Consider the following 113,618-nt stretch of genomic DNA (forward strand, 5'->3'; position numbering starts at 1 on the left):
GGGTGGCCGACGGTACCGCCGCCGGCCACCCACCCGGCCCGCACCGCACCGCACCCACACATCGCGCTGCACCGCACCGCTCGAAGGACCCCCATGCGCCGCCTGCCCCTGCTGCTCACCACCATCGCGCTGTGCGGCGGCCTGGCCGCGATCGGGGCACTCGACCGCACCGGACCCGGCGTCCACCGCCCCTCGGCGGACACCGCCCGGCCCCCGGGCAGCCGGTCCGGCCCCGACGGCTCGCTGACGCGCACGATCACCGCCGACCAGGAGCGGCTGCGGCAGGTGCCCGAGGACGCGGCGCTGTGGGCACGCCTGGGCGCCGAGTACGTCGAACAGGCCCGTCTCACCGCCGACCCGTCGTACTACCCCAAGGCCGACGAGGCCCTGCACCGCTCCCTCGCCCTGGCACCGCGGGCGAACGCCGACGCCCTCACCGGCCTCGGCGCCCTCGCCAACGCCCGCCACCTCTTCGACCAGGCCCGCGACTTCGCCGAACAGGCCGTCGCCGCCTCGCCGGCCCACTGGCCCGCCTACGCCGTGCTCACCGACGCCCGCACCCAGCTCGGCGACGACGCGGGCGCCACCGCGGCCGCCCAGCAACTCCTGGACCGCCGCCCCGGCACCGCCTCCTTCACCCGTGCCGCCTACGACCTCGAACAGCACGGCCGCACCGACGACGCCCGCGCCGCGCTCCGGCAAGCCCTCGACGGCGCCTACGACCCCGCCGACAAGGCCTTCTGCCAGTACCAGATCGCCGAACTCGACCGGAACTCCGGCCGCACCCAGGACGCCCTCACCGGCTACCAGCAGGCCCTGCGCACCGACCCCGACTACACCCCCGCCCTCGCCGGCCGGGCCCGCGCCGAAGCCGCCCTCGGCCGGAACGACGACGCCGTGCGCGACTACACCGCCGCCATCGCCCGCGTCCCGCTCCCCCAGTACCTGCTCGAACTCGGCGAGTTCCACGAATCCCTCGGCCACCCCGACCAGGCCCGCGACCAGTACCGGCTGCTGACCGCCGAACAGCGGCTCGCGGCCGCCAACGGCGTCGTCGACGACCTCACCCTCGGCCAGTACCAGGCCGACCACGGCGACCCGGCCGAAGCCGTCCGCCTGCTGCGCTCCGAGTGGGCCCGCCGACAGAACGTCCTCGTCGCCGACGCCCTCTCCTGGGCCCTGCACCGGACCGGCGCGGACACCGAAGCCCTCACCCTCGCCCGGCAGGCCCAGGCCCACGGCTGGCACAACGCCCTCTTCGGCTACCACCTCGGCGAGATCGAACACGCCCTCGGCCACACCGACGACGCCCGCACCCACCTCACCGAAGCCCTCACCACCGACCCCGCCTTCAACCCGCTCCAGGCCCCGCTCGCCCGCGCCACACTCGACACCCTCGGTTGAGGACAGCCGGGGAATTCGCCCCGTGCGGACGGCACGGTCACGACCCCCGGCGGCGCTCGCGTCTTACCGATCCGTGACACCGCCCGGTGTCGAGGGCCCGCGGCTCCGATCGGCCGCTAGCGTCGGCGGCATGAGAATCCTGGTCACCGGCGGTGCCGGTTTCATCGGCGTGTCCGTGGTCCGTGCCCTGGTCGCGGCCGGGCACGAGGTGCGGGTCCTGGACGCCCTGCTGCCCGCGGTCCATCCGACCGGGAAGGCACCCGCGCTGCCCCCGGGCGTCGACTTCCTCCACGGGGACGTCCGGGACGCGGCGGCCGTCGAGGAGGCGCTCGCCGGGGTGGACGCGGTCTGCCACCAGGCGGCGATGGTCGGCCTGGGACTGGACCTGGACGACGCGCCGCAGTACGTCGGCTGCAACGACCTCGGCACCGCGGTACTGCTGGCCGCGATGGCGCGGACCGGCGTCAGACGGCTGGTCCTGGCCGGGTCCATGGTGGTCTACGGGGAAGGGCGCTACCGCTGCGCGCAGCACGGCGAGGTGGCACCGGGCCCGAGGCGGCCCGCCGATCTCGACGCCGGACGGTTCGAGCCGCCCTGCCCGGTCTGCCGTGCTCCCCTGCATCCGGGCCTGGTCGCCGAGAGCGCACCCGTCGACCCGCGCAACGTCTACGCGGTGACCAAGCTCGCCCAGGAACACCTGGCCGCGGCCTGGGCACGGGCCTGCGGCGGAACCGTACTGACGCTGCGCTACCACAACGTGTACGGCCCCGGCATGCCGCGCGACACCCCGTACGCGGGGGTGGCGTCGCTGTTCCGGTCGGCCCTCGCCCGGGGCGAGGCGCCCCGGGTCTTCGAGGACGGCGGCCAGCGCAGGGACTTCGTCCACGTCGAGGACGTCGCCGCCGCCAACCTCGCGGCCCTGGCGGCCGTGGGCGACCGGCCGCCGGGCAGCGCCCGGGCGTACAACGTGGGCAGCGGCGAGGTACGCACCGTCGGCGGGATGGCGGCCGCGCTGGCCGCGGCGTACGGCGGCCCGGCGCCCGTGGTGACGGGCGAGTACCGGCTCGGCGACGTGCGGCACGTCACCGCCGACTCGACCCGGCTGCGCGCCGAGCTGGGCTGGCTGCCCTGCGTGCCGTTCGACCGCGGCATGGCGGAGTTCGCCGCCGCACCGCTGCGGGTCTGAGCTCAGCTCCGGGCGGACGGCAGGGCGATCTCGAAGCAGCAGCCGCCGGCGACGTTGTGGACGCGGGCGCGCCCGGCGTGGGCCTCGACGATGCCGCGGACGATGGCCAGGCCCAGGCCGGCACCGCTGCCGCCGGCTTCGGGCCGGCCGGCCGGCTCGCCCGGGTCGGCCGGCCTGGGCGTGCGGGCCGCGGTTCCGCGCCAGCCGGTCTCGAAGACCCGGGGCAGGTCCTGGGCGGAGATGCCGCCGCAGCCGTCGGTGACCGAGAGCACCACTTCGTCCGCCTCCCGCCGCGCGGACACGGCGACCACGCCGTCCTGGGGGGTCGAGCGGATCGCGTTGACCAGGAGGTTGCCCAGCACCCGGGTGATCTCGCGGCTGTCGACCTCGACCGGTTCCGGCTCCACCTGTCGGCCTTCGAGCCGGACGCCGCGCTGCCGGGCCAGCGCGTGGGCGCCGGCCAGGGCGTCGTCGACCAGGTCGTAGGCGGAGACCCGGGTGAGCGAGAGGGAGAGCGTGCCGGCCTGGATGCGGGAGAGTTCGAACAGGTCGTCCACCATGCCGGTGAGCCGCTCGACCTCGGTGCGGATCCGCTGGAGGTAGCGCTCGGGCTCCTCGGCGACACCGTCCTCCAGCGCCTCGGCCATGGCCCGCAGCCCGGCCAGCGGGGTGCGCAGGTCGTGGGAGATCCAGGCGACCAGCTCCCGCCGGGACTGTTCGAGGGCCTGTTCGCGGGCCCGGGACTCGGCGAGCCGGGCGCTGGTGGCCGCGAGTTCCTCGCTGAGCTGGGCCAGTTCGCGGCCCAGCGGGTGGGCGGGCGCGGTGAAGCCGGTGTCACTGCCGACGGTCCGGGCGGCCACGGTCAGCGCCCGGCTGCCGGCGACCACCTGCCGCCCCAGCAGCGCGGCGGTGCACAGCGACACGACCGCGGCCATGACGAGCACCGTGATGACGACGCCGAGGTCGTGGTCGGAGAGGAACATGGCCTGCGCGACGGCGAACGTCCCGGAGGTGACCGCGAGCACGGTGACGACGGCGACGCAGAACAGCGAGAGCGCCATCGAGCGTCGACGCAGGAGCCGGACGGCGGGCCAGCCGAGCAGGCCCGCGCCGCCGGCGCCGAGGGCGGCGAACAGCGCGATCAGCAGCAGGTCCTTCACGAGCGGTCCTCCTCGACGCCCTGCGCCGGGTCGTAGCGGTAGCCGACGCCCCACACCGTGCAGATCATCCGGGGAGCGGCGGGGTCGTCCTCGATCTTCTCGCGCAGGCGCCGGACGTGGACGGTGACGGTGGAGAGGTCGCCGAAGTCCCAGCCCCAGACGCGGGCCATCAGCTCCTGCCGGGAGAACACCGTCCCCGGATGCCGCAGCAGGAAGGCCAGCAGATCGAACTCCCTTGCCGTCAGCGAGAGTTCCTTCCCGGCTCGGTGGGCGCGGCGGGCCGGACCGTGGAGGGTGATGTCCCCGGAGCGGACGGGCTCGGCCGAGGTGCCGGGCGCCGGTGCCGCCGCGCGCGAGCGCCGCAGCACCGACTGGACCCGCAGGACGAGTTCGCGCGGGCTGAACGGCTTGGTGACGTAGTCGTCGGCGCCCAGCTCCAGACCGAGGATGCGGTCGGCCTCGTCGCCCCTGGCGGTGAGCATCACGACGGGCAGCTCCGCACCGGTGTCCCGGTCGCGCAGCCGCCGCAGCACCTCCAGGCCGTCGATGCCCGGGAGCATCAGGTCCAGGACCACGAGGTCGGGGCGGTGGGCGCGGGCGAGGGCGAGCCCCTGCGGGCCGTCCGCGGCACGGTCGACGTGGTGGCCGGCGCGGGCGAGGTAGCCGGCGACGACCTCGGCCACGGTCGGGTCGTCGTCGATCACCAGGATGCGGGCGCCGGCCGGCGGGCCGGTGGTGGCGGAGGGCTCGTTCACCCCGCCGAGGATAGGGGCCCCCGCACCGGTGCGGACGCCGTCGCGGCTCCCCGTTCGACCTCCGTAAGATTCGACCTCCGTAAGATCCGGGGGCCGGTGCGCGCTCCGGCGCGGGCCCCCGCCGGTCCCCGGTGGGCCGTCGGCGCGACGTTCGACTTCCGTAAGGCTGCGGCACCCCCGCGCGGGGCGGGCCCGCCCTTAGCGTGACCGGCGTGACCTCCACTCCCCCTCGACCGTCCGGTGTCGACGTCGTCCTGCCCTGCCTCGACGAGGCCGCGGCCCTGCCCTGGGTGCTCGGACGGATCCCGCCGGGCTGGCGGGCGATCGTCGTCGACAACGGCTCCCGGGACGGCTCGGCCGAACTCGCCCGAAGGCTCGGGGCGACCGTGGTCGAGGAGTCCCGGCGCGGATTCGGCGCCGCCTGCCACGCCGGGCTCCTCGCCGCCACCGCCGAGCTGGTCTGCTTCCTGGACTGCGACGGCTCCCTCGATCCCGCCCAACTGCCCCGGGTCACCGCTCCGGTGGCCGACGACACGGCGGACCTGGTCCTCGGCCGCCGCCGGCCGGCGACCCTGAGCGCCTGGCCCGTCCACGCCCGACTCGCCAACACCGTGCTGGCCGGCCGCCTGCGGGCCCGCACCGGCGCCCCCCTGCACGACCTGGGACCGATGCGGGCCGCCCGACGGGAACGCCTGCTCGCACTGGGGCTGGGCGACCGCCGCTCCGGGTACCCGCTGGAGATGGTGCTCGCCGCCTCGGCTGCCGGGATGCGGATCACCGAGACGTCCGTCGACTACCTGCCGCGCGCCGGCCGGTCGAAGGTCACCGGCACGCTGCGCGGCACCCGGCAGGCGATCCGGGACATGCGGGCCGTCCTCGCCGCCCCGCCGCCCACCCTGCTGGTCATCGCCAAGTCCCCCGTGCCGGGCCGGGTGAAGACCCGGCTCACCCCGGCGTGCACGCCCGAGCAGGCGGCCGCGCTGGCCGAGGCCGCGCTCTCCGACACGCTGCACACACTGGCCACCGTCCCCGCCGGGCGGCGCCTGCTCGTCCTGGACGGCGAACCGGGCCGCTGGCTGCCGCCGGGGTGGCAGGTCCTCCCGCAGAGCGGCGGCGGGCTGGACGCACGGCTGGCGGCGGCCTTCGGCCACGCTGCCCGGCTGGCCCCGAACGCGCCCGCGCTGCTCGTCGGCATGGACACCCCGCAGCTGAGCGCGGCCACCCTGGCCGAGCCGCTCTCGCCGACGGGCCGGGCGGGCACGGACGCCTGGTACGGGCCCGCGTCCGACGGCGGCTTCTGGGCCCTCGGTCTGGCCCGGCCGACCGAGGACCTCGCCCGCCGGCTCCTCCTGGGGGTGCCGATGTCGACCCCGGACACCGGGTCGGCGCTCCTCGACCGGCTCGGGACGGCCGGCCTCACGGTGCACCGGCTGCCCGAAGCCACCGACGTGGACACCGTCGAGGACGCCCTGCTGGTCGCCTCCCAGGCGCCGCGGAGCCGCTTCGCCGCCCGCCTGCGCTCGTTCCGGGCGGCCCCCGAGGTGGCAGGTTGAGCGGCACCGCGACGGCGTGGATCGACGACCCGTTCACCGAAGCCGTCCGCACCGGACGCGGTCCGCTGTGGCTGCGAGGCGACGACGGCCGCCGGATCCCGCTCGACATCGAGCGCTGGTGCGCGCCCGCCACCGGCGGCGACCACAGCCTGCTGCTGCGCTGCTTCCAGCTGTCCGCACCGGTCGTCGACCTCGGCTGCGGGCCGGGCCGGCTGGTCGCCGCGCTCCTCGCCCTGGGTGTCCCGGCACTCGGTGTCGACGTCACACCGGCGGCCGTCGCCCGCACCCTGGGCCTCGGCGGCGCAGCGCTGTGCCGGTCGGTGTTCGACCGGCTTCCGGCCGAGGGCCGCTGGGGTGCGGCCCTGCTGGCCGACGGCAATCTCGGCATCGGCGGGAACCCCGAGGCCCTGCTGCGGCGGGCCGCCGAACTGATCGCGCCGGACGGGCTGCTGCTGGTGGAGGTCGAGCCGCGGGAGGTCGACGAGCGGGTCACCGTCCGGGTCGAGGGCCCGGACGGGCGGCTCGGGCCGCCCTTCGCCTGGGCGCGCCTCGGTGCCGAGGCCGCCGTGGAGCGCGCCCGCGGCGCCGGACTCGTCGAGTCGGAACGCTGGACCTCCCACGGCCGGCGCTTCCTCGCCCTGCGCAGGTGCGCCGCGCCGGCCCGCTGAGGCTGTCGGCCGTACCGGGCGCGGTACGGCCGACAGCACGTCCTCAGCGGCTCACGGGCGGGGCGCGGGACCGCCGCGGGCCGGGTGCCCCCGGTCCGCGGCCGGTTCCGGGTCCGTGGCCGGTGCGGGGTCCGCGGCCGGTGCGGGCGCCCAGTGCGGGTGCTCGCGCTCGGCCCAGCGCCGGTCGACCCACCCGGTCCGCATCCCGCGCCTGGCCTCGGGATCCCGGAGCGCCATCCGGATGTGCCCGGCGGACACCACGGCGACGGCCGCGGCCAGCCAGTCGTGGACGAAGGTCGCACCGGTCCGCCAGGACGGCGGCGCCAGGTGGGTGAGCCACATCAGCAGACCCGTACCGAGCAGCACCAGCATCGTGCCGAGCGTCCACTGGGCGTACAGCTTCTGCCCGGCGTTGAACTTCCCCGCCGGGCGGCGGAACGCGCGCGCCCGTACCGCCCGCAGCCACGCCCGGTCCGCGGGGCCGAAACGGCTCAGCCTCGACACGTCCGCGCGTACCGCCCGGAAGCCCAGTCCGAGCAGCAGCGGTACCGGCAGCGCCAGTCCGCACCACACGTGCGCGGTGACGACGAGCCTTCGCCGCCCGACCAGTTCGGCCAGCGGCGCCAGGTAGAGGCAGGCGGCGGTGGCCAGGCACGCCAGCGCCAGCACGGCGGTCGCGCGGTGCACCCAGCGCTCGGCGCGGGTGAAGCGGAGCAGGAGGTCAGGCGGTCGGTGCATCGTCACGTCCGTTCGACCGGCCGACCCAGGCGTCGACGTCGTAGCCGTTCCGCTCCCAGTAGCCCGGCTCCACCGTGTCGGTGACGGTGATCCCGGACAGCCACTTGGCCGACTTGTAGAAGTACATCGGCGCGACGTACAGGCGGACCGGACCGCCGTGGGCGTGGGAGATCGGCGCGTCCTGAAGCTTGAGCGCGACCACCACGTCGTCCCGCCGGGCCTGCTCCAGGGTGAGGCTCTCGGTGTACTCGCCGTCGAAGCAGCTGAACCGCAGCGCCCGGGCGCCCGCGGTGACGCCGGCGGCATCGAGCAGGTGGGCCAGCGGCACGCCCTCGAACGGGGTGGACGGCACCCGCCAGCCCGTCACGCACTGCACGTCCCGCACGATCCGGCGCTGCGGCATCGCCTGCAGGTCCGCCAGGCGGTAGCGGCCGGGACGCTCCACCAGCCCGTCCACCGTCAGGGTGTAGGTGTCGGGGCCCCGGGCCGGCACCGAGGACGCCACCGAGTAGTACCGGAAGCCGCCTCCTCCCGGCAGCAGGCCGGTGAGACCCGTCGGGTCCTTGCCCGCCACGGTGTCCTGGGCGCGCTGGAGGTACGGGCCGGCCACGACTCCCGCCGCACCGAGCCCGAGCAGGCCCAGCACCACCCGACGGCCGACCGGTGTCCCCCGGCTCTCCTCGATCTGTTCACTCACGCCGATCTGTTCGCTCACGCCGCCGATTCGACCAGCCGGGGGCCGGCGCGACCAGGGCCGGCACCGGGACGTCAGACTTCCGTCACTTCTCGCCGAACGCCACCACGGCCACCCGCCCCGCACGACGCTGCCGCAGCAGCGGGACCAGGAGGACGACGCACAGCGCCGTGCCGTAGGCCAGCTGCTGCGCCACCTGACCTCCCGTCAGGTAGAGCGCCTGCCCGGCGGCCGGGACGGCCAGCCACTCCCAGCGACCGTCGAGGGCGACCAGCGCGACCAGCAGCAGCCCGTACCACGGGTAGGCGGGCGCGACCAGCAGCAGTGCCGTGCCCGTCACCAGGAGCGCGCCGGCCCACGGCCGGTCCCGGTCGCCCCGGCGGAGCACCCGGACCACCACCACCGCGAGCACCAGCGCCGCCGCCCACGGCAGGAGGCGGTCGGGCAGCACCAGCCGCAGCAGTCCGAACCGGTCGATGTGCCCCTGCTCGTAGCCCTCCTCCCGCAGGTAGCCCGGCAGGTAGCCCAGCACCGAGGTGCCCGAGGCCACGACGTACGGGAGGTAGGAGAGGGCGAAGGCGCCGAGGGTGGAGCCGAGCAGCAGCACGTCGGCGCGGGTCGGGCGCCGGGACAGCAGGCCCGACAGGGCGCCGGGCAGGGCCAGGGCCGGCAGCAGTTTGGCCGCGACCGCGCCGCCCAGCAGGACGCCCGCGCGGACCGCCCGCCCCGACTCGGACCACCCCCGTACCGCCCGCCCCCGCGTCTCCCGCGCCCGTACCGCCCGCGCCCGCCGGGACCGTCCCCGTACCGCGCAGCCCAGCGCGGCGACCGTCAGCAGTGCGCCGAGCGTGTCGACGTGCGCGTCGTTGACGGCCCACACCGTCACGCCGGGGAACCACCCCCACAGCGCGGCGCGCCACGCCTCCCGCCCCGTCACCAGCAGGAGTCCGGTGACCGCCACCGCCAGCACCGCACCGCCGGCCTGCACCGCGCGGACCCCGCCGCCGAACGGGTGCACGGCGAGGAACCAGGCCTGCGCGACCGGCGGGTAGATGGTGTGCACGGCCGGCCGGTTGATGCGGGTGCAGTCCCCGGCCCCGGTGCGCCGCTCGTCCCAGCCGGCGCACCCGTCCCCCACCGGGAAGAGCCCGGGATCGCGCAGCCCCGCCAGCGCCGGATCGTCCGGGGTCCGGGCGTAGGGCGAGATCCCGGCCGCCTGGACCCGGCCGTCCCAGACGTAGCGGTAGGCGTCGTCGCTGGTCCGCGGCGGCGCCAGCAGACCGACGGCGGCCACGGCGACGCCACCGGCCAGGACCAGCGGCACGACCTGCTCCCGGGGCACCCCGCGCAGCAACAGCACCGCGACGGCGAAGAGGGCGGTGTCGAGGAGGTACCAGCAGGCGAGCGGGAGGACGCCGCCGTGGGCGACGGTCAGCGCCAGGGCGGTGACCAGGGCGGCGAGGGCGAGGAGACAGCGCAGGACGGTCCGGGAGATCACGTCGCCCACCCTCCCACCGGCCGGCCCCCGCACCCGGGGCGGCGAGGCCGCCGTTCGAAATCGGTAAGCACGTCGGAGCACCGCAGGAACGCGCCAGGGCGCTTCGATGGAGAGGTGGAAACCGATCCCGCCGACTCCGGCGCCCCCGTCCGTCGCCGCCGCCGCTATGACCCGTCGCTGCCCGCTCCCCCGGCGTTCCTGCGGCGCGGGCCGTTGCGCGAGGGCGCGTTCACCTCACCGCTGCACGAGCCGCGGACCGTGGTCGTCGTCGGCCGCTGGCTGGGCCTGGCCGTCCTGCTCTGCTTCCTGACCGGCCTCACCAGCCACCTGCTCCAGGACCCGCCCGGCTGGCTCGCCCCGCACCTGCCCGCACGGCCGGTGAACGGCTACCGGGTCACCCAGGGCCTGCACGTGATCAGCGGTCTGGCCGCGATCCCCCTGGTCGGCGCGAAACTCTGGGCGGTCTATCCGCGGCTCTTCGAGTGGCCGCCGGCGCGCAGCGTGCTGCACGCCCTGGAGCGGATCGGCATCGCCGTCCTCGTCGCGGCCGTCCTGATGGAGCTGTTCACCGGTCTGCTGAACACCCTGCAGTGGTACCCGTGGCCGTTCCCGTTCCGGCAGACCCACTTCTGGCTCGGCTGGCTGGCGACCGGCGGACTGCTGGTCCACCTGTCCGTCAAGGCGCCGCTCATCGCCGCGCACTGGTGGCGCCGGGCCGCTCCGGCCCTGGCGCAGCGCCGCGCGTTCCTCGCGGCGACCACCGCCGCCGTCGGCACCGTCACCCTCGTCACGGCCGGACAGAGCGTGCCCTGGCTGCGGGCCCTGGACCTGCTGGCCCCGCGCCGCCCCGACATCGGCCCGCAGGGCCTTCCGGTGAACCGCACCGCCGCCCAGGCCGGCACGATCACGGTGCCCGCCGGCTGGCGGCTGCGGGTGGACGGGCCTCGGCCGTACGAGCTCACCCTCACCGAGCTCGGTGAACTCCCCCAGTACGAGGTGGAGTTGCCCATCGCCTGCGTGGAGGGCTGGAGCGCCACCGCCCGGTGGGGCGGGGTCCGGGTCTCCGACCTGCTGCTGCGCGCCGGAGCCCCGGCCGGCTCCTCCGCCCGGATCACCTCGTTGGAGGCCGAAGGCCCCTACCGGGTGATGGAGATGCCCGCGCAGTACGTCGACGATCCGCTCAGTCTGCTCGCCCTGCGCGTCAACGGTGAGGTGCTGACGGCGGATCACGGGTTCCCGGCGCGGATCATCGCGCCGAACCGGCCCGGTGTCCTGCAGACCAAGTGGGTCACCCGGATCGAGGTGACGGCATGACCGTCGTGATCCGTGGTCTGCTGCTGGCGGCCGGCGCGGCCCTGATCGGCTACGGCCTGTCCGGGCTGCTCGGCGACCCGTACATCACCGACCCGCTGGACGTCCTGGTCTGGGCGGTCGGAGGGCTCGTGATCCACGACGGAGTGTGGGCGCCGCTGCTGTGCCTGCTGGGCGCGTTCCTGGTGCGCGGGCCGGTGCTGCGCGGCTGGCTGGTCGTCGCGGCGGCCGTGACCGCCGTCGGCCTGCCGGCCGTCCTGCGCGCGGGCGACGACAACGGCAACCCGACCGTCCTGCCGCTTCCCTACCTCCGCAACTGGCTGCTGGTGCTGGCCGCCACCGCCGTCCTCGCGCTGCTGGTCGCGCTCGTCGGGCGGTGGCGGCGCCGGGATCGATCCGTCAGGCACCGGGGTGGTGCCCTCGGGCGCCGGGGTCGTGCCGTCAGGCGCCGGGCACCCCGGGAAGACCGGTCGTGAGGCCGTCCAGGGCGTGCGGGCAGGCGCACCCGCGCACGAGGGGCAGCCGCTCCAGCGCCTTGAACAGCACGGTGCGCAGCCGGTCGACGTTGCGGGCGAACTCCTTCAGCACCTCGCCGTGGGTGACGCCCTCACCGCTCTCGACGCCCGCGTCGAGGTCGGTGACCAGGGCCATCGAGGTGTAGCAGAGCCCGAGTTCACGGGCCAGGACGGCCTCCGGGTGCCCGGTCATGCCGACCACCGACCAGCCGTTGGCGGTGAACCAGCGGGACTCGGCGCGGGTGGAGAAGCGCGGGCCCTCGATCACCACCAGCGTGCCGCCGTCGACCGGCTCCCAGGCCGCCTCCCGGGCGGCCTCCATCGCCACGCGCCGCCCCTGCGGGCAGTACGGGTCGGCCATCGACACGTGCACCACCTCCGGCACCGTGCCGTCCGGCAGCGGCAGGCCGTCGTAGAAGGTCTGCGGGCGTCCGGAGGTCCGGTCGACGAACTGGTCGGGCACCAGCAGGGTGCCCGGCCCGTACTCCGGGCGCAGCCCGCCGACCGCGCAGGGTGCCAGCACCTGCCGCACGCCCAGGGAGTGCAACGCCCACAGGTTCGCGCGGTAGTTGATCCGGTGCGGCGGGAGCCGGTGGCCACGCCCGTGCCGCGGCACGAAGGCGACCCGGCGGCCGACCACCTCACCCACGAACAGCGCGTCGCTCGGCTCGCCGTACGGGGTGTCCACCCGCACCTCGGTCACGTCGTCCAGCAGCTCGTAGAGGCCGGAGCCGCCGATCACGCCCACCTCGGCGCTCGGCAGGACGTTCTGGTCGGCCGTCATCGCGGTCCACCTCTCTTCTCGGGAACAACCTTCCGGCCACTGTAGGAACGGACCGCGCCGGAACCAGGACACCGGGCCTTACGAATCGCGAACGTCACGTCACGCTGCGAACGCGGCACCCGGGCCGGCGGACCCGCCCGCCGGCACGAACGCCTGCCTCTGGGAATCGCCACCGTCAGCACGGCCGGTCGAAACGCGTCCCCGGGCCGGCGGTCAGGCTGTGTTCAGGTCCCGCACGTCAGCCTCGGTCGCATGACGACCGCCGCTGAACGGCACACGGCGACGCCCGACGCCGGCCCCTCGGTGTCGGTCTGATCAACACTTCATTGATCTTCACCGCCGTGCCGGCCGTCGTCCTGGGCCGGCAGCTCAGGACCAGGCCTGCACACCGTTCGCGTACTGGCTCACGGTCGTGGTGCCGAGCGTCACCGGCACTCTGTACACGGACATCCTCACCGACAGCCGGGGGCCCGGCTCAGGACCCGGTCCGGGACCGGAGCCGGCCCAGGACCGGGCGGAGCCGGGTCAGGTCGTCCGGCGTCGGATCCGGAAGAAGCAGAAGCCCGAGAGCGCCGCGGTCATGGCGGTGTAGAGCGCTGCCTCGATGAGCTGGAAGGGCCAGTAGCGGGTGTTCGGCTGGTAGGTGGCGGTCACGTGGAGGTCCTGTCCGGCCAGGCAGGCGATCGTCCCGTCGAACCGGCCCGGCATCAGGCAGGTGTCGATCTTCTCCGCGCCGGGTGGCTGTCCGGCCGAGTCGAGCGCGTGGCCCGAGGAGAGAACCCAGGCGTCCGGGAGGGAGATGCCGCCGATCGCGAGCGACGAGCCGTTCCGGACGATGCCGTCGGCGTGGCTCAGCGTCGCCGTGTCGAGCCGGATGTCCGCGGTGCGCGGTGGGAGGTAGTTCGGCCGGAGGGCGGTCGGGACGGCGAACTGCACGGCCGCGAACAAAGCCAGGGTCAGGCCCATGGCGGCGACCGGTCGTCGCAGCAGCAGGCCGGCGGCGGCTCCCAGGGCGAAGGCGAAGGCCGCGTAGGACAGCGGGACGATGCCGCGTGCGCCGAAGACCGGCGCGGAGAACCGGGCGGCCTCGACCGTGTCGTACCGGCTCGCGCTCCAGGACATCAGCAGGTCGAGCAGTCCCGTCAGGGCGACCGCACCGAGGCCGACGACCAGCAGCTTCACCGTCAGCCAGCGGGTCCGGGTGACGCTCTGGTGCCAGGCCAGCCGATGCGTTCCGGCTGCCAGCTCCCCGCTGATCAACGGCGCTCCCCAGAAGACGCCGAGCAGGCCGGGGACGGTCATCAGGGCGACGTCCGTGAGCGTGACGACGGTGGAGTACGTGTCCTCGAAGCCGGAGACGAGGCCGGGCGCACAGCCCGTGGCGATGCATCCCGCCAGGCTGCGGTCGTAGTCACCGCGGATGTTCAGTCCGAGCAGCAGGAGGTAGACGGCGGCTGCGCCGAGAGCGATCGCGCCGGCGATCGCCTGGGTGCGGAACTGGCGCCAGGTCACCCAGATCATCGGAGGCCCTCCAGGTCATGCGGGTTGTGCGCCTGCCGGTCCCGGGCCAGGTACGCGAGGACGAGGTCTTCGAGGTCGAGGCGCTCGGCTGCCCAGTGCCCCTCGGGGAGCGGTGCGGTGGTCCTGACGACGAACGAGCTCCGGTCGTCGGCGTGGTGCTCCTGCACGACCGACAGGGACGCGGGAAGTGCGGAGGCCGGACGGCGCGGGCCGACGATCCGGTAGTGCTCGGCGATCAGTTCCTCGCACGGTCCGGCCAGTTGGACCCGGCCTCCGGAGATCAGGAGCAGGTGGTCGCAGACCCGTTCGAGGTCGGTGATCACGTGGGAGGACAGGACGACGGTCCGGTCTTCCCGTTCCCCGGCGAACTCCGTCAGGCCGTGCAGGAAGGAGCGCCGGGCCAGCGGGTCGAGGGCGGCCACCGGCTCGTCCAGCAGCAGCAGTTCGGGCTGCTTCGCGGTGGCGAGAGTCAGCGCCAGTTGGGCGCGTTGGCCGCCGGACAGCCTGCCGGCCTTCTGCTGCGGATCGAGGCCGAGCTGCGCGATCCGGCGGTGCGCGGCGTCCTGGTCCCAGCCGGGGTTCATGCGGGCGCCGAAGCGCAGGTGGTCGGCGATCGACAATCCGGCGTAGACCGGGGTGTCCTGGGCGACGAAGCCGACCCTGGCCAGCTGTCCGGGGCCGTCCCCGGGCCGGCTACCGAGGACGCGAATGGTTCCGGTGGTGGGGCGCAGTTGGCCGCAGGCCAGGTTCAGCAGGGTGGACTTGCCGGCGCCGTTGGGGCCGACCAGTCCCACCACCCGTCCCGGCGGGATCGACAGGGTGCATTCCGTCAGGGCCCACCGGCCCCGGTACCGCTTGCCCAGCCCGTGGGCCTCGATGACGGCGGTCATGGTCCTCCTCCGATCACGGGTAGCCCGTGAGTGATCCGCCGCGGTGTGCCGCGGCGACGGCTCCCACCGTGCCGTCGGAGGGACGACGACGGCGTCGGGCCCGAGGACAGACCTCGACGCGCCCGACTGGCCTCAGGTACACCTCTCCACGTCAGTCCCCAGACCGACGCGGGGCCTCGGCCCCGGTGGCTACATTGCGATCATGGAGTCTCTTCGACCGCCCCTGCTCAAGCGGCTGAGCACGCGGCACCGGGTCGTGATCGACTGCGCCGCCGCCGTACTGGCGATGGCCGGTTCCACCTTGCTCTGGCAGGGCTCGGCCGACCTGGGCGGGCTGAACCCGGTGGACGTCCTGGTCGCCGTGCTCGCCCTGCTGGCGGTGGCGTTCCGCCGACGCTGGCCGCGTGCCGTGCTCGCGGCGGTCGTGACCGCCGGAGCCGTTGCCACCTTCGCGCGCGGGGGGCCGGTGCCGCTGGTGGCGGTCGCCTTCGTGATGTACGTGGTCCCCCAGCGGTCCCCGCGTCGCCAGGCGCTCCGGGTGCTCGCCGCGACCTTGCTGGTGATGGTGCCGGCCGCCGGGCTCACCGGATTCCTCGACCTGCCGTACGGTCCGCCCACCCGGCACAGCCCCGCGCTGGTCGTCGAGAGCGCGCTGCTCGTCACGGTGGCGTGGACCATCGGCTACGCGGTGCAGCAGCAGAGACTCTACGCCGACAGCCTGCGCACCCGGGCGGAGCAGCGCGTACAGGAGCAGCTGGCCGGGGCCCGTCGCGCCGCCGGTGAGGAACGCCTGCGGATAGCCAGGGAGTTGCACGACGTGGTGGCCCACACGATGAGCGTGATCGCGGTGCAGGCAGGGGTCGCGAACCACGTCGCCGCCGAGCGTCCGGAGGAGGCGCGGCGCGCGCTGTCGTCCATCGAGGAGACCAGCCGCGGGGCGCTGCGCGAGATGCGGGCGATGCTCGGGATCCTCAGGGGCGAGGAGGGCAGCGGGCATCCGGGCCGAGGTGGTGCCGGGACGGCCCCCGCACCGGGGCTGGCGGATCTCGCTGCGCTGGTGGGGCGGGCCGCCGAGGCGGGCGTCCAGGTGGCTCTGGAGGTTCGCGGTGAGCGGCCGGAGCTGTCTCCCGGCCTGGACCTGGCCGCCTTCAGGGTCGTCCAGGAGGCGGTCACCAATGTGATCAAGCACGCGGCGGTGGAGCGGTGCCGGGTGGCCGTCACGTACCGCCCTGATGCGGTGATGCTGGAGGTGACGGACGACGGCGCCGGTACTGACGAAGGATCCGGGCAAGGCGCCTCCCGGCCGGTGGCCGCCCACGGAATCGTCGGCATGCGTGAGCGGGTCGGCATGTACGGCGGGGAGTTCCGCGCCGGGCCGAGGCCGGGACGCGGCTTCCAGGTCTCTGCCCGGTTCCCGTTCCCCACGACCGGGGGCTCGCTGTGATCCGCGTGCTGGTCGCCGACGACCAGGCGCTGGTCCGTGGCAGCTTCCGCGTCCTCGTGGACACCGCACCCGATCTGACCGCCGTCGGCGAGGCCGAGTCGGGTGAGGAGGCCGTCGAACTCGCCCGGCGCGAGAAGCCCGACGTCGTCCTGATGGACATCAGGATGCCGGGCCTGGACGGCATCGAGGCGACCCGGCGGATCACCGCCGACCCGACGCTCTCCGGTGTCAGGGTGCTGATCCTGACCACCTTCGACATCGACGAGTACGTCTTCGCCGCCCTCCACGCGGGCGCGAGCGGCTTCCTGCTCAAGGACACCCGGCCGGCCGACCTGCTGGCGGCGATCCGCGTCATCGCGGCGGGTGACGCCCTCCTCGCCCCGGGCGTCACCCGCCGCCTCGTCGAGGAGTTCACCCGTCGCCCCGAGGCGCCCGGCCGACCCTCCGCCGCGCTGGCCGGGACGACCGAACGGGAGCGGGAAGTCCTCACGCTGGTCGGCCTCGGCCTGTCGAACGCCGAGATCGCCGCCCACCTGCACGTCAGCCTGTCCACCGCCAAGACCCACGTCGGGCGGCTGCTCATGAAACTCGGCGCCCGCGACCGGGCCCAACTCGTCATCGCCGCCTACGACGCCCGCCTGGTCCACCCGGCACCGGCAGCCGAGACACCTCGCACCGGCGCCGACTGACGATGTACGGACCCGGCCGGCTCGGCGGCGGACTCGGCACCGGTGCGGGCCGTGCCGCAGCCGGCCGTCGGCGATCGGGGACCGGGTCCGCCCCGGCCCGGGGCGCCGGAGGTGGGTCGTCGCGGTGGGCGCAGCGGCCGACGACGGCGGGTGGCCGCCGCGCCCCGTCGCGGTCGGCGTCCGGCCCGGTCGGCGTCCGGCCCGGTCGGCGTCCGGCCCGGTCGGCGTCCGGCCCGGTCGGCGTCGGGTCCGGTCGGCGTCGGGTCAACGGATGCTGTCCGCGGGGTGCCGGGCCGTGAGCGGGGCGGGCCGGGGGCCCGCGAGGGGCAGGACGCGGTCGGCGTGTGCGCCGACGAGCGGAAGGTCGTGGCTGACGAGGACGACCGCCAGGCTGCGGCTGGTGCGCAGGCCTTCGAGGAGGCGCATGAGTGCGGCGGCGGTGTCGGTGTCGAGGGCGGAGGTGACCTCGTCGCAGAGCAGGACGTCGGGTTCGGCGGCGAGGGCGCGGGCCAGGGAGACGCGCTGGCGCTGACCGCCGGAGAGTTCGTGGGGCCGGCGGGTCGCGTAGTGCGGGGGCAGGCCGACAGCGGTGAGCAGCTCGGCGACCCGCTCCTCGCACCGGGCTGTCGGGAGGGCGAAGTGCACCTTCAGCGGCCGGATGAGGGTGGCGGCGACGTTGTGGGCGGGGTTGAGGGCGCCGAGCGGGTTCTGGGGGACGAGCTGGATGCGGCGGCGCTGGTCGCGGGTACGGCGCCGGAAGGACGGGGCGAGGGGTTCGCCGTGGAGGGTGATGCTTCCGGACTCCGGCCGGTGGAGGCCGGCCAGGGTCCGCAGGAGGGTGGTCTTGCCGCATCCGGACGGGCCGGTGATCCCGGTCAGCGTGCCGGGCGTCAGGTCGAGGTCGACGGCGGTGAGGACGCGGTGGCGGGTGCGGCCCGTGCCGATGCCGGCGTTGAGCGCCCTCACCTCGACGACGGGCGACGCCGTGGAAACGCGGGTGCGGACGCGCGCGGTCGGCACCGGCGGCCCGGGAGCGGCCGGGGACGCATCCGTGGCCGGGTCCGGGTCCGTGGCCGGGTGGTCGGGCCACAGGGCGACGGCGTCGTCGGCGCAGCGGGCGACGAAGTCGGGGTCGTGGCTGGTGAGGGCGATGGCGAGGTCCTCGCAGTCGGCGAGGTCGCGCAGGAGCTCGGCGATGTCGTCGCGCAGGGCGGCGTCGAGGCCGGCGGTGGGTTCGTCGAGGAGGAGGATCTCCGGGCGGCGGGCGAGGGCCCGGGCGAGGGCGACGCGCCGCTGCTGGCCGCCGGACAGACCTGCGGGGCGGCGGCGTTCGAGGTCTTCGCCGACGGGGAGGCGGACCGCGCGCAGGAGCTCCGCGACGGGGGTCCTGCGGCGGTCGGGGGCGGTCTCGGTGATGAGCCGTTCGACGCGCATCCGGGGGTTCAGGCCGGAGCCGGGGTCCTGGCCGACGAAGGCGAGCCGGTGACGGCGGAGGCGGCGGAGGTCCTCGGGCGGGAGGGCCAGGATGTCGTGGCCGAGGACCTCGATGCTCCCGGCGGAGACGCGGGCGCCCGGGGGCAGGGCGCCGGCGAGGGCGCGCAGCAGGGTGGTCTTGCCGGCGCCGGACGGTCCGGTGATGGCGGTGATCCGACCCGGAGTGAGGGTGAGGCTCGCGTCCGTGAGCAGCGGGGCGTCCCGGAGGGTGACGGACAGTGCGGTGGCGCGGGCGGCGGGGACGGTGGTGCTCACAGCGGGGTCTCCGGGGTGGGCCGGGCGGGGGCGAGGGCTTCGGCGGCGAGGTTCACGCTGATGGCGAGCAGGCCGACGGCCAGGCACGGCGCGCCGACGGCCCAGGGGTTGAGGGTGATGCCGGCGGCGTTCTCCCGGATCATCAACGCCCAGTCGGCTTCGGGTGGTTGGGGGCCGAGCTGGAGGAAGGCGGCGACCGAGACGATGTAGACGCCTTCGACGAAGCGCAGGCCGAACAGGGCGAGGATCGTGGAGCGCAGGTTGGGCAGCACCTCATGGACCATCAGGTGCCACAGCCGTTCGCCGCCCGCGGCCGCGGCTTCGAGGTAGCCGGTGGCGGCGACGGGGGCGGCTGCCGCGGCGACGATCCGTACGGCGTAGGGGATGCCGAGGAGGGTGGCCGCGGCTGCGACGGCGAGGCGTCCGCCGGCGGGCCAGGCCAGGGCGATGAGCATGATGGCGAGGACCGAGGGCAGGAGGATCGTCAGGTCGGCGGCTCGTTCGATCCACCGCCCGATTGCGGGGCGCAGGGCGGCGAGGATGCCGATGGCGGTGGCGGCCGCGGTGACGACGACGGCGATGGCCAGGGCCGTGGCGAGCAGGGGTGCGCCGCCGGTCAGCAGGCGGCTGAGGACGTCGCGGCCGAGCTGGTCGCCGCCGAGTGCGGCGCCGTTGCCGGGTTCGGCGTAGGGGAAGGTGACGGGCGTGTCGATGGGGTGGGGGGCGAGGAGGGGGCCGGCCAGGGCGAGGACGACGAGCGCGAGTGCGGGAGCGGCGCGGAGGAGTACGCGTCCCGTGCGGCGGGTGGCGGGTGCGGGGGCCGCTGCGGTCGGGGCGTCGGCGGTCATCGGCGCTCTTCTCCGAGGGTGGTGGTGCGGACGAGGTCGGCGATCAGCAGGAGCAGGCTGATGGCGGCGCCGGCCGCGGCGACGACTCCGGCGACGAGCGGGGTGTCGCGGTCGGTGATGGCACCGGCCAGGATGGCGCCGATACCGGGGTAGTTGAAGAGGGTCTCGACGACGACGGTGCCGCCCAGGAGCATGCCCGCGGAGGTGGCGATGCCGACGGCGATGGCGGGCAGGGCGCCGGGGAGCATGTGGTGGCCGAGGATGCGTCGGCGCGGCAGGCCGTCGAGGATCGCGGCCTGGACGTGCGGCAGGGCGGACTGGTCGGCGAGTGCGCCGCGCACGATGCGGGTGTTCCAGCCGATCTGGGGGATCGCCAGGGAGAGCAGCGGCAGGACGGTCATCGTCCACGATTCGGGTCTGCCGTCGGGGCCGGTGAGGGTGACGGCGGGCAGCCAGCCGGTCCACTGGGACAGCAGCAGGAGGAGGGCGACGGAGACGACGAACTCCGGCAGGGCGAACGCTGCGGTGGACAGGGCGTCGATGGCGCGGTCGGTGCGCCCGCCCGGGCGCAGGGTGGCCCAGCTCCCGAGGGCGAGCGCGCCGACGGTGCTGAGGGCGAGTGCGAGGGTGCCGAGCAGGAGGGTGTTGGGGAAGGGGCCGGCCAGGACGTCGGTGACGTGCCGGCCGCGTGCGGTGGTGCCGAGGTCGCCGGTGGGCAGGCCGGTCATCCAGTCCAGGAACCGCTCGGCGACCGGGCGGTCGAGTCCGAGGGCGGTGCGGCGGGCGGCGAGGTCGGCGGCGGTGACGCCCCGGTCCGAGGTGGCGCCGGCGACGTCGCCCGGCAGGAGCTCGATGGCGGCGAAGACGCCGGCGAGCAGGACGACGAGCATCACCAGGCGCCGGGCCGCCTGCCGGGCGACCCGGCCCGCACCGGGGAGGATGCGGGCCGGGAGGCCGTGCGGCGCGCGGGCGCCGGCCGGTTGGAGCGTGGTCAACGCGCCAGCCAGGTCTTGTCGAGCTGGACGCGGCCGTAGCCGGGGAGCTTGGGCAGGTCGCGCACGGCGGCCCCGGCGAGGTCGATGCCGTCGGCCATGCCCCACAGCAGGTAGCCGGACGTGGCGAACTCGATCTCCTGGAGCCGGTGCAGCAGCTTGCCGCGCTCGGCGGCGTCCGCCGTACCCATGGCCGTGCGGTAGGCCTCGTCGAAGGCGGGGTCCTTGAAGGCGGACTCGTTCTGGCCGGCGTCCGAGAGCATCGTCTTGGAGGCGAAGAAGACCACGGAGTCGTTGGTGCCCCAATACGTCGTGTAGAGCGGGGCCTTGAGCCAGGTGGCGTCCCAGAAGACCTTGGAGTCCTGCTTCACGACGTTGATCTTCACGCCGGCCTCGCGGACCTGGGTGGCGAACAGGGTCGCCGACTCGGCCAGACCGGAGATGTCCTCGGTGGTGATCAGGTCGTAGGTCCGGGAGGTGTCGAATCCGGCGTCCGCGAGGAGTTGCTTGGCCCTGGCGAGGTCGCGCTTGCGCTGGGGGATGTCCTTGGCGAAGGCGGGGTCGCCGGTGCCGAGGATGTCGTTGGCGACGCTGCCGTAGCCGGAGAGGACCTGCTTGACCATGGCGTCGCGGTCGACCGCGAGCTTGAGGGCCTCGCGGACGCGAGGGTCGGCGAACGGGCCGTCGGCGGTGCGCATGACGATGGGCATCGCCATGTCGTTGGGGCGGCGCAGGATCCGGACGTCCTTGCGGGCCTCGGCGGTGCGGGCGGCGACGGCGCCGACGTTGGAGGCGAGGTCGATCTGCCCGGCCAGCAGGGCGTTGGCCATGGCCTGGGGGCTCTCGAACAGGCGCACCTCGACGGCGTCGAGGAGGACCTTGCCGCCGTACCAGGTGTCGTTGCGGACCAGGCGGGCGTTGCCGTCGCGGTACCAGTCGAGCTTGAACGGGCCGGTGCCGGGGGCGCCGGCGATCGCGTCGTCCTTGGTGTCCTTCTTGAGGACGAAGGTGGTCAGGCGGGTCAGCAGCGGCAGCTCGGCGTTGGGGTAGTCGGAGACCAGGACGACGGTCTTCGCGTCCTCGGCCCTGATGCCCTCGGGCTGGATGCCGGGCAGGCGGCTCTTGCCGGACGGGGTGTTGCGCAGGCGCTGCAGCGACCAGACGACGTCGTCGGCGGTGACGGGGGTGCCGTCGTGGAAGGCGGCGCCGTCGGCGATGGTGAAGCGCCAGGTCTTCAGGTCCTCCGAGGGCTTCCAGGAGGCGGCCAGGCGCGGGGCGGTGTTGGTCGTGTCGCCGGGTATCGCGAGCGTGTCGTAGATCAGGCTGATGATCAGGTAGTCGCTCTCGTTGGCCTGCGTGCCGTGCGGGTCGCGGGTGATCGCGGAGGCCTTGCCGAGGGCGCCGACCTTCAGCGTCCCTCCGGCACGGGGCTGCGAGGGCGCCGCACCCGAGGGTGCCGCGTCCTTGGATCCGCCCGTACCGCTGCTGCAGGCGGCGAGCGCGCCGGCCGCCCCGATACCGGCACCGGCCCACAGCAGCTGTCGTCTGGTGACGCCCACGTTCGTTCCTCGATTCGGGTTGAGCTCGATTTACTTAGGTTTACCTATCCTAATTTCGAGACCGGACGCAAGCCGCCCCGCGGAGCGCGCCCGCCATCCAGCCGTGCGCCCCCGAGCCTCAAATCAGCTTCCGAGCAGGGAAATTGACCCTGCGCCTCGCGTGCGCCGCCTCACGGAACCGAGACTACGTACATGTAGACACATGGCTTGGTAAGGCTTGCCTTACCTCGAAGTCGTTGTTACGTTTCCTGTCGTCCGGCCGTTCGAGCCGCCCCGGACCCCACCTCGTCACGCGCTGCTCCCGTCCGCCGTCCGCACCGGCGCGGTGATGCCGCGTGTCCGCACGCCTCTCCCCGTCCCTGTCCCCGGAAGGCCCCGCCGTGCCCACCTGCCCTGCCCCGGTACGCCGTCTCGACACTGCCGCCGCCGCGGAACTGACCACCACCGCCGCCCGGCTGCTGAAATTCCACGGTTCGGCGACCAGCCCCGGCCTGCCGGCCGACCTGCCCGTCATGTGCGCCCAGCTCAGCAGCGAACTCCGTGACGCGCTGCGCCCGGTGGACACCGCCGACGGCCTGTTCGTGCTGCGCGGCCTGCGCCCGGACGACACCGAACTCGGCCCGACGCCCGGCCACTGGTCGACCGTCGGCGACGCCGGCGCGCTGTGGGACGTGGTCCTGCTGCTGGTCTCCACGCTGATGGGCACCCCGATCGCCTGGGACGGCCAGCAGGACGGCCGGTTCGTCCACAACATCGTTCCCTCCCCCGGCCACGAGAGCGAACAGACCGGCGCCTCCAGCTCCGTACTGCTCACCCCGCACACCGAGGACGCCTTCCACCCCGGCCGCGCCCACCTGCTGCTGCTGTGCTGCATGCGCAACCACGACGACATCGCCACCACCGCGGCCAGCGTGCGCCTGACCGAACTCGCGCAGGACGACCTGGAGCAGCTGAAGCGGCCCGTCGCGCCGATCCTGCCCGACGACGCCTACGAGCAGGCCCGGAAGTTCGCCGGCCGCCCCGCGCCGGTGCCCACCCTCTTCGACTCGCCCGAGGGCCTGACCATGCGCTACGACCCCGCCTACACCCCGCTGGAGGAGACGGACGAGCAGTGGCGGGAGGCGTACGGCCGCCTCGGGCAGGAGCTCGCCCGGGTGTCGGTCGCAGTGAGCCTGGAGCCCGGCGACGTCCTGGTCGTCGACAACGACCTCGTCGTCCACGGCCGCGTCCCGTTCCGGGCCCGCTACGACGGCACCGACCGCTGGCTCAAGCGCGCCTCCGTCCGGGTGGAGGACCGCCCCACCCGCCCGGTCGCCGAGCACGACGAGCACGGCTACGGCCAGGCCGCCCTCACCGCCTGGGCCGCCTGACCCTCCGCCCGCCCCGCCCCCGCCTTCCAGACACCGCCTCGACCATCCGAAAGGGCACCCCACGTGGACCGGGACGACACCACCCTGCGCGTACTCTCCACCAGCGACCTCGCCGGCCTGGACATCACCCTGACCGACGTCGTCGACACCGTCGAACAGGCCTACCGCACCCTGGCCGCGGGCCGGTCCGACAACCCGCGCAAACTCACCGTCAAGCCCGCCGACGGGCACTCCGTCTCCTACGCCATGCTCGCCCGCGACGGAGCCCGGAACGTCGTCGCCATCAAGACCTCGTACAAGCACGGCCTCGACAAGGGCCGCGACGAGCAGCACTACTACACGACGCTGACCGTCTACGACGACGTCACCGGCCTGCCCGTCGCCATGATGGACTGCTCCCGCATCGGCTCCCTGCGCACCCCGGCCGTCTCCGCCCTGCTGGCCCGCGAGTGCGCCACCCCCGACGCGTCCACCGCGCTGGTGATCGGCACCGGCACCCAGGGCCGCCTCGCCCTGCCGTTCCTGCTCACCACCCTGCCCGGGCTGGAGCGCCTGCTGCTGTCCGGCACCCACCCCGACGGCATCGCCGCCGTCCGGCAACAACTGGAGCGCCACTTCCCCGGCCGTGAGCTGGAGTTGGTCACTGACCTCAAGGCGGCCGCACGCGACGCCGACGTCATCGTCGCCACCGCCGGAGGCCACACCCCCGCCGCCGTCGAGGCCGACTGGCTCAAGCCCGGCGCGACCGCGATCCTCGTCGGCCACGGCCTCGCCCCCTCCACGCTGCACCGCGCCGACCGGGTCATCGCCACCAGCGAGGCCCAGATGCGCGTCACCGGCACCGACATGGCCGACGCCGACGGCAACCTGCCCGCCGTCGACCTGGAACTACCCGTCGTCATCTCCGGCGTCTTCAAAGCCCGTACCGCACCCGACCAGCGGATCTTCGCCTACAACAGCGGACTGGTCGTCACCGACACAGCCCTCGGCCACCGCTTCGCCCAGCTCGCCGCCGAACAGGGCCTGGGCACCGAGGTCGCACTGTGGCGCTGACCCTGCCCGCCCACCCCGACCCCCTCGCCGAGCGCATCCACGCCAGCGGACTGCTCCGGGAACTCGTCCACGGCCTCGGCGGAGGGTTCCACTACCTGCTGCCCGAACGCTTCGACACCAACCTCGCCGCGTTCCGCACCGCACTCGCCGACGCCGGAGTGGACGGCGCGGTGTACTTCGCGAAGAAGGCCAACAAGGCCGCCGCGTTCGTCGAACGCTGCGCCCACACGGGCGCCGGCGTGGACGTGGCCAGCCCGGGCGAGCTGCGCGAAGCACTCGGCCACGGCGTGCGCGGCGAGGACCTCGTCGTCACCGGGCCCGCCAAGGCCGACGCCCTGCTGCGCGTCGCAGCCCTCCAGGGCGCGCTGATCGCCGTCGACTCCCTCGACGAACTGGAGCGCGTCCTGCACCTGGACACCCGCGGACCGGTCCGCGTCCTGCTGCGCCGCCTCCCGCCCGCCCAGCCCAAGAGCCGCTTCGGCCTCGACGACGACCAGCTCGACGCCGCGCTGCTGCGCTGCGCCTCGGCGGGTGAGCGGGTCCGGATGGAGGGCTTCAGCTTCCACCTGTCCGGCTACGAGGTGCAGCCCCGCGCCGACCTCGCCGGCGAGCTCGTCGAACTGTGCCTCAAGGCACGGGTCCTGGGCCTGCGGGCCGACCGGATCAGCATCGGCGGCGGCTTCGCCGTCGACTACGTGCCCGCCGGCGCCTGGGAGACGTTCCTCGCCGAACAGGGCCCCGACGACTACCACGCCCGCAAGGTCTTCACCGCGGACGACTTCTACCCCTACCACTCACCCGTCGCGGGCGCCGACGCCCTGCGCGCGATCCTCGCCGCCCGACCGGGCGGAACCGGCGACCCGCTGGCCCAACGGCTGCGGGAGGCAGGCGTGATGCTGCTGCTGGAGCCCGGCCGGGCCCTGCTGGCCGGCGCCGGGTCCACGGTGTTCACCGTCCAGGGCGTCAAGGACCGTGCCGGCTACGGGATCCTCACCGTCGACGGCACCAGCCTGAGCCTGTCCGAACAGTGGTTCAACAGCGAGTACCTGCCCGAGCCGCTCCTCCTCCCACACTCCCCCGGCCGCGACGCCGAGGAGTTCCGGGCGTGCGTGGGCGGCGCCAGCTGCCTCGACTCCGACCTGCTCACCTGGCGCAAGATCTCCTTCCCCACCCGGCCCCGCCCCGGCGACCTCCTCGTCTACCCCAACACCGCCGGCTACCAGATGGACTCCAACGAGTCCCCCTTCCACGAACTCCCGCTGCCGCCGAAGGTCGTCATCGACCACCCGGCCGGCAGCCCCCGCCCGCGCTGGCACCTCGACCGCTGACCCCGTTTCGCCGTCACCGCCCCGCCGTCACCGCCCCGCCGTCACCGCCCCGCCGTCCCCGCCCCGCCGTCCCCACGGAGCCCCCTCATGACCGACGCCCTGACCCGCCCCCCGGTGGTCAGCCGGATATCCGACCTCATCGGCTACACCCCGCTGTTCGAACTCGCCCGCGCCGACAACGGCGCCCGCCTCCTGCTGAAGCTGGAGATGTTCAACCCCACCGGCAGCGCCAAGATCCGCATGGCCCGCCAGATGGTCCTCGACGCCGAACAGCGCGGGCAGCTGCGTGAAGGCGGCCACATCATCGAGTCCACCTCCGGCAACACCGGCCTCGGACTCGCCGTCGTCGCCGCCGAACGCGGCTACCGCTTCACCGCCGTCGTCGACAACCACGCCGCCGCCGACAAGCTGCGCAGCATGAAGGCGATGGGCACCGAACTCGTCCACGTCGATGCCGACACCGACGGCGAGGAGCTCCACACCGCCGCCCGCGAGGAACTCGCCGAGAAGATGGCCCGCGGCAAGGACAACACCTTCTTCACCGAGCAGCACAACAACCCCGGCAACGCCGTCGGCTACCACGCCGTCGGCCGGGAGATCGCCCAAGCCCTCGACAACCGCGTCGACGTGCTGATCGGCGCCGTCGGCACCGGCGGCGGCCTGTGCGGCACCGCCCGCGAGCTCAAGAAGTACGTGCCCGGAGTCGCGGTCGTCGGCGTCGAACCGAAGGGCTCCATCGCCTTCGGGCCGCCCGCCCACGACTACTACCAGTCCGGCACCGGCACCCCCGAGGGCGCCACCATCGGCCTGCTCGTCGACTACGACCTCATCGACGAGGGCGTCAAGGTCGGCGACGTCGAGGCCTTCGCCACCGCCCGCGTCGTCGCCCGCCGCACCGGCCTGCTCATCGGCGGCTCCGCCGGCGGCGTGGTCCACGAGGCCCTGGCCCGCCTGACGACCCTGCCGCCGGACGCCGTTATGGTCGCGTTCGTCAACGACGGCGGCGAGAAGTACCTGGACACCGTCTTCGACGACGACTGGATGACCACCCGCGACCTCCTCGACGAGACCGTCGAGGACGCCGTCGACGAGGCCCTCTCCAAGCTCCGCAGGCCCTGAACCCAAGAGACGTGACAACCGAGACGTGACAACCGCCATGCAGCAGCTGACCACCCTGGCGCGCGACAGCCGCGCCCTCGCCGCCCTCGCCGTCCCGCTCGCCCTCACCCAGCTCGCCCAGGTCGCCCTCACCACCACCGACACCGTCATGATGGGCGTCCTGGGCACCGAGGCACTGGCCGCCGGCGGCCTCGCCCTGGTCATCTTCAACCAGCTCCGCACCATGGGCGTCGGGCTGGTCACCTCCGTCGGCAACCAGGTGGCGGCCGCGGCGGCCCGCGCCGAACGGACCGCCGACGAGGCGCCCGAGGAGGCGTCCGACACTGCTCCGGCCGTTGCTGCCGTCCCAGCCGTCGCCGTCCCGGCCGTCGCGGAGGACGGCGACGAGGTGCGCGGCCTGGTCCGCGCCGCGATGGCGGTCGCCACCCTCGCCGGCCTGGCCGGCGCCGTCCTGATGGTCCTCATCGGCCAGGCCGCCACCTGGCTCGGACAGGACGCCGCCGTCGCCCACCGCGCCCAGGGCATGCTCTCCGCCCTCGCCCCCGGCCTGCTGCCCTGCCTCTGGTTCCAGGCCGTCCGCCAGTTCACCGTCGGCATGCGCCGCCCCCAGGCCCTCCTGCGGATCACCCTCGCCTCCGTCGCCGTCAACGCCGCCCTCAACTGGGTGTTCATCCACGGCACCTGGGGCCTGCCGAAGCTCGGCCTCACCGGCATCGGCGTCGCCACCAGCAGCGTCCACCTGCTCTCCTTCCTCGCCCTCTACGCCTCCGCCCGCCGCGACCACCAGCTCGCACCGCTGCTGGCCCTGGACCTCTGGCGCACCGACGCCGCGACCGTCCGCCGCCTGCTCGGCCTCGGCACCCCCATCGCCGCCACCTACGGCTCCGAAGCCGGGTTCTTCTCCGTCACCGCCCTGCTCGCCGGCAGCTTCGGCCCGGCCGCGCTCGCCGCCCACACCGCCGTCAACCAGCTCGTCTACATCGTCTTCCAGGTCGCCGTCGGCCTCTCCCACGCCGCCTCCATCAACGTCAGCCGCGAACTCGCCCTCGGCGAGTACGCGGCCGCACGCCGCATCAGGAACACCGCGCTCGCCTGCGGCGCCGTCGTCACCACGCTGGTCGGCACCGTCTACCTCACCGTCCCCGACCTCGTCCTGCGCCCCTACTTCGACCCGGACTCGCTCGCCGACCGGCAGGGCCTGCACATCGCCACCGGCCTGCTCGTCGTCGTCGCCGTCCTCCAGCTCTTCGACTGCGCACAGAACATCGGCGTCGGCCTGCTGCGCGGCCTCGACGACACCGGGAGCGGCTTCCGCATCACCCTCGTCGGCTACTGGGCCGTCGGCCTGCCCGCCGCCTGGCTCCTCGCCTACCCCCTCGGCGGCGACACCCGCGGACTCTGGCTCGGCCTCCTCCTCGGCCTCGCCACCACCGCGGTCCTCCTGCTGCGCCGCTACGACCTCGCCCTCACCGCCAAGGCCGCCACGGCCGCCACGGCGCCCCGGACGGTGGCCGCCGGCGCCTGACAGCCCGCCGGCGGTGGCGGAGCGGCGGCTGCGCCGGAGCGGCGGCGGGCGGCCGGGCTCCGGGCCCCACCACCCGAGGCCGACCGGCCCGCGCCCCTGACGTCGGCCGGGCCCCTGAACCGGCAGGGGCCCCGCCGCTCCGCACGACCTGCGGCCCGGATGATCGATTCCAAGGGGTGGCGGTGCGGATCGAGCAGAGCGGCGAGTGTCACCGCTCTGCTGGGGGAAGGACGGGTAGGCAGGATCGGCCTGCGTCCAGGCCCCGGCCGCACAGTGAGCACCAGTCGAAGAGGGCGGCGGTGAGTTCGGGGACTGCGGCCCGCAGGGCGGAGGCGGCTCGGTCAAGAGCGTCGCCGTCCAGGGCGAAGCAACGCACGATCCAGGTGTCACGGTCCGTCCGCGGTGTCCACCAGCTGTAGAGCTCCAGGTTGAAGGCCGACCTGCCGTCGAACCACCACTTGTCGGCGGGGCCGGTTGCCTCGTGTACGCGGGGTGGCAGATGTTCCTCGGCGACGGAAGGGTCCACTCCGAGGCCAGTGGTGGTCCGCAGGGCGAGGTGCGGCCACCGGTACACGCTCGCCGACAGCGCGTCGGCCTCCAGACGCTGATCGACGCTGCTGTTGATCACCCTGTGCGGCAACCCCGGTACCGGTATCGCGGTGCGGCCGTCCGCGAGTACGTCCACCCGGCAGGTCCCGGGGCCGTCAAGAATTCCGGGAAACGCCCAGCCATGAGACGTCCAGTGGGCAGACGGAACCCCATCCAGACCGTACTCGTTGGCGTTGCCGCCTCGCGGCGAGTAGAACAGGCCGCCGTATCGCTCCTCGAACCGGATCATCGCGTCCACGATCTCGGGTTCCGCGTCGACCGTTGTCGCGTACTGCCTGATCCGATCGGCAGATGTCGGTGCATGTCGCCGCGCACGCGGCTCAAGGAAGCTGCGGAGCCGGGGCGACACGGTGGGGTCATCAAGAATGTGTATGCCGTACAGGGTACTCATGACCGAAACGGTCGGCCAGGCCACAACTGATTCGCCCTGCACCCCGACATGGCTGCAGGACTCGTTGCGCGCATGAGGCGATGAAGTCCGACGTCGGTGTGTGAAACGGGAGTTGGACTCCTTCGCGACCGCACTCTACGTCAAGGCCGACGACCTCTGAAGGGATCGCCGAGGCCGCCACGGCCGCCACGGCGCCCCGGACGGTGGCCGCCGGCGCCTGACAGCCCGCCGGCGGTGGCGGAGCGGCGGCGGGCGGCCGGGCTCCGGGCCCCACCACCCGAGGCCGACCGGCCCGCGCCCCTGACGTCGGCCGGGCCCCTGAACCGGCAGGGGCCCCGCCGCTCCGCACGACCTGCGGCCTAGGCGGGGGGTGGTGGGGGTTCGGGGGTGTCGAGGGGCCAGGTGGTGCGGTCCTCGCGGTGGTCGTAGGTGGGGAGTTCGGCGGCCAGGACGTCGAAGTGGGGCAGCGGGGCCCACAGGGCGCGGTCGCCGACGACGTAGAGCCGGCGTTTGGCGCGGCTGGCGGCGACGTTGAGGAGGTGGGGGGTGCCGGCGGCCCAGGTGCGGGCGCCGGGGCGGCCGGCGCCGAGGAGGAGGATGACGACGTCGGCTTCCTTGCCCTGCGCCTTGTGGACGGTGGCGCAGCGTTCCTCCAGGAGTTCGGCGGTCCAGCCGGGAAGGGTGCGGCAGGTGTCGCGGGCCTCCCGGACGAGGGCGCGGAAGGGGGCGATGATGCGCAGGCGTTCGACGTCGACGTCGTGGTGGTCGAGCCGGCGCAGGAGGAAGGTGAGGGCGCGGCGGTCGCGTTCGCCCCAGGGGGCGTCGGCGGGGCGGTCGGGGTCGGGGGTGTCGAGCCAGCGGCTGGGGAGCAGGCCGTCGTGCTCGGGGTCGGGGAAGGGCTGCGGGTGGGTGCCGTGGACCATGAGGCCGCCGTACGCGACGTCGTTGCTGACGGTGAACATGGGGTCCTCGCAGCGGCGGTGGACGCGCAGCGGTGAGCCGACCCAGACGGTGTCCTCCTCGGCGCCGGTGGGGGCGGGCAGGTAGGTGCCGTAGCGGTTGACCCGGTCGGCGACGGCCTGGGCGGAGGTGGCGGAGGGGAGCCACTCCTCGTCGACGCCGTGGGCGAGCAGGAGCCGGCGCTGCAGGGCGCTCGGCATGGTGACGACGGGTTCGAGCTGGAGGGGGTCGCCGACGAGGACGGCGCGGCGGGCCCGCCACAGGGCGCCGACGGCGGCCTGCGGGGTGGCCTGTCCGGCTTCGTCGACGAGGACCCAGCCGAGGGAGCCGCGGCCGAGCCGGGCGAACATGCTGCCGATGGAGGAGAAGGTGGTCGAGACGACGGGGACGAGGAGGAAGAGGGTCTGCCAGGCGTGCAGGACCTGCTCGTCGGGGACGGGGCCGCTGTTCCCGGCCATGAGTTCCACGAGCACCTGGAGGTTGCTGCGGATCCGCTTGGCCGTGTTGGCGACGAAGGCGCGGTGCAGGTCGAGGGCGCGCAGGAACAGGTCGCTGCGGGCGGTGCTCCAGGCTTCGTCGGCCCAGGGGGCGCCGAGTTCCTGTTCGTGGTCGTCGAGGTGGAGCCAGTCGAGGGGCAGGGAGGGGAGGGTGGCGGCGGCGGTGCGCAGGGTGCGGTGGGCGGCGTCGAGTCCGGCGGTGGCGCCCTCCAGTTCCTGGCGCGCGGCACGGGCGTCCTGCCGGGCCCGTTGAAGGGCTTCGTGGGCGGCGGACTCCTCGGTGAGCGCGGCCCGTTCGTGGGTGCGGGCGCGGGCCGCGGCCTCGGCGGCCTCGGTGACGGCCCCGGTGGCGCGGGTGTGCAGGTCGGCGGAGGCGAGGTCCTCGGCGCGCGAGCAGCGGGCGATGTGGTCGTAGGCGTCCTCCAGGGCGGTGCGCTCCTGAACGAGCAGGGCGAGGAGTTCGGCCTGGCTGCGGTCGCGGTGCTGCTCGGCGGCCTGGCGTTCGGCGCCGCTCCGGAGCATGCGGCGCAGCCCCGCGCGCAGACCCGGCTGGCCGGCGGGCGGCTCGTCGTGGAGGGCGGTGAGGGCGTCGACCTGCCTGCGGTGCCGGTCGGCGCGCTCGCGGGCGGCGGCCAGCTCCGCCCTGGCGTCGGCGAGGGCTTCGCGGGCCTGTGGGACCCGCCGGTTCGCCGTCTCGTGGGCGGCTTCGGCGGTGCGGGTGACGCTCGCGGCGGCGTCGAAGGCCCTGGTGGCGGTGTCGGCGCGGGCTTCGGCGGCGGCCGTGCGGCTGTCGGCCCGGGTGACGGCGGCGCGCAGGGCGTCGAGGCGGGGACGGGCCCGGTCCGCCCGGGTGTCGGCGAGGGCGGCGGCGAGGCGGGCGCGTTCGGTGCGCAGGCGTTCGACCTCGGCCTGGGCGGACGTGAAGGCGGCGACGGCCTCGGTCCAGGAGGGGACGGGCCGGGCGGGGCCGACGGGGGCGGGGGCGGCGGACGTGGCGGGGGCGGCGGACGTGGCCGCGGCGGACGTGGCTGCGGTGCTCGGGACGGAGGAGGCAACTGCCCTGCCCGCGGGGGTGGTTGTGCGACGGTCGCGCGGGCTGCGGGTGGGCCTGGGCGTGCTCGGGGGGACCCAGTCGCCGAGGACGGCGTTCATGCCGCGCAGCGGCGGGAGCCCGTCGGCGGTGCGGGCCGCGGTCTCGTCCTCGGGCAGGCGGCCCCACCAGAAGCGCTCGGTGAACCGCGTGCGGTTGGTCTTGTTGCCGAGGACGGCGGCCACCAGGCCCCAGGCGGGCGCGCCGCCGAGCAGGGCGGAGGCGAGGTCGGAGAAGTGGTCGGGGCCGTCGTGCCAGTGCTCGTCGAGGGCGGCCGCGGCGGGCAGTTCGGCGGTGACGTTCTCCACGGCGCCGTTGTTGGAGGAGGTCACCACGATCTCGCGGCCGGTGAGCCTCGGGTCGAGGGTGGAGACGAAGCGGGCGTGGACACCCTGGCGGTCCTTGCCGCGCCAGGCGCGACCGACGAACGCCTCCTCGGGCCGCCGGTAGCCGGCCAGCACGGCGGCGCGTTCGACGACGAGGGCGGCGACCAGGTCGCGCAGCATGGTCGTCTTGCCGGTGCCGGGCGGGCCGTTGACGGAGAAGAGGCCTCCGGCGTCGGCGGTGGCGGCCGTGGCGGCGGCAGCGGTGGCGGTGGCGCTGGTCGAGACGGTCCCGGTGCGGTCGGCGAGCATCCGGTTGACCGCGAACTGCTGGCTGAGCGCGAGCGGGTAGCGCGCCTTGGCGGGCCAGCGCCCGGCGGGCACGAGCGCCGGGTCGACGCCTTCGAGGACGGCGAGGCGGTCCTCGCGCAGGTCGGTGCGGGCGGTCACCGGGATGTCCCGGCGAGCGGTCAGGTACGCCTCCAGGGCCGGGCCGAGGCCCGCTCCCCCGCCGACCTGGCCGACCTGGCCGCCCTGGCCGCCCGGCCCGCCCTGGCCGCCCTGGCCGCCCGCCGTGAGGGAGGCGCGGACCCGGGCGAGGTCGGGCGGGAGGAAACTGTTCAGGAACGGCTGCGGGGCGGCGGGCTTGGCCTTCGGGTCGCGCGGGAGGCGGACCAGTCGGCTCCGGACCCGGATCACCCGCGGGTCCAGGTGCTCCTCGACGCCGCAGAGGTGGGCGATCTGGGCGGTCAGGGCGACGAGGTCGGCGAGTGCGACCGGACGCGGGCCGGTGTCGTCCGTGCCGTCGTCCACGGTCCCGTCGACGGCGTCGGCAGCAGGCTCGACGGGTGACGGCAGGTGGGCGGGTGACGGCACCTCGACGGCCGGCCCCGGCACCGCGACCCCGTCCGTCTCCGCCCGCTGCGGACGACGGGCCGCCGACCACTCCGCAACCCGCCGCACCAGGGGCTCCGTCGCCCCCTGCACGGCAGCCCCGGCGACCTCGCCGAACAGCGCCCCGACCGCCGCCACCGCAGCCCCGCCCAGGACCTCCGCCAGCAGCTGCTGCCAGCCGGTTGCCGCATCCGACGCCTCCCGCACGAGCGGCGCGCCGCCCACCGGGCGGGACAGCACCGGGTTCGGCAGGAGGCGGGGGCCCGGCCCGTACGGGATCGGCGTGGCGGCCAGCCGCCCCACCGCCACCTCGAACGCCTCGCCCAACTCCTCGAAGCCGTCCAGCCATCCCGGCACCGACGGCCCCGGGTCGAAGAGCCGTCCCGTCGCCCAGGCGCACGCCGAGACCACCGAGGTGTCCCCGACCGGCCGTCCGTGCTCGTCCAGGACCAGGGCGAACATCGCGCTCCGCCCGGACAGCTTCAGCTCCTCCTGCGGCACCCCCGGATCCGGGTCGGTGCCCTCGGGCAGGACGGCGATCATCGCCTGGCGCAGCAGCTCCAGCTCGAACACCCCGCCGTACACCTCGTGCCGCCACACCATCCCGCGCGGCGCCCGCAGCGCGGCCGTCTCCGGATGCTCCGGCGCCCACGGCAGCACCGGCGCCGCCCGGCCGGCGGCCGGCGTGACGTCGACGACGACCGTGTCCGAGGCCCGGGGACGGCCCGCGCGGCGCTTGCGCGGCACCTCCGGGATCGCCGGCGGGCTGAACAGCTCGATCGCCCGCCAGCAGTCCAGCAGATCCCCCGTCCGCCGGCCCTGACCGTCCCCGCTCCCCACCCGTCGCCCCCTGCGTCGAACCAGTGACACCCAGCCGCTTCGTGTGCCGATCGGCCGGCGGCCGAATCTACCGGACGTGGGGTGAGCGGGCCGAGTGCGGGCAGCGGGCCCGAGCCGCCGTCGGGCGGCACGTGAGGCCTCGTCCGTACGGACGACGACCACGGCCCGCCACCGAGTCGTCGCGACCGCGCACTCCGACGAGCGGAACAGGACCGGGATCCCGGAAAACCCTTCGCGCCCGTTCGCCCCGCCCGGTACGGTCCCGACCGTGCTCGTCCGCCGGTGTCACGCCGGTGTCACGCCGGTTCGATCCGGCCCCACGCCGAGAGTAGGTCCCGTCCATGGCATGTCGTATCAGCGAACTCGTGCTCGGTTGTCACGATCCCGAGGTGCTGGCGCGGTTCTGGTGCGAGGTCCTGGACTTCGTGGTGCTCGGTCGCGAGGACGACGGGAGCATCGAGATCGGGCCCCGCGAAGGCTTCGGCGGCGCGCAGCCGACGATCTTCCTCAGCCGTCGGGACGAGCCGGAGCGGGGGAAGCCCCGGCTGCACATCGACGTCAACCCCACCGACCGCGACCAGGACGCCGAACTCGAACGACTCCTGGGGCTCGGGGCCCGTCCGGCCGACATCGGCCAGACCGGTGAGGAGTCCTGGCACGTCCTCGCCGACCCGGAGGGCAACGAGTTCTGCCTGCTCAAGGCCCGCCTCAGCCCGCTCTGACGGCCCCGGTGGGGGCGGGCCGCAGCAGTGCCGGCCACCGGCGTCACGGCGGTCCTCCGCGCCCCACCGCAACCGGCCGTCCTCGGCCGGGTACCGGTGGAGGCCCTCGACGTCCCCACCGTCGGGGAGCGCCCGCGCGACCGCGTGCAGGTAGCCGGCGAGGCCGGTCCGGGCGTTGCCGCAGCCGGCGGGGAGGGGTGCCTCACGCACCGCCTGCCCTCGGCCGACCGGGGCGGTGCGGGCGGGCATAGAGGTCGCGGCGCTCCGGTTCCTCGGCGGGGAGCCCGGTGTAGGCGCGCAGCGCGGGGCCGGTGTCGGGCAGCCCGAGGGCGGACAGGGCGTCACGGGTCGCCGGGCCGGAGAGCCGGGTGTCGTACCAATCGGCGGGAATCCGGTCCGCCACCGTCCGCAGGACGCACTGCAGTGCGGGCGCGAGGTCGGCGAAGGCGGCGGGGCCGACCGGTTCGAAGTCGGTGCGCAGCAGGCGCGCTGCGAGGCCGCGGACTTCGAGGACGTCCATGAACCGCAGGCAGTGCGCGACGGCGGTGAGGAGCCGGTCGTCGTCCGGGGCGAGGTCCCGGAGCGCGAGGAGCGTGCGGGCGGTGTAGCGGTGCAGGTCGTCGCTGTCGTGGTCGGTGCCGGGTTCGGGCACGGGAGCGGCCGAGGCGGCGGTGAGTTCGGTGATGACGCGGTCGAGCAGCCGGTCGTCGAAGGGCGTGCCGTCGGAGGGCGCTCCGCCGGAGGGCGCTCCGCCGGAAGGCGCGTCGCCGCCGGAAGGCGCGTCACCGTCGGGCAGGAGGAACAGGCGGGCCAGGGCGGTTACGGCGGCCCACCGCAGCAGCGCGTGCTCGGCGTCCAGGTGCGGCAGGAGCCACTCGGCGTCGCCCCGGTTCCCGAGGAGTCCGACGGACAGCAGGACGGTGGCTGCCGCCTTCGGGTCCTGCTCGCCGGCGGAGCGGCGGACGAGCGGTGGCAGGCTCTCGGCGGCGTCCTCGGGGAACCAGGCCAGCAGGTAGGCGGTCCTGGTGCGGATCGTCGGGTCCGGATCGTCCAGGAGGGCACGCAGCCGGGGCAGTCGGGCGCGGACGGCGTCGTAGCTGCGGAGTGCGCCTTCGCGGCTGTCGACCGGGTGCCCGGCCGCCGCGTGGTCCCGGGCCTCGCGGAGCCTCCCGAGGCGCTGCTCGTCCGTCTCGGCGGCGATCTCGTCCTCGTACCAGCGCAGGCTCTCCTCGTGGGGGACGACCGCGGCCCGCCAGGCGGCGGTGTCGATGCCCAGGGGCAGGTCGTACGCGTCGTGCCAGTCGACGGCCAGCCGGGTCAGCAGCCACAGCGCGTCGACCCGTGCGGGCGGCGGGCCGTCGACGGCGATCCGGGCGAGGAACGGTACGGCGTAGGGGGAGGCCGAGTAGCGCGTCCCCTGGTGGAAGATGTTGCCGGAGAGGACCCGGAAGGCACTGTCGCGGGCCTTCTCGTCGGGCCCGCAGGCCGTGCGCAGGAGGGCGGGCACGTCCGCCGCGCTTCCGTAGGCGTGCCCCAGCGCGGCCCAGTCGATGTCGTCCAGGCCGGTCAGCAGGTCGTCGGGTCGGATCATGGTCGGCACTCAAGCACACGGCACCGACATCGCGAGGGGGCGTCAGCCGTGCGCAGGCCGGTGAGCCGCGCGGGCCGGGTGAGCCGCGCAGGCGGAGGGCTCTGCGCTGACGTCCGGCTCGCACCGCCCGTCGGCCCCGGGTCGGCGCCGGGTCAGCCCCGGGCGGCGGCTCGGGGAGTGAGGAACTCCCTCAGGTCGGCCGCGAGGGCGGACATTCCCTCGCCCGCCTCCAGCACGGTGGTCACGGACGTCTCCCACCCGTCGTCGCGCGTCATCCAGGGCGTGAGCGTCCAGGTCAGGAAGACGTGGCCGCCGGACTTGAAGGACGCCCGCAGCGCCAGGTGGTTGGTGCTCCAGGTGCGCTCGCCCTCCCAGCCGCGGAAGTCGCCGGCGAGACGGCCGAGGAAGTCGTCCAGGGAGTCGAGGTCCCACACCCAGGTCTCGACCGAGTCGATGCGGGCGTGCAGCCCCGCCGCGCTGACCTCCACGGCGAAGCCGATGCCGAGTTCGTCGGGGAAGTAGCGGTCGCAGAGCCTGACCAGGGTGGCGGGGTCGTCCTGATGGCGAACGACGACGTCGGGGACATCGGGGACGTCGGGGCGTTCGGGGCTGCGCTCGGTCATCCCCGGAGCATAGGCGGTCGCCTCCCGGCCGCCCTTCGGTGCATGCCGACCGGGCACGGGCCTCCGAGGCCTGCGGCCCACACGCCCGGCGTGGTCGACGGACCGGCTCCCTCCCCGAGCCGCGTAAGGTCGGCGATCGTCGGCGATCGGCCCGCATCGGCCCCGCCCGCCCGATGGTGATGACGAGAGAGACGAGCAGCACCGTGTCGAACGCGCCCGTGATCCGCAGCGACGTCCCCGGGTCCTTCGCCTGGGGTGTCTTCCACGAACGCCACCCCGTGCTGGTACGGCAGGTCCTCGACGCCCTGCCCTACGGCCCCGCCGAGCGGGCGGCGGTCGAGCGGCTGCTCGCGGAGAGCACCACCGGCGTCCTGGTGCCGCCGCGCGCGGAATCCCCGGACCCCGCGGACTCCCCGGCCGCCGCCGCGCAGTGGACGGCGTGGGGCGAGGGCCTGTGGGGACGGCCGTGGGGCGAGGCGCCGTTCCTGTGGGCGGAGAGCTACTTCTACCACCGGCTGCTCGACGCCACCGGCTACTTCCGGCCCGGCCCGTGGCAGGGCGTCGACCCGTTCGCGCCGTTCAAGGCCGCCGAGCTCGGCGGGACGGCGGTCGACGACGAACTGGCCGCGCTGGACGGGCTGGACGGACTCGATGAGCTCGACGGACTCGATGAGCTCGACGAGCCGCCGCGGACCCGGCGCGCGGACGCCCTGCTGCAGTCGGCGTTGTGGGGCAACCGGGCGGACCTCAGTTTCCGGATGACCGCGGAGAAGGACGGAGCCTCCGGATCCGACCTGATCGCCGACGACAGCGCCCGGCTGTGGGCCCTCCTGGGACGGTCCGGCGGCGGGCGGGTCTGCGTCCTCGCGGACAACGCGGGCCGGGAACTCCTGCCGGACCTCGTGCTGATCGACCACCTCCTGGGGCGCGGCCTGGCCGCGCAGGTCGTGCTGTACGTGAAACCCCAGCCGTACTTCGTGTCGGACGCGACGATGACCGACGTCCTCGCCGCCCTCGAACGCCTCCGCACCGCGCCCGCACCGACCGCCGCAGCGGTCGGCGAGCGGCTGTGGCAGGCCATGGGCAGCGGCACGCTGTCGGTCCGCACCCACCCGTTCTTCTGCGCACCCCTGCCGTACCACGCCATGCCCGCCGACCTCCGGGACGAACTCGCGGGCTCGGCACTGACGGTCGTCAAGGGAGACCTCAACTACCGCCGCCTGGTCGGCGACCGGCTCTGGCCTCCGACCACCCCGTTCGGCGAGGTGACGGGACACTTCCCGTCAACCGTCGCGGCCCTGCGGACCCTCAAGTCGGACGTGATCGTCGGCGTCGACGCCGCCACCGTCGCCCGGCTCGACCGCACCGGCACGCCGTGGCGCACCAGCGGCCGGCTCGCCGTCATCCAGGTCGACGACGCACGACGGTAGCCGGGGACGGTGGACAGGGCCGTGCTCGCTCACAGTCCGGTGGCGAGCCAGACGGTCAGGGCCGTGGTGACGATGAGCCCGATGTTGAGGCCGATCCGGCGGTCCCCGCCGGTCAGGTGGACGACGACCGCACCGAACTGGAGGAGGAGAAGGCCGACGGCCGCGGCCGTTGCCAGCGCGGGAGCGGTGCCGGTCAGCGGCGGCAGGACCAGGCCTGCCGCGCCGAGGACCTCGACCACTCCCAGTGCCCGTACGGCGGGCAGGGGCACGCGGTCGATCCAGGTCATCATCGGTCGGAGCCGGTCACGGCTGCGGACCACCTTGAGCACGCCCGCGTAGAGGTAGAAGGAGGCGAGCAGTCCTGCGGCGATCCCATAGGCGATGGTCATGATTCCCGTTCGTGGTCCGGCCCTTCAGGCCGCGTCGGTGGTGGACTCGGCCGCGCCGGTGGCGGGCACGACCGCATCGGTGGCGGGCACCGTCGCGTAGCGGCTCATCGCGTCGATGTTGGCTTCCGCGGTCAGCGGCCGGCCGGCGGTGAGCACGTCCTGGAGGTCCCGGAAGTACTGGACGTACAGGTCCGGGGTGAAGGTGCTGAGCATGACGGCGGGGTGGTCGGTCGGGTTGGCGAAGGTGTGCGGGGTGCCGGGCGGGACGACCACGAGGGTGCCGGCGGTGGCGTCGTGGTCCTCGTCGCCGACGGTGAAGCGGATGGTGCCGGCGAGGACGTAGAAGCCCTCGTCGTGGCCGGCGTGACGGTGTTGCGGCGGCCCGGCGGTGTGCGGGGCGAGGACGGATTCGGCGATCGCGAGGCGGTGCCCGGTGTGGCTGCCGTCCTCCAGGACGCGCATGCGGGTGGTGCCCAGGACGATCGTCTCGCCGTCGCCGGGGCCGACCACCGAGAGGGCGGGGGCGGGCTGCGGTGTACCGGTCTTCGTTTCTTCGGTCATGTCACGAGTGCACCGCCGGGGGGCCGCGGCTGTCCAAGACCTGTCCCGCGACGCCGATACCCGGCGGGTATCGTTGCAGCGTGGAGCTACGCACCCTGCGCTACTTCGTCGCCGTTGCCGAGGAACTCCACTTCGGCCGGGCCGCCGCACGCCTGCACATGAGCCAGCCACCGCTGAGCCGGGCGATCCGGCGGCTGGAGGCCGAGGTCGGCGCCCCGCTGTTCACCCGCTCACCCGCCGGGGTCTCGCTCACACCGGTGGGCACCGTGCTGCTCGACGAGGCGCGGGCGCTGCTCGACCACGCCGACCGCCTGCGGGAGCGCGTCGGCGCGGCGGCCGGCGCCGCGACCGTCACCGTCGGCATCCTGGGCGACGGCACCGACCCGGGACTGACCAGGCTCGCCGCCGCGTACCGGCTACGCCACCCCGGCGTCGACATCCGCGTCCGGGACACCGACCTGACCGACCCCACCTGCGGTCTGCGCGCCGGACTGGTCGACGTGGCCCTGACCCGGGCGCCGTTCGACGAGACCGGGCTGACGGTGCGCACGCTGCGGCGCGACCCGGTGGGCGTGGTCCTGCGCGCCGACGACCCGCTGGCCCGGCGTGACCGGCTGCGGCCGGACGACCTGGACGACCGCCGCTGGTTCCGCTTCCCGCCGGACACCGACCCGGTGTGGCAGGCGTACTGGCACGGCGGCAGGCCCCGCGAGGGCCCGGTGGTGCGCGCCGTCCACGAATGCCTGCAGGCCGTCCTGTGGAACGGCACGGTCGGCCTGGCCCCGCTCGGGCACGACCTGCCCGCGGAGCTGGCCGTCGTCCCGCTGACCGGCATCGCGCCGAGCCGCGTCGTCGCGGTGTGGAAGGAGGGCGACACCAACCCGTTGATCCGGTCGTTCGTCGACATCGCGGCCACCGCGTACCGGCGCTGAGCCGCACCGGACACCGCGGGCGGCACCGGACACCGCGGAGCGGTACGGAGCGGCACCGAACACCGCGGACACCGCGGAGCGGCAGCTGCGCCCGGTCCGCTCCGGGCGCCACTGCCGCCGCCCGGGTTCAGGACAGCATGGCGATCCGGTACTGCATGATCCGGTAGTTCGTCGGGTCGTACCACTGGCTGACGACGATGTGGAAGTTGCCGAACGTCGAGCCCGGGATGACGAAGCCGCCGTACGGGCTGGCGACGAGGTTGCCGACCTCCTGGCCCGGGCTGCCGGGAAGGATCATGGTCTGCTCCAGCGTCCTGGTCAGGTCCGAGGTCGGGAGGGGGAAGACCATCGCCCTGATCGACAGCGGGTCCATGTTCAGCCAGGTGAGGACGTACTTGCCGTCCATGGCGCGGAAGCACATCTCGCCCCACCTGCGGGTGCCGAGGACGGTCGTCGGGGCGGGCGCGTTCCACTGCCAGCCGCCGTCGGCGAAGCCCCACGGCTCGTAGGCGTCCGGGTTGCCGAGGCTCTCCTTGCGGACCCGGTGCAGCAGCATGCCCGATTCCACGTCGCGGTTGAAGACCGTCGACAGGACGTAGCAGTAGCCGTCGTCGGCCACCGCGTACGTCTTCTGCTGGAACTGGCCGCCGTGCAGGTCCCCCGGCCACTGGCACAGGTACTCCCACGACTCGCCGTTGTCGGTGGAGCGCCAGAAGTCGGTGTGGTGGGTGTCGTAGATGACGCCGCGCATGAGGTGCATGTACATCACGCCGTCGACGACGAACACGTCGGACGGGATCGCCGTCGTGAACTTGTCCCCGACCGGGTTGTGCGGCTCGTCGACGAGGCTGTTGGCGTGGCCGCCGCCCACGCTGCCGTCGATGCGCAGGTTGTTCAGGTCCGCGCTGCCGGAGCGCAGGCCCACCGGGGCCCGCCAGTCGGCGGCGCCCACCCGGTCACCGTCGAAGGTGTCGCCGCAGACGAAGAGCATGGTGCCGTCCGGGCACAGCACGGGGATGCCGAGGTCCGTCCACGGCGAGGCGAACGGCCCGGTCTCCAGCGGGCCGCTGAGGTTCTTCACCTTGGTCGCGATCGTCGGACCGGTCGGGTCGTTCGGGCCGCCGGCGACCGCCGCGGGTGCCCCCGAACCGATCGCCCCCGCCCCCACGGCGACCCCGATGCCGATCCTGAGGAGTGTGCGGCGGGACGGGCCGCCGGTCGTCGCGTCGTTCCCGCCCGATGAGTGGGTCATGGTGTCGATGGCCTTTCCGAGTCGACGGATCACCGGTCCCGCGGCCCCGGAGCTTCGGCGGCTTCGCGTTCCCGCTGCTTCGAACGGACCGCGCGGCGCGGTGGCGAGGGGTCGCCCCCGAGGCTACGGCGGCCGGTCGCCGTTCCGTCGATCAGTGAACAGACCTTCACTCACATGAGTTAAGCAACACGGAAGTTCACGATCCCGACGCGTGCGGACGCACAAGTACCACGTGTGCGGACGCACCCGCGCCACGCGTGCGGACACCGCGCGACGGCTTGCTCCGCAGGGCGTGGGCGGGCCGGGTGGCCGGGTGCCGGCGGTCAGTGGGCCGCGACGGCGAAAGCGGCGGTGATCTCGGCGGGGGTGCGGCCCTGGCGGAGCAGGGTGTGCAGGAGGAGGCGGGCCTTGTGGGCGTCGAGGTGGCCGGCCCGGATCAGTCCGCGGGCCAGCAGGTCCTTCTCCGAGCCGGGGAAGCCGTACGTGCCCCGCAGGACGGGCCCGTTGCCGATGCGGCTGGCGAGGACGACGGGGATGCGCGACGCGGCCCGTTCCAGGATGCCGACGAAGCCCTCGGGGACGTGGCCGACTCCGAACGCGGCGACGACGAGTCCGTCGCAGGCCTCGGCCATCGCGGCGAGGAGGGTGCCGTCGTCTCCGAGCGTGGCGGTGTACAGGCCGACGCGGGCGGCGGCGCCGGTCGTCGGGCGGGCGAAGGTCGTGCGGGCGGCGAGCGGGGCGTACAGGTGGACGCGTCCCTCGTGGATGCGGCCGAGGGGACCGGTGGCCGGGGAGGTGAAGGCGGCGGGGCTGGTGCTGTGGGACTTGCGGACGGTGCGGGCGGCGTGGATCTCGTCGCCGAGGACGACCACCGTGCCCGCGCCCGTCAGTTCCGGGGCGGCGGCGGCGATGACGGCCGCGTGGAGGTTCGCGGGGCCGTCCGGTCCGGGCAGGGTGGGATTGCGCATCGCCCCGGTGACGACGACGGGCTGGTCTCCGGGGAGCAGCAGGTCGAGCAGGTAGGCGGTCTCCTCGATGGTGTCGGTGCCCTGGGTGACCACGGCGCCGTCGCAGCCGGTGCGGAAGGCGTCGGCCAGGGCTTCCGTGAGCGCGTCGAGGTCGTCGAAGCCGAGGGAGGCGCTGGGCACGTTCCGGACGTCGTGGACGCGCAGGTCGACGTCGAGGTGCTGCAGGGCGGGGACGGCGGCGAGGAGGTCGTGGGCGGACAGCGCCGGGACGACGCCACCGGTGACCGGATCGGTGGTCATGGCGATGGTGCCGCCGAGGGAGAAGACCGCAACTGTCCTGGTGTCCAACGGTGTTCGCTCCTTCTCCGGGGTCCGGCTGCCGGCCTGCCGACGGGGTGGCCGGGCGGCGACGTGGCCGGGCGGCGGGGTGGCCGGGCGGCGGCCCCGGGGCAATCTACCGGGTGCCCGCACCGGCCGGGTGACGCGTGACGCCGGTCTCCGGATGCGGTTCCGGAGACCGGCGTCATCACCCCGGCCGAGGGACTCCCAGCGGGGGCGTCGCCGGGGCGTCGCAGGGGTGCGGTCAGCGCTGCTGGCCGGTCGGGGTGGTGGCCGGCGCGTCGGTGGTGTTCCCGGTGTTGGCGGGGTCGGGCTTGGTGACCGGGTCCGGGATGTCGGCCATCGGCAGGGACTGCTTGGGTGCGCCGCGCAGGGCCTGGTTCATGGCGTCCCGCCAGATCGGGCCGGGGCCGTCGGCGCCGAACACCTCGGTGTGGTACTTGCCGTTGATGGTGATGTTGCGCATCTCGACGCCGCCGGCGGGGCCGCCGAGCCAGACGGCGGTGGCGAGCTGCGGGGTGTAGCCGTTGAACCAGGCGGCCCGCTTGCGGTCGGAGGTGCCGGTCTTGCCCGCGATCTGACGGTTGCCGTCGAGGCCGAGGTCCTTCCCGGTGCCGCTCTCGGTCACGCCGTTGAGGACGGTGTTGAGGGCTCGTGCCGTCTGGTCGGAGAACACCTTCTCGCAGCGGCCGGCCGGGACGGGGACGTCCTTGCCGTCGACGGTGGTGATCTTGTCGATGGCAACCGGGGCGCAGTGGGTGCCCTGCGCGGCGAAGGTCGCGTAGACGTTGGCCATGGTGAGCGGGCTCATCTCCTCGACGCCCAGGGCCATCGCGGGGACCTCCTCCAGCGGCTTGCCGCTGGCCTTGCTGGTGATGCCGAGCTTGTTGGCCATCTGCTTGACCGCGCAGAGGCCGATCTCCTGCTCCATCTGCACGAAGTAGGTGTTGACCGAGAGGGCCATCGCCATCTTCAGCTGGTAGGGGCCCTTCTCGGCGGCGGATTCGTTGGGCACCACCGTCTTGGGCCGGCCGTCGTTCTTCCAGGTCCCTTCGCAGGTCTTCATCGTCGGGTACTCGAGCTTGTTCGGGGACGAGTACTCCTGGGTCGCCGGTATGCCCGCTTCGAGTGCGGCGGCCGCGACGATCGGCTTGAACGTGGAGCCGGGCTGGAAGCCGTTGCCGCCGCCCATCACCTGGTCGACGTTGAGGTTGACGACGGTCTGGTTCTTGTTCGTGTCCAGGCCGTAGGGGCGGGTCTGGGCCATGGCGAGGATCTTGCCGCTGCCGGGCTCGATCATGGTGGCGGCGGCGGAGACGCTGTCGGTGACCTTCACGTTGCCGCTCACCGCGCTCTGGGCGGCAGCCTGCTTGTCGGGGTCCAGCGTGGTGTGGATGTTGAGGCCGCCCTGGTTCCAGAACTTCTTGCGGTCCTCGGCGGTCTTGCCGAAGGCCGGGTCCTGCTTGACGACGTGGCGGACGTAGTCGCAGAAGAAGCCCATGCCGGCCTGGGCGGTGATGCAACCGTTCTGCGGGTCCTTGTAGTTGAGGCCGAGCGGGGCGGCCTTGGCCTCCGCGGCCTGCTCCGCGGTGATGTGCTTGTTCTCCAGCATCTTGCCGATCACCACGTCGCGGCGGGCCTGCGCGTCCTGCGGGAACTGCTTCGGGTTGTACTGGTAGGGGTTCTGCACCAGGCCGGCGAGCAGGGCGGCCTCGGCGATCGTCAGGTCCTTGTTGCTCTTGCTGAAGTAGCGCTGGGACGCGGCCTCGACGCCGTAGGCGCCGTTCCCGTAGTACGTGATGTTGAGGTAGTTGGTGAGGATCTGGTCCTTCGGCAGGTCCTCCTCCAGCTTGATGGCGACCTTGAGCTCCTGGATCTTGCGGCCCAGGGTCTTGCGCTGGGCCTCCAGGACGGCGCCCTTGTCGTCGCCGGCCTGCTCCACGTTGACGTTCTTCACGTACTGCTGGGTCAACGTGGAGGCGCCCTGCGAGGTGGTGCCGGTCTCCGCGTTCTTGCTGATGGCGCGGAGGATGCCCTTGAGGTCGACGGCGCCGTGCTCGTAGAAGCGGGCGTCCTCGATGTCGACCTGGGCGTGCCGCATGAACGGCGACATCTGGTCGGCGGTGATGACGGTGCGGTCGCGCTCGTAGACCTTGGCGATCAGCCCGCCCTTGGCGTCGAAGATCTGCGTCGCCTGGGTCAGCGGCGGGGTCTTGAAGTCGTTGGGGATGTCATCGAAGTCCTCGGCCGTGCTCTTGGCGGTCAGCCCGATGCCGCCGGCGACGGGCAGGACGAGGCCCGCCAGCAGGACGCCGGAGACGACACTCACACCCAGGAAGGTCGCACCGAAGCGGGCCAGCCGAAGCGGCGACTTGCGGGACGGGCGGGGTTCCGCAGCGTCGGACGAATTCCAAATCGGGGGGAGGTTCGATTCCATTCCGAAATGCTAACCCGCAGAGGTCGCCGGTCGAACGATTTTTCGCAGGCGACTGTCACGGCTGTGCAACAGGTTCCGGAGGTCGACTCCACATGGAGAGTCGCATACGAACTGAATGGGCGCGAAGGAATTCGGTGATTGCACCGGATGTGAAGACCCCGCGCACGGCGGCGCTCCCGCAGCCTTTCCCCCGCCCCTTCCCCCGGCCCTCCCCGCGCGTCCGCTCCCACGGCCCTCCATCAGTCTGATGCCCTGAGTCGGCAAAAGGTTGCACGCGGCCGGCCAGTCCGGCCCGCGAGAGGTCGAGCCGTCGCCCGCCCGCCCCACCCGGGCGCCCGGTTCGGCCCGTGCGGGGCAGTGGAGCGCGCCCCGGCCCACGGGGCACCCCTTCCCCCGCCCGGCCGACGACGACGCCCGCCGACCGGACGCCCACCGCGGGCCCCGCCCCGGGTGGCGGAGGCTCCCCGCCACCCGGGACCCCGGCCGGGCCGGCATCCCGCACCGAGGCCGCCCGGCCCGGGCGGCCCGCCCCCACACCCCCGCAAAGCACACCTGCGACCCACGGTGAATGGCCCGGCGAATCCCCGGATTTCCACCGCGCACCCGGCAGGCAGTTGGTGGCGGAACCAGTGCCGTACATCCGGAACACGAGGAGTAGCGGCGCAGGTACGGGTCGGGATTTCCGGCGCGGTCCGGGCCGGCGCTATGGGGTTCCATTTCCTTTTTGGAGTTCCTGCCCCGATTGTCGTCGAGGCCACGGGTCAGCCGGTGAGGGATGGGGCGGAACCGTTCAACGGTCGGTGGGGGCGGGCTGCGCCGAAGCCCGCAGGAGCAGGTCACGCAGGGCCGTGGCGGCGTCCGACGGCTCGGCGGGGATGAGGACGACCTGGTCGACGGTGGTCGACGGGCCGGTGAGGGGGATGACGCGCAGGCCGGGCGGCTGGTGGTCGACCGCGGACTCGACGGTGATGCCGATGCCGGTCCCGGCGGCGACGTGGGCGGCGATGGCGTGCACGCTGTCGGCGGTCCTGATGATGCGCAGGTCCGCCCCGCCGATCCGGAAGGCCGAGAGCAGGCGGTCGCAGAGACCGCTGTTGATCTGGTGGGGCCAGGTGAGCAGATCGGTGGTCGAGAGTTCGGCGGCGTTCAACTCGCACTGCCCGGCGAGGGGATGAGCGGCGGGGACGAGTGCCACGAACCGCTCCGTGGACAGCACCCGCGCGCGGACACCGGTGATGTCACCGGTCGCCCAGCCGACGCCCAGTCCGATCGTCCCGGCCCGCAGGGCGGTGAGCTGCGCGGTGGTGGGCATGGGCTCGGGCACGATCGTCATGTCGGGGAAGCCGTCGCGCAGTTGCGGCAGGCAGCGCAGCAGCAGCTGGTGCCCGGTGTACTCGGCGTGGCCGACGACGAGGGTGGTGCCGGTCTCGTCACCGGCGGCCAGGGCGCGTCCGCGCTGCTGGAAACGGCGCAGCTGGGCGAGGGCGGCGTGGGCGTCGGGCAGGAGCGCCTCGCCGAGGCCGGTCAGCGAGACCCGGCGGCTGGTGCGGTGGAACAGCCGTCCGCCCAGGGTGTTCTCCAGCCGCCGGACGGCTTCGCTGACGGTGGGTTGTCCCCGGTGCAGGCGTGCGGCGGCGCGGCCGAAGTGGAGTTCCTCGGCGACGGCGACGAATGCTTCGAGTTCGATCCTGTCCACGGGAGCAGGCTAGGTCCTGTCCGGCCGGGCAGGACCGCGGGCTCCCCCGTGACCCGCGCGGGCCCGGGGTCCGTCCGTCGTCACACCGCTTCCGGGTCGGTGCCGACCGCGCCGGCCGAGCGGAGGGAGCGCCCGAGGTCTCCGGTGAGGATGCGGGGGTGTCGCCGCCACCACCACAGGTCCGGGCCCGGCAGCCGGTGGAATCCTTCGAGTGCCTGGCCGTCGTCGTCGACGGTGGCGGCCCGGTACCGGTCGTCCAGCGCCCTGATCCGCGGGGTCCAGATCCGGACGACGTGCTCGTCCAGCGGGAGCCACGCCTCGTGCAGCCAGTTCCTGCAGGAGAGGTCGTTGGTGTACTCGTCGATGTCGTCGTCGTAGCCGTGCTCGACGGAGGTCACCAGGGCGGCCCACGCGCCCACCATGTCGGCGACCGTGAACACCGTCCGCCAGCCGCGCCGGTGCAGCAGCTCCCCCACCTCGGTCTCCGTAGCCATTGCCGTGAGGCTTTCACATCGCGACCGGCCCGGCCACCGGCCCGGAGGATCCCGCACGTGTGCCGCCGCAGGGGCGCGGACCGCGATCGATCGGTGCGGCCGATCGCTGCGGTCCGGAGTTCGGCGTTGATGGTGCGGGGCGCGCGGGCTGAGATGAGTGGGCAGCCGGAACCCGGGAACCCGGGGCTCGGGCGATCCAGGGCCTTCCCCACCACCAGAAAGCAGTGAACAGTCATGGCAGTCAAGGACGTCGACCGTACGCAGGACGCGCCGGCGGTCACGGTCACCGTGGTCTACCACTCGGTGCACGGACACACCCGGGTCCTCGCCGAACACCTCGCCGACGGGGCGCGGCTGGTGCCGGGCGCCGACGTGCACCTCGTCGAGGTCCGGCCCGAGGACGTCGTCGCGGGCCGGTGGCACGACGCCGGGGCGATGGCGCTGCTGGAGCGCTCCGATGCGATCGTCTTCGGCTGCCCGACACTGATGGGCAGCGTGTCGGCGGTGTTCAAGGCGTTCATGGAGGCGGCGTTCACGCCGTTCGTCACACAGGGGTGGAAGGACAAACTGGCCGGCGCCTTCACCATGTCCGCCTCGCAGAGCGGCGACAAGCAATCGGTCCTGGAGCAGTTGGCGGTGTTCGCCGCGCAGTTGGGCATGCAGTGGGTCGGCGTGGGCGACCTCCCGGGCAACAACTGGAGCGGCGGCTCCCGCGACGACCTGAACCGGCTCGGCTCCTGGCTGGGCCTGATGAGCCAGAGCCACGCCGACCGGGGACCGGAACAGGCCGGATCGCGCGGCGACCTGATCACCGCGCAGCGGTATGGCGAGCGGATCGCCCGGCTGACCCAGCGGTGGGTCAACGCCGTGCCGTACGAGACGCCGCGGATGACCGAGCACGAGGCCCGCGACCTGTCGGCCTCCCTCAGGGCCGGCCGGGACCGCGGCGAGACCGACGACGCACCGGCGGCACAGCCCGTCGGCTGACCGCAGGGGGCGAACGGGGCGTACGGGGCGGACGGGGCGGACGGGTTGCACCGAGCGCGAGGACGGGAGCGAGGACGGGAGCGAGGACCGCGCAAGCCCTAGCGTGATGCCTCGAAGCCGAGCAGCAGGGCTTCGAGCGCGAACGCGAACCGCTCGCCGTCGTCCGCGCCGACGCCCTCGCTCGCGGCGCGGATCAGCAGCGGGTACCGCTCCGCCTCCAGCGCGGCCAGCCAGCCGGCGCCGCCCGCCTCCTCGGCGCCGACCGCGATCTGGGCCTCCGCCGTCGCGTGGCCGATCACGAACACCGCGAGGGAGTTGAGCGCGTGCAGCGCCCGGCCCAGCGGGAAGCCGCCGGCCGTGAGCAGGCGCAGGAGCGCCTCGATGTCGTCGAGGGTCGCTGGGGTGACGGCGGGCCGAGAGGTGGCGAGCGGGAGCACGGCCGGGTGCCGCAGCAGACCCTCGCGCAGGGCGGTGGCGTACGCGCGCAGGGCGGCCCGCCAGTCGGCCGAGCCGTCCATGGCAGGGGTGGCGGCCGTGAACACCTGCTCCACCAGGCCGTCGAGCAGGGCGTCCTTGTTCGGCACGTAGTGGTAGAGCGTCATCGCCTCCACGCCCAGCTCCTCGCCGAGCGAGCGCATCGTCAGGCCCTTGAGCCCGTCCCGGTCCACCAGGCCGAGCGCCGCGTCGAGGATCTGCTGCCTGCTCAGCCCCACCCGCTCGCCCCGGCCGCGCCGGGCCGCCTGCCGCTGTGCCATGCCTGCTCCTCCTCGCCCGGACGGGCTTGACTTTCTTACACGATAAGAGAACACTCTCCCCCAGCAAAACTTACAACGTAAGAAACAGCCGCAACGGGGGAATCACCATGTCGACCACTGCCAACAAGCAGGTCATCCGCGACTTCGTCACCGCGCTCAACGACCGCGCCGGCGACGACTGGGTGCGTCTGCTCTCCTCCTCGGTGATCGACCACAACAAGATCATCTTCGGCGAGGAAGACGCCCCCGGCGCCGCCATCGAGGGCTTCCGCCTCCAGCTGGCCGCCTTCAGCACCGAGGCCGAGGGCGACGGCTTCCACATCCAGCAGCTCATCGCCGAGGACGACGAGGTCGTGGCCCGCCTGCGGGTGGCCGGGGTGCACACGGGCTTCCACGCCCGGATGCCCGAGCCGACCAACCGTCGCTGCGACGTCGAGCAGATCTGGATCTTCACCGTCCACGCCGGGCAGATCGTCGAAATCCGCGCCGTCAGCGACCGCCTCGGCATGTTCATCCAGCTCGGCTGGGACTGGCCGACCACGGACTGAGCCGGGGCGCCAACCAGCGGGGAGGGCACGTCAGCCACACCGTCTCCTTCGACGGGACCACACCGGCCGTGATGAGCGAGGCCACCGCGATGCTCACCGCCTGACGGCGAACAGGCCGGCGACGGTCATTCCAGCTCCAGTGGCCCTCCATCAGGTGGGCGGGGTCTACAAAAGGGGGAGCTGGTTCTCGTCCGGCCGCTCGGGAGCCTCGGTTCCGGCGCCACGCCCAGCTGGGCCGCGAACCCGTTGTTCCAGTCGATCTGGGAGATGCGGGCCAATTCGAGCTGACGGAAAGGGTCCTGCCCCCGAGGATCGGCCCAAGCACGAAGGAAGGTTCCACGGGCGAGCCCTTCGCGGTCCTCGAACGAGGAGATCATTTCGACCATGTTGACGGTCAAGACGCCGAAGAAGTCGAGGATCAGGCCACGGTAGGCAGACGCTTCAGCTTTCACCATCCCCAGAGCCTACGGCGCAACAGGACGCCCCGGGCGGCCCCGCCGAGAAAGTCTTCTGCACCTGCGTATCGTCCAGGACCATCATCGCGCATTGAGGTGCAGCATCCCCGGTTTCAGGTCCCGTTCAAAAGGTTCGCATCTCTCATCCTGGCGAGAAGTGCGTTGAAATCTGCCCTCAGCTGGTCAATGTCCGTCGCTCTCGAGTCCGCCTGTCCTGTCACGCCATGAGGAAGCGGTTCAATGAGCTCTGGATTTGCATCCAAGTCATAGATCGTCTGCCATTGAAGGTGATTGTCGGAAGTCAGGCCTCCGACGCTCTGCCCCGGCCCCGGCTCGTTCCAGGACCGCGGCTCCTCCGGACCGGATACCTCGTGCACCTGGGGGCCGCCGGTGTAGGAGATCAGTCGATACACGAAGCCATTGACCCTCGTCGGCTTGACGGTCTCCCCTATCCTGTAGTGCTTTCCGCTAGTCCAGTCAAGAGCCGCTGACCGCCTTCCACACGGGGCGTTCACCGCCCACCCGATCGGGCCTTGGCGTGCCGATGCTCCGGTGGCATTGAGAAGCAGATCACCCGGACTGTAAAAGTTGCAACTACCGGCGCGAGTATTCCCGGGAGTTCCATCATGAACAACAGTGATTCGCCGCTCACCGTAGAGGTAGTTTCCGATCCAGGCTTCCCGGAACGTCAGCGCACCGGGCACCGGACCATTTTCGTACGCGGTTTGATAGTACGTATGGAACGGTTCTGGGCTCACGAGGGACGTTTCAATCCTGCCCTTGACAGCGGGGGGAGATGTCTGAACTTGGGTACGGAAGATGGAAGTCCCCACTTCGGCCCCCTTGTTGTCCAGCGTGATAGAGCCGTAATCCTGAATGATCGTGGAATCCGTAGCATCCCCGAGTTTGTTGGACGTTGAGAACTCAGGCCTGTATTCGCCCTCACATATCCATACCAAACCCTCGAGCTCTTCGGTCTCCCCGGTCGGATTCTGGAAAGCGGGCACACCCTCGGGGTGTTCAGGAGTTATTCCAACCGTATGCCCGGCGTGGATTGCTCGATATACGTATCCGTCCCCGGGCGTCTGCCTTTCACCTTCGTCGATATCGACCCCCTCCTTGGCGATCCAATACCTACGCACGCTGGAATAATTGTTTAGCACTTTCAGTACAGAAGGCCCTTTTGTGTTGTAGCCCCAGTATGTCGAGTCCGGGGTGATCTTTATGTTCCCTCCGACTACAGCGATGTTCCCGCCCTTGAACACCGACGGTGCGTCCCCTTCGGCGTAGCAGCCGACGTACACGGCGCATTGGATACCGGTGTTGTGGTCGCAGCTGAAGTTTTGGTGTCGATTCCCTGCCGTGTGACACGAAACGAAGGTGCAGCCCGAGGACGAATGGTCATGAATTCCATCGCGCCCATTAGTCGAGGCAGAAACATTCATGATAAGCATGGTATTGGTGTTGTCGTTGCCATGGCTGCCGATGTCGAGCCCGTGTTGGCCATTGTTATCGAGAACGCAATCACGCATCTGGGTGAGGTTGGCGTTGGCTGTCGGCCCGAAAAGGCGGCCGAAGCTTGCGTATATTGTTATTCCGTTACGCCTGAAGCCGGAAACTCCCACCGTCTCGACCATTGGGCCGTGCGCCAGAATTCGTACGCCATCCATCTGCTGGGCCTGATAGAAATCGAGGGCAGATTTCCCCTGGTCGGGTTCCGACTTGAGGGTGAACTGGCGAAGCACAGCATAGTCCGCACGATCACGATAGGGATCTACGGCAGGCGGTCCGGAGGTGAAAGGGCCCACCAGGGCAATTGCACAGTAGACAACCTCCCCTGCGACTGGACCGATACCGGTCACAGAGAGGTTGAAATCTCCACTTTTGACATCTGCGAGTAGGCGAGTATTTTCAGTGACACCAAGACCAGCTCCCCCGGCTCCCTCCAGAATGCAATGGTGCTTGACGACAAGAGGCTTCGTAATCCGGTAGTCTCCCGGCGGGAGGTAGACGACTTTGCCTTCGCGCACCGGCTCATCGGTTTCGAATCGCGTTGCGCAGTCCAGGGCGCTTTGAAGTGGGACCGTGTCGTCGGCAACTCCGTCCCCTGCCGCTCCGAAGTCGAGTACGTTCAGCCGGGTGTCACGGCGGGGCCGGATCGTCACCGTACCCGAAGCGTCACAGTCACCGATCCAGTTCGGAGCGCTCCTGCAATTTTCATCCGAAGCGCGTACAATTCGCCCCGAGATGTCGACGCCAACCGCGCCGGCCAGACCGGAGCCGATCCGGGTGGGGAAAGCACCGCTTATTTGAACTTTGACGTCATGATCACGCTCCACCGTCTCCTGAGCAACCCCAAAGAACGGACTGGTGTGCAGCTTTCCCTTTTCGTCAGCAGGGGTGACGGTGTGAAATCCTGTGGTGCGGACCGCCTGGCCGGCTGTTATTTTGCGCTCGGCTTGCATGATTTCGATGTCCATCGGAACGTCTCTTCCGTCGAGGCTTCGCCGGTCGGACGGGTAGGCGAGAGCGCGGCCGGAGCGCGCGACCACCTCGACCGCGGGGGCGAAGGCGGGAATCCTTCGGCAGGGCTTTGCAACACCACCGCTCGCGCCTCTTGCGTTATCCCCTACACCTCCACGCTAGGCGTGATCACCAGGCTGCGCAGATTGGCAAGGCCTGATGGCAATCCCCACGGCGGTCACTGTCTGCACTCATGCGCTGAAGGCATTTGGCGGAATCCGGTATTGCTCGCCGCCAGCAGTCAGTCTCCGGACCTTGACCGGCTCCGCCACCGTGCCTCCCCGTACCGGATCGGATGTTTGTCCCCGTCCAATCGGTTCGGACTCGCTGTCGCCCGCCAACCCGGGTGAACGTTGCCGGTCAGAGCACTACGGTGTGATCCCGGACGAAGGGGGTCGCATGTCGGAGCAGCAGTCGAAGCACCTGTCGGGGCACACCACCGGGGCCGGAACGGGAGCGATGCCGGCCGAGATGCCGGGGATCACCTTCCGCGCATGGCAGGGCGCCCACTACGTGACGCTGGCCGAACTGCTGGTCCGCCTCGGCAGTTTCGGCCTCGGGCTGCGGTGGCGCGTCGCGTGCGAGGAGACGTGGGACCTCACCGCCGAGCTGGAACGCCGTTCCGCAGGCGACGGGATGGACACCCTGACGCTGCTCTCCCTGGTGGCCCCCGGTGTGCAGCTGATCGACGCCGAGGCCCGCGGGTTCGCCCGGGACGACGCGACCGCCCGGGACGACGCGACCGGCGGGGACCGGCCGACGGTGATCCTGACCGAGGTGGACAGCTCCCTCTGGGACGTCAGGGCCGACGACGAGCACGTGCTCGGCGAACTCCGGCGCCACTACCCGGGTGCGTCCACGCTCTGAGCGGGCGCTCGGCACGGTGCGGAGCGGCGTCAGCGGTTCGTCGGTGGGGCGCCGACGAACCACCCGCACACCGCCGAACGTCCTTCCCCGGCGGGCCGGGTCGCGGAAGGGTGTGCCCGGGGTCTGTCGGCCGTCACCCGTCCCCGGCACAATCACCGGTATGACGGTCACCACGGGCGCTCCGCCCACGCACCGGGCGCCGGCCGCCCGCGTCCTCGCCTTCGCCGGCGGGTTCCTGACGGGTGGTGTGATCGGGGTGTCGCTCGCCGCCTTCACCGTCGGCTGCATCCTGGAGCACGTGCCGCTGGTCGTCACGGGAGTGGCCCTGCCCGTGGCCTACGGCCTGCTCGTCCTCGCCGCCGGTGCGCCGCGGCGCGCCCGGGAGGCGGCCGTCGCGCCCCGCACGGCACTCGCGGTGATCGAGGCCCTGGAGGCCCGCACGAGCGAGTACAGCGACGTGCCGGTGCGGTTCGACCTGACCGTGGCGCCGGACGACGCCCCGGCGTACCGGGTGGAGATCACCCAGGACATCAACCTGGTCGACCTCCCCGACTACCGGCCGCGCGACGTCCTGGTGGTCCAGTACCCGCCGGACCGGCCGTGGCGGGTGACGATCGTCAAGCGGCCGACACCCGCGTGGGAGGAACGGGCGGCCGGGGCGCGCATCGACTCCGCTCCCGGGCCGGCCGTGCCGGGCGAGCCCGGGGAGGGCCGGGCCGCCGGGTTCGTCACGCTCCTCGCCCTGCTGCTCGGCGCCGCCGCCGTGGTCCTGCTCTTCCGCGCCGACCTGTTCGACCGGGACGACTCGGCGCAGCCGCCCGCCGCGGAGCCGTCCGTCTCCTCCACGGTGTCCACCTCCCTCGTGATCCCGGGCTCCGGCACGGTCACCCTCGGTCCTGGCCGGTCGATGCTCGACACGGGGGAACTGCGCGGGGCCGTCGACTCGCTCCTCGACGGCAAGAACGCCCCGCAGGCGCTCACCCTCGTCGTGCAGGACCGCCTGCTGTCGGTCGTGTTCGCCCCCACCGGCACCGGAGCCCCGCAGTTCGACCCGCGCTCCCTGCCCTTCGAGCGCGTCCCCGCCCTGGTCGAGGAGGCCCGCACGACGCTCGGCATCGGCGCCGCGCAGACCTGGCAGCTCGCCGCCGACCGCCTCACCGGCGCCCTCACCCTCAGGGTCTCCGTGACCGGCACCGGGGGTGCGGCCTTGCTGGAGGCGGACGCGGAGGGGACCGTGGTGCGGCGCAGCCCGGCGCACTGATCCCGCGGCCCGGCGGGGCACACCCGGGCTGCGCGGCCCGCCGGTGCGCGCGGAGCTGGCATTCCGGTGCGCGGGGCTCGGCGTTCCGGTACACGCGGGGCTCGGCGTTCCGGTGCGCGCGGGCTCGGCGACCGGTCCACCGGCATCAGGACCCTTGGTTTCGAGGTGACGTGAGAACAGGAGGAAAGGCGCATGGACTGGCACGGGTTCGTGGCGTTGTGGTGTGCCGTGCTCGGCGCGGTGGCGCTGGTCGGCTACGGGCGGTCGCTGACCGGGATGACCAAGGCCCAGCGGGCGGTCCGGGTCAGGGGGCGGATCGAGCGGGTACGCGAGCCCCGGCACGGCGGCTCCCACCGCGACGGGATATCGGTGGTCGTCTCCTACCGGGACCCGTCCACCGGGCAGGACGTCACCGTGACCAACGACGGCGACCGCGGCGAGAGGATCACCGCCGCGTGGACGGACCGGGAGATCGAGGTCAGCTACCCGCCCCGCAGGCCGCACGCCTTCCGGTTCAGCACCGACCTCCGACCGGTCGGCCGCGGGCTCGGCCGGCCGAACACCGCGCTCTTCTTCGGCTACCTCGGCCTGGTGGTCGTCGCCGCGATCGACTGGGGCTGGCCGTGGGCCCTGGTGGGCGTCTGCGGGCCGTGGGCCGTCACCATCGCCTGCCACCTCCCCGGGAACGTACGGGACGTGCACCGCCGGCGCGAGACGACGGACTCCATGGTCGCCGTTCCGGGCCGCGTCATCGCCGTCCTCAAGGACGTCAGCAGCGACGCGGAGGGCGGAACCACCACCACCATCACGCCGGTCGTGGCCTTCACCACCCGCGAGGGCACGGCCGTCACCGCCCACTGCACCGCGGGGCTCCCGAACCCCGCCGGCTCGCACCGCCGGGAACTCACCGTCCACTACTCGCCGGCCGACCCGGCCGACTTCACCCCGGACCTCGAAGCCCGACGCCGCTCCCAGCGGACGGACGTCACGGTCAACGTCCTCGGCCTCGTCGTCATCGCGGCGGCGGCCGTCGTGGGAGCGGTACTGCTCTGACGCTCCGCGCACGGGTCCGCGCACGGGTCCGCCCCTGCGCCCGTGCGCCCCTGCCGCGGAAGCGCCGGCGCCATTCTCCCCTACGCGGCGCCCGCATGACCCTCCATCAGGATTCCCCTGACCCGGGACCGCTCGGCGCACTACGCTGCGAACGTACCGTGCTACGGACCGTAGCCGTCGGAGAGTATGGAGAAGGAGCCCCCGTGGCATCGCCCTGTGACCCCCAGTACGCTCCCGTCGGCGACGTGAGCGCCGCACTCATGGTGATCGACTCCCGGCTCAAAGCCGTCTACGACGGCAGGACCGGGACGGACGCCGAGCAACAGCGGATGATCAAGCAGGTCGCCGCGTCCCTCGGCTCCACCGGCCTCGACGAACTCGTCGACGGCACGTGCACCCTCATCTACGTCTTCATGAACTGGCTGCGAGGGTCGCTCGAACGCCAGGAGGAGGACGTCGTCGAGTACGTCGTGCCCAGCCTGGTGGCCACGATGCGGATGATGCCGAGGACCTTCCGTCCCGAGGTCGTCCCCACCATGGCCGGGCTGCTCATCGCCGCGGGCACCGGGCTGAGCCCGTCGCTGTGGCGCGCGCAGTACGGGCCCTGGACCGGCGAGGAGATGAACCCCCTGGAGGCCTTGGCCGTGATGCTCGCGGAGCACATCAACCGGGTCGCGGGGAACAACGACCACGAGTTCGCCATCCGTCTGGTCGCCGACGCCCTGGCCGGGCTGGAACAGGACTGACGAACGGCCGGCCGCCGCCCGGGGAGCCGCGGGGGGCGGCACCGGGACCGGGACCGGCCGCGGCACCGGGACCGACCGCCGCCCCGCGAACGGCCCGCCGCCCGGGGCGGCGGCTCGCGCCGGCGTCAGCCGTCGGCGGCGGCGCCGCCCGCCGAACCGTCACCGGCCCGCTCAGCGGCGTAGCGGGCGGCGGCTTCGGCCAGCTTGCGGGTGTGCCGCTCCGACCGGGTGCCGGGGTGGTCGGTGGCGGCACGCCGGGCACCGTCGAGGTCGCCGCCGAGCAGCTCACTGGTGACCACCAGGATGTTGTCCGGGCCCAAGTGGCTCTGGGCGATGCGCTGTTGGACCTCGTCCATGCCCTCGCCCGCCAGGACGTCCGCAAGCTCCTCGGTCAGCGGGGCCAGCCACCGGGCGCGTAGCGCGTACTCGCCGTGGTCGCCGAAGGTCGGGTGGAGCGCGGCGAGCAGCTGTGCCGGGTACTCCTCGACGGGCGCGGCGAACTGCGGGTAGTCCTTGGCGAATTCGTCCCAGTCGACGTAGAGCCCGCTGATCTGCTGCGGGAGGAGGGGCCAGCGCGACCAGCTCTCCTCGGACCGGGTGAAGACCTCCCGCAGCAGGTCGTAGGGCACCTCGGCGGTGCGCGAGAGCAGGATCGCGTCGTAGAGGTCCTTGCCCTGCGGGTGGTTGTCGGAGACCAGCCAGAGGACCTTCCACGCAAGGGAGAGCTGCGGCGTGGCGCCGAGCAGCGGGCCGGTCACGCCGGGGAGCCGGTAGGACTCCGGCGGAACGGGCAGGTGCTCGGTGAAGACGAAGTCCAGCTGGACCGTCCCGCCCGGAACACCCGGTGCGGACCACGGCAGGACGAGCCGGCGCCCGGGAATCCGGCTGTACGTCCAGATCTCGTCGCTGACCGCCTGGTCGGCGTGCAGCCGCACCGTACCCGAGAGGCGTTCGGCACCGGCGGCGAGCTCCTCGAACATGCGGTCCGTGCGCTCGTCCTCCAGTTGCCACTCCACCGGACGGACCACGAAGTCCAGGTCCCCCGGCTCCCGTGCCTCGTCCCCGTACCAGGCCCGCAGCAGGATGCTTCCGCGCAGCACCAGGTGGTCGGCCCACCGCGAGCCGGCGACGGCGGACAGCACGGTGTTCAGCGCCTCGCGCCGCGCGACGAGCCAGCGGTCGGCGACCTGCGGGTCCGCGAAGGCCGGTTCGCTGGGCCGGAGGGCGCGGCCGTACCCGGCGAGCGCGGGGTCGAAGACCGGCTGCTGGGTCACCGCCTCGTCGTCGATCGGCCGGATACTCCTGGGCAGGTCCTGCCCCTCGCGGACGTCCTCCGACGGCGGCTGCCCGGGCAGCACGACGTCCTGCCACGGCCCGTACTCCAGCTCCTCCCACGCCACGGGCGTCCGGTCCCGGGGCCGGGCGTGGGGCTCGGGCTGGTCCTGGGCCTCCGGCCGGACCTGGTCGTCGGTCATCTCGGGTCTCCCTCTCCGTACGGACCGGCACGGTGCCGCCCGTGCTCGGTTATCCACCCCGCGTCCAGGGTCTCGTCGCTGTCCACGACGACGAACTCGCGTTCCACCGACACCACGTCGCGGCCGTCGGCGGCGAGGTCGTCGGCGGCAAGGTCGTGCAGCAGCGCGTCCAGCCGGTCTCCCGCGGTGGCCAGGCCGACCAGGCGGCATCGCTGGGTCACGAACCACTCGCGCCGGCCGTCCTCGCGCACCCGGCGCGGGTTGCGCGACAGGTGCGCGTCGTGCCGCTCCACGAGTGCGGCCAGACCGTCGCGGCGGGCACGGTCGGCCGCCGGATCCGGATCCGGGGCCGGCAGCAGCAGCTTGACGTGGTGCTCGAAGTACCGGCCGACCCCGTGCCGCGCGGCGGCCTCGTCCGAGGCCGGGACGCCCTGCGCCCACGGCGTCGCCTCGATCTTCGCCCGCAGCACGGTGAACCCGTCCGCCGCCAGCCGCCCCGCGGTCCGGGCGGTCACCGCCGCGACCTCCTGCACCGTCCCGGCGGCCCGCAGGGTGAGCATCGGCTGTGACGGCGACGCACCGCGCTCCAGCAGGATGTGCGTGAACTTCAGGCCGTGGCCGCCGGCCCACGCGGCCAGTGCCTCGGCGGCACCGGGCCCCACGGTCAGGTGCACCTCGAAGTCGCCCCGGACGTCGGGCGGATCGGGCTGGGCGAACTCGCCGGGCAGGCCGGCGAGTCGCTGGTCAGGACGAGTGGCGAGCATGGGGAGCATCCTGCCAAGCCCCTCTGACAACGGCCCGCCCGCGCCCGGCCGTACAGCGGCGACGATCCCGCCCGGGGCCCACGGCGATGCCGGCGGCCCGCCGAGGCGCTCAGGCGTTCAGGCGTTCAGGCGTTCAGCCGTTCAGACGGCGGAGAGGCGCAGCTTGAACGGCGCGCCGTCGGCGTCGGGCGTCCAGCCGTTCGACCGCGCGGCCCGGATGCCCGCGGCGACCTCGCGCGGCAGGACGAGTTCGGCCGGCACCGGGTTCGGTTCGGCGACGGCCGGCCGCCCGGTCTCCACGACGAGCGTCGTTCCGGGGCGGGCCGCGTCCTCGACCGCGTACCCGAGGGTGCTGCCGTCGTAGTCGCAGCACCAGTGCCTGCTGCTCACCCGCCAGCGGTACTCCACGCCGTCGACGACGATGCGGCGGGAGCCCTTCTTCGTCAGTGCCACGCTCTGCCCTTCACTTCCGACTGCCGGTGACCGTCCGTCGCCCAGTCTCCCGTCCCGGCGCGCGCGTGTCACCGGGTTTGCCCGGAGCCCCGGCGCGTCCGCCCGGTGCCCGCCCGGCGTCCGCCCGGTGCCCGCCCGCGGATCACACCCGCCCCTGCCCGGAACGCCGACCGGGAACGCCGACCGGGACCGGCGACCCGGACGGTCCAGCGTGTGACCCGGATTACTTGTGTCATGACACATGTGTCGCGTAATGTATTCGATATGAACACGAACGAAACAGAGAGCAGTCCGACCCTCGTCTTCATCCCCTGCTTCTCCGGCGCCCCGTGGAGCGCCGAGCAGCTCGCCCCCTACGGCGAGGCACCCAAGCGCACCCTGCGCCTGCCCGAAGGCGTCGACGACATCGAGCGCTACGCCGACCACGTCGAGACCGCGATCGCGGACCTGGACGACTACGTGCTGGTCGGCGACTCGTTCGGCGCGAACATCGCGCTCGCGCTCGCCACCCGCCGCCCCCGGGGCCTGCGCGCCCTGGTCCTGTCCGGCGGATTCGCGGCCAACCCGGTCGACTCCAAGCCGTGGAAGGCCCTGATGCGGGTGGTCGGCAAGGCCCGCGGCCCGCTCTACCGGCAGCTGACGCTGCGGGCTCACGCCCACCGCCTCGCCTCCCCGTTCGACGACAACGGACAGGTGCCCTGGAGCGAGGCGCGCAGCCGCGACCTGTTCCTCGCGAACACCCCGGCCTCCTCCTTCGACGCCCGCCTGCAGGCCGTCCTCACTGCCGACTACGTCGACGCGCTCGGCCGGGTCCGGGTCCCGACCCTGCTGCTGACCCCCTCGCACGACGTGCTGATCGGCGAGAACGCCTCCAAGGTCATGCTCGCGGGCATCCCCGACGCCCGCGAGGTCGTGCTGCCGAACACCGGCCACATGTTCCGTTTCTCCCACCCGGCCACCTACGCCAGCGCGGTCAAGGACTTCCTCGACGCGCTGCCGACCACCCGACAGGGCGCCGATGCGTAAGGCCGAGCACCTGCGGTTCGCGATCCTGGCAGCCCAGCGCGAGGGCAACCGGTTGCTGATCCAGGCGCTCAAACCCCACGGCATCACCCCGTCGCAGGCCGAGGTGCTGCGGCTGCTCCAGCAGCACGGCACCCTGACCCTCAACGGGCTCGGACAGCTCCTGGTGTGCGAGAGCGGCACCAACCCCAGCCGGCTGGTCGAACGCGTCGTCGCGGCCGGGCTGGTCGAGCGCCGCACCGACGCCGCGGACCGCCGGTACCTCCGGCTCAGCCTCACCCCCGAGGGCGAACGCCTGGCCACCGCGGTCGCCGGGATCGAGGAGTTCCTCTACAGCTCGATGGACGCCGCCGCCGAGGGCCTGGACACCGACGCGATGCTCGACTTCCTGCACAGGTTCATCGACACCCTGCCCTCGGGCGAAGCCCTCAACAAGCGCCTCGCCCTCGACTGACACCACGACCCCCACGGGACCCGCACGGGACCCGTCGACCGCGCGCCGAGGAAGGAGCGACCCCTGCACCCCCCGGCTGCCCGCACGCACGGCCGGTCGGCGAAGGTGGGGGACGACAGGTCGGCGAACGGAAGGCGGAGGCCTTGCAGCACTTCACATTGGCGTCCAAGCAGGAGGCCCGCTGCCCCGTGTTCCTGAACGGGGTGATCCACGAAGAGTTCTCGGACGACGGCTACGACCGGCCGATGCACTACGCCTGGCACTACGCCACGGGCGGCGCACCGACGGCCGACCTGCCGCCCGAGCTGTGGCTGATCACGAAGGACCGGGCCTACGACTTCGACTTCCACACGTCGTTCGGCGGGCACGTCGTCAGCGGCGACTTCCTCTCGCTGATGCGGTCCACCGACACCGGCCGGTGGCAGGCCGCGAGGCTGCACCCGGTGTCCACCACCGGCCGACGGATCGCGCGCAAGGACTACTTCTTCGTGAAGTTCCCCCCGGCCGAGCTGCTGAAGGTCGAGGACGTGGTCGACCTGGAGAACTCGAAGATCGACTTCCGTCGTGACGGACAGATCAAGAAGGTCTGGGAACTCCGCTTCAGCAGGCCGCCGGAGCGCGACCTGTTCCTCCTCGACTGCATCCCGCTGCTCGGTCTCGCCTTCTGCTCGAAGCGGTTCGCCGACGGCGCGCAGGAGTTCGGGCCCAAGGGCGTCGACTTCGTCGCGCTACCCGACATCGGAACCGTCCAGAGCGCCTGAGCGGCCGCCGTTCAGCACACCACCGGGACGGGCCGTCGCGAATTCGGCACCGCTCCGGCCGCACGCACGGCCCCGGCCGCACGTACGCGCTGCCGCCGCGCATGGTCCGGCGCTTCTCCCCAGGCCGGGCGCACCGAGCCGGCCCGAAGGCGAGATGCTGCCGGTACGGCTTGCGCGGGGCCCACGCCCCGACCGACCGCGTCGACGTGTCCGAAGGGCTGCACCACGGGGCGGCGGATCGCGTCCAACGAGCAGCGATCAGGTCGCGATACCAGACGCACGAGGCCTCTCAGGCGTGCGCTTCTGCGTCTCGAACGCGCGGGCGAGGAACAGTTCCGGAACACGGCCGAGAGCCCGCTGCCATGGGGCCATCCCCGCGCGCGGGGACGGTCCCGAGTATGACCGGAGCCAGGCGGCGGCATTGAGGTCTCCAGGAGGCCGCTCGGCCCATCGCTGGTCCGGGCCGGACAGTCGGACGCGAGTCGACAGGGCCGCACACCCGGTCACTGCCGCGTTCTGTGTCGCCTTAGCCTGGAGCGATGAACCTGAGCCTTGCGTACCGGACCGCCGAGTCGCTGCTCGCGGACATCCCCCTGCGCTGGGCGCACTCCTGCCGGGTCTTCGAACAGGCCCGGACTCTCGCCCCAGTCCTCGGGGCCGACGAGGAGGTGGTGCGCGTCGCCGCGATTCTCCACGATGTCGGGTACGCGTCCTCGGCGGTCGACACCGGCCAGCACATGATCGACGGGGCCCGGTACCTGCGTCGGATCGGCGTCGATGCCGAGGTGTGCTCGCTCGTCGCCTACCACTCGTCGTCGGAGTGGGAGGCGGCCGAGCTGGGCCTGTCGGCCGTGCTCGCGGAGTTCCGCCGGCCGCCGTCGGAACTGCTGGACGCGATCACGTACTGCGACCTCACCAGCGGTCCTGACGGCACCGTGGTCGACCCGGTCTCCAGGCTCGACGAGGTCCTTCGCCGGTACGCCACCGGCCACGTCGTCCATCGCGCCATCTCCGCAGCCCGCCCGGCCCTCCTGGCCATGGTCGACCGGGTCGCGAAACGCCTGGCCGAGTCCGACGCCGGCTGAGTCAACCGAGGTACGGGGCTGCCTCGTTCCGGAACCCGTGGTCGAGCCGAAGCCGGGTCGTCGGGGCGATGTCCAGTCCTTCGAGTTCCACTCGCGGCACCCAACGGACCTCGAAGGACTCGGAGCCGGCGGCGAGCCGACCGCCGACCGGCCTCGCGCGAAAGCACAGCGAGAACTCCTGGCGCACCTCGCCGTCGGAGAACTCGATCACGTGGCCGGGGTCGCTGTACGTGCCGACGAGACCGGTGACCTCGACCTCGACGCCGGTCTCCTCCCGTACCTCGCGCACGACCGCTGCTCGGAGGTTCTCACCGATCTCAAGAACACCGCCCGGCATCCCCCAGCGGCCGTTGTCGGAGCGCCGCTCCAGCAGGAGTTCGCCGCGCTCGTTCACCACGAACGCGGTGACCGCGGGCACGATCCGCTGGGCTTTCGGGGCCTTCGGATCGTCGAAGTAGTCGGTACGGCTCACGATTCCTGCCTCGGTAGCGGAACTGCACCGGCCCAGACCTTGTCGAAGCTCTGCCGGTAGGTCGAGACCAGTTGGGCACCGGCGACGCGGCGCAGGTGGAGCACCGGGGTGAGCGGCGCGCTCACCCCGTAGATCTGGGTGTTCACCAGCATCTCGTCGTCGAACCAGTACAAGGAGTTGTGCAGCGTGGACCGGTGCGCCCGGAACTCGATTCCGGGCGTTCCGTAGAGCGGCCGGTAGAGCTTGACGACCTCGCGCACCTTGTACGCGACGCCCTCGCCGAGTTCTTCCTCCTCACCCCGCCGTGCGACCTCCGAGCTCTCCGGGTCACCGAGCAGCAGCCGGACCCGGACTCCCGCCCGGGCCCGTTCGGTGAGCGTCCGGTGCCAGCGCGGGTTCTCGGCAAGGTGGACACCGGCGTGGACGAGCACGCCGATTTCGGTCGCAGAGCGCTGGGCGAACTGCAGCCACAACTCCGTCGGCACGGAGGTTCGGTGGGGATAGACATGGACGATCTCGGCGTCGGCCTCGTCCAGGCGCTGGGTCTCGGACTTCGCGTCCGGCCACAGGTAGTCCTCATCGGTCTGCAGCCTGGCCGCCGCCGCCTGGCGGTGCCGCCTGTACGGTTCGCGGCTCTTCAGGATCCAGCGCTCCACCGTCTTGGCATCGACACCGCAGTGCTCCGCCAGTTCTCGCTCGGTGACTCCGCGGAGCACCAGCGCAGACCGAAGGCGCTCGTTCGCCATGGCACTCCCGGATGGAACGTCTTGGGACGCACTGGGACCTCAAGACGATACCGAGGACGTCCCAAGACGTCCAGCTCAGGCCTGACCATGTCCCTTTCTTCACAGGCATTCTGAGTATCCGTCAGTCGACCGGATCGGGTCGGACGGATCGAAATCCACCCACTCATCTGCGGAGACCGCCATGAACCCGCAAATCGTCAACGACATCGTCCGCACCGCTGGTGTCCTGACCGCCATCCACGTCAGCCCCGAGGGCCGACGGCGAACTCACTCTGACGGAGGTGGCATGAACGCGACCACCCCCTCGAACCTCGACGGGAACCTCGGCGACCCCAGCAACTGCCCGGCCTCCTCTCCTCCGTCCAGCCGGGTAGTGCGAGCGTTGTCGTGGCGCGGCAGCCGCACCCATGCCGCGGCCGTCGCCGTGCTTCCGGCATCGTCACCCTGCCTCCCGCCCTCGGGAGCCTTCCCGCCATCGGGAGCCCTTCGGTCCGAACCGGTTGCGCCCGGTGATCGATGCGGGGTGCCGTTCTCCACGCCGAGCGTGAGCGGCACCCGCTCCACCGACTGGGGCAGTTCCTCCCAACCGACCGCCACCCATCGTCCCGGGGGAGCGTGAGTTCGCCGTGTTCATCGCCGTCCAACCGTCGGCCCGGAGGTCAGGCGGCTATCTCCGCCCGCAGCCGCGCGAGAGCCTCGTCCGCCTGCTCCCGGACCTCGGGCAAACGGCGGCCCGCCCGCACAGCTCGCTGCAGCTGGTGCGGCAGCCGGTGGAGCGTCGCACCGTCGATCGCGCTACCGAGCTGCTGCGTTGCTCCGACCGGATCTCCTTTCCTCAACAGCACCTCGCCTGCGGTGATCGCCGCGATGATCCGCCACTGGGAGGTCGCTGCCGGCCCGGCCATCGGCGCCCGGTCGAGTCGGTGAACCGCTTCAGCAACGCGGTCGGTCCCCATGAGGCCACGGAGTCGGACTTCGTGCAGCGTGAACCCGGAGAACAGGGCAGTGGGCGCTGCCTCCACCAGGAGTCGGCTGGCCTCCTCGATCGCGGCGTCGAAGACGGCGGTGTTCCCAGCGGTTCCGGCGGCGCGGGCAAGCAGGACGACCGCCTCGGCGCGTTCGGTGCTGGTGCGGGCGCTGTCGCGGGCCTGGCCGAGCCGGTCCAGCGCGCGAAGGTGGAAGCCGGCCTTGCGCAGCTCGTTGCCGTGGTGGCGCAGCGCGTGGGCGTGCAGGCCCGGGTCGCCGAGGCGCCGGGCGACGTTCAGGCCCTTGCCGGTCCAACGGGCCGCGGTGGCCAAGCGCTCCTCCGGCAGCACGTGGCCGAGGGCGACGCCGAGACCGACCTGGGCTCGGGCGAGCAGGCGCAGGGTGTCGAGGTCGGCGTGACCGTCGGCGGTGCGTGCCTCCAGACGGGCGACCAGCGGCCACAGCTCGGCGACCGCGGTGGTGGCCTGACCGGCCTGGCGTGCGATCTCGGCCAGGCGCAGCACCGAGTCGGCGAGCTGGATCACGAGTTGGTGGTCTCCGTCGGCTTCGTCGGTGATGCCGAGGCAGTGCGGTGGCAGGCCGAGGCGCTCGGCGATGTGGCGCAGGGCCCCGATGTCGGTGATGGTGCGAGAGCCGGTCTCGATGCGGGAGACGTAGCTGGTGGAGTAGCCGAGGTGGTAGGCGAGTTCCTGCTGCGAGAGTTCGTGGATCTCGCGGTGGAGCTGGAGGATCTCGGGCAGGGCGCGGCGGCGCAGGATGTCCTGGGCCCTGGGGGTGGTCCAGTGCCAGCGGATGCCGCCGTAGGGGTCGGTCCGCACCGCTGGTCAGGCCCGGTCGCGCAGTTCGTACCAGCGGGCGACGGAGTCCTTGTAGCCCTGCGGCATGACCAGGCCGGGCACCTCGTCGCGGTGGAAGAGGCCGGCCTCCTTGTGTTCGTGGCTGACGACCGGGGACCGATCGGCGTCGGTGGCAGTGCAGCCGTAGGTGACGATGAAGACCTTGCGGCCGGGGACCGGCTCGTACATCCACACGTCCAGCAGTGGACCGGCGGTCGCCGTCCAGCCACTCTCCTCCTGGATCTCCGTGACCACCCGCTCCTCGGGTGTCTCCGTGCCCTCAAGCTTCCCGCCGGGCAGCTCCCACTCCTGGCGCTCGTTCTTCAGCAGCAGCACCCGTTGCTGCGGGTCGAGCACGACGCCCTTGATGGAGATCGGGAAAGCCATTGGCACGTAGGGCTGTTCAGTCTGTCCGGTCATCGCTTCTTCCGGGGCGCACGGGCGGGTTCGGGCCCGTCGAAGGTAGCAGTTGCGCGGCCACGCGAGGCCTCACAGCCCGGTGATCCCTCTTTGACAATCTGTCACTTTCCATCGGGGTGGTGGGGCGTGGAAAGTATGTCGCCTCCCACCGACTCGGTCCCACGAGGGAGCTACACCATGCCGTCTTCCGATTCCAACAGTGAGGAGTTCACCGCGGGCCTGCTGGCCGGAGCCGCGCACGAGCACGTCGGCGAGGTGCTGCGCGAGCACGGGATGCTGCGGCTCGCCAGGCTGGACAGGCGCGACGACGTGCTCCTCGCGGCCGACCGGCTGATGTCCTCGCTGTGGAATCACCGGGATGCCGACCCGGACGGGCTGACTGTCATCCGCGACACCGGCCGCCACGACGGACGGACGGGCTTCGCCGGCCTGGGGCGCGGTGCCCTGGCTCTGCACACCGAGTGCGCGCAGCACCCGGCCCCGCCCCGGCTGCTCCTGCTGGCGTGCGCCCGGTCCGGCGACGCCGGCGGCGAGAATCTGCTGGTCGACGGCCGGGCCGTCCTCGCTGACCTGGCCGCGCATCACCCCGCCGCAGTCGAGGCACTCGCTGAGGACCGGGCCGCCTACTTCGGCGGATCGAGCGGCCGCTTCGCCCCGGTCCTCCAACAGTTGCCCGACGGCCGCTGGCGGGTGCGCCTGCGGCAGGACGACCTCGCCCGGTTCTCGCCGGACGCCCAGCCGCACCTGCCCGCCCTGCGCCAGGCCATCGACCGGAACACCCACCGGCTGCTCCTGGCCGCCGGGCAGGGCGTCGTCCTGGACAACCACCGCCTGCTGCACGGGCGCACCGCGTTCTCGGGCGAGCGGTTGGTACTGCGCGCACTGGGCGAACCGCACGCCACGATCGGCCTCGGCCCCGGCTTCCCCTCTCCCTGGTCCCCGGCACGACCCGCCACCCGACGTACCGAAGCCCAGCCCGCGAGCGACCTCGACGAACGGCCTCTCAGCGCACCGCAGTTGACCGCCGAAGGGCAGACCCGCCGCCCCACCGTCTCCTGGTGATGCGGGGCGCATCCCGCGCCCCGGGCTCCAGGTCCCGCAAGGAAGCCCTCAAGGAGGAACCACCTGGCTCAGAAGATCACGGCCGAGACCGTGGCCACCGCTCCCACCGCCGTCGGCGACGAGTTCGACCTCGACGTCCGCACCGTCGAGACCGCCGACGCGGCCAGCCTGCAGACCCTCACCGACGACGGCTGCGGCAGCACCTGCGGCGCGTGCACCACCGGCCTGCACTGACCCTCTCACGGCCGGTGCTCCAGGACACCCTCCTGGAGCACCGGCCACCATCCCCCGTTCCGTCTCCGACTGCGAGGTCCCCGGCCATGCGCCTTCCCGCTTCCACGGCTCCCTACCGCGCCGCCGACGTGGCGCTCGTGCGCGCCGTCGCCCGCCCTGCCCTCCCGGTGCCGCCGTGGCCGAACCTGGGCGACAGCGGCCCCGCAGCAAGGGATGAGCAAGCGCTGTGGCTGCGCGCGGTTTGGGCGGACCGGCTGGTCGCCCAGGCCCTCGGCGTGGCCAGCCCGGGGCTCGCCCGGCGCGTCGCCCAGCTGACCGGCGGCAGCTCGCCCGCGCCGCGGGACGTGCGGCGCGCTGTGCTCTCCACCGCCCGCTACCTGGTACGCGCCGCCGGCCGCCCCACCCCGTTCGGGTACTTCGCCGGCGTGCAGGCGGCGTCGTTCGGACCGTCCTGCGACCTGCGGTGGGGCGATGACCACTACATCGTCACCCACGCGTCGGCGGCCCGGATCGCCCGGACGATCGAGCGGCTGGAGCGCTGCCCCGCCCTGCTGGCCCATCTGGACGTGGCGGCGAACAACACCGTCCGGGTGCGCGGGGACCGCCTTGCCATCCCCCATCGCCCGCTCGTCCAGCCCGGCGGCGCCACGGTCCCTGCGGAGACGACCCTGCGCCACACCCGCCCCGTCGCGTTCGCGCTGGCCACCGCCCGCCGACCGCTCCGCTTCGTCGACCTGGCCGACAAGGTCCGCATCGAGTTCCCCGCGGCGTCCACCGACCAGGTCCTCGGCATCCTGCTCGAACTCGTGGCCCACCAGGCGCTCCTCACGGCCCTCCGCGCCCCGGCAACCGACGCCGAACCCCTTCGGCACCTTCTGACCACCCTGGGGAGCGCCGACGAGATGGAGGTCCTGCGGGACCAGAGCACCACCGCGGCCGCAGGGGACGTCCCTCTTGCCCCGGCCGTCGACCTCCGCCTGGACGCCGACCTCACCCTGCCCCGCGCGGTGGCCCACGAGGCGGCGCGGGCCGCCCACCTGCTCGCCCGACTCAGCGCCGCTCCCCACGGCACCACGGCATGGCGGACCTACCACCAACGCTTCTACGAGCGCTACGGCCGCGGCACGCTGGTGCCGCTGCTCGACATGGTCGCCGACAGCGGGATCGGCTGGCCCGACGGCTACCCCGGCGCCCGGCCTGCCGAGAAGCCACGCTTCGACGAACGGGACGAACTGCTCGCCGCGCTCGCCCAGCGGGCCGCTCTCGACGGCGCGCGCGAGATCGTCCTCGACGAGGCGCTTCTCACCTCCCTCGGCCTCGGCCCGGCCGAACCTCGCATTCCTCCGCACCTGGAAGTGGTCGCACGCGTCCACGCCCGCAACCGGGAAGCGCTCAACCGGGGCGAGTTCCGGTTGGAGGTGGTCGCGGCGTCCCGGGCCGCCGGCGTCTCGGTCGGCCGTTTCCTCCACCTCCTCGAACCGGAGCGCCAGGCGGCTTTCACCGCCCTGCTGACGGGCCTGCCGACGATGGACGAGCACGCCGTCACCGCCCAGCTGTCGTTCCCGCCGTTGGATCCGGCCAGCGGGCACGTCGCCCGGAGCCTGGCGACGGGCCAGCTGGTGATCAGCCTGGCCGAGCACCGCCCCACCACCGACGGCGTCCTCGGACCGCAGGACCTGGCCGTGGGCTGCGACGGGCGGCGCATGTACCTGGCGGCACCGACGCTCGGCGTTCGGATCGAGGCCGCCGCCACCCACGCCCTGAATCTGCGCACGCACACCCCGTCGTTGGCCCGGTTGATCACCGAGCTGTCCCGTGCCCAGGCCGCACAGGTCACCCGCTTCGACTGGGGTTCGCTCCACGCCCTGCCCTTCCGGCCCCGGCTGCGGCACGGGCGGGTCATCCTCTCCCCCGCCATCTGGCGCCTCATCACCGCTGACCTCCCCTCCGGCAGCACCTCGCAGCAACGGTGGGATGAGGCGCTCATGGCATGGATGGCCCGGCTCCGGGCCCCCCGGCACGTCTTGCTGACCGCGAGCAGCCAGGGCCTCCCCCTCGACCTCGACAATCCGGGCCACCGTGCCCTGCTACGCGACCACCTCTGTTTCGCCTCGCACGCCGTCCTCGTCGAGGAACCCGATCCTGCCGACCTCGGCTGGGCCGACGGCCGGGCCCACGAGATCGTTGTTCCCGTCACCGCCGCCCGGACGCCGACGTGGCCGCGCCTGCCCAAGCCCACCCCGGCCCGCGTCCTGCGGCGTGGCCACGGTGACGCCCCCGGCGCCTCCCGCGTGCTCCTCGCCTCTCTCTACGGCGACCTGGAACGTCAGGACACCGTCCTCTCCCGGCACCTTCCCGACCTCCTGAACCGGCTCGGCAACCCGAAGTGGTGGTTCGTGCGCTTCCGCGACCCGCGCCAGCACCTACGGCTGCGCATCGCCCTGCCCGAGCCGGCCGCCTTCGGAACCGCCGCAGCCGTGATCAGCACCTGGACCGCCGAACTCCACCGGGCCGGTCTGCTGTCCGAGGTCGCGTACCCCACCTCCTACGCGGAGACCGGGCGGTGGGGTGAGGGTCCCACCTGGACCGCGGCGGAGACGGTGTTCCGAGCCGACTCCGCCGCCGTCCTCGCCCAGCTGTCCCAGACCGAGCTGCCCGGCCGACAGGCCCTGCTCGCCGCCCACGCCGTCGCCCTCACCGTCGGATTCACCGGATCCACAACTGCCGGACTGCGCTGGCTCGTCGACAACGTCCCTGCGCAGGCCCCAGTCCACGTTCGCAGGCCGGCCTTCCGAGAGGCTGTGCGACTGGCCGACCCGGCCCGGGACTGGGCAGCGCTACGCGCGGTGCCCAGCGGCCACGCGATCGTGGAGAGCTGGTCCGGACGCCACCGGGCGCTCGACGCCTACCGCCTGCACTTCCCCGGACCGCACACCGAAGGCGTGCAGGCGGACGACGTCCTCGGCTCCCTCCTGCACTGCAGCTTCGTCCGCGCGTACCGCATCGACTTCGACGACGAGGCCCGGGTCCTCTACCTGGCCCGCGCAGCCGCCCTCGCCCGCCTCGCCCGGGACGGTGACCAATGACCACACCACATCCCGCGCTACGGCTGTCCGACCGGATCGCCGAACTCCTCACCGACCCGGCCGACGCACCACCGGCGTGGACGTCCCGCCCGCACTGGCGCCAGTCCCTCGCACACGGCGCCCCGGGCATCGCCCTGCTCCACATCGAACGCGCCGCCACCGGCCGAGGCCCCTGGGATCCCGCGCGGGCCTGGCTCGCGGTCGCCGCCGACGGCCCGGTCACGAGCGGAGCGGACAGCTACCTGTACTACGGAGCTCCGGCGCTCGCACACACCCTCGCCTGCGCTGCCCAGGCACGGCCCGGCTCCTGCAGCAACGCCCTCGCCCACCTCGACGGCGCCGTCGCTGTCAACGCCTTGCGCCGCTGCGACGCAACCCTCGCTCGGATCGCCCGGGGCGACCTACCGACACTGGCCGAGTTCGACGCCATCCGCGGCCTGGCCGGCGTCGGCTCGGTACTTCTCCGCCGTGCCCCGGACGGTGAGGCGATCCAGCGAGTCCTGCACTGCCTGACCCGTCTGACAGCCGGCGTGAAGCACAACGGCCGAATGCTGCCGGGCTGGTGGACCCAGGACGGACCGTCCGGAACGCCGGACGAGCGGTTCCCCGGCGGGCACGCCAACTCCGGCCTCGCACACGGCATCGTCGGCCCGCTCGCCCTCCTCTCCCTCGCGCTACGACGGGGCATCGAGGTGGACGGTCAGCGCGAGAGCATCCACACCATCCTGGTGTGGCTCGGACGCTGGCGCGACGGCCACGCCTGGCCGTACTGGATCACCCCCGGCAACCTCGACGGCGCCGCGCGCACACCACTCGCGCCACAGCGGCCGAGCTGGTGCTACGGTACCGCCGGCGTCGCGCGCGCCCTGCAACTCGCAGCTCTCGCTCTCGACGACTCCCGTCTGCGCCACCGCGCCGAGAGCACCCTCGCCACCGCACTGGCAGACCCGAAGGCACTCGCCGCGACCACCGACCTGTCGGCCTGCCACGGCTACGCCGGTCTCGCACACATCGCCCACCGCGCTGCCGCCGATGCCCTCCCGCGCAACGCAGCCCTTCTGCGCGCCGGAGCCTCCGTGCTCCTCGACACCGCCCACCCGCCCCACACCGACCCCGACGAACAGGCCCGTCGCCTCCTGGCGATGGCCGGGCCCGGGTTCCTTGAGGGCGCCGCCGGCACCGCCCTCGCCCTGCTCGCTCCCGCCACCGGCACCCCGCCGGCGACCCACTGGGATGCCTGTCTCCTGACCTCCTGACCTCCTGACCTCCTGACCAAGGACCTGCGATGACCACCGGCTGGATCCAGCACAACCTCACCTTCGCCGACCCCTCCACCGTCGACCGGATCACCGCCCACCACCTGGCCCCCGCTCTCGCCCATGCTCAGAACTCCGGCACGCTGGAGGCCTGGTGGTACATGCGCAAAGGCGGGCTCCGGCTGCGGTACCGTGCCGCCGCCCCCGCCCCCGTCGTCACCGCACTCCTGAACACGCTCACCGAGACAGGGCTCGTCGAGGGCTGGGCCATCGCGGTCTACGAACCGGAGACCGAGGCGTTCGGCGGCCCCGAGGCCATGGAGATCGCCCACCGGCTCTTCCACACCGACAGCCGACACCTGATGGTCCGTGTCGCCAAGGCCGCCCCACCCGCGCTCGGCCGCACCGAGACCTTCGTCGCCCTCGTCTCCGCCATGCTCCGCGCCGCCGGCCTCGACTGGTACGAACAGGGCGACGTCTGGGCCAAGTTCGCCGCCGAACGCCCCGATCCTCCAGCCCTCTCCTCGGAACGTGCGGCCGCCCTGACCACCGCGATGCGCCGTCTGATGACCCTCGACACCCGCCGGCTCGCCCGCCCCGGTGAACCGCTCGCCGGGCACACCGGTTGGGTCGACGCTTTCGAGGAAGCCGGACAGGACCTCGTCCGCTCGGCCCACGTCGGCCGCCTCACCCGCGGACTGCGCTCCGTCCTAGCCCACCTGATGATCTTCCATGCCAACCGATCCGGCCTGCCGGTGGAGCACCAATCGTCAGTCGCTGCACGGGCCTTGGAAACCGTCTTCCACTCCGGCGAGGGCCTCGCACCCTCGCAGTCCACCATCCGCACAGCCACTAGGGTCGCCCACGTGACTACTCTCAGCAATGACGCCGCCACACCCGCCGAGGAGCTGCGCAACAGCCTCACCGACCGCCTGCTCGAGCAGGGAGCCATCCGCACCGACACGGTCGAGGCCGCCTTCCGCACCGTGCCGCGCGAGTGCTTCCTGCCCGGCTTCCCCCTGGAGGCCGCCTACGCCGACAACCCCACCTACACCAAGGCCGACAGCTCCGGCACGCAGATCAGCGCGGCCTCCCAGCCCGCGATCGTCGCCCTGATGCTGGAGCAGCTCGACCTGCAGCCCGGCGAGAGGATCTTCGAGGCCGGGGCCGGGACCGGCGTCAATGCCGCCTACATGGGCCGCATTGTCGGCCCCGACGGGCACGTGACGGCTGTGGACGTGGACGACGACCTCGTCGAGGGTGCCCGCAAGCACCTCGCGGACGTCGGGATCACCAACATCGACGTGGTCCTCGGCGACGGCGCCCTCGGCCACCCCGACGCCGCCCCGTTCGACCGGGTGATCGCCACGGTGAGCACCAGCGAGATGCCCACCGCCTGGCTCCAGCAGGTCAAGCTGACCGGGCGGATCGTCCTGCCGCTGTGTCTGCGCGGCACCGCCTCGCGCACCATCGCCTTCGAGCGTGGCGAGAACAGCTGGGTGTCGGTCGACGACCAGCTCGCCGTCTTCATGCCGCTGCGCGGCAGCATGGACGACGCCCGCCGCACGGTCGCCCTCACCCACGAGGGCGACGTCACCCTCCAGGTGCACAAGGACCAAGCCGACGCGGTCGACGCCGACCTGCTGCTCGGCGTCCTCGACACCGAACGCCACGACGTCTGGACCGGCGTCACCATCCCGGCCGGCACCACCTACGAGTACCAAGACCTGTGGCTGGCCTTGACCCTCCCGAACTCCCTGATGCGGATGGGCGTCACCGGCGACGCCCGCGACCGCGGCATCACCCCCATGTTCGGCTGGGGCGCCATGGCCACTGTGGACGCCGGCTCCCTCGCCTACCTCACCCTGCGGCCCGGTGAGCCCGACGCCAACGGCCGCAAGACCTACGAGACCGGCGTCATCGGTCACGGCCCCGCGGGCGCCGCGCTCGCTGACCTCGCCGCCGAAGCGATCCGCACCTGGAACACCGGCTTCCGCGACCGGATGCTGCGCTTCGAACTTCCCGACACCCCGACCACGGCGGACCCGAGCTCCGGCCGCTTCGTCCTGGGCCGCCACCACCACCCGATCACCGTCATCTGGGAGTAGCCCCGCATGCACCCGACCGGCCCCGTCGCCCGGCGCTTCCCGCTGGTCGCCCGCCACCGGCCCGCGTGCCTGCCCCTTGACGCCCGTGTCGGCCGGCTCACCGAGCTGGCCGACACGGCCTCCCGGCAGACCAACCCGGGCCTCGCCTCCACCGTCTTCAACCAGGCCGCCCTCCTCGCCTCCGACCTCGCCCTGCCCGGCTACGCCCGCGAGCTGTGCCACCGCCACGCCGCCCTCCACCTCACCCGCGGCCCGCTCCCGGCGATGAGCGCCATCCGCGGCCTGGAGCCGATCGTCAACCTCGCCCGCCTCCACCTCCGCGCCGGCCGTCACCAGCGCGGCCACCAACTCCTCCTCGACCTCTACCGCGCCGTCACCACCTCCACCGAGGCAACGCTCGACGGCATCACCGTCCCCGCCCGCCTCACCGAGACCACCGAACAGCGCGCCGAAGTCGTCGCATGGCTGTGGCGCGTCGTCATCGCCGACGGCACCCGCGCCCTCACCTCCGCCGGCCGCTGGACGGACGCCGTGCGCCACATCGAGGCGCACCGAGGCTTCGGCCGACGCATCCTCGACGGCCGCCAAACCGCCATCCTCGCCGCCGCCACCACCGGCGACCTGCCCGGTGCCCTCGCCCTGCTGGCCGCCACCGAGCCGGGCGAGGCCTGGGAGAACGCCGTCACCGCCGTGCTCACCGCGCTGTGCCGCCCAGGCGACCGACACGCAGCCGAGACCGCCATCGGCCACTGCCTCGCCTTCGAACCGGACGAAGGCCTGGCCGTGTTCAGCACCCACCTCGCCCTCACCGCGATCAACGCCGCCGGCACGGACACACCCTCCGCCCGAAGCCTGATCGAACGGACGGCCGGCAGAACGACTGAAGGTGGCAACGGCTACGCGGTGCGCGACCTTCTGGCCCATCCTGGCGTCCGCGACCACCTCCCCCCTGGCCGGACGGCCGAGCTCGAACAGGCGCTCGTCGCCTGCGCTTTGGGCTCCGCCACCCTGCCCGAGCCCGTCCGCCGAGGGCTGGAGACCTCACTCGCCGCCGCCCGGGCAGTGCTCCAGACCTCCTCATCCGACCCAGGCTTGTCCGGAGACGACCCGGTCGACGCCACACTCCCGGACCGTCACACACCTACCGAGGTCTTCGTTCGGCTGTCGGGTGGTGACAAGCTGTGACCCCTGCAAGATGCCAGCGGCATGCGGTATGCGCAGGATGGGGGCAGGACCGCTGAGCAGCGGGCGTTTCGTCACCAGGTCCTGCTGGAGGGCCGCTGCCCGGTTCGAGTCGGGCGGGATTTCAGTATCCAGAGGATCTCTACCAGGACTCTGTCAGGGTCCCGTCCGGGTCAAGGCCGTAGGTGATCAGGTGACGGGCTCTCGCCGACTGAGCTGTGGTCAGGGCCTGCACTGCGAGTCGACGCAAAGCGGTGTCGTCGCCGGCGTCGGCGGCCTGGCGCGCGAGGCGGTCAGCGCGGGCCCGGTTGGCAGGGTTGTCGGAGGCGTCTTCGACCCACATCAGGGATGCCGAGGTGAGAGCCTCGGTGATTCCGGCGGCGTGGGCCTTGCGGTAGAAGTCTTCGGCCGATTGTAGGTCGCCTCGGCGACGGTGATGCAGGGCGAGTTCGAACAGAGCTTCCGGATGGTCCTGAGAGGCGAGCACCTTGTAAAGGCGCAGCGCGCCATCGGCGTCGTTCAGTCCTTCCCTCATCTGAGCCAGGAGCCAGTCAGCGTCTTCCGAGCGCGCGGAGTGTGCGGTAGCTTGCCGAAGCAGCTGTTCGGCGTGCGCCCAGTCACCGGCCTCCGCGGCTTTGTGGGCGAGAACCTCCAAGGCTATTGTCTCGCCCGCCTCGGCTGCCTCTTGCAAAATCTGTTCGGCGCGGGCCGAGTCCCCACCGTCGGCGATCAGGCTGGCCAGGGACAGGTAGGCGAGGGTGTCGCCGGCGATAATGGCCCGGCGGTAGTACTGCTCGGCTTCCGGCCAGTTCTGGGCTTCCTTGGCTTCCAGAGCGAGCCTCCGGAGTGCCTCTGCATCACCGGCGTCGGCAGCCTGTTGCACCAGTTCCCGAGCTTCGTCGCGCTCGCCGTTGTCCTGGTGCCACCTGACCAGCATCTGCCAGGCGTGCTTGTCTCCGGCATTCCGTGCCTGTTCGTACAGGCGTCTGGCTTCGTCTCGATCGCTTGTGTGGCCGGCGACAAGATGCATGGCCCTGGTGCTGCCGAGCGTGACGGCAAGTCTGAACCAGGAGTCGGCGAGTTGTAGTCGGCCGCTCAGTAGGATCATCCAGCCCGTTTCGACGATGGCCTTGGCGGGATCGGCCAACGCCAGCCGCCCGTACAGGTGTGCGGCAGTGCGTAGCCGTAGGCGGTTTCGCGCCGCGGCGGCAAGGGCTTCCAGGTCCTCCGGCCGCGTACAGTGCTCGATTGCCGCTGCCCAGAACGAGGCGGGTGGGCACCAGAAGTTTCGCGTCGCACGGCCGTGCTGTTCGAGGTAGTCGGCCAGCCGGTAGTGCGGCTGCGGGTGAGGGGCTTCGCCGGGGCGGGTACGGATGCGGGTCAGTACGCCGTCGGCGCCACGAAGCGATTCGGTGACGTAGGCGATCGCCTGCTCCTTCCAGTTCTCGTCGACCTGGTTCCACTCTGGGTCCGTCATGTAGTCGGGGGCGGCCTCCGTCACGAGGGAGAGTGGTAGCCCGGGACTGTGACCGAGCCGTCGCGCGTCCATCGCTGCCTCGATGACGGCTCTCGCGGCCGGGGCGGCGTGCTCGAAGCGCTCCATCAGGAGCGGCCCTGCAGCCAGGTACTGGGTGATCCGACCTCCTGAGTGCCGCAGGGCCTCGGCAAGCCGCCCGTCACCCTCGGACAACTCTGCGGCCCGCCGCAGCTCCTCGTCACTGAATCTGCCGGAGACGCTGATACACCGGCCGGCAAGCAGTTCCCGCACCTGGGCGTGATGGTCTGCGTCTGGAGAAGTCGCATGGGCGGTCAACTGCCAGTGGTACGCCTTCGATAAGGTCCCCAAGACCAGCAGCGGCCCGCCAGCGTCCGCCAGAAGCCGTCGAAGCTCTTCGCCTACCTGCTCGCCGCGGTCTCCGTCCAGGTAGTGCTGGGACTCGTTCAGCCACAGCACTGTGTAGGGCTCCAGACGGCTGGTACCGATCACGTTGAGGAGCCGCTCGGAAGATAGCGGCTGCCACAAACGCCATCGGGAAGCCGGCCGCAAATACCGCAAGGCCTCATGTAGCGCTCGGGTCTTCCCACAGCTGGAGTCCGCGACCAGCACCCGCATGACGCTGCGGGTCCGAGCCTGCTGAACGGCATGCTCCAGTTCCTCGTCGTGGCGCCGACGAATGTAGAGCGGAAGCAACCGGGCGTGCCCGTTCGCCGTGGCAATGCTCCGTTTCACTCCGAGGTGCTCGATCGCAAAGGCCTCGGTGACCTCGTGAAGCGGCACATAGTCCGCATCACCCGCGATCCGGCCGCGGCCTTGGATCTGCACGACCGTCAGCTGACCGATGAAGCCGGCTTGAACAACATCGCCGACGACCGTGGAGTTCTCGACCTTGTTCTGAACGGTGCCATCCGTCCTGGCGGCCCCACCGCCGGGACGGATGGCACCAGGTTCAGGAGAACCCGGTGGGCGGTGCTCATCCCGATCACGCGGTTCACGCGTGCCAAACCCTCCCACCGCAGCCCCTTTGCCAGCCATCGATACGGCAGCTCCGCCGCACTCACCAGCAGTCCTACACCCTGTCGCTTGGGCCGACCACCCCAATCTGCCCGCTGTCCCTCGCAGGTGGTTGGCCCCGGCCGCACGTCCCCGGACGAGCCCTCCGGCGTTCGCTCCCTGCGCACATGCGCGCCCGGTTTGATGCGATCAAGTTCCTGCAAGCCCCGCAGCCCTCGGTCCGGCACCAGGGCCTGGACACAGGGGCGATGTCGCCGAGGACGGTGGACAGAAGGGCTTCGCCCCGGTTCATTTTCTCACCCTCAGGCGGGACAGATCACCACCCCGGTCAATGTTCTGAATTATCGTCAGGTTCGGGTCCGCCGCTCCTGGTGACCCACCTGCTCGGAGTGGGCCTGAGCGAACAGGCAGCCGCCCAGGGGTTGCCGACCGTGCTGCTTCGCCGTCCGCCCGTCGGCCCGCCCGCCGTCCAGCCATCCGTGGGCGCTCGCGCGGGACTTGGGCGCCCTCTCGGTGTCCTCGTCCGCACGTCGCCGCCCCTGCCGCAGAGTGGTCGACCCGGCACCAGCTCCGCCCACCGGGCCAGGCCGCAGCCTGGGAAGTAGTCGACGCACGGGCGTCTGCCGATCCGGGTGGAGGGACACAGGGCCAACCTGCGTGGGTGAAGGTCGCAGGCGGGACGGCGGCGGGTGCCGGGGCACCGGGGGCGGCGGCGAGGGGGCCTCGGGGTCGGGGCGACGACCGGCGGGGTGCCGGTGGGTGCCACCTCGCCGGGGCGGTCGCTGTCGTTGCCGTCCCCGCCGGTGTCACTTCACGGATCCGGCCATCGCTCCCTGGATGAAGAACCGCTGGAAGCAGAGGAACACGCCCACGGGGACCAGCAGGGACAGGAACGCACCGGGTGCGAGGACGTCCATGTTGCTGCCGAACTGCCGCATCTGGGACTGCAGGTAGACGGTCAGCGGCTGCGAGTCGTTGCCGGCGAAGATCAGCGCGACCAGCATGTCGTTCCAGACCCAGAGGAACTGGAAGATGCACAGCGAGGCGACGGCCGGTGCGGCGAGCGGCAGGGCGAGGGTGCGGAAGATCCGCCACTCCCCGCAGCCGTCCATCCGCGCGGCTTCCAGGAGTTCGGCGGGGATCTCCAGGAAGTGGTTGCGCATCAGGAACACGGCGAACGGGAGCCCGTAGCCGACGTGGAACAGCACGACGCCGGGGATGGTGCCGAACAGCCCTACGGCGCCTTCGAGTTTGGCGACCGGGATGAGCCCGACCTGGACGGGGACGACCAGCAGTCCGACGACGCCGAGGAAGACCGCGTCCCGGCCGGGGAAGCGCATCCAGGCGAAGGCGTAGCCGGCGCCCGCGGCGAGGGCGACGGTCAGCAGGGTCGCCGGGACGCTGATGAGCACGGTGTTCCACAGCGCCTTGGGGACGTCTCCGCCGCCGAGCAGCGCGGTGTAGTTCTGCAGGGTGAGCTGGGCGGGGTCGGTCAGCGCCGTCCACCAGCCTCCGGTGGCGGCGACCTGCTTGGGGCGCAGCGAGGAGACCAGCAGGCCGACGGTGGGCACCAGCCAGGCGACGGCGGCCACGGTCAGCACGGCCTGGACGAGGCCGCTTCGGGTGAGGGCGGCGAGCCGGGTGGTGAGCGGCAGGGCGGGCCGGCCGCCGGGCGCCGGTGCGGGCGCGGTGGTGCCGGGGGCGGACGGAGCCGCCTGGGTGGTGGTCATGTGCGGCTCCCTCGGAAGCGTCGGACGTTGAGAAGCATCACCGGCACGACGAGGAGCAGCAGCAGGATGCTGAGCGCGCTGCCGAGGCCCTGGTCGTTGCCGCCGCCGAAGGAGACCAGGTAGAGCCGGAGCGCCAGGACGCTCGCGTCCTGCTGCACCGGTCCGGGCGCGATGATGTACACCAGGTCGAAGATCTTCATCACGTTGATGACCATGGTGATGAACACGACGCCGAGGACCGGGGCGAGTTGGGGCACGGTGATGCGGCGGAAGATCTGCCATTCGCCGGCGCCGTCGATCCTGGCCGCCTCGATGGTCTCGCGGGGCAGGTTGGCGAGGCCCCCGGCGATGATGACCATGGCGAAGCCGGCCCAGATCCAGATGTAGGCGCCGATGATGGCCGGGGTGATGAACGCGGGGCCGAGCCAGTCGATGCCGCGGTAGGGGGCGGCGAAGTTCGCGGCCGGCATCACGACCGAGGTGGTGGCGGACGGGGCCGCGCCGAACCGGAAGGTTCCGTCGGCGGCGGTGGTGGTGGTGCCGACCGTCCTCCCTCCGTCCCGGAGTTGGACGGTGATGCCGGGCAGGCCCTTCTTCCCGGCTTCCAGTCGGCCGGGGTGGCCGCCGCCGCCCGGGACGAAGTCGAGGAACACCGTGCCGCTGACCCCGTCGCCGCCGGTCGGCTCCTGGGCCGTCAGGGCGGTGGCCGGGAGCGCTCCGGGTTGCACGCCGACGAGCGGCAGCAGCACGACGCGCGTGCTGGTGGGTGCCGTGACGTCGCCGCCCTGGGCCTGGTCGAGGCCGGTGCCGGGGCGCGGGTGGGCGCCGGGGTAGGTCGGCCGGTCGTCGAAGGTGTCGTGGACGGCGACCGCGGCGGCGTTGAGCACGCCGCGGTGCGGGTCCGCGTCGTACACCGTGCGGAAGATGATCCCGGCGGCGAGGAAGGAGATCGCCATCGGCATGAAGACGAGCAGCTTGAACGCGGTGGCCCAGCGGATCTTCTCGGTGAGCACCGCGAACACCAGACCGACGGCGGTCACCAGGGCCGGGGCGACGGCGACCCAGATCGCGTTGTTGCGCACGGCGGTGAGGGTGGCGTGGTCGGTGAAGGCGGTGCCGTAGTTGTCGAGTCCGACGAAGCGGTGGCCGGAGGCGTCGAAGAGGCTGCGGGCCACCGAGTAGCCGATGGGGTAGACGACGAGGGCGCCGAGCAGCAACAGGGCGGGCAGGACGAAGAGCAGGGCGAGGCCCCGGTGGCGCCGGAGGGCGACACCGGATGCCCGGCCGCTGCGGGGTGAGCGCAGGGACATGGTGGATCAGCCCTTGTAGGCCTTGGCCGCGTCGGCTTCGAGCCTGGCGGCGGCGCCCTGGACGTCGGCGGGGTCGGCGAGGAAGTCCTGGAGGTCCTTCCACTCGCCCTGGCCCGCGGTTCCTCCGAACGCGGCGGGGGCCTGGTCCGACATGTCGAAGCGGAAGGTGTCGCCGGCGTCGATCACCGACTTGGCGAACTGCCGGGTGGTGTCGTCGGGGTAGACCGAGGGGTCGACGGCCTTGTTGGGCGAGATGAAGCCGCCGGCCTTGGCCCAGACGGTCGCGGCCTCGGGGCCGGCCAGGAACTCGACGAACTTCTGCGCGGCTTCGGGGTGCTTGGCGCCCTTGAGGACGACGGCCGCGTCGCCCGCGCCCATGACGGGGGCCTTGCCGCCGTCCACGGCGGGGAAGGGGAACACCTTGGCGTCGGTGCCGACCTGCTTCTTCAGTTCGGAGGTGATGACACCGCCCACGAAGTCGCCTTCGTGGGTCATGGCGGCCTTGGGCTGTGCTCCGAAGACCTGCTGGACGGACGTGGGGAAGTCGGTCTGCAGGGCGCCCTGCCCGCCACCGGCGACGAGTTGCCTGTCACCGAAGACCTTGCCGAGCGTGGTCAGGGCCTTGAGGACCGACGGGTCGGTCCACGGGATCTCGTGCCGGGTGAGCTTGTCGTAGAGCTCGGGTCCGGCCTGGGAGAGGTAGACGTTCTCGAACCAGTCGGTCAGGGTCCAGCCGGCCTGGCCGCCGATGGCGAACGCCGGAGTGCCGGAGTCGGAGAGCGTCCGGCCGACGTTCAGCAGGTCGTCGAAGGTGGTCGGGGGCTGGACGCCGGCGTTCTGGAAGGCGGAGGGGCTGTACCAGACGGTCGACTTGTCGGCAGCCTTGAAGTAGAGGCCGTACTGCGTGCCGTTGACGGTGCCGAGGCCGGACCAGATGCCGGCGTAGTTCTTCTTCGCGGCGTCGCTGACGGCGGGTGCGAGCGGCGCCAGCCAGCCCTTGTCGGCGAACTGCTTGATCACGCCGGGCTGGGCGACCATGACCACGTCCATCGGGTCACCGCCCTCGATCTTGCTGCCGACCACGGTGGAGAGGTTGTCACCGGTGGAGGTGTAGCTGACGGTGGCGCCGGTCCTGGCCGTGAAGGCGTCCAGCACCTTCTTGAAGTTCTCCTGCTCGGTGCCGCTCCACACGGCGGCGACGGTCAGGGTCTGGCCCTTGAGTTCCTGGGTGGTGGAGTCGGCGGCGGTGCCGCCTCCCCCGCTGCCGCAGGCGGTGGCGGTGGCGGCCAGCACGACGGACGCGGCCAGGGTGGGGAGAGCGCTACGGAGTCTCATCGTCGAGTCCTCTTCCGTGAGGCGGGTGGGAGTTCGGGGCTTCGTGGTGCGGTGGACGGTCAGTTGGGGCCGGCGGCGCAGTGGTCGATCCACCAGGCGGCGGTGGCGGGCGGCAGGACGCCGTCGGCGCACGGGCCGCTGGCCAGCAGGGGCGGGCCGAGGACCGGAGCCGGCGCGGGGGTGTCGCCGAAGTTGACGGCGCACACCAGGCCCTCGCCGCGGACGAACGCGAGGACCCCGGGCGGGGTCTCCAGCCATCGCAGCGTGCCCTCGCCGAGTTGCGGGAGTTCACGGCGCAGTTGGAGGGCGGTGCGGTACAGGTGGTAGACGGATCCGCCGTCGGCCCGTTGCCGCTCGGCCGTGTGGGCGGCGAAGGAGTCCGGCTGCGGGAGCCAGGGGCCGACCGGGGTGTCCGGCGGGCTGAACCCGAACGGGGGTTCGCTGCCCGACCAGGGCAGCGGTATCCGGCAGCCGTCGCGGATCCCGGTGCGGCTGCCGGTCCGGCGGAAGATCGGGTCGGTGATCGACTCGTCGGGCAGGTCGAGGACTTCGGGCAGGCCGAGTTCCTCGCCCTGGTAGATGTAGGCGGCTCCCGGCAGGGCCAGCATCAGCAGGGCGGCGGCCGTGGCCCGGGCGGGGCCGGAGGCCGGGTCGTCCCCCGCGAACCGGCTCACCGTGCGGACCTGGTCGTGGTTGTTGAGCACCCAGGTGACGGTCGACCCGGTGGCGGTGATGTCCCGCACGGCGTCGTCGATGACCCGGTGGAAGTGCGCGGGGTCCCACGGCGCGTGCAGCAGGTGGAAGAAGAAGGCCTGGTGCAGTTCGTCGGGCCGCACGTACAGTGCCTGCTCGGCTGGCGTGGGCACGGAGGCCTCGCCGACCAGCAGTCGCTCGCGGCCGTCGCGGACGGTGTACTCCTCGCAGACCGCGCGCCACCGCCGCCATACCCCGTGCACCTCCGGCTGGTTCCAGGCCAACGGGTTGACCGAGTCGCGGGTGCGCTCGTCCACGTCCGGGTCGGGCGAGTCCGGCAGTTCCGGGTGCTTGTACAGACCGGCCGCCACGTCGATCCGGAAGCCGTCGACGCCGCGGTCGAGCCAGAACCGCAGCACCTCCTCGAAGTGGGCGGCGACGTCGGGGTTGCGCCAGTTGAAGTCGGGTTGCTCCGGGGTGAACAGGTGGAGGTACCACTGGCCGGGCCGGCCGTCGGCCTCGGTGACCCGGCTCCAGGCCGGGCCGCCGAACATGGCCCGCCAGTTGTTGGGCGGGAGTTCCCCGTCCCGGCCGCGCCCGTCGGCGAAGTGGAACCGCGCCCGCTCGGGACTGCCGGGACCGTTGGCCAGGGCCTTCCGGAACCACGGGTGGTCACGTGAGCAGTGGTTGGGGACGACGTCCAGGACCAGCTTGAGACCGAGCAGTCCGCAGTCCGCCACCAGGCGGTCGAACTCGGCGAGGTCGCCGTAGACCGGGTCGACGGCGCAGTGGTCGGCGATGTCGTAGCCGTGGTCGTGCTGGGGCGAGACGTAGAACGGGTTGAGCCAGACGCCGTCGGCGCCCAGCTGCCGCACGTGGTGCAGCTGTTCACGGACGCCGGCGAGGTCGCCGACGCCGTCGCCGTCGGTGTCACGGAAGCTGCGCACGTAGATCTGGTAGATCACCGCGTCGCGCCACCAGGTACGGGCGGCGGTGGTGGTGGGGGTGGTGGGGGTGTGCGGACGAGCGCGCGGCAGGGTGACCGCGTCGCCGTCGGGGAGGGTGGGGTTGTGCATCTCGCTACTCCAACGGTTATGCATTCGCGTTAGGTATAGCAGGCAGATGCGGACGCTGTTAAGCCCTTGTTTGAGGGAGTTTTCCAGAAGTTACGGGACGACGCACCGGGCCATGCCTAGATACGTGTTAGGTACTCGCGGGTAGGGGTCCTCGCGCGGCAGGAGCTGCACGCCCCCGGGCCGTCGTCGGCGTCGGCTCAGCCGACGACGACGCGCAGGTCGGCGGCCAGCCTCGGCAGCGCCGCCTCGGCGCTCCGACGGCCCGACACGACCTCGAACGCCGTCTCGCTGAACGCGAGGCTCAGCTGCTGGTACTGCGGGACGGCGGGGCGCGCCCCCGCCGCCAGGATCGCCGTGCGCAACACGGGCAGGTAGGGGAAGCGGGCCGTCAGATCCGGCTCCGCGTAGAGGTCGGCCCAGACCGGTGGCAGCCCGCCGTCGGTCAGCACGCGGTACTGTGCCCGGCGACTCGTCAGGTAGGCGATCAGTGCCCGCGCGGTGCGCTGGCGCCGGGAGAACCGGCTCACCGCAAGCCCCGAGCCCCCCAGCACGCCGCTGCCCGGGCCGTGCGGTCCCGGCAGCGGCACCACACCGAACCGTCCCTCCACCGGGGAACCGGCCGCGCCGACCTCGTGGTAGACGTACGGCCAGTTCCGCAGGAAGAGCAGGCCACCCCGGCCGAACGCCGCGCGGGACTCCTCCTCCTGGTAGCCGAGCACCTCGGGCGGGATCCAGCCCTCGCGCACGCCCCCGGCCAGGAACTCCAAACCGGCCCTGGCCTGCGGGCTGTCGACGACGACCGTCCCGTCGCCGGCGAGCAACTCCCCGCCGGCCGAGCGGATCGCCTCCAGGGCGTTGACGGAGAGGCCCTCGTACGGGCTCAGTTGCCCCGCGTACCCGGACAGCCCGTGCGCGGGCGCCAGGGTCCGTGCCTGCCGTGCCAAGTCGGCCCAGGTGCTCGGCGGTCGCTCACCGGCGGCGTCCAGCACGTCGCTGCGGTAGTACAGCAGAGCGGCGTTGGCGACGAACGGCACCGCGTACAGCCGCCCGTCGTAGCGGCCCGTGCGCACGACCGGTGGCAGGAAGCTGTCCAGTGCGAAGTCCGACTCGTCCAGCGGCACGGTCCAGCGCCTGGCCGCGAACTCGGCCGTCCACACCACGTCGAGGTTGAGCACGTCGAAGCGGCTGCCGCCGGCCGACAGCTCCCCGGCGAGTTGGGCGTGCACCTCGTCGGCCGCCTCGGGCAGCTCCACCAGTTCGGCGGGCTGGTCCGGGTGCTCGGCGTTCCAGTCGGCCAGCAGCCCGCGCAGGTAGCGGGTGGTGTCCCGGCCGGTCGCCAGCGTGACCGGCCCGACACCGTCCGGATCGCCCGACGGCTGCGCTCCGCCCGCCAGGCCGTACCAGGCGGACCCGCCCCCGGCCGCGAGCACCGCCGTCCCGCCCACCAGCGCGCGCACCACGCGCCGACGACCCGCGTCGGGGCCGGTGGGCGGCCGGTCGTCCATGGAGCTCCTTCGATCCGCCGGCACGGGTGGGCGCCGGGGTACGTCCCTTTATACGGCCTCCCTGCTGGTGGGGGCCCACCTGCCCGTACTGTGTGACCGAGGTGTAACCAGCGAACAGGGACGACAAGGAAGAGGTGACGCCCGGTGCGCCATCAGCTGCTGGCGCTGCTGGCCCGGCAGCCCGCCTACGGGTACGAACTCAAGCAGGGGCTTGAGCAGACCTTCGGCGCGGCGTACCCTCAGCCGAACATCGGCCAGATCTACGTGACCCTGAGCCGACTGGAGAAGTCCGGACTGATCCGCGGCACCGAGGTGACGCAGGAGGGCAGGCCGGACAAGAAGGTCTACGAGATCACGGAGAAGGGCACCGAGGAACTCTCCGGCTGGTTCGAGGCGCCCACCGAGGGCCCCCGGGTCAGGGACGAGTTCTTCATGAAGCTGATCCTGGCCGAAGGCATCGACCTCGCCGACCAGTTGACGCTGATCAACAACCAGCGTCGGCACTGCATCAACATGATGCGCGGACTCAACAAGCTGGCCGCCACCGAGCGCGGCAACCGGACCTCGCTGCTGCTGATCGAGGGCGCGGTCCTGCACCTGCAGGCCGACCTCGACTGGCTGGAGCGTTGCCAGGAGGAGCTCACGTGACCGGCTCGGAGCCGACACCGCCATCGACACCGCCGCTGCTGACCGCCGACTCCGTGGTGCGTTCGCACCTGAGCGGCTCGACCGTGATACCCGCCGTCCGGGGCATCAGCCTGCGGATCGACCGGGGCGAGTTCGTCGCCGTCACCGGCCCCTCGGGCGCCGGCAAGTCCACCCTGCTGCACCTCCTCGCCGGACTGCTGCGGCCCGACGAGGGCGAACTGTGGCTCGAAGGCCGCCGCGTGGACCGCCTGCGGGAGTCCGCCTGGGCACGCCTGCGCCGCCGGCACTACGGAATGGTCTTCCAGAGCGGCAACCTGCTCCCCGACTTCTCCGTCGCCGACAACATCGAACTGACCGCGCTGCTCGCGGGCATGTCCGGCCGCACCGCCCGCGAACGCCGCGAGGAACTCCTCGAAGACCTCGGCCTCGCCCACAAGGCCACCGCCGGGCCCGGCGAGCTCTCGGGCGGTGAGCGCCAGCGGGTCGCCCTGGCCCGCGCGCTGGTCAACCGGCCGCAGCTGCTCCTCGCCGACGAACCCACCGGGAACCTCGACAGCCGGAGCACCCGCGACGTCCTCGCCCTGCTCAGCCGCTACCACGAACAGGGCACCACCATCGTGCTGGTCACCCACGACGCGCGGGCGGCCAGCACCGCCGACCGCGTCGTCAGCCTCTTCGACGGCCGGATCGCCGACGACGCCCGGGTCGAGGAACCCCCGGCCGCGCGGCGCGCCGTCGGGGTCCGTGACGTCATCGATTTCGGCAGGTGAGCCGGTGCGCGCCCTCCTCCGCTGGATCCGCGCCGACCTGCGCTCGCACCGCATCCACGCGCTTCTGATCGTCCTCGCCACCGGCGGCACCGCCGCCGCCCTCCTGCTCGCCGGCACGCTGCTCGGCGCCGCCGCCGACCCGTGGCAACGGCAGTTCCGGGCCGCCGGCTCACCCGACATCCGGATCGACCTGCGCCCGCCGACGACCGCCCGGGGCAACGCCGACGAACCCTCGGCCGCCGTGCTCGCCCGCGAACCCGGCGTACTCGCCGTCTCACCGCCCCAGCACACCGCCGAGACCACACTGGTCGGCCGACGAGCCGACGGCGCGGCCACCACCGGCCCGCCCGGCCGCACCACCCTCGTGCTGCGCGGGGACACCCCGGGAGCGGCCCGCCCACTCCTGCGCTCCGGCACCTGGCTCGTCCCCGCCGACACCCGCGGCATCGTGCTCGAACAGTCCGCGGCCGACGCCGCCTGGGCCCACCCCGGCGACCACCTCACCGTCCTCGACAGCCGCGGCGCGGCCGTCGAACTCCGGGTCCTCGGCATCGCCGACAGCCCCGACCAGCTGCCCAGCCAAGCCGCGGGCTACGACCTCGGCTGGGCGTCGCCCGCCACCCTCGACCTGATCCAGCCCGACCAAGCGGCCCAAGGCCTCACCCTCGGCCTTCGCCTGGCCCGCCCCTCCGACGCCGCGTACACGGCCCAGCGGGTGGTCAGCGTCCTCGGCGCCGGGCGCGTCTCCCGCATCACCACCTGGCTGGACGCGCGGGACGCGCGGCAACAGGACGACCGGCTGGCCGGCCTGCTCCTCGGACTCAGCGGACTCGCCGCGCTGCTCGCCGCCGCCCTCGCGGTGGCCGGCGCCGCAGGCGGGCGGATCAGGGCGAGGACGGGCGACATCGCCCTCCTCAAGGCGGTCGGCTTCACCGCCGGCCAGGTCGCCTGGATGTTCATCGCCGGGCAACTCCTGCTGGCCGGCGCCGGAGTCCTGCTCGGCGCCGGCGGTGCCGCGATCGCCGTCCACACCGTCCCGGCCCTCGGCGGCGGAACCGACGCGCTCCACGGACTCGTCCCCGGCGGCACGGCGACCACCGTCGCCGTCGCCGCGGCCGCGCTCCTCGCCGTCGGGGCCGCCGCGGCACTGCCCGCACTGCGGGCCTCCCGGGTCGCCCCCGTCCCGCCGACCGACGGCACCCGGCCACCCGCCATGACGGCACGGCCGGTCCGGCTCGGCCCGCTCCGGCGGCTGCCCCCGGCCCTCGCGTTCGGCCTCGGCAGCATCCTGCGCCGACGCTCGGACCTGGTCGGCAGCGCACTGCGCCTGACCGTCCCGGTCGTCGCCGCCACCCTGGCCCTGAGCACCTGGGCGACCCTCGACGCCGTCACCCGGCCCGATCACGGCGCCACCGTCCCGTCCGTCACCGCCCGCCGGACCACCCCCGACCAGACGCCCGGCGACGGGCAGCTCGCCGCCGCCCTGGCGGCCGACGCCGCCGTGAGCGGCGCCTACCCGGGCGCGGAGATGCAGGCCCTCGCACCCGGCCAGTCCGCGACACTCACCCTGCGCGCCGTCGGCACCACCGACGCGCCGTACCCGTACACCGTCGTCGAGGGCCGGACCATCCGCGCCACGGACGAGGCGGTCGCCGGACAGGGCGCCCTCGACCTGCTCGGCGCCCGGGTCGGCCAGTGGGTGCGGCTCACCACCGGGAACACCCCCCGCATCCTGCACATCGTCGGACGGAATCTCGAACCCGAACACGGCGGCCGCGTCCTGTCCACCGGCTTCGACACCCTGGACCGGCCCGGCGACCCCACCCACCCCGACTTCTGGCAACTGACCCTGCGCCCCGGCCAGGACCCGGCCGCCGTTCAGCGCGACCTCCCCGCCCGCGTCGGCCTCGCCGGGCGGACGGAGATCCGCCTCCCCACCGGCCCGGTCACCAGGCCCGGCGCCCTGCGGGCCAGCGTCGTCGGTCTCCTCCTCGTCCTCGCCCTCATCGGCCTGGTCGACCTGCTCACCACAGCCACCGCCGGCTTCCACGAACGCCGCCGGGACCTCGGTCTGCTCAGGGCGATCGGCCTCACCCCGGGCCAGTCCGCCGTCGTACTCGCCGTCCGCGGGACAACCATCGCCCTGATCACCGTCGCCGTCGGCTCGGCCGTCGCCATCCCGCTCGTCCGCCGGCTCATCGACCGGCAGGGTGAGCTGAGCGGCATCGGTGCGGGCATCGCCCGTGCCCCGTCGACCTGGACGGTCCTCGCCATGGCCGCCGTGTGCGCCACCACGGCAGCCGCGCTCTGCGCACTCCCGGTACTGCGTGTCCCCCCGCCCGCCCGGCCCCCGGACGGCGCCGGCCGGTAGGCCGTCCGGCCCCCCGGCGAGAACCCCACCCCACCGGCTCGCCCGTGCTCACCGGCACCCGGTCCGGCCGTGGCGACGACGCCGGGAACCACGGCGCAGCAGACACGCCACCGCAACGCCGCGCGGTGACGCGGGCGCCGAACCGTCAGGCGGGGTGGACGGTGATCGTGCAGAGGCGCTTGGTGGCCCGGGTCAGGGCCACGTACAAGTCCCTCTCCCCACCGGGGCGGGCGGCGATGATCTCCTCGGGGTTCATGACGACGACGCCGTCGAACTCCAGACCGCGCGCTTCGGACGCCGGCACGATGCGTGCGTGGTGGGCGACACCCTGGGCCGTCAGCTCGCTCACCCTGGTGTCCGCACAGATCACTCCCAGAAGCTCACCCGGGTGCGCGGTGCTCTGGGCGCGGAGTTCCTGAACGACGGCGGTGACCGACCCGTCCGGAGGTGTGGTCACGGTGCGCGGGCTCTCACCGCTTCGCAGTGACCGTGTGGGCTTCTGGTCCGGAGCGATCCGCGCGAGCAGATCCCGGACGGCCTCCAGGATCTCCTGCGTGGTGCGGTAGCTGACGGTCAGATCGTGCAGTTTGAACCGCGGTCCGACGTGGGGGCTCAGCGCCTCCTTCCAGTCGCGCGCCGTCGCGACCGGGCCCGCCTGGGCGAAGTCACCCACCAACGTCATCGCCCGGGACGGGCAGCGGCGGACGATCATCCGCCACTGCATGGCGGTCAGTTCCTGCGCCTCGTCGACGACGACGTGCCCGTACGTCCGCTCGGGGGGGCCGTCGACCAGGCTCGCCGCCTCGTCCAGCAACGGCACATCGGCATCGGTCCACGGGTCGTCCGGACCGCGCAGCAGAAGGGACCGCTCCTGCGCGGTCAGGCCGGGCAGGAGTTCGGCGAGAGCGCCTGCGTTCGTGAGGAGCGCCTGCACGAGGTCACCCGGTACCAGCCGCGGCCACAACACCTCGACCGCCCGGTCGACACCGGCGTCGTCGAGGAGATCGGCTCGGACGGCGTCCAGGTCCAGCTCGTGAACCGGACCCGACTCGACCGCCCCTTCGGCACGGCGCTGGGCGACTCCCGTGAACCGGTCGAAGTTGATGCCCGTCATCCTTTCGGCATCGGCGTCGATCTGCTCCAGGAGGTCACCCATGTCTCGTCGCATCGCGTCGGTGACGGCGTCGACCAAGAGCTCCTTGAACACCCGGCGCGCGGGGTTGTGCCCCGGTACGGCCGCCACGGCGGCATCGCGTGCCGTGGCGACCTCCTCGCCGGACAGGCGAACCAGTTCCCGTCCGACCCGCACGGTGAAGTCACCGACGGGGGCCTGGTGGACGCGCAGCAGGCCCGCCAAGGCGTCGGCGAGATCGGAGCTGCCCTTGAGACGCGCCGCACCGAACGGGCCCACCGCGCCTGTGGACACCCCGGCCAGTTCCCGGCAGGTCGCCAGGACGACGTCGTTCTCGCCGAGCGAGGGAAGGACCTGGGAGATGTAGTCGAGGAACCGGGCGTTCGGGCCCACCACCAGGACACCCTCCTCGGCGGCGCGCGGGAACGCGTACAGGACATAGGCCGCCCGGTGCAGGGCGACCACCGTCTTGCCGGTGCCGGGCCCGCCCTGCACCACGGTCACCCCGCGGTGGGCGGAGCGGACGATCTCGTCCTGCTCGGCCTGCAGCGTCGCGACGGCCGCGTGCATCCTGCCCGTACGCCGTGCCGACAGAGCCTCGGTCAACGGGCCGTCCCCCACGACGTCCTCGTCGGTCGGGGCGCTCCCGTCCAGCAGTTCGTCGCTCACCGAGACGACCGTGCGCTCCTCGATGCGCAGGTGCCGGCGCCGCCGCAGGCCCATCGGGTGGACCGGTGTCGCCTCGTAGAAGGGCCGCGCCGCGTTCGCGCGCCAGTCCACGAGCAGGGGCAGGTCGTCCTCCTCCGTCTGCAGTCCGATCCGCCCGATGCGCAGGGCCGTACCGTCCGCCCAGTCGACGCGACCGAAGACCAGCCCCCTTTCGGCGCCCTCCAGCCGGCCGATTTCCTTGGCCAGGCGCTCCGCGGCGATTTCTCGTTCGTATGCCTCACCGGCGCTTTCCGCCGGGGCCTTCAGCACACTCACCCGATGTGCGCGCGCCTCGGAAAGCCGTTCGGCGAGCAACTCGTACAGGGAGGACACATAATCCCGCTCCGAGTCAACCACGCGCACAGCGGAATCATTCGTCTTCGACAACAGGGGCTCCTTCGATTCGAGCCACACCATACGGTCAAAGCTCCGCCGAAGGTAAGTCTTGACTTACTTGGCGAAGCCATGCCCCTGCGACGGAATCCATGGCGGACGGGACCCCGTGGCATTTCACGTATTTCCACCGTTCCGCATATCGCCGATTGCGATCTCCCGGCACCCGCCTGCCGCACGGGCGAACCCGCCCTCGAATGCCGACGATGTTTTGCCACGCCCGGGAAAAGGGGGAATATCCGGCGGTGCAACCGGCGCCATCGAGCACCAAACGGGTCAGTACTCCGGCTCCCAGCACCAGGTGTCGTATTCGGCGTCCGGGCTCGACCCGGGCGAACCGGCCTGCGATGCGGTCCATCAGACCCTCGAACGCTTCCTGTCGGCGGGCAGCGTCTACGCTGCGACCTACGGCCACCGCGTGATCGTTCGTCTTCACGCACCGATGACCAACGGTGGCCGCACCTGCCGGCGCCGGCAGGGCGGAACGGCTCATCGAGGGAGACGCAGTGCTGGGATTGCTGGGCTTCTACGACGAACTCGACAACCGCTCCGGCCAACCCAACGGATCGATCCGCGATGCCGTCCGGCCCGTCGGAGAGCCGGATGAGATGGACCTGGTCGCCTACCTGGACGCAGGCCACGTCCTGATCGACGTCATGGAAGCCGGACACGACGTCATCACCGGCAGCACCCACCGGCACTCTCCGGGATGCTCGTCCCTGGTGACCGACGGGGAATGGCTCTGGCGCCAGGACTTCCCCCACTACGTGGAAACCCACCACGTATCGCTGCCCGACGCGTTCCTCGAACACGTCCGCGGCCTGAACCACCGGATTCCCGTCGTCACCGTCGCGCAGTTCGCTCCGCACTACGACGAGACCATGCCTCTGGTCGGCTGGGCCTCGGCTGTCCCGTGGCGATCGACGGCGACCACGCTCGTACCCGAACCGCGAACTCTGACCAGCAAAGCCCAGTTCGACGCGGCGATGTCGGCCCAGGACCGGAACCGGCCGGACGGCAGCCGGGGCAAGCGGCGCAAGCCGCGGAAGGCATAGGCACCACCACCGGGAACCACCACCGGACACCACCACCGGGAACCACCGCCGGGAACCACCCACGCGGGGTCCGGCCGGACGGTCCGGCCGGGGCCCTCGCCGTGCGCTCGCGCCCCAAGAGCTGTCGTCCCGTCAGGTAAGGTCGCTCGACGCCGAATCCGACACCAGTTCGATGGACCCGCGAGGAGTCGAGAACCATGGAGACGCAACAGACGGTGGACCGGCCCCGCCGGGTCCTGCTCACCGGTGCCGCCGGCCGCATCGGCACGAGCCTGCGCGAGCTGCTGCCCGCCTACGGGTACCGGCTGCGCTGCTTCGACCGCCTCCCCGTGCCCGGCGAACCCGACGCGGTCACCGCCGACCTGCAGGACCCCGAGGCACTGGCGGCGGCGATGGACGGCGTCGAGGCCGTCGTCCACCTGGCCGGGATCCCGGGGGAGGCACCGTTCGCCGACATCCTGGCCGCCAACATCGAGGGCAGCTACCGGCTCTACGACGCCGCCCGGGCCGCGGGCGTGCCCCGGATCGTCTACGCCAGCAGCAACCACGCCATGGGCTTCACCGAACGGCCCGCCGACGGCAGCGCCGTGCCGGTGGACAGCGCACAGCGGCCCGACACCTACTACGGGCTCTCCAAGTGCTTCGGCGAGAACCTCGCCTCCCTGTACGCCGACCGGCACGGGATCGAGACGGTCTCGCTGCGGATCGGCTCCTTCGCCGCCGAGCCGCGCAGCGTCCGGATGCTCGCGACCTGGCTCAGCCCGGGCGACTGCGCCCGGCTGGTGCACGCGGCACTCACCGGGCCGGTCGCCGGGCACACCGTGGCCTACGGCATCTCGGGCAACACCCGCGCCTGGTGGGACCTCGCCTCGGCCCGGGCGCTCGGCTACCGGCCGCTGGACGACGCCGAGCGCTTCGCCGCCGACCTGATCGCCGAACACGGCGAACTGTCCGCCGACGACCCGGAGTTCCGCTACCTCGGCGGCCGCTTCACCCAGGCCCGGCCCTGACCACGGGCGGGTCGGCGGGTCGCGGCGGAGCGGCGCACCGCCCGGTCACGGCCGTCGGCCGGAGCCGCCGGGCGGAGCCGCCGGGCGGAGCCGCCGGGCGAGACCGGGCCCGGGGCTCCGGCCCGACAGAGCTCCGGCCCGACGGGGATTCCGGCCCGGCCGACGGCTCCCGGGCGCAGCCGGGCGGATCAGTAGCGCTGGGCCTGGGCGACCCTGGAGACCAGCGCCTGGTCCCGGTCGATCGGGCTGAACGCGGTCGGGGTGGCCTTCGCCCCCGGGGCGAGGTCCTTGACCCCCAGGTAGGAGGTGTCCACCACCTTGCCGGTCTCGTCGAGGAACTCGACCTTGATCGCGTACGACGCCGTCGAACTCGTGCTGTTGACGACCGTCACCAGGGCGGCGTTGAAGCCCGCGGCCTGAGCCTTGGGCAGGCCGGTGAGGGTGACGTCCGACAGGGCGTTGCCCGCGCCCTGGGTCTTCGCCAGCACCGCCTGCGCCTCGGCCCGGCCCGCGGCCACCTGGGCCGAGACGGACGCCTCGAACGCCGACGCCGCCGCCGACAGCGAGGCCATGGCCTCGGAGGCGGCGGACGACGCCGCGGACGCGGCCGCCGAGGCCGAGCCCAGCAGCGAACTCTTGGCCGAGGCGACCGAGGAGGGCAGCTCACCCGAGAACGAACTCGCGTTCGGCGAGAACGAGCGCGACGGCGAACTGGACGACGACGTGCCCGACGAACTGCACCCGGCGGCCACCAGCACCGTGCAGCCCAGCGCCACCGCAGCCAGGCCGGCCCTCCGGCTCGAACGGCCCGGATCGCCCGAGCCCGAGGCGTTCGACGCGTGCTCCGGCTTGTCGAGGCAACGTGACATGCGTTTCTGCCTTCACCTCACGGCCGAACACCCAGCGGCCCGGTCCTGATCGGATCCAGCCTCCGCCCCGGCGTACCGGTCCCACCAGTCGGCCTACTGCGATCAGGTAGCCGACCGGTCCGCCCGGCCTGCGGCGCCACCGCCGCGGACCGGGCGCCACTGGCCGAACACGAGGGGCCGGCACGAGCGGCCGGGCACGAGGGGCCGGGCGTCGCGGGTTCAGTCCCCCGGGGAGGCCGGCAGGTCGCGCAGCAGGTCGTCGAGCTGGGCGGCGCGCTCGGGGCCGAGGGTGTCGACGGCGCGGCGCCGGACGGCCAGCCCCGGCGGCGACCGCTCCGTCGATGGTGGACCGGCCCTCGGGGGTGAGGTCGATCCTCGACGCCGCCGGCTTCCCGGCCGCCGCCGGGCTCGTCGGCACCGGCCTCCTGCTCCACCTGGAACGCCGACTGCCCGCGCAGACCGTCCGCCCCGAAGCCCGACGGGCCGGCCTCACCACCGCGGCCTGACCGCAGCGACCTCACCACCACGGCCTGACCACCGCCGGCCGACGGCCACGTGCCCCGAGCGACGAGGCGGACTCCGGAGCGGCCGTCCGCCCACACCGCGGGCCACCGGCGGACGGCGACCCCGACCGTGTGCCGGCCGGGTGAACCCGTTCCGGGTGCGCCCCCGTCAGCACTGGTGAGGGGCCGACCCGTTCACCCGGCCCCGGCTGGTCCCCACGTCTCTCCTCGGGAGCAATCATGAAGCACCTCAAGGCCGTTGCCGCCACCGTGGCCACGCTCGCCGCACTCTCCGTCGCCGCGACGCCCGCCAGTGCGGCGGACCTGGGCGGCGGCGGTTCCGGCAGCAACGGCTCGACCACGTGCAGCAGCCCGGTGTGGGGTGGCAAGTACCTCTGCGGCGGCCCGTACCGTGAGGGCACGGCGACCTACTACTTCCGCGACGGTCGCCAGGAGGTGTTCGTCATCGGCACCGACCACGCCGTGTGGACGCGCTGGACCGACAAGTCCGGCAACAAGAGCGGCTGGCTCTCCTTCGGTGGCACCTTCACGGGCCCGGTCAGCGTCCTCGCCACGGACATGGGGCAGGGCAACTTCGAGGTCGGCGCGGTCGGCACCGACGGCCGCATCTGGAGCCGCGTCCGTGACGTCAACGGCAACTGGACCGGGTGGGCCGCGATCTAGGCACCTGCCTGCGCAGATCGGCCGTGCCGCCCCGGAGCTTCGCAGCCACGGGCTCGGTCCCGCGACTTCGGCCCCGCGACTTCGGTCCCGCGGCTGACGTCGGGACGCTCCGGCCCGGCGGTCCGGCCGGCGGTCGGTCAGCAGACGGCCCGCCGGGCGAGCACCCGTTCGGTGCCCGCCCGGCGGTGGGTCGCCCCGGGCAGGCAGAGGGTCGCCGGCGGGCGGCGCGCTCCGGGACGGAGCGCCACTGCCGCAGGGCCGCACGCAGCTCCGTATCCGTCTCCCGTCAGCCGGCCGTGCCAGGCGACCTCTTCCGGGGCAGGCGTCACCCCGCCCGTGATCACGGCCTCGTGCACGCCAAGCCGGTACGGGCCGATCGCCTCCCCCCGGCCCGCCCCCGGCCCGCCCCCCGGCACAGGAACGCGCACACGAAGCGGACCGGCGCGCGGACGCCCAGCTCCTCGGCCGACTCCCGGGCCGCCGCCTGCGCGTGGGACTCGCCCACGTCCACGGCCCCGCCGGACATCACCTCGTGGTGGCCGGGACCCGGGAGACGTTCCCGGGCCGCCGGTGGACCGGGACCCGCCCCTGCCGGTGGCGGCAGACCGTACCGGTCACCAGGGCACGGGCGTTCCGTCCCAGGAGAAGAAACCACCGGTGGGGCCGTCGTCCGGCAGCAGGGCCAGGTGGACGGCACCCCGGGCGGCCTCGGCCGGGTCACCTCCGGCAGCGGCGGCCCTGGGGTTGAGATCGGTGGCCCGCAGGCCGGGGGCGAGCGCGTTGACCTTGAAGCCCTCCCCGGCCAGCGTCTGGGCGTAGAGGACGGTGAGGGCGTTGAGGGCGGCCTTGGAGGAGCGGTAGGCGGCGGCGCCCCCGCTTCCCGGGGTGAACTGGGGGTTGGGGTTGGTGCTCCAGGTGAGCGACGCGGTGCCGCTGGAGACGTTGACGATGCGCGGGTGCGAGGACCGGCGCAGGGCGGGCAGGAAGGCGTTGGTCACCGTCACCACCCCGTACACGTTGGTCTCGTAGGTGCGCCGGAACTCCTCGACACCGGTCTCGGCCGGTGGGGCGAGCGACGGTGAGACGCCGGCGTTGTTGACCAGCACGTCCAGGCGGTCCACCTGGGCGGCGGCCCGTGCGACGGCGTCGGGGTCCGTCACGTCGAGGACCAGCAGCCGCGCACCGGCACCGATCTCCTCGACGGCCCGCCGTCCGCGCCCGGGATCGCGGGCACCCACGTACACGGTGAAGCCTTCGGCCGCGAGCAGCCGGGCGATGTGCTTGCCGATCCCCTTGTTGGCACCGGTGACCAGAGCTGTGCGATCGTTCATGGACACCACGGTCCCCTGGCGGCGGGTCGCCTGCCAGGGACAGTCCGTACCAGCCGAGCGGCCGGAGGCGGCATGGCACGTCAGGAACTGGCCCGCTTCCTGCGGGACCGGCGGGCGGGCCTGCGCCCGCACGAGATCGGGCTGACGACGACGGACACCGCCCGCCGCACGCCGGGCCTGCGCCGCGAGGAGGTGGCCGAGCTCGCCCACATGTCGGTCGACTACTACACGCGCCTGGAACAGGCCCGGGGTCCGCGGCCGTCGGCCCGGATCCTGGACGCGCTGGCCCGGACGCTGCGGCTCACACCGGCCGAGCGCAGTCACCTGTTCCGGCTGGCGGGATCGAACGCGCCGCCCGCCGGCGACGCGGTGCGGAGGGTCCGCCCGCACGTGGCCCGGATGCTGGAGCGGCTGCCGGAGACCGCTGCCGTCGTCACCGACGCGGCCTACGGCGTCGTCGCCTGGAACCCCCTGGCCCGGGCGCTGCTCGGCGGCGACCTCGCGCTCGGGACGACGAACCTGGCCCGGCGCCGCTTCCTGGACCGGGGGCCGGCGGACGCGAGCTCCGGCACCGAGGAGTTCGGGCACATCGTCGTGGCGCGGCTGCGCCGGGCCGCCGACCGCTACCCGCACGACCCGCAGCTGATCGCCCTGCTGGCCGAACTGCACGCCGGCAGCGAGGAGTTCCGGCAGATCTGGCAGACCCGTCCGGTCCACGCACCGGGCCACCGCACCAAGACCGTCGACCACCCGCGGGTCGGCCTGCTGCGGTTGAACTGCGACGTCCTGCTCGTACCCGAGGACGACCAGGAAGTCGTCCTGATCACCGCCGACCCGGGGTCGCCCACGCAGCGGGCGCTGCACACGCTGGCCTTGCAGGCGACCTGACGCCATGGGCGCGGCCTCCCCGTCGACGAGGACGCCGAGGACGCCGAGGAGGGCGAGGAGGGCGAGGAGGGCGAGGACGCCGCAGGCGCCGCGGGCGTTCAGCTCCAGCGGACGCGGAACTCGGTGGGCAGCAACCGCAGCGCGTCCAGTTCGGCCGCCAGCTCGGGCACGGACTCGTCGAGTCGCCGCCCCCGTACGAGCGGTGCGGAGCAGTAGATCTTGCGCAACGCGTAGCCCCACCCGGTGCCGTCCCCGTCGGCGTGCCCGACCGTGACCCGCAACCGGTGCGGCTCGTAGCGGAGCATGCCGCTCTCCGCCCGGGTGGCCTCGCAGGAGTCGAACGCGGACCACAGCTCGGCATCGGTCATCCGGGCGAGCCGGGCCGGGGTGAGCGCGCCGCTGTCGAGCAGCCGGGCCGCCAGGCGCCGGACCACCGAGACCGGGCCCACGTTGTCCCAGGAGGTGTGCAGCTGCGCCTCCGCCCGGACCAGGGCGACCAGTACCGCGGCGGCCTCACGGTCGGCCGACACCACCGAGTCCTCCAGCGTGAGACGGGCCAGCAGGACGGCCGGATCGGCGTCCAGCCGCCCGGCGGCGCGCCCGCTGCGCACATAGGAGTCGAGATGGTCGAGGTTCATCAGGCCGGGGCGGCCGAGGAGCGGCGAGAGCGGCTGCCCGCCGAGGATCGCCGCGACGGACCCGGCGTCGATCCCGTGCCCGGCCAGGACGGACCGGACCGGCTCGGCCCGGAGCAGCTGCGAGCCGATCGCGTGGTGGTCGAGGCCGCCGACGCCTTCGACGGTGTGGCTCAGCGGCAGGTGGCCGATGTCGTGCAACAGCGCGGCGACCCGCAGCAGTTCGTCCTCCGGACGGAAGTGCGCGACCAGCGCGAGGACACCGAGGGAGTGCTCCAGCCGGGAGTACGACTGCAGGGTGCTGATCGTCGACGCCCCGCCGTGCGCGACGAAGTGCAGGCGCCGCAGCGGTGCGGTGCGCAGCAGCTCGACTTCCACCGGGTTCAGCCGGACGGGTATCCGCCACAGCGGGTCGGTGAACACCGGGGCCATGCCCACGGCGTTGGTCGGGACGGGGGGTGCGGTCTCGTCCCTCGGATCGTGCGGCGGGGTCTGGTCCGTGTGGGTAGCCATCGGGTCACCATAGGTCCGCCCGCCCGCCGCGGGCTTCCCCTTTTATCGGCAAGCCCTCAGCGGCGGCTACTTGACGGCCTTGCCTCCCAGGAGCCCGAAGATGGCTCCCACACCCAGCTTGGCGATCGTGAGGAGGTTCTCGACCAGGGACTTGGCCTGGTCGTTCGGGTCGTGCACGGCGAGGACGAGCCACACCGTCGTGACGAGACTGGCAACGGTGAGACCCAGGACCGAGAAGAACACGAGCCTGAACACCGGGGTGATCGTGACGGTGTTGCTCCTCCTGGGCGCCACCGCCGTCGGCCTGCCGTCCCTCGTCGTGGGATGCGACGACGCTGCGGACTTCGCGAGTTCCTCACTCATGGGAATCACGCTCCGTGGCCTCGGGCTTCCGTGCGTCCCCGTGCGTCTCCTCGGGCGCCACCTGGTCGAGGCGGCGCAGGAGAGAGGTGACCTCCTCCGGCGACACGGAGGCCGCCGAGAGCTCGACACCGTCCGGGCCACGGACGACCACAGTGGTCTCGTGAGGATTGCGGAACAGGGCTCGCACCACGCCGCGCAGCCAGGCCGAGCCGGCAGCCGTCACGGCTGCGAGCGCTCCGGCCGGCGCCAGAAATCGTAGAATCTCTGCAAGAATTGACCCCATGTCAGTCCTCAGGTGTCGCGGAGAATCGGCGCAATAGTGGCACACCCGAGCACCGCTCGTGACCGGTTCGGGCGATTTCCTCTCCACCGACCACGGTCTCCTCGACGGCACACCGCCCGCCCACGACAGGAATGCGGATCAGGGCCCGGCACCTGAGGTGCACGCCCGCTCCGCCCGCGCGCCCGAGGACCGTTGCTGCTCGGCCGGGCGGGGAGAGGGCCTCGGCAGGTGCGCCCGTCGGTGCGGCCCCGGCAGGCGCGCCCGTCGGCGCCCGCGTCAGGCGAGGGCGGGGTGCACGAGCCGGCCGTGGTGGACGAGGGAGGCGGCCTGCTTGAGGCGGCGCACCCGGACGCTGATCTCGTAGCCGTTGACGCCCTCGACGCGGGCGAGGCGTTCGGTGAGGTAGCGGTAGAAGTCCGGGGTGTCCTTGCAGATGAGGACGGCCATGAGGTTGTGCTTGCCGCTGACGGCGGCGGCGAAGGCGCATTCGTGGTGCCGGCTGAGTTCCTCGCCGATGCGGTGGAGCCGGGGCAGGTCGACCTGGAGCCAGAGGGTGGCGGTGAGTTCGTAGCCGATGCGTTCGGGCAGGGTGTCGACGTCGTAGACGAGGGAGCCGGCGGCTTCGAGGGCTTCCAGGCGGCGGGCGACGCGGGCCTTGGACCAGCCCGTGGCCTCGGCGAGGCCGGTGTGGGAGGCGCGTCCGTCCTCCGCCAGGGCCGCGAGGAGGGGGAGGTCGTCGTCGGTCGGGGGCAGCGGGCGGCCGGTGGGGGTGGGGCGTTCCGCGGCCAGTTGCCGTACCTGCTCGTCGGTGAGGGAACCTTCGCCGCCGGTCCAGCCGGCCGTGCCCGGGGTCTCGTAGGCGTGGATGAGCAGGTCGAGGCTGACGTCGAGGACCGAGGCGGCCTTGGGGAGCCGGCGCAGGAGGACGTCGTCGCGGGCGGTGCCGGCGGGCGAGCGGATGATGCAGAGGATCTCGGACCCGCCGGAGGCGATGCCGACGTAGGCGACCTCGGACCGGCGGGCGAGGGAGTCCGCGAGGGGCCCGACGGCGTCGGGGCGGCAGTGCAGCCGGGCGATCCATTCGGCCCGGCCGTCGGCGGCGGGGTTGCTCAGTCCGACGACCCGGAGCACTCCGTCGCGGCGCAGCGCGTTGTAGCGGCGGGCCACGGTCTGTTCGGAGGATCCGACGACCTCGCTCAGGCGGCGGAAGGACACCCGAGGGGCGAAGTGGAGTGCGTGGAGGATTTTCCGGTCCAGGTCATCAGGCATGGGGGAATCCTCACACAGTAGAAGTCCAAGACGGGGGTTTGATGACAGTGGCCGGGATCACTTGGGGGTTCCTCGCCCCCGGGCGCGAAGCTGGTCGGCGGCTCCGCGGGCGCACCGGCGGGCGGCGCGGACGGCCGCGGTCCGCCGGTGCGCCCGGACCGGGGGCGGGCGCGCGCCGGACGGCGGTGCTCACACACAGCAGCCGGTGCCCGAGTGGCACCCTGCGCAGCCGAAGGAACGTCCTCGTGAACTCCGCAACGATGCAGGACCCCAGGGCCGGACGGGCCGTCACGCTCGTCATGGCGTGCCTGGGCGTCTTCGTCGCCTACCTTCCCGTGACCACCGTGTCGGTGAGCCTGCCGGCGATCCAGCGGGCGCTGGGCACCTCGACGTCCCAGCTGTCCTGGGTGTCGGACGCGTTCGTGCTGCCGATGGCCGCGCTGATCCTGACCACCGGCGTGTGGGGGGACGTGCACGGCCGCAAGCGGGTCTTCCAGGCGGGCATGCTCTTCTGCGCGCTGGGCGCGGCCGTGTCGTTGACGTCGGACTCGGTGCAGTGGCTGTGGGTCGGGCAGGCGGCCTCGGGCCTGGGCGCGGCCTCGCTGCTGCCGACGACGCTGGCCCTGATCAGCCACGCGGTCCCCGACCACCGGGAGCGGGGGAGGTTCATCGGCCTGTGGGCGATGTCCTTGCTGGCCTCGCTCGCCGTGGGGCCGCTGATCGCCGGTGTGCTGCTGGAGCACGTCGCGTGGCGCTGGATCTTCCTGCTGCCCGTGCCGGTGTCGCTGACCGTGCTGGTCGTCGCCGCCTTCCTACTGCCGGACTCGCGTGCGCCGCACGGCCGTCGGCTCGACTGGCCGGGTCAGATCAGCGCGGCCGTGGCGGTCACCTCGGTGGTCTACGGCGTCATCGAGGGCGGCGCGAACGGCTTCGGCGAGCCGGCCGTGGTGGCGGCCCTGGTGCTGGGCGCCGTCGGTGCGGCCGTGTTCGTCGCGGTGGAGCGCCGCAGCGCCGGCCCGATGATCGACCTGGCGCTGTTCCGCAGCCCCGCGTTCACCGCGACCGCCCTGGTCGCCATGATCAGCTTCCTGGGACTGATCGGCTTCTTCTTCGTGCTGAGCCTGTACTTCGGCATGGTGCAGCACCTGACCACGATCCAGGCGGCGTCGCGGATGGTCATGGTGACCGGGGCTTCCCTGCTCGCCGGCCTGCCCGTCGGACGGCTCATGCACCGGGTGTCGGCGCGGGTCCTGATCACCACGGGCCTGGTGGTGACGGCGGGTGCGCTGCTGTCGCTGACCAACCTCGACGTCCACACCTCCTTCGGCTCGATCGCCTGGCGGCTCGTCCTGCTCGGCCTCGGCCTGGGCGCCGTGCTCACCCCGATGACGGCCTCCGCCGTCTCCTCCGTCCCCCACCACCTGACCGGCATGGCCGCCGCCGGTAACAACGCCTTCCGCCAGGTCGGCGCCGCCCTGGGCCCCGCCGTCCTCGGCGCCCTGCTGACCACGCGCGCCCTCGACGCCCTGCCCGGCCGGCTCACCGACGCGGGCGTGCCGACGCAGACCGGCGACCTCGTCCTCACCACCGCCCGTGACCAGGGACTGGGCGCCGTGGCCGGACTCCACCTCGACGCCGCCACCGGACCGGTCCTGACCGCCCTGAGCAGCTCCTTCCTCGACGGCCTGCGGCTCTGCCTCGTCGTGTCCGCCTCGCTCGCCGCGCTGGCCGCGCTCTCCTGCGCCCTGCTGCTGCGCCCGACCGCGACTCCGGCGTCGGCGTCGGTCCCGGTTCTGCGCGTGGCGCCCGGTCCGGGTTCCGAGGGGAACGGGACTGCCGGGAACGGGTCCGAGGGGAACGGGACTGCCGGGAACGGGACTGCCGGGAACGGGTCCGCCGGGAACGGGTCCGGCCGGGCGCCGGTGACGACCGTGCGGTGACCGCTCCCGGACCGCCGCCGTGACGCGCGGATCGATCGACGCCGCCCCGGTGGGACCGACCTCCCACCGGGGCGGACCGCCGACCGGGGTGCAGCGGTTTCCGCGGCGCGTCGGTGGCGTCGGCGGTGCCGGCGGCGGGGTGCGCGCGGTGTGTCAGCCGAGCCAGACGATGTCGATGACGTGCAGGCGCCCGGCGAGGCGGTTGACCAGGTAGACGAGGCTGAGTTGGCCGACGGAGGCGCAGCGGACGTCCTCACCCTCGGGGTCGGTGGTGTCCCACTGCGGCCATCCCCAGGGGGTACGGGAGGCGATGTCGAGCAGGTCGGTGGCCATCTGCCGGGCGTGGGCGGGGAGTTCGGCGAAGGTCTTGGCCGCCTGCGGGGACAGCCGGACGGGCCAGGCGGGGTCACTCACCGGCTGTCCCCGGCGAGTTCGGACAGGTCGATGCCGTCGTCGTCGTTCATGCCCGCGGCGACGAAGGCGTCGACGGCCGGTGCGCTGTCCAGGCGGGCCCGCCAGGTGCGGACGACGTCGTGCAGCGGGGTGAGGTCGTAGGTCTGCCGGGAGTCCTCCACCGCCTTGTCCCAGTCCCGACGGAAGGCCGGCAGCCACCGCTCGGCCCGCTCGGGACGCTCGGCGCGGATCCGGCTGAGCAGGTGGACGGCGGCGCGGGGAGACGGGGCGGGCGGCGGGGCGGGAAGGTCGGGCTGGGCGCTCATCGGGTCCTCCACTTCGTCGTCGGTCACGGTACGGCAATCGGCGCGCGCGGTGGCGGGCTCGGGCCGAATCCCGTTTCTCGGCTGGCGGCGGTCGGTGAACGGTGGCCGGCAGACGGCGTGGACGCCTCTACGCCGGCCCGTCGACGGAGGACGGAGCGTGGCGCGTTCCTGGCACCACGGCGGCCCGGCGCCACGGCGAGCCGACGTCCCGGCGCCCCGGCGTCCCGGCGTCCCGGCGCCCCGGCGTCCCGGCGTCCCGGCGTCCCGGCGGGCTCACTCCACCAGGGCGGTGGCGATGCGGCGGACGATGTCGCGGCGCTGCGCCCGGTCGGTGTGGTCCAGGACCGCTTGCATCTCGGGGTTGGCCGCCGCCCACAGCATGGCGACGTGGGCGAGCAGGGGGAACAGGATCTGGGGCTCGAACCGGGTCGAGACCAGGCCCTTGGCCTGCGCCTCGGCGATGGCGGCGCTGCGGTTGCGCACTTCGGCGACCCCGAGGTCGTTGAGGGCGTCTCCGCGCTCCAGCCGCTGCCAGGTGATGATCCGGGGCATGTCGGGGTACTCGGCGTAGAGGTCGCTCAGGTTGGCCGCGAACCCCGGCAGGTCGTCCACGTCGAGTGACACGCCCGTGACGATCTGTTCGACCAGTTCGTTCCAGACCGCGTCGAACAGCCCGGCCTTGTTCCCGAAGTAGTGGTAGATCTGCGCCTTGTTGCTTCGTGCGGCGACGGCGATGCGGTCGACGCGGGCGCCGTTCAGCCCGTGCGCGGCGAACTCGGCCCGGCCGGCCGTGATGAGTCGCCGCTTGGTGGCTTCGGCGTCGCGCTCCATCGGCCCAGCTCCTAACTAACTGTTTACTTGACAGGGTCACCACGGCACAGTCTAATCAACTAACCGTCCAGTTGAATACGGCTTGCGGTCGCGTGCCTCGGGGGCAGGGGAGGGAACCGGGCGTGGAACCGGGCATGGTGATGGTCGGTCGGAACGGCGAACGGGCGCGGCTGTCCGCCTTCGTGAGCGCCCCCGACGGACAGGCCCTGGTACTCAGGGGAGAGGCGGGCGTCGGCAAGAGCGCCCTGCTCGACCTGGCGGCGGACCTCGCCGCCGAGGGCGGCCACCTGGTGATCCGCGCCACCGGGGTCGAGGCGGAGAGCGACCTGCCCTACGCCGGGCTGCACCAGCTTCTCTACCCGCTGCTCCCGGACGGCGGACAGCCCGGCGGCGCACAGCCCGGTGACAGCCTGCCCGGCGGCGCACAGCCGGGCAGCAGGCGGCCGAGCGCCGCCGCCCGGGTGGCGTTCGACACCGTGTTCGGCGAGACGGACGGCCCGCCGCCGTCGGTCATGGCCCTCGGCATCGCCGTGCTCAACCTCCTGTCCACGACGGCTACGACGCGGCCGCTGCTGCTCGTCCTCGACGACGGCCAGTGGCTGGACGACGCCAGCGCCGACGTCTGCGGGTTCGTCGGCCGCCGGCTGGCCGGCAGCCCCGGGGTCAAGCTCCTGGTGGCCCTCCGCGGCGACATCGCCTCACGCTTCGACACCGCGGCACTGCCGGAGGCCCCGGTCGGCGCACTCGCGGACACCGACGCCACCTGTCTGCTGGACCGGCACCACCCCGGCCTGGGCACGCGGCTCCGCGGACTCGTCCTGGACCAGGCCCGCGGCAACCCGCTGGCCCTGCTGGAACTGCCCGCCCACCTCACCTCCTGCCCCGGCGGCCGGGCCCCCGAGGACCTGCTCGGCCCGCACGGCGTACCGCTGCCCCGGCGGATCCAGGAGATCTACGCCGCCCGCCTCGCCCGGCTCGGCGACGGCGTCCGGGCGGAGCTGCTCACGGGCGCCCTCGACGGAGCGACGGCCCGGCCCGGCGACGGCGCCGCCCCGACCGCGCGCTACCGCATGCGCGGTGTCGACCAGGCCGTCGCGTGTGGCCTGCTGGTCGTCGAACCGGCCACCGGCGACCTCGCCTTCCGGCACCCGCTGGTCCGGTCCAGCGTCGTCCAGCTCGCCACCACCGACCAGCGCCGCGCCGCGCACCGGGTGCTGGCGAACGTCCACCGCGACGACCCGGAACGGCGCGCCATCCACCTGGCGGACGCCACCGTCGATCCCGACGAGACCGTGGCCACCGTCCTGGAGGCCGCGGCCCGGTCGGCGACCCGGCGCGGCGGAGCGCTCGTGGCCGTGTCCTGGCTGACCCGCGCCGCCGAACTGAGCGAGAACCGGGCCGACCGCTCCCGGCGGCTCGGTGACGCGGCGTTCGTCGCCGGGCAGGCGAACCGGCTCGGCCAGGCCCGCAGCCTCGCACTGGCCGCGTCCCCGCCCGGCTCGGACGACAACCCCGCCGCCGTCCTCGCCAACGGCTACCTGGCGCTCTACCAGAACGGCGACGTCCGGACCACGCACCGCCAGGTCGCCGCGGCGGTGGAACGGCTGCGCGACGACGCCGCGAACCGGGTCGCCCGGGACGGGAACGGCCAGGACGGGAACGGCCGCAACGGGAACGCCCGGAACGGGAACGGCCAGGACCCGGGCGGCGAGGTGCTCGACCGGCTCGTCAGCCTCCTGCTCGCCGTCAGCCAGTACGCCGGGAGCCGCACCGCGTGGGAGCGCACCCACGCGGTCCTCTCCTCCCTCGGCGGCCTCGCCACCGAACGGGCCTGGATGTACGGCAGCACCTGGAGCGACGTGGTCCGGCACGGCGCCGGCTGGTCCGGGGCGGTGGAACGGGCCGCGGCCGGCCTGGAGCAGCAGGACCCCTGGGACGTCACGCGGCTCGCCGTGTCGGCCTACCACCTCGACGTCCTCAGCCCGCTGCGCCCGTACCTGGAACGCGTCGTCGACCGCGAGCTGGACACCGGCGCCGTGTCCAGCGGCATCGTCATGCTGCACCTGATCATGCTCGACCAGATGGCGCTCGGGCAATGGGAGGCCGCCGAACGCACCGGGCACCGCACCCTCGCCCTGGCGGCCGAGCCCGGCCACGCGCTGTTCGCGCACCAGACGCGGGCCTACCTGGCCCAGCTCGCGGCCGTGCGCGGGCGGGCGGACGAGGCCCGCGACCTGCAGGCCGCCGTCGACGCGTGGGCCCGCCCGCGCGGCGTCGGGTTCCTGACCCAGCTCGCGGACGCCGCCGGTGCGACCACCGCGCTGAGCAGCGGCGACTACGAGAGCGCGTTCCTCCACGCGATCGGCATCACGACACCGGGCACGTTCCGGCCCTACGCCTACCAGGCGTCGCGGACCCTGCTCGACCTCGTCGAGGCCGCCCTGCACACCGGGCGCGCCGACCAGGCCCGGGCCCACGCGCTGGCCGCCCGGGACGCCGGCCTGGCCGACCTCTCCCCACGCCTGGCCCTGCTCACGTACGGGGCCCTGGCGATGACGGCCCAGGACGACAGGGAAGCGGCCGACATGTACGCGCGCGCGCAGTCCCACCCGGGCGCCGAGCGCTTCCCGTTCGAACTGGCCCGGATCCGGCTGGCGCACGGGATCCGGGTGCGCCGCGCCCAGGGCGCCGCGGCCGCCCGTGCGTTCCTCGCCCCGGCGGCCGAGACGCTCGACCGGCTCGGCGCCACCGCCTGGGCCGAGCGGGCCCACGCCGAGCTGAGGGCGGCCGGGGTGGCACCCCCCGCCCCGACGCCCACCGCGGTGCCGCTGACCTGGCAGGAGCGCCGGGTCGCCGAGCTGGCCGCCGGCGGCCTGACGAACAAGGAGATCGGCGAGCAGATCCGCCTGTCCCCCCGCACGGTCAGCGCCCACCTCTACCGTGTCTTCCCCAAGCTGGGCGTCACCACGCGGGCCGCCCTCCGCGACGCCCTGACCAGGATGGACCGCCACCTGACCGCGTCCTGAGCGCACTCAGGGCGAGGTCACCGTGGCGGAGCCGGACGGGCCGGGAGAGCCGGACGAGCCGGCGGTTGCGGGGGAGGACGAGGACGCGGGGGACGCGGGGGAAGACGGGGAGGCGGGAGAGGCCGGCGACGTGGGGCTCGTGGGGCTGCCCGGGGCGGACGGCGAAGCGGTGGCGGGCTTCGGTGTGACCTGGAGGCCGGTGACGTGCCCGTCCGCGGTGAGGAAGTACTGGAGTCCCGCGTAGCCGGGCGTCACCAGGATCCCCTGGGTCATCTTGGGCAGTTGGCTGGAGCGGGCGAGTTCGGTGCCGTCCTGGGCCCGGCGCCACACCACCTGCTCGGTGGTGTACTTCTTGAGGCCCTGGAAGAACTTCACCGGAATGTCGGTCCCGATCAGGACGCGCTGGTCCGCGGGGCCGATCAGGGTCGTGAAGCTGAGCGTCGTCTGGTCCTGCGTCCACGCCACCGACAGCGCGCCGTTCGCGAGGTCGATCCCGGCCAGCTTGCCCGCCCCCGCGTCCATCGCGTAGACGCGGTCGTTCTCGGGGTCGACGGAGACCATCGACGGGATGAAGCTGTTCTTGCTGCCGCTGTCGGCGAACGGCTGGATGTTCGCCACCTTGGTCGAGTCGCTCTGGGAGACGGCGACGACGCTCATGGGCGTCGGGGTCGGCTTCCCGCCGTTGGTCATCGTGACGACGTAGTCGCCGATGACGGCCATGGCGGACGCGGCGGTCTGCCCGTCCTTGAGGTACGGCACCGGCCCCCACGAGGAGTCGGGGACGAAGGCGTCGTTCCGGTAGGCGTAGCGGAAGAGCTTGGTCGCCCCCGGCAGGTAGATCTCCGGCGTGCCGTTGAGCGTCGACGTGGTGATGCGGCCGCCCATCATCTCCGGCAGCGCGACCTGGGAGAGCACCTGGAGGCTCTTCGGGTCGATCGCCACCATGATCGACGGCGGTACGGCCGACGGGTCGGGGCAGTTGAGGAAGGCGCTGAACCCCTGTTCCGTGCAGCCGGGTTGACGGTTGACGGTCTTGGCGACGATGGTCCCGTCGGGGAGCGCGTCGTAGCCGTTGTACGCGGTGTCGCGCGGGGCGGACCCACCGGTCGGAAGGGTGGTCCGGGCGAGCACCTTGCCCGTCTGCGGGTCGATGCGGGCGATGTGGTAGCCGTAGATGACCACCAGGCTGCCGTCCGCGAGCACGTTCAGGACACCGGGGTAGTCCCACTCGTCCGTCGCGTTGGTGTTGATGAGCACCTGCCGCCAGACTTCGTTGAAGGTCCCGGGTTCCACCCGCGAGACGAACGAACCGGACGCGGCCGGGTCGTCGCCGTAGCCGCCGCCGTAGACGTACAGCTCGTCGGGGCCGCGGTCCACGATGTTGTACGGCGTGGCGTAGACCTGCTGCGAACTGTAGGCGTAGACCTGGTTGTTCGACGGGGCACCCTCGAAGTGCGCGCACCCGTAACGGTGCGTCCGGTTGGAGTCGTGGACCTCGAAGGCCGCGATGGTCGGGTACCACGGGGCGTTGCCCTCCGCGGCCGCGCAGGACTGCTCGCCGGGGACGAGCGCCGGGTCGCCGACCAGCGGACCGCCCGCCGCCACCTCGTCCGCGGGCGGCGAGCTGCTGTGCGGACCGGCCGGGCGCGCACCGGAGCTGGAGCAGGCCGAGACCCCGAGGAGCAGGGCCACGACGACGGCCGTCAGCCGGGGAAGGGGCAACCGCTGCGGCAAGGGGTCTCCTCGGATCGGATCGGCGTACCGGTGCGCGGCTCGTCCGGCACGGGGCGCGGAACAGGCTGGCAGAGCCCCCACGGCCGCACCCGCTGACACGCCGGGCCCGCCGGGCCCGCCACCGGGCCGATCACCCAGGCGGACCCGCCGCCGGGCCGGGGCCGGGGTCGCGCGGCGGCGGGCCGGGGCCGGGGTGGCGCGGCGGGCCCGGGCCGGGGTGGCGCGGCGGCGGGTGGGCGCGGAGCTCATCCACGATGCCGTCCGGTCGGGGTGCGAGTACGGCCGGCCGGGGCGGCGCCCGGGTGGACCCGCGCCCGCCCGGTGGGTGTCGTCGGGCGCGGGTCGGTGGGTGGGGCGGGTCGCTCAGGAACGGCGGCGGCGCAGGCGGCCGCCGAGGAGGAGCGCGCCGGTGGCGAGGACGGCCAGGACGGCGGCGGTGACGGCGGGGATGGCGTCGGAGTCGGAGTCGGTGGTGGCAGAGACAGAGACAGAAGCGGGGGCGGCGGCGGGGGCGCCGGGCGTGGGCACGACGGGGGTGGCGGGTGCCGGCTTGACGTCGGCGACTGGCTTGACGTCGGTGGCGGCCTCCACGCCGGTGACGGAGGTGTGGGTGACCGGCGTGGTGCTCGCGGTCGTGGCCGTGGTCTTGGTGGTGCTGGTGGGGGTGGTGCTGGTGGGGGTGGTGATGTTGATGGTGGCGCCCTGGCCGCAGTTGGTGGTGCCGAGGAAGGGGGTGGCGCCTTCGTTGACGAAGAGGCAGGGGTTGATGGTGGTGGCGCCGAGGGGGGTGGTGGTGTCGTAGGAGACGCGGACGTGGGTGGTGGTGGTCCCTCCGGCGGCGATGGTGGAGTCGCGGCCCTGGAGGTAGACGCCGGGCCGGTCGGCGGGGTCGGTGCCGGTGACCTTGGGGAGGGTGGTCCAGGTGCCGTCCGCCGTGCGGATCCGGACCGTGGCGTGGAGGTCGGTGAAGAGCACGTTGCCGAGGTTGACGTAGGCGGAGGGGGTGGGGTTGGCGAGGACTGCGTCGAACTCGATGGGGTCGCCGCCGGCCACGGCGGTGGCGGGGACGTGGGTGAGGGTGGTGGTGATGGGGTCGACGGCGATGGTGCGGAACTGCTCGGCGAGGTTGTCCCAGGTGTCGGGGGTGGTGAGGCGGGAGCCGAGGGTGATGGACGGGAAGCCGCCGTTGCTGGCTCCGTCGTGGGGCAGGCCCATCGGGGCGCCGATCCGCAGGTCCACCGTCACCGTCTGGCCGGGTGCGACGGTGATGCCGTTGAGCATGCCGTTGTAGGTGGCCTCGTCGGCCCCGGAGTAGAAGTCCAGCGGCACGGGCGTCCAGGTCCCGTTCGAGGGGTCCTTGTGGTCGATGGTGATGGCGTGGGGCGGGGTGCCGGGTCCGGTCTCGGTCTGCAGGACGAGGGTGTAGGTGGTGGCCCGGGTGCCGGTGTTGGTGACGGTCTCGGTGAACGCGACCGGCTGCCCGGCGAAGCCCACCGCCGAGGGTGCCTGCACGTTCAGCGTTCCGGTGGTGGAGCCGTCGGCGGACGCGGCCTGGGCCGGCAGGGCGAGGGTACCGAGGGCGAGGACGCCGAGCGTGGCGGCGACGACAACGGAACGGCGGGAAGAGCGGGTGCGGATGGTGCTGGACATGGTGGTTTCCCCCCGGAAACAACGTGTTGTGGACATGCCGAACCAGTGGTTCGGCCACGCCGGTGACAAGTGAATGTGCGAATGAACGTGCGAACGAATGCACGGATGTGCGGATGTGCGGATGTGCGCGTGTGTGAGTGGTCGAGACGCCCCGCGGACGGACGTGTGTCGGGTCGCGGTGGTCGGCGCTCGGACGGAAGATCCCCCCGCCTCCGGAAGGTGGCCCCCTTCCGTGCCTCTCACTGATACAGACGTGCGGCACCCGCCGGGGTTGCAGGCGACTTCCAAAAAGTTTTCCGCGCCCCTCCCGCACCGCCCGCCGGCCGCCACCACACCACTGACAGCACGCCCACCGCACCGCAGTCGATGCCCGACCACGCGGATCCACCCGGGCGGGGGAACGCCCGGCCCGGCAGCCTCGATCAGGGACGCCGGCGCGGCGTTCACGACCAGCCGCGCACCGACACCGCTCCGTGCAGGACCCGGCCGGCCACCCGCTCCTCCTCCAGCCAGCGGGTGAACACGGCGATGCGCGTGTCGAGGTCCTGCTCGGCCGTTCCGACCGGCCAGATCCGCGGCGGCACGACGACCACCACGGCCTCACCGCGCGCCTCGGCCGCCTCAAGCCAGCGGGGGGACACCTCGACCCGTGAACCCGGCTCCCACCCCTGGCGGCCGCCGACCAGCACCAGCCGTTCCACCCGGCCGCCGGCGACCTCGATGGCACCGGTGGTCGCCGGGGGCTCGCCGGCGGCGACCACGAAGCCGCTGTCGACGGCGGCCTCCACCAGCTCGGCGTGCAGGTCCGCACCGACCCCCACCACCAGTTCCGCGACCGGCGGACCCTGCGCCGCCTCACGCACGGCCAGCGCCCACACCACCGGCCCCTTGGCCCCGCCGTCGTTCGTCTCGCTCGCCATGACCGTTCAACGATCCGCCGGCCGGACCGCATCCCCCGATCGCCCGCGCTTCACACGTCCGGCCCACACCTGGCCCACGGCGGGCCCGCGTCCGGCCCGCGTCCGCCCGTGTCCGGCCCGCGGCGGGCGGACGGTGGCTGGCGGGCGGGCGGGCGAACGGGATCCACTCCGGTAACCGGCCCCCGAATGCCATGCCCATGACGTAGCCTCGCCCCATCCCCACAACTCCATCACAGGAGGGGCAAGCGCAGTGAACTTACGTCTACCCAAGGCCCGTTGGGCTTCCGCCCTGCTCTCCGCCGCCATCGTCCTGGGCACCGGCGGCGTCGCCGGTGCGGTGACGAACACGGCGAACACGGCGAATGCGGCGGTCTCAGCGAACACGGCGAACACGGCGAACACGGCAACCGTCGTCAGTGCGGCGAACACGGTTCCGGCCGGCAGCGCCAAGCCGCCCGTCGGCGGCGTCGAACGGCTGATCCCCTTCCCCGACGCCACCTGGACGCAGCGGGCGCTGATCAGCCCCGACGGGCGGCGCGCGTACGTCGGGGAGGAGACCCGCTCGGGCAGCCGCCTGGACGTCGTCGACACCCGCACCGGCGCGTTCCTCGCCCAGGTACCGACCGGCACCGACTTCTGGAGCGGCCCGAAGGCGCTCGCCCCGGACGGCAAACTCCTCTACCTGATCACCCAGGGCACCCTGAACGTCTTCGACACCGGCACCAACACGCTCCGGGCGAGCGTGCCGGTGCCGGACCAGCCACGCCCGGCCGGCTGGACTGCGGGTTCCCCGTACGGCCTGGCCGTCAGCCCGGACGGGGCGACGGTCTACCTCGGCCAGAGCGGGCCGTACCTCGACAGCGTTCCGAACCCGTCCTTCCTGCCCGGACGCCTGCTCACCTTCTCCGCCCCGGGCACCGCGTTCACCGGCGACGTGCCCCTGCCGACGACGTCCCCGCGCGAGATCGTCGTCCGGCCCGACGGCACCACCGCCTACCTCAGCAGCCCCGACGGCCTCATCCGCGTCGACCTCACCGGCCCCCGCCCGGCCGTCGTGCGCACCATCACCGCCCCCGGCTTCATCGACGAACTGGCACTCGCCCCGAACGGCACCCGCCTGTACGCGCTGACCAGGCCCGACGGCCGGGTCCAGGTCATCGACCTCACCACCGACAGCCTCGCCGCCACGATCGACCTCGACACCGGGATGCGCCAGATCCCCGGCTTCGCGCTGAGCCCGCGCGGCGACCGGCTGTACGTGCTGGAGGACACCGACCTGCCGAGCCCGACCGTCGCCGCGTACGACACCGCGACCAACCGGCCCGTCCCGCGCGAGAACTTCGCCGAGTTCGACCTCGAACACGGCTCGAACCTGACGGTCGGCCCGGACGGCCACACCTTCTACGTCACCGGCAACAACTACACCGACAACCCCGGCACCTTCCTGCAGATCGTCAGCTTCTAGCGGATCCACCCCCAGCGGGCCCCGCCCGGAGGCGGCCCCGGAAGGGACCCGCCTCCGGGCGTCCATCGCCGGGCCCGCTTCCGGCTGCCCCGGGCCGTTCCGGCGGAACGCCGGTCCGGGGCCGAGCCGGGAGCGGGACAGCTGCGGCGTCAGGCGAGGACCTGGGTGAACACGCCGGCGATGGCAGCGGCGAGGGCGAGGACGGCGGCGAAGGCCGCGCCGGCGCGGGCGAAGGCGGCCGGGTAGGTCGTGCCATCGAGGCGGGCGAGCACGCCCGCGGTGGCACCGACCAGGAGGGCGAGCACGACGACCAGGGCGGCGGTGAGCAGAACGACAGCGACGCGGTTCACGGCGATCTCCCAGTAGGGGTCGGGGCGTTGACGTCACCGACTTTCCTGGAACCGGTGTTGAACAAGGTCCATCTGGACAAAGCTGTACACCTGGACACCGATGGACACCCGACCCTGGGGGGCGTGTGAGCACGGAAGACCTTGGGCCCGCGAAGGAAGCGGCGCTCGCCGAACTGCGCAGACAACTGGACGACAAGCGGGCCGGCATGGGCCTGGACAAGACCCAGCTCGCCCGCAGGGCGGGGGTGAGCCGCGGCACCGTCCACAACGTCTTCGCGGGGCCCGTGCCGCGAGCGGTAACAGTCACGGCGCTGGCCCGGGCACTGCGCCTGGACCCGGACGTCCTGCTCGCCCTGCGGCGGATCGCGGCCGGGGAAGCCCCGGCTCCGGCGGGCGCCGGCGTGCCC

99 protein-coding genes and 1 pseudogene (1 of these 100 cut by a window edge) are annotated in these 113,618 nt (G+C 73.0%); 46 read left to right on the forward strand and 54 right to left on the reverse strand.

Features of this window, described 5'->3' with window-relative positions; translation table 11 throughout:
* Positions 1-93: 93 nt before the first annotated feature.
* Together ACFV04_RS01270 and ACFV04_RS01275 are read left to right on the forward strand one after the other, a co-directional pair.
* Complete coding sequence (locus ACFV04_RS01270) at positions 94-1,404, forward strand: tetratricopeptide repeat protein (protein ID WP_380525971.1); 1,311 nt, start codon at positions 94-96, stop codon at positions 1,402-1,404.
* A 130-nt stretch (positions 1,405-1,534) separates the two neighbouring features.
* Positions 1,535-2,590: an NAD-dependent epimerase/dehydratase family protein gene (locus tag ACFV04_RS01275; RefSeq protein ID WP_380525973.1), complete on the forward strand. Its 1,056-nt coding sequence runs from the start codon at positions 1,535-1,537 to the stop codon at positions 2,588-2,590.
* A gap of 2 nt (positions 2,591-2,592) precedes the next feature.
* Here the strand turns inward: ACFV04_RS01275 and ACFV04_RS01280 are convergent, their stop codons facing one another.
* Both ACFV04_RS01280 and ACFV04_RS01285 read right to left on the reverse strand, forming a co-directional pair.
* The gene (locus ACFV04_RS01280) at positions 2,593-3,750 is read right to left on the reverse strand and encodes a sensor histidine kinase (RefSeq protein ID WP_380525975.1); all 1,158 of its coding nucleotides are present in this window, start codon (positions 3,748-3,750) and stop codon (positions 2,593-2,595) included.
* Positions 3,747-4,505, reverse strand: a complete 759-nt coding sequence (locus tag ACFV04_RS01285) for a response regulator transcription factor (RefSeq protein ID WP_380334337.1) — start codon at positions 4,503-4,505, stop codon at positions 3,747-3,749. Before ACFV04_RS01285 ends, ACFV04_RS01280 begins: the two co-directional genes overlap by 4 nt.
* Before the next feature lie 203 nt (positions 4,506-4,708).
* Here ACFV04_RS01285 and ACFV04_RS01290 point away from each other — a divergent pair.
* The 3 genes and pseudogenes from ACFV04_RS01290 to ACFV04_RS01300 all read left to right on the forward strand — a co-directional run.
* Positions 4,709-5,431: pseudogene (locus ACFV04_RS01290) on the forward strand (glycosyltransferase family 2 protein); the annotation flags it as partial.
* Between the two features lie 6 nt (positions 5,432-5,437).
* Entirely contained in the window at positions 5,438-6,058 is a 621-nt protein-coding gene (locus tag ACFV04_RS01295; RefSeq protein ID WP_380526122.1) for a DUF2064 domain-containing protein, read from the forward strand.
* Positions 6,055-6,726 carry a methyltransferase domain-containing protein gene (locus tag ACFV04_RS01300; protein WP_380525977.1) on the forward strand — a complete coding sequence of 224 codons (672 nt, stop codon included), beginning with the start codon at positions 6,055-6,057 and terminating at the stop codon, positions 6,724-6,726. Before ACFV04_RS01295 ends, ACFV04_RS01300 begins: the two co-directional genes overlap by 4 nt.
* Positions 6,727-6,777: 51 nt before the next feature.
* Here ACFV04_RS01300 and ACFV04_RS01305 read toward each other — a convergent pair whose 3' ends face one another.
* The 3 genes from ACFV04_RS01305 to ACFV04_RS01315 all read right to left on the reverse strand — a co-directional run bounded on the left by ACFV04_RS01305 (position 6,778) and on the right by ACFV04_RS01315 (position 9,656).
* Entirely contained in the window at positions 6,778-7,464 is a 687-nt protein-coding gene (locus ACFV04_RS01305) for a cytochrome b/b6 domain-containing protein (RefSeq protein ID WP_380525979.1), read from the reverse strand.
* Positions 7,448-8,179, reverse strand: coding sequence for a molybdopterin-dependent oxidoreductase (locus ACFV04_RS01310; RefSeq protein ID WP_380525981.1), 732 nt, complete (start codon positions 8,177-8,179; stop codon positions 7,448-7,450). Before ACFV04_RS01310 ends, ACFV04_RS01305 begins: the two co-directional genes overlap by 17 nt.
* 64 nt (positions 8,180-8,243) lie before the next feature.
* On the reverse strand, positions 8,244-9,656 hold the full coding sequence (locus tag ACFV04_RS01315; protein WP_380525983.1) for a hypothetical protein: 1,413 nt from the start codon (positions 9,654-9,656) through the stop codon (positions 8,244-8,246).
* 114 nt (positions 9,657-9,770) lie between these two features.
* Here ACFV04_RS01315 and ACFV04_RS01320 point away from each other — a divergent pair, with 114 nt between their 5' ends.
* Positions 9,771-10,970 (forward strand): molybdopterin-dependent oxidoreductase, encoded by a 1,200-nt coding sequence (locus tag ACFV04_RS01320; RefSeq protein WP_380525985.1) that lies wholly within the window; start codon positions 9,771-9,773, stop codon positions 10,968-10,970.
* Entirely contained in the window at positions 10,967-11,443 is a 477-nt protein-coding gene (locus ACFV04_RS01325) for a hypothetical protein (protein WP_380525987.1), read from the forward strand. The genes ACFV04_RS01320 and ACFV04_RS01325 overlap by 4 nt, the downstream gene beginning before the upstream one ends.
* Here ACFV04_RS01325 and ACFV04_RS01330 read toward each other — a convergent pair.
* From ACFV04_RS01330 to ACFV04_RS01340, 3 genes are all read right to left on the reverse strand, one after another.
* Complete coding sequence (locus ACFV04_RS01330; protein WP_380334316.1) at positions 11,409-12,266, reverse strand: S-methyl-5'-thioadenosine phosphorylase; 858 nt, start codon at positions 12,264-12,266, stop codon at positions 11,409-11,411. The two genes, ACFV04_RS01325 and ACFV04_RS01330, sit on opposite strands and share 35 nt — an antisense overlap.
* A 525-nt stretch (positions 12,267-12,791) precedes the next feature.
* Positions 12,792-13,787 (reverse strand): hypothetical protein, encoded by a 996-nt coding sequence (locus tag ACFV04_RS01335; RefSeq protein ID WP_380525989.1) that lies wholly within the window; start codon positions 13,785-13,787, stop codon positions 12,792-12,794.
* On the reverse strand, positions 13,784-14,677 hold the full coding sequence (locus tag ACFV04_RS01340) for an ABC transporter ATP-binding protein (RefSeq protein WP_380525991.1): 894 nt from the start codon (positions 14,675-14,677) through the stop codon (positions 13,784-13,786). Before ACFV04_RS01340 ends, ACFV04_RS01335 begins: the two co-directional genes overlap by 4 nt.
* A 202-nt stretch (positions 14,678-14,879) precedes the next feature.
* Between ACFV04_RS01340 and ACFV04_RS01345 the strand changes: the two genes are divergently transcribed.
* Positions 14,880-16,121 (forward strand): sensor histidine kinase, encoded by a 1,242-nt coding sequence (locus ACFV04_RS01345; RefSeq protein ID WP_380525993.1) that lies wholly within the window; start codon positions 14,880-14,882, stop codon positions 16,119-16,121.
* The gene (locus ACFV04_RS01350; RefSeq protein ID WP_380525995.1) at positions 16,118-16,810 is read left to right on the forward strand and encodes a response regulator; all 693 of its coding nucleotides are present in this window, start codon (positions 16,118-16,120) and stop codon (positions 16,808-16,810) included. Before ACFV04_RS01345 ends, ACFV04_RS01350 begins: the two co-directional genes overlap by 4 nt.
* Before the next feature lie 264 nt (positions 16,811-17,074).
* On the opposite strand, the gene ACFV04_RS01355 is transcribed toward ACFV04_RS01350, so the two are convergent.
* The 4 genes from ACFV04_RS01355 to ACFV04_RS01370 are packed head-to-tail and all read right to left on the reverse strand — an operon-like array spanning position 17,075 to position 21,958.
* Complete coding sequence (locus tag ACFV04_RS01355) at positions 17,075-18,559, reverse strand: ABC transporter ATP-binding protein (protein WP_380525997.1); 1,485 nt, start codon at positions 18,557-18,559, stop codon at positions 17,075-17,077.
* The gene (locus ACFV04_RS01360; RefSeq protein ID WP_380525999.1) at positions 18,556-19,407 is read right to left on the reverse strand and encodes an ABC transporter permease subunit; all 852 of its coding nucleotides are present in this window, start codon (positions 19,405-19,407) and stop codon (positions 18,556-18,558) included. The genes ACFV04_RS01355 and ACFV04_RS01360 overlap by 4 nt, the downstream gene beginning before the upstream one ends.
* On the reverse strand, positions 19,404-20,402 hold the full coding sequence (locus ACFV04_RS01365; RefSeq protein ID WP_380526001.1) for an ABC transporter permease: 999 nt from the start codon (positions 20,400-20,402) through the stop codon (positions 19,404-19,406). The genes ACFV04_RS01360 and ACFV04_RS01365 overlap by 4 nt, the downstream gene beginning before the upstream one ends.
* Positions 20,399-21,958 carry an ABC transporter substrate-binding protein gene (locus tag ACFV04_RS01370; RefSeq protein ID WP_380334293.1) on the reverse strand — a complete coding sequence of 520 codons (1,560 nt, stop codon included), beginning with the start codon at positions 21,956-21,958 and terminating at the stop codon, positions 20,399-20,401. The genes ACFV04_RS01365 and ACFV04_RS01370 overlap by 4 nt, the downstream gene beginning before the upstream one ends.
* 380 nt (positions 21,959-22,338) lie before the next feature.
* On the opposite strand from ACFV04_RS01370, the gene ACFV04_RS01375 reads away from it, so the two are divergent.
* From ACFV04_RS01375 to ACFV04_RS01395, 5 genes are all read left to right on the forward strand, one after another.
* Entirely contained in the window at positions 22,339-23,328 is a 990-nt protein-coding gene (locus tag ACFV04_RS01375; RefSeq protein ID WP_380526003.1) for a TauD/TfdA family dioxygenase, read from the forward strand.
* A 63-nt stretch (positions 23,329-23,391) separates the two neighbouring features.
* A complete protein-coding gene (locus ACFV04_RS01380; protein ID WP_380334289.1) occupies positions 23,392-24,381 on the forward strand; it encodes an ornithine cyclodeaminase family protein in 990 nt (329 codons plus the stop codon).
* The gene (locus tag ACFV04_RS01385; protein ID WP_380334286.1) at positions 24,372-25,709 is read left to right on the forward strand and encodes a Y4yA family PLP-dependent enzyme; all 1,338 of its coding nucleotides are present in this window, start codon (positions 24,372-24,374) and stop codon (positions 25,707-25,709) included. Before ACFV04_RS01380 ends, ACFV04_RS01385 begins: the two co-directional genes overlap by 10 nt.
* An 87-nt stretch (positions 25,710-25,796) precedes the next feature.
* On the forward strand, positions 25,797-26,828 hold the full coding sequence (locus ACFV04_RS01390) for a cysteine synthase family protein (protein ID WP_380334283.1): 1,032 nt from the start codon (positions 25,797-25,799) through the stop codon (positions 26,826-26,828).
* Positions 26,829-26,865: 37 nt separating this feature from the next.
* Positions 26,866-28,353, forward strand: coding sequence for an MATE family efflux transporter (locus ACFV04_RS01395; protein WP_380526124.1), 1,488 nt, complete (start codon positions 26,866-26,868; stop codon positions 28,351-28,353).
* A 208-nt stretch (positions 28,354-28,561) separates the two neighbouring features.
* Here the strand turns inward: ACFV04_RS01395 and ACFV04_RS01400 are convergent, their stop codons facing one another.
* Together ACFV04_RS01400 and ACFV04_RS01405 are read right to left on the reverse strand one after the other, a co-directional pair.
* Positions 28,562-29,353, reverse strand: a complete 792-nt coding sequence (locus tag ACFV04_RS01400; protein WP_380526005.1) for a hypothetical protein — start codon at positions 29,351-29,353, stop codon at positions 28,562-28,564.
* A gap of 359 nt (positions 29,354-29,712) precedes the next feature.
* The gene (locus ACFV04_RS01405) at positions 29,713-33,957 is read right to left on the reverse strand and encodes a DEAD/DEAH box helicase (RefSeq protein WP_380526007.1); all 4,245 of its coding nucleotides are present in this window, start codon (positions 33,955-33,957) and stop codon (positions 29,713-29,715) included.
* Positions 33,958-34,298: 341 nt separating this feature from the next.
* On the opposite strand from ACFV04_RS01405, the gene ACFV04_RS01410 reads away from it, so the two are divergent.
* Complete coding sequence (locus ACFV04_RS01410; protein ID WP_380334275.1) at positions 34,299-34,679, forward strand: VOC family protein; 381 nt, start codon at positions 34,299-34,301, stop codon at positions 34,677-34,679.
* A 202-nt stretch (positions 34,680-34,881) separates the two neighbouring features.
* On the opposite strand, the gene ACFV04_RS01415 is transcribed toward ACFV04_RS01410, so the two are convergent.
* Together ACFV04_RS01415 and ACFV04_RS01420 are read right to left on the reverse strand one after the other, a co-directional pair.
* Positions 34,882-36,270: a HEAT repeat domain-containing protein gene (locus tag ACFV04_RS01415; RefSeq protein ID WP_380526009.1), complete on the reverse strand. Its 1,389-nt coding sequence runs from the start codon at positions 36,268-36,270 to the stop codon at positions 34,882-34,884.
* 152 nt (positions 36,271-36,422) lie between these two features.
* Positions 36,423-36,893 (reverse strand): DUF6228 family protein, encoded by a 471-nt coding sequence (locus tag ACFV04_RS01420; protein WP_380526011.1) that lies wholly within the window; start codon positions 36,891-36,893, stop codon positions 36,423-36,425.
* A gap of 203 nt (positions 36,894-37,096) precedes the next feature.
* Between ACFV04_RS01420 and ACFV04_RS01425 the strand changes: the two genes are divergently transcribed.
* Positions 37,097-38,323 (forward strand): damage-control phosphatase ARMT1 family protein, encoded by a 1,227-nt coding sequence (locus ACFV04_RS01425; protein ID WP_380526013.1) that lies wholly within the window; start codon positions 37,097-37,099, stop codon positions 38,321-38,323.
* 29 nt (positions 38,324-38,352) lie between these two features.
* Here ACFV04_RS01425 and ACFV04_RS01430 read toward each other — a convergent pair whose 3' ends face one another.
* Both ACFV04_RS01430 and ACFV04_RS01435 read right to left on the reverse strand, forming a co-directional pair.
* Complete coding sequence (locus ACFV04_RS01430; RefSeq protein WP_380334264.1) at positions 38,353-38,712, reverse strand: DoxX family protein; 360 nt, start codon at positions 38,710-38,712, stop codon at positions 38,353-38,355.
* A gap of 24 nt (positions 38,713-38,736) precedes the next feature.
* Positions 38,737-39,273 (reverse strand): cupin domain-containing protein, encoded by a 537-nt coding sequence (locus tag ACFV04_RS01435; RefSeq protein ID WP_380526015.1) that lies wholly within the window; start codon positions 39,271-39,273, stop codon positions 38,737-38,739.
* 80 nt (positions 39,274-39,353) lie between these two features.
* On the opposite strand from ACFV04_RS01435, the gene ACFV04_RS01440 reads away from it, so the two are divergent.
* Positions 39,354-40,205 (forward strand): LysR family transcriptional regulator, encoded by an 852-nt coding sequence (locus tag ACFV04_RS01440; protein WP_380334258.1) that lies wholly within the window; start codon positions 39,354-39,356, stop codon positions 40,203-40,205.
* A gap of 127 nt (positions 40,206-40,332) precedes the next feature.
* On the opposite strand, the gene ACFV04_RS01445 is transcribed toward ACFV04_RS01440, so the two are convergent.
* From ACFV04_RS01445 to ACFV04_RS01465, 5 genes are all read right to left on the reverse strand, one after another.
* Entirely contained in the window at positions 40,333-41,457 is a 1,125-nt protein-coding gene (locus tag ACFV04_RS01445) for a DUF4185 domain-containing protein (RefSeq protein WP_380334255.1), read from the reverse strand.
* 323 nt (positions 41,458-41,780) lie between these two features.
* Positions 41,781-42,773, reverse strand: coding sequence for an asparaginase (locus ACFV04_RS01450; RefSeq protein WP_380526018.1), 993 nt, complete (start codon positions 42,771-42,773; stop codon positions 41,781-41,783).
* Between the two features lie 235 nt (positions 42,774-43,008).
* Positions 43,009-45,093 carry a transglycosylase domain-containing protein gene (locus ACFV04_RS01455; protein ID WP_380334249.1) on the reverse strand — a complete coding sequence of 695 codons (2,085 nt, stop codon included), beginning with the start codon at positions 45,091-45,093 and terminating at the stop codon, positions 43,009-43,011.
* A gap of 898 nt (positions 45,094-45,991) precedes the next feature.
* Entirely contained in the window at positions 45,992-46,897 is a 906-nt protein-coding gene (locus ACFV04_RS01460; RefSeq protein ID WP_380526020.1) for a LysR substrate-binding domain-containing protein, read from the reverse strand.
* Positions 46,898-46,977: 80 nt separating this feature from the next.
* Positions 46,978-47,391: a hypothetical protein gene (locus tag ACFV04_RS01465; RefSeq protein ID WP_380334244.1), complete on the reverse strand. Its 414-nt coding sequence runs from the start codon at positions 47,389-47,391 to the stop codon at positions 46,978-46,980.
* Positions 47,392-47,625: 234 nt separating this feature from the next.
* On the opposite strand from ACFV04_RS01465, the gene ACFV04_RS01470 reads away from it, so the two are divergent.
* Positions 47,626-48,378 (forward strand): flavodoxin family protein, encoded by a 753-nt coding sequence (locus ACFV04_RS01470; protein WP_380334241.1) that lies wholly within the window; start codon positions 47,626-47,628, stop codon positions 48,376-48,378.
* 98 nt (positions 48,379-48,476) lie between these two features.
* On the opposite strand, the gene ACFV04_RS01475 is transcribed toward ACFV04_RS01470, so the two are convergent.
* On the reverse strand, positions 48,477-49,133 hold the full coding sequence (locus ACFV04_RS01475) for a TetR/AcrR family transcriptional regulator C-terminal domain-containing protein (protein ID WP_380334239.1): 657 nt from the start codon (positions 49,131-49,133) through the stop codon (positions 48,477-48,479).
* 107 nt (positions 49,134-49,240) lie between these two features.
* Here ACFV04_RS01475 and ACFV04_RS01480 point away from each other — a divergent pair, with 107 nt between their 5' ends.
* Positions 49,241-49,681, forward strand: coding sequence for an ester cyclase (locus tag ACFV04_RS01480; RefSeq protein WP_380526023.1), 441 nt, complete (start codon positions 49,241-49,243; stop codon positions 49,679-49,681).
* 125 nt (positions 49,682-49,806) lie between these two features.
* Here the strand turns inward: ACFV04_RS01480 and ACFV04_RS01485 are convergent, their stop codons facing one another.
* Both ACFV04_RS01485 and ACFV04_RS01490 read right to left on the reverse strand, forming a co-directional pair.
* Positions 49,807-50,136 (reverse strand): hypothetical protein, encoded by a 330-nt coding sequence (locus tag ACFV04_RS01485; RefSeq protein ID WP_380526025.1) that lies wholly within the window; start codon positions 50,134-50,136, stop codon positions 49,807-49,809.
* A gap of 113 nt (positions 50,137-50,249) precedes the next feature.
* Positions 50,250-52,616, reverse strand: a complete 2,367-nt coding sequence (locus tag ACFV04_RS01490) for a glycosyl hydrolase family 28-related protein (protein ID WP_380526027.1) — start codon at positions 52,614-52,616, stop codon at positions 50,250-50,252.
* Positions 52,617-53,058: 442 nt separating this feature from the next.
* Here ACFV04_RS01490 and ACFV04_RS01495 point away from each other — a divergent pair, with 442 nt between their 5' ends.
* The 4 genes from ACFV04_RS01495 to ACFV04_RS01510 all read left to right on the forward strand — a co-directional run bounded on the left by ACFV04_RS01495 (position 53,059) and on the right by ACFV04_RS01510 (position 56,586).
* Positions 53,059-53,526, forward strand: coding sequence for a hypothetical protein (locus ACFV04_RS01495; RefSeq protein WP_380526029.1), 468 nt, complete (start codon positions 53,059-53,061; stop codon positions 53,524-53,526).
* Positions 53,527-53,686: 160 nt separating this feature from the next.
* On the forward strand, positions 53,687-54,787 hold the full coding sequence (locus ACFV04_RS01500; RefSeq protein WP_380526031.1) for a hypothetical protein: 1,101 nt from the start codon (positions 53,687-53,689) through the stop codon (positions 54,785-54,787).
* 192 nt (positions 54,788-54,979) lie between these two features.
* Positions 54,980-55,840 carry a DUF3592 domain-containing protein gene (locus ACFV04_RS01505; RefSeq protein ID WP_380334178.1) on the forward strand — a complete coding sequence of 287 codons (861 nt, stop codon included), beginning with the start codon at positions 54,980-54,982 and terminating at the stop codon, positions 55,838-55,840.
* A 203-nt stretch (positions 55,841-56,043) separates the two neighbouring features.
* A complete protein-coding gene (locus ACFV04_RS01510; protein WP_380334175.1) occupies positions 56,044-56,586 on the forward strand; it encodes a hypothetical protein in 543 nt (180 codons plus the stop codon).
* 125 nt (positions 56,587-56,711) lie between these two features.
* Here ACFV04_RS01510 and ACFV04_RS01515 read toward each other — a convergent pair whose 3' ends face one another.
* From ACFV04_RS01515 to ACFV04_RS01525, 3 genes are all read right to left on the reverse strand, one after another.
* Positions 56,712-58,061, reverse strand: coding sequence for a nucleotidyl transferase AbiEii/AbiGii toxin family protein (locus ACFV04_RS01515; protein WP_380526034.1), 1,350 nt, complete (start codon positions 58,059-58,061; stop codon positions 56,712-56,714).
* Positions 58,058-58,825 (reverse strand): hypothetical protein, encoded by a 768-nt coding sequence (locus ACFV04_RS01520; protein WP_380334170.1) that lies wholly within the window; start codon positions 58,823-58,825, stop codon positions 58,058-58,060. The genes ACFV04_RS01515 and ACFV04_RS01520 overlap by 4 nt, the downstream gene beginning before the upstream one ends.
* Positions 58,826-58,966: 141 nt before the next feature.
* Positions 58,967-59,278: a hypothetical protein gene (locus tag ACFV04_RS01525; protein ID WP_380334167.1), complete on the reverse strand. Its 312-nt coding sequence runs from the start codon at positions 59,276-59,278 to the stop codon at positions 58,967-58,969.
* Between the two features lie 264 nt (positions 59,279-59,542).
* Here ACFV04_RS01525 and ACFV04_RS01530 point away from each other — a divergent pair, with 264 nt between their 5' ends.
* From ACFV04_RS01530 to ACFV04_RS01545, 4 genes are all read left to right on the forward strand, one after another.
* Positions 59,543-60,304 carry an alpha/beta fold hydrolase gene (locus ACFV04_RS01530; RefSeq protein ID WP_380526036.1) on the forward strand — a complete coding sequence of 254 codons (762 nt, stop codon included), beginning with the start codon at positions 59,543-59,545 and terminating at the stop codon, positions 60,302-60,304.
* Positions 60,297-60,755 carry a MarR family winged helix-turn-helix transcriptional regulator gene (locus tag ACFV04_RS01535; RefSeq protein WP_380334161.1) on the forward strand — a complete coding sequence of 153 codons (459 nt, stop codon included), beginning with the start codon at positions 60,297-60,299 and terminating at the stop codon, positions 60,753-60,755. Before ACFV04_RS01530 ends, ACFV04_RS01535 begins: the two co-directional genes overlap by 8 nt.
* Positions 60,756-60,898: 143 nt before the next feature.
* On the forward strand, positions 60,899-61,516 hold the full coding sequence (locus tag ACFV04_RS01540) for an Imm43 family immunity protein (protein ID WP_380526038.1): 618 nt from the start codon (positions 60,899-60,901) through the stop codon (positions 61,514-61,516).
* A gap of 539 nt (positions 61,517-62,055) precedes the next feature.
* Positions 62,056-62,601: an HD domain-containing protein gene (locus ACFV04_RS01545; protein WP_380526040.1), complete on the forward strand. Its 546-nt coding sequence runs from the start codon at positions 62,056-62,058 to the stop codon at positions 62,599-62,601.
* 1 nt (position 62,602) lies between these two features.
* On the opposite strand, the gene ACFV04_RS01550 is transcribed toward ACFV04_RS01545, so the two are convergent.
* The 4 genes from ACFV04_RS01550 to ACFV04_RS01565 all read right to left on the reverse strand — a co-directional run bounded on the left by ACFV04_RS01550 (position 62,603) and on the right by ACFV04_RS01565 (position 66,062).
* The gene (locus tag ACFV04_RS01550) at positions 62,603-63,073 is read right to left on the reverse strand and encodes an NUDIX domain-containing protein (RefSeq protein WP_380526042.1); all 471 of its coding nucleotides are present in this window, start codon (positions 63,071-63,073) and stop codon (positions 62,603-62,605) included.
* Positions 63,070-63,819 (reverse strand): XRE family transcriptional regulator, encoded by a 750-nt coding sequence (locus tag ACFV04_RS01555; protein WP_380526044.1) that lies wholly within the window; start codon positions 63,817-63,819, stop codon positions 63,070-63,072. Before ACFV04_RS01555 ends, ACFV04_RS01550 begins: the two co-directional genes overlap by 4 nt.
* 659 nt (positions 63,820-64,478) lie before the next feature.
* Positions 64,479-65,624: a helix-turn-helix domain-containing protein gene (locus tag ACFV04_RS01560; RefSeq protein ID WP_380526046.1), complete on the reverse strand. Its 1,146-nt coding sequence runs from the start codon at positions 65,622-65,624 to the stop codon at positions 64,479-64,481.
* Between the two features lie 6 nt (positions 65,625-65,630).
* Positions 65,631-66,062, reverse strand: a complete 432-nt coding sequence (locus ACFV04_RS01565) for an NUDIX domain-containing protein (protein ID WP_380526048.1) — start codon at positions 66,060-66,062, stop codon at positions 65,631-65,633.
* 177 nt (positions 66,063-66,239) lie between these two features.
* Between ACFV04_RS01565 and ACFV04_RS01570 the strand changes: the two genes are divergently transcribed.
* The 6 genes from ACFV04_RS01570 to ACFV04_RS01595 all read left to right on the forward strand — a co-directional run bounded on the left by ACFV04_RS01570 (position 66,240) and on the right by ACFV04_RS01595 (position 74,993).
* Positions 66,240-67,124, forward strand: a complete 885-nt coding sequence (locus tag ACFV04_RS01570) for a TauD/TfdA family dioxygenase (protein ID WP_380526050.1) — start codon at positions 66,240-66,242, stop codon at positions 67,122-67,124.
* A gap of 90 nt (positions 67,125-67,214) precedes the next feature.
* Entirely contained in the window at positions 67,215-67,358 is a 144-nt protein-coding gene (locus tag ACFV04_RS01575) for an FxLD family lanthipeptide (RefSeq protein WP_380526052.1), read from the forward strand.
* Positions 67,359-67,444: 86 nt separating this feature from the next.
* On the forward strand, positions 67,445-70,444 hold the full coding sequence (locus ACFV04_RS01580) for a lantibiotic dehydratase (protein WP_380526054.1): 3,000 nt from the start codon (positions 67,445-67,447) through the stop codon (positions 70,442-70,444).
* Positions 70,441-71,700 carry a lanthionine synthetase C family protein gene (locus ACFV04_RS01585; protein ID WP_380526056.1) on the forward strand — a complete coding sequence of 420 codons (1,260 nt, stop codon included), beginning with the start codon at positions 70,441-70,443 and terminating at the stop codon, positions 71,698-71,700. Before ACFV04_RS01580 ends, ACFV04_RS01585 begins: the two co-directional genes overlap by 4 nt.
* A 29-nt stretch (positions 71,701-71,729) precedes the next feature.
* On the forward strand, positions 71,730-73,808 hold the full coding sequence (gene fxlM, locus ACFV04_RS01590) for a methyltransferase, FxLD system (protein ID WP_380526058.1): 2,079 nt from the start codon (positions 71,730-71,732) through the stop codon (positions 73,806-73,808).
* A gap of 6 nt (positions 73,809-73,814) precedes the next feature.
* Positions 73,815-74,993 carry a hypothetical protein gene (locus tag ACFV04_RS01595; protein ID WP_380526060.1) on the forward strand — a complete coding sequence of 393 codons (1,179 nt, stop codon included), beginning with the start codon at positions 73,815-73,817 and terminating at the stop codon, positions 74,991-74,993.
* Positions 74,994-75,132: 139 nt separating this feature from the next.
* Here ACFV04_RS01595 and ACFV04_RS01600 read toward each other — a convergent pair whose 3' ends face one another.
* From ACFV04_RS01600 to ACFV04_RS01625, 6 genes are all read right to left on the reverse strand, one after another.
* A complete protein-coding gene (locus tag ACFV04_RS01600) occupies positions 75,133-77,523 on the reverse strand; it encodes a tetratricopeptide repeat protein (protein ID WP_380526062.1) in 2,391 nt (796 codons plus the stop codon).
* 785 nt (positions 77,524-78,308) lie between these two features.
* Complete coding sequence (locus ACFV04_RS01605) at positions 78,309-79,232, reverse strand: carbohydrate ABC transporter permease (RefSeq protein ID WP_380334103.1); 924 nt, start codon at positions 79,230-79,232, stop codon at positions 78,309-78,311.
* Positions 79,229-80,542, reverse strand: coding sequence for a carbohydrate ABC transporter permease (locus ACFV04_RS01610; RefSeq protein WP_380526064.1), 1,314 nt, complete (start codon positions 80,540-80,542; stop codon positions 79,229-79,231). The genes ACFV04_RS01605 and ACFV04_RS01610 overlap by 4 nt, the downstream gene beginning before the upstream one ends.
* A 6-nt stretch (positions 80,543-80,548) precedes the next feature.
* Complete coding sequence (locus ACFV04_RS01615) at positions 80,549-81,877, reverse strand: ABC transporter substrate-binding protein (protein WP_380526065.1); 1,329 nt, start codon at positions 81,875-81,877, stop codon at positions 80,549-80,551.
* Between the two features lie 59 nt (positions 81,878-81,936).
* Positions 81,937-83,646: a glycoside hydrolase family 13 protein gene (locus tag ACFV04_RS01620; protein WP_380526067.1), complete on the reverse strand. Its 1,710-nt coding sequence runs from the start codon at positions 83,644-83,646 to the stop codon at positions 81,937-81,939.
* 197 nt (positions 83,647-83,843) lie between these two features.
* Complete coding sequence (locus tag ACFV04_RS01625) at positions 83,844-85,151, reverse strand: ABC transporter substrate-binding protein (RefSeq protein WP_380334093.1); 1,308 nt, start codon at positions 85,149-85,151, stop codon at positions 83,844-83,846.
* A gap of 144 nt (positions 85,152-85,295) precedes the next feature.
* On the opposite strand from ACFV04_RS01625, the gene ACFV04_RS01630 reads away from it, so the two are divergent.
* The 3 genes from ACFV04_RS01630 to ACFV04_RS01640 are packed head-to-tail and all read left to right on the forward strand — an operon-like array spanning position 85,296 to position 88,940.
* Positions 85,296-85,799, forward strand: coding sequence for a PadR family transcriptional regulator (locus tag ACFV04_RS01630; RefSeq protein WP_360266625.1), 504 nt, complete (start codon positions 85,296-85,298; stop codon positions 85,797-85,799).
* Positions 85,796-86,569 carry an ABC transporter ATP-binding protein gene (locus tag ACFV04_RS01635; RefSeq protein WP_380334090.1) on the forward strand — a complete coding sequence of 258 codons (774 nt, stop codon included), beginning with the start codon at positions 85,796-85,798 and terminating at the stop codon, positions 86,567-86,569. The genes ACFV04_RS01630 and ACFV04_RS01635 overlap by 4 nt, the downstream gene beginning before the upstream one ends.
* Before the next feature lie 4 nt (positions 86,570-86,573).
* Complete coding sequence (locus tag ACFV04_RS01640) at positions 86,574-88,940, forward strand: FtsX-like permease family protein (RefSeq protein ID WP_380526070.1); 2,367 nt, start codon at positions 86,574-86,576, stop codon at positions 88,938-88,940.
* 145 nt (positions 88,941-89,085) lie between these two features.
* On the opposite strand, the gene ACFV04_RS01645 is transcribed toward ACFV04_RS01640, so the two are convergent.
* On the reverse strand, positions 89,086-91,113 hold the full coding sequence (locus tag ACFV04_RS01645) for a HelD family protein (RefSeq protein WP_380526126.1): 2,028 nt from the start codon (positions 91,111-91,113) through the stop codon (positions 89,086-89,088).
* Positions 91,114-91,625: 512 nt separating this feature from the next.
* Between ACFV04_RS01645 and ACFV04_RS01650 the strand changes: the two genes are divergently transcribed.
* Both ACFV04_RS01650 and ACFV04_RS01655 read left to right on the forward strand, forming a co-directional pair.
* Positions 91,626-92,228 carry a hypothetical protein gene (locus ACFV04_RS01650; RefSeq protein WP_380526072.1) on the forward strand — a complete coding sequence of 201 codons (603 nt, stop codon included), beginning with the start codon at positions 91,626-91,628 and terminating at the stop codon, positions 92,226-92,228.
* A 215-nt stretch (positions 92,229-92,443) separates the two neighbouring features.
* Positions 92,444-93,238, forward strand: coding sequence for an NAD-dependent epimerase/dehydratase family protein (locus tag ACFV04_RS01655; protein WP_380335348.1), 795 nt, complete (start codon positions 92,444-92,446; stop codon positions 93,236-93,238).
* 188 nt (positions 93,239-93,426) lie between these two features.
* Here ACFV04_RS01655 and ACFV04_RS01660 read toward each other — a convergent pair whose 3' ends face one another.
* On the reverse strand, positions 93,427-93,810 hold the full coding sequence (locus ACFV04_RS01660) for a hypothetical protein (RefSeq protein WP_380334082.1): 384 nt from the start codon (positions 93,808-93,810) through the stop codon (positions 93,427-93,429).
* On the opposite strand from ACFV04_RS01660, the gene ACFV04_RS01665 reads away from it, so the two are divergent.
* The 3 genes from ACFV04_RS01665 (at position 93,809) to ACFV04_RS01675 (ending at position 95,294) form a co-directional block, all read left to right on the forward strand.
* A complete protein-coding gene (locus ACFV04_RS01665; protein WP_380334080.1) occupies positions 93,809-94,156 on the forward strand; it encodes a hypothetical protein in 348 nt (115 codons plus the stop codon). The two genes, ACFV04_RS01660 and ACFV04_RS01665, sit on opposite strands and share 2 nt — an antisense overlap.
* Before the next feature lie 313 nt (positions 94,157-94,469).
* Positions 94,470-94,613 (forward strand): hypothetical protein, encoded by a 144-nt coding sequence (locus tag ACFV04_RS01670; RefSeq protein WP_380334077.1) that lies wholly within the window; start codon positions 94,470-94,472, stop codon positions 94,611-94,613.
* 237 nt (positions 94,614-94,850) lie between these two features.
* Positions 94,851-95,294 carry a hypothetical protein gene (locus tag ACFV04_RS01675; protein WP_380334075.1) on the forward strand — a complete coding sequence of 148 codons (444 nt, stop codon included), beginning with the start codon at positions 94,851-94,853 and terminating at the stop codon, positions 95,292-95,294.
* Between the two features lie 340 nt (positions 95,295-95,634).
* On the opposite strand, the gene ACFV04_RS01680 is transcribed toward ACFV04_RS01675, so the two are convergent.
* On the reverse strand, positions 95,635-96,015 hold the full coding sequence (locus ACFV04_RS01680; protein WP_380526074.1) for an NUDIX domain-containing protein: 381 nt from the start codon (positions 96,013-96,015) through the stop codon (positions 95,635-95,637).
* Positions 95,909-96,625, reverse strand: coding sequence for an SDR family oxidoreductase (locus tag ACFV04_RS01685; protein WP_380334070.1), 717 nt, complete (start codon positions 96,623-96,625; stop codon positions 95,909-95,911). Before ACFV04_RS01685 ends, ACFV04_RS01680 begins: the two co-directional genes overlap by 107 nt.
* A gap of 72 nt (positions 96,626-96,697) precedes the next feature.
* Here ACFV04_RS01685 and ACFV04_RS01690 point away from each other — a divergent pair, with 72 nt between their 5' ends.
* Positions 96,698-97,513, forward strand: a complete 816-nt coding sequence (locus ACFV04_RS01690) for a helix-turn-helix transcriptional regulator (protein WP_380334067.1) — start codon at positions 96,698-96,700, stop codon at positions 97,511-97,513.
* A gap of 98 nt (positions 97,514-97,611) precedes the next feature.
* Here ACFV04_RS01690 and ACFV04_RS01695 read toward each other — a convergent pair whose 3' ends face one another.
* The 4 genes from ACFV04_RS01695 to ACFV04_RS01710 form a co-directional block, all read right to left on the reverse strand.
* The gene (locus ACFV04_RS01695; RefSeq protein ID WP_380526076.1) at positions 97,612-98,661 is read right to left on the reverse strand and encodes an HD domain-containing protein; all 1,050 of its coding nucleotides are present in this window, start codon (positions 98,659-98,661) and stop codon (positions 97,612-97,614) included.
* 66 nt (positions 98,662-98,727) lie between these two features.
* On the reverse strand, positions 98,728-99,024 hold the full coding sequence (locus ACFV04_RS01700; RefSeq protein WP_380334062.1) for a hypothetical protein: 297 nt from the start codon (positions 99,022-99,024) through the stop codon (positions 98,728-98,730).
* Positions 99,017-99,418, reverse strand: coding sequence for a hypothetical protein (locus ACFV04_RS01705; RefSeq protein WP_380526078.1), 402 nt, complete (start codon positions 99,416-99,418; stop codon positions 99,017-99,019). The genes ACFV04_RS01700 and ACFV04_RS01705 overlap by 8 nt, the downstream gene beginning before the upstream one ends.
* Before the next feature lie 165 nt (positions 99,419-99,583).
* Entirely contained in the window at positions 99,584-100,576 is a 993-nt protein-coding gene (locus ACFV04_RS01710; RefSeq protein ID WP_380334057.1) for an Lrp/AsnC family transcriptional regulator, read from the reverse strand.
* Between the two features lie 260 nt (positions 100,577-100,836).
* Here ACFV04_RS01710 and ACFV04_RS01715 point away from each other — a divergent pair, with 260 nt between their 5' ends.
* Positions 100,837-102,516: an MFS transporter gene (locus ACFV04_RS01715; protein WP_380526128.1), complete on the forward strand. Its 1,680-nt coding sequence runs from the start codon at positions 100,837-100,839 to the stop codon at positions 102,514-102,516.
* A gap of 153 nt (positions 102,517-102,669) precedes the next feature.
* Here ACFV04_RS01715 and ACFV04_RS01720 read toward each other — a convergent pair whose 3' ends face one another.
* From ACFV04_RS01720 to ACFV04_RS01730, 3 genes are all read right to left on the reverse strand, one after another.
* The gene (locus ACFV04_RS01720) at positions 102,670-102,930 is read right to left on the reverse strand and encodes a hypothetical protein (RefSeq protein ID WP_380334054.1); all 261 of its coding nucleotides are present in this window, start codon (positions 102,928-102,930) and stop codon (positions 102,670-102,672) included.
* Complete coding sequence (locus ACFV04_RS01725) at positions 102,927-103,262, reverse strand: DUF6247 family protein (protein ID WP_380334051.1); 336 nt, start codon at positions 103,260-103,262, stop codon at positions 102,927-102,929. The genes ACFV04_RS01720 and ACFV04_RS01725 overlap by 4 nt, the downstream gene beginning before the upstream one ends.
* 246 nt (positions 103,263-103,508) lie before the next feature.
* The gene (locus tag ACFV04_RS01730) at positions 103,509-104,066 is read right to left on the reverse strand and encodes a TetR family transcriptional regulator (protein ID WP_380334048.1); all 558 of its coding nucleotides are present in this window, start codon (positions 104,064-104,066) and stop codon (positions 103,509-103,511) included.
* A 140-nt stretch (positions 104,067-104,206) separates the two neighbouring features.
* Between ACFV04_RS01730 and ACFV04_RS01735 the strand changes: the two genes are divergently transcribed.
* The gene (locus ACFV04_RS01735; protein WP_380526130.1) at positions 104,207-107,092 is read left to right on the forward strand and encodes an AAA family ATPase; all 2,886 of its coding nucleotides are present in this window, start codon (positions 104,207-104,209) and stop codon (positions 107,090-107,092) included.
* Between the two features lie 6 nt (positions 107,093-107,098).
* Here the strand turns inward: ACFV04_RS01735 and ACFV04_RS01740 are convergent, their stop codons facing one another.
* From ACFV04_RS01740 to ACFV04_RS01750, 3 genes are all read right to left on the reverse strand, one after another.
* Positions 107,099-108,826: a hypothetical protein gene (locus ACFV04_RS01740; RefSeq protein WP_380526081.1), complete on the reverse strand. Its 1,728-nt coding sequence runs from the start codon at positions 108,824-108,826 to the stop codon at positions 107,099-107,101.
* 363 nt (positions 108,827-109,189) lie between these two features.
* Positions 109,190-110,476 carry a hypothetical protein gene (locus ACFV04_RS01745; RefSeq protein ID WP_380526083.1) on the reverse strand — a complete coding sequence of 429 codons (1,287 nt, stop codon included), beginning with the start codon at positions 110,474-110,476 and terminating at the stop codon, positions 109,190-109,192.
* Between the two features lie 443 nt (positions 110,477-110,919).
* On the reverse strand, positions 110,920-111,396 hold the full coding sequence (locus ACFV04_RS01750; protein ID WP_360266667.1) for a hypothetical protein: 477 nt from the start codon (positions 111,394-111,396) through the stop codon (positions 110,920-110,922).
* A gap of 250 nt (positions 111,397-111,646) precedes the next feature.
* On the opposite strand from ACFV04_RS01750, the gene ACFV04_RS01755 reads away from it, so the two are divergent.
* Complete coding sequence (locus ACFV04_RS01755; RefSeq protein ID WP_380526085.1) at positions 111,647-112,861, forward strand: YncE family protein; 1,215 nt, start codon at positions 111,647-111,649, stop codon at positions 112,859-112,861.
* 149 nt (positions 112,862-113,010) lie between these two features.
* On the opposite strand, the gene ACFV04_RS01760 is transcribed toward ACFV04_RS01755, so the two are convergent.
* Positions 113,011-113,211 (reverse strand): hypothetical protein, encoded by a 201-nt coding sequence (locus ACFV04_RS01760; RefSeq protein ID WP_380526087.1) that lies wholly within the window; start codon positions 113,209-113,211, stop codon positions 113,011-113,013.
* Positions 113,212-113,336: 125 nt separating this feature from the next.
* Between ACFV04_RS01760 and ACFV04_RS01765 the strand changes: the two genes are divergently transcribed.
* A protein-coding gene (locus tag ACFV04_RS01765) for a helix-turn-helix domain-containing protein (RefSeq protein WP_380526089.1) crosses the window boundary here: on the forward strand, positions 113,337-113,618 show its start. It continues 522 nt past the right edge of the window; only the first 282 of its 804 coding nucleotides appear in the window; the start codon lies at positions 113,337-113,339; its stop codon lies beyond the right edge, outside the window.

The sequence above is a fragment of the Kitasatospora sp. NPDC059599 genome, from assembly GCF_042735125.1.
Taxonomy (GTDB): domain Bacteria; phylum Actinomycetota; class Actinomycetes; order Streptomycetales; family Streptomycetaceae; genus Kitasatospora.

Bases quoted from the DNA above. Each gene is read 5' to 3' on its own strand.
- ACFV04_RS01270 (WP_380525971.1), top strand. From the start codon at position 94: ATGCGCCGCCTGCCCCTGCTGCTCACCACCATCGCGCTGTGCGGCGGC.
- ACFV04_RS01275 (WP_380525973.1), top strand. From the start codon at position 1,535: ATGAGAATCCTGGTCACCGGCGGTGCCGGTTTCATCGGCGTGTCCGTG.
- ACFV04_RS01305 (WP_380525979.1), bottom strand. From the start codon at position 7,464: ATGCACCGACCGCCTGACCTCCTGCTCCGCTTCACCCGCGCCGAGCGC.
- ACFV04_RS01325 (WP_380525987.1), top strand. From the start codon at position 10,967: ATGACCGTCGTGATCCGTGGTCTGCTGCTGGCGGCCGGCGCGGCCCTG.
- ACFV04_RS01330 (WP_380334316.1), bottom strand. From the start codon at position 12,266: ATGACGGCCGACCAGAACGTCCTGCCGAGCGCCGAGGTGGGCGTGATC.
- ACFV04_RS01335 (WP_380525989.1), bottom strand. From the start codon at position 13,787: ATGATCTGGGTGACCTGGCGCCAGTTCCGCACCCAGGCGATCGCCGGC.
- ACFV04_RS01340 (WP_380525991.1), bottom strand. From the start codon at position 14,677: ATGACCGCCGTCATCGAGGCCCACGGGCTGGGCAAGCGGTACCGGGGC.
- ACFV04_RS01345 (WP_380525993.1), top strand. From the start codon at position 14,880: ATGGAGTCTCTTCGACCGCCCCTGCTCAAGCGGCTGAGCACGCGGCAC.
- ACFV04_RS01360 (WP_380525999.1), bottom strand. From the start codon at position 19,407: ATGACCGCCGACGCCCCGACCGCAGCGGCCCCCGCACCCGCCACCCGC.
- ACFV04_RS01390 (WP_380334283.1), top strand. From the start codon at position 25,797: ATGACCGACGCCCTGACCCGCCCCCCGGTGGTCAGCCGGATATCCGAC.
- ACFV04_RS01395 (WP_380526124.1), top strand. From the start codon at position 26,866: ATGCAGCAGCTGACCACCCTGGCGCGCGACAGCCGCGCCCTCGCCGCC.
- ACFV04_RS01400 (WP_380526005.1), bottom strand. From the start codon at position 29,353: ATGAGTACCCTGTACGGCATACACATTCTTGATGACCCCACCGTGTCG.
- ACFV04_RS01410 (WP_380334275.1), top strand. From the start codon at position 34,299: ATGGCATGTCGTATCAGCGAACTCGTGCTCGGTTGTCACGATCCCGAG.
- ACFV04_RS01415 (WP_380526009.1), bottom strand. From the start codon at position 36,270: ATGATCCGACCCGACGACCTGCTGACCGGCCTGGACGACATCGACTGG.
- ACFV04_RS01420 (WP_380526011.1), bottom strand. From the start codon at position 36,893: ATGACCGAGCGCAGCCCCGAACGCCCCGACGTCCCCGATGTCCCCGAC.
- ACFV04_RS01430 (WP_380334264.1), bottom strand. From the start codon at position 38,712: ATGACCATCGCCTATGGGATCGCCGCAGGACTGCTCGCCTCCTTCTAC.
- ACFV04_RS01435 (WP_380526015.1), bottom strand. From the start codon at position 39,273: ATGACCGAAGAAACGAAGACCGGTACACCGCAGCCCGCCCCCGCCCTC.
- ACFV04_RS01445 (WP_380334255.1), bottom strand. From the start codon at position 41,457: ATGACCCACTCATCGGGCGGGAACGACGCGACGACCGGCGGCCCGTCC.
- ACFV04_RS01465 (WP_380334244.1), bottom strand. From the start codon at position 47,391: ATGGCTACGGAGACCGAGGTGGGGGAGCTGCTGCACCGGCGCGGCTGG.
- ACFV04_RS01470 (WP_380334241.1), top strand. From the start codon at position 47,626: ATGGCAGTCAAGGACGTCGACCGTACGCAGGACGCGCCGGCGGTCACG.
- ACFV04_RS01475 (WP_380334239.1), bottom strand. From the start codon at position 49,133: ATGGCACAGCGGCAGGCGGCCCGGCGCGGCCGGGGCGAGCGGGTGGGG.
- ACFV04_RS01480 (WP_380526023.1), top strand. From the start codon at position 49,241: ATGTCGACCACTGCCAACAAGCAGGTCATCCGCGACTTCGTCACCGCG.
- ACFV04_RS01485 (WP_380526025.1), bottom strand. From the start codon at position 50,136: ATGGTGAAAGCTGAAGCGTCTGCCTACCGTGGCCTGATCCTCGACTTC.
- ACFV04_RS01490 (WP_380526027.1), bottom strand. From the start codon at position 52,616: ATGGACATCGAAATCATGCAAGCCGAGCGCAAAATAACAGCCGGCCAG.
- ACFV04_RS01495 (WP_380526029.1), top strand. From the start codon at position 53,059: ATGTCGGAGCAGCAGTCGAAGCACCTGTCGGGGCACACCACCGGGGCC.
- ACFV04_RS01500 (WP_380526031.1), top strand. From the start codon at position 53,687: ATGACGGTCACCACGGGCGCTCCGCCCACGCACCGGGCGCCGGCCGCC.
- ACFV04_RS01505 (WP_380334178.1), top strand. From the start codon at position 54,980: ATGGACTGGCACGGGTTCGTGGCGTTGTGGTGTGCCGTGCTCGGCGCG.
- ACFV04_RS01515 (WP_380526034.1), bottom strand. From the start codon at position 58,061: ATGACCGACGACCAGGTCCGGCCGGAGGCCCAGGACCAGCCCGAGCCC.
- ACFV04_RS01520 (WP_380334170.1), bottom strand. From the start codon at position 58,825: ATGCTCGCCACTCGTCCTGACCAGCGACTCGCCGGCCTGCCCGGCGAG.
- ACFV04_RS01530 (WP_380526036.1), top strand. From the start codon at position 59,543: ATGAACACGAACGAAACAGAGAGCAGTCCGACCCTCGTCTTCATCCCC.
- ACFV04_RS01535 (WP_380334161.1), top strand. From the start codon at position 60,297: ATGCGTAAGGCCGAGCACCTGCGGTTCGCGATCCTGGCAGCCCAGCGC.
- ACFV04_RS01545 (WP_380526040.1), top strand. From the start codon at position 62,056: ATGAACCTGAGCCTTGCGTACCGGACCGCCGAGTCGCTGCTCGCGGAC.
- ACFV04_RS01555 (WP_380526044.1), bottom strand. From the start codon at position 63,819: ATGGCGAACGAGCGCCTTCGGTCTGCGCTGGTGCTCCGCGGAGTCACC.
- ACFV04_RS01565 (WP_380526048.1), bottom strand. From the start codon at position 66,062: ATGACCGGACAGACTGAACAGCCCTACGTGCCAATGGCTTTCCCGATC.
- ACFV04_RS01570 (WP_380526050.1), top strand. From the start codon at position 66,240: ATGCCGTCTTCCGATTCCAACAGTGAGGAGTTCACCGCGGGCCTGCTG.
- ACFV04_RS01580 (WP_380526054.1), top strand. From the start codon at position 67,445: ATGCGCCTTCCCGCTTCCACGGCTCCCTACCGCGCCGCCGACGTGGCG.
- ACFV04_RS01585 (WP_380526056.1), top strand. From the start codon at position 70,441: ATGACCACACCACATCCCGCGCTACGGCTGTCCGACCGGATCGCCGAA.
- fxlM (WP_380526058.1), top strand. From the start codon at position 71,730: ATGACCACCGGCTGGATCCAGCACAACCTCACCTTCGCCGACCCCTCC.
- ACFV04_RS01595 (WP_380526060.1), top strand. From the start codon at position 73,815: ATGCACCCGACCGGCCCCGTCGCCCGGCGCTTCCCGCTGGTCGCCCGC.
- ACFV04_RS01600 (WP_380526062.1), bottom strand. From the start codon at position 77,523: ATGGCTGGCAAAGGGGCTGCGGTGGGAGGGTTTGGCACGCGTGAACCG.
- ACFV04_RS01605 (WP_380334103.1), bottom strand. From the start codon at position 79,232: ATGACCACCACCCAGGCGGCTCCGTCCGCCCCCGGCACCACCGCGCCC.
- ACFV04_RS01610 (WP_380526064.1), bottom strand. From the start codon at position 80,542: ATGTCCCTGCGCTCACCCCGCAGCGGCCGGGCATCCGGTGTCGCCCTC.
- ACFV04_RS01615 (WP_380526065.1), bottom strand. From the start codon at position 81,877: ATGAGACTCCGTAGCGCTCTCCCCACCCTGGCCGCGTCCGTCGTGCTG.
- ACFV04_RS01620 (WP_380526067.1), bottom strand. From the start codon at position 83,646: ATGCACAACCCCACCCTCCCCGACGGCGACGCGGTCACCCTGCCGCGC.
- ACFV04_RS01625 (WP_380334093.1), bottom strand. From the start codon at position 85,151: ATGGACGACCGGCCGCCCACCGGCCCCGACGCGGGTCGTCGGCGCGTG.
- ACFV04_RS01665 (WP_380334080.1), top strand. From the start codon at position 93,809: ATGGCCTCGGAGGCGGCGGACGACGCCGCGGACGCGGCCGCCGAGGCC.
- ACFV04_RS01660 (WP_380334082.1), bottom strand. From the start codon at position 93,810: ATGGCCTCGCTGTCGGCGGCGGCGTCGGCGTTCGAGGCGTCCGTCTCG.
- ACFV04_RS01675 (WP_380334075.1), top strand. From the start codon at position 94,851: ATGAAGCACCTCAAGGCCGTTGCCGCCACCGTGGCCACGCTCGCCGCA.
- ACFV04_RS01685 (WP_380334070.1), bottom strand. From the start codon at position 96,625: ATGAACGATCGCACAGCTCTGGTCACCGGTGCCAACAAGGGGATCGGC.
- ACFV04_RS01690 (WP_380334067.1), top strand. From the start codon at position 96,698: ATGGCACGTCAGGAACTGGCCCGCTTCCTGCGGGACCGGCGGGCGGGC.
- ACFV04_RS01695 (WP_380526076.1), bottom strand. From the start codon at position 98,661: ATGGCTACCCACACGGACCAGACCCCGCCGCACGATCCGAGGGACGAG.
- ACFV04_RS01700 (WP_380334062.1), bottom strand. From the start codon at position 99,024: ATGAGTGAGGAACTCGCGAAGTCCGCAGCGTCGTCGCATCCCACGACG.
- ACFV04_RS01710 (WP_380334057.1), bottom strand. From the start codon at position 100,576: ATGCCTGATGACCTGGACCGGAAAATCCTCCACGCACTCCACTTCGCC.
- ACFV04_RS01715 (WP_380526128.1), top strand. From the start codon at position 100,837: ATGCAGGACCCCAGGGCCGGACGGGCCGTCACGCTCGTCATGGCGTGC.
- ACFV04_RS01730 (WP_380334048.1), bottom strand. From the start codon at position 104,066: ATGGAGCGCGACGCCGAAGCCACCAAGCGGCGACTCATCACGGCCGGC.
- ACFV04_RS01735 (WP_380526130.1), top strand. From the start codon at position 104,207: ATGGTCGGTCGGAACGGCGAACGGGCGCGGCTGTCCGCCTTCGTGAGC.
- ACFV04_RS01745 (WP_380526083.1), bottom strand. From the start codon at position 110,476: ATGTCCAGCACCATCCGCACCCGCTCTTCCCGCCGTTCCGTTGTCGTC.
- ACFV04_RS01750 (WP_360266667.1), bottom strand. From the start codon at position 111,396: ATGGCGAGCGAGACGAACGACGGCGGGGCCAAGGGGCCGGTGGTGTGG.